This window comes from Ralstonia mojiangensis (genome assembly GCF_023955645.1).
Lineage (GTDB): Bacteria > Pseudomonadota > Gammaproteobacteria > Burkholderiales > Burkholderiaceae > Ralstonia > Ralstonia mojiangensis.
Genome location: NZ_JAMXHU010000002.1, coordinates 900073 through 1014824, shown reverse-complemented (window position 1 = coordinate 1014824; position 114752 = coordinate 900073). Strand labels below are relative to the sequence as shown.

The following is a 114752-nucleotide window of genomic DNA, read 5'->3' as shown; positions in this document are numbered from 1 at the left end:
CGGGCAATCTGCCTGCGATGCTGGAACGGGCTGCGCAGGGCGAGGCGCAGGAGTTGGAGCGTCGCACGTTGTTTCTCACGGGCTTGCTGGAGCCGGCACTGATTTTGACGATGGGTGTGGTGGTGCTGTTGATCGTGCTGGCTGTGCTCATGCCGATCATCGAGATTAACCAACTGGTGCACTGAGGGGTTTTGTTTTTTGGGCTTTGGTGCATCCCTTGTTTCATCCCCTGCCGGGGCTGACTCACTTTCTTTGTCTTGCCAAAGAAAGTAAGCAAAGAAAGGCGCGCCCGAGATGGCGACTTCCCCTTGAATTTCTGTCGCAGGGAGGGAGGGGAGGCAAACTCGCTGCGCTCAGACAGGCCTCCCCTCTTTTTCCTCCCAGCAACAGAAATTCAAGGCGCCGCATAGGGCACCAAAGTCAAAAGACAAAAGCCAAACCTTCGGGGCGCCTGCCCAAACGACAAAGGCCAACCGCGCGGCGGGTTGGCCTTTTTCTTTTGACGTTGAGCTCTTGATGGCGCCTTGAATTTCCGTAAGCGGGCGGAAAAAAGACGGGAAACTGTCTGAGCGAAGCGAGTTTTTCCCGTCTCCGCCCGGTTACGCAAATTCAAGGGATGGGTCGCCATCTCGGGCGCGCCTTTCTTTTGCTTACTTTTCTTTGGCAAGACAAAGAAAAGTAAGTCGGCCCCGGCAGGGAACGAAAGGGAGATGGACCATCAGGGCCAAAACAAAACCAACCAGCACCCCACAGCCGTCACGACATCGCCACATCCCCCACCGGCGCGCGAGCACTGTCCTTCCACTCCTGCACATAATCCGGCGTACCCACCGGCGCAGCCTCCACCACCGGCGGCAACGGCAAAAGCGCCATCGGCAGCACCCCAGCCCACACAGGCAGGTCAAGGTCTTCAGCATCATCCTTCGGCCCGCCCGTGCGCACTTTGCACGCCGCCTCATCCAGCGGAATGCGCAACACGGTCGTGGCAGCCAGTTCCTTGGCATTACCGGGCCGCGCCTGCTGCGAACGACCAGGCGCGAGCACTTCCATGAAGGTATCGAGCACCGCAGGTTTCTGCACATCCGGCACAACTTCGAACGCACCGTAGATAACGGCCGACCGGTAGTTCATCGAATGGTTGAACGCCGAGCGTGCCAGCACCAGGCCATCGATGTGCGTGATGGTCACGCAGACCTGCGCGCCGCTTCCAGCCAGCTTGAGCATGCGGCTACCGTTGGAGCCGTGAATGTAAAGGTGGTCGCCCTCGCGCCAGCACGCGGTCGGAATGCAATGCACGCCATGCTCGTCGGCAAAGGCGATGTGGCAGACGTAAGCCTCGTCGAGGATGGCATGCAGCGTGGTGCGGTCGTAATGGCCACGGTGCGCGACGCGGCGCACGCGGGTGCGCGCGGTGGGCGATGTGGGCGATGTGGGCGATGTGGGTTCTGTGCTCGACATGCAAGGCTCCGAAATCGTAATCGACATGCCGACGATAAAAAAACCGTGGCACCATGCATAGACCCACCAAAATGCAGAGTCTTGGAGCCACGATGGATTACGGCGTCCTGCTGTCGAACTACGAACGCACCGCGATGCACGGCGAGGGCGCAGCCCGCGCCTCGCAGCAGCATCGGCTATATGCCTGCCTGCGTGCAGCCATCCTCAGCGGACAGATCGAGGAAGGGACGCGCCTGGCACCATCGCGCACGCTGGCCGAAGAGCTGGGCATCGCGCGCAACTCGGTGCTCTACGCTTACGAACAACTCGCCACAGAGGGCTTCGTGCTCAGCCGACGGCAAGGCACGGTGGTAGCGCGCGTCGGTCTGCAGCAGACGCCCGCGCAGGCGCCCGAAGCCCCGGCCCAGCTGTCGCGCCGCGTGAAAGACCTCGAACGCCCGCACGGCGGCATGGCCGATCTGCTGCCTTTCCTGCCTGGCACGCCCGCGCTGGATGAGTTCCCGCTCGCGCAATGGCGCCGTTGCATGGAACGCGGATGGCGCCGCATCGGGCCTGGGCAGATGGGCTACGGCCCCGTCGAAGGCAATGTCGCCCTGCGCCAAGCCGTGGCGGAATACCTGCGCGTTTCGCGCGGCGTGCGCTGCGACGCGTCGCAGGTGTTCATCACCGACGGCACGCAGAACAGCCTCGACATGTGCGCCCGTACGCTCGCGGATGCGGGCGATACCGCGTGGATCGAAAACCCCGGCTACTACGGTGCGCGCGCCGCCTTGCAGGCCGCAGACATGCGATTGGTACCGATCAGCGTCGACGCCGATGGCCTCGCCCCGCGCGAGGAAGACTGGCACGATACGCCGCCCAAGCTCATCTACATCACGCCGTCGCACCAATACCCACTGGGCGCGGTGATGAGTCTGGAGCGCCGTCTCGCGCTCATCCAGCACGCACGCGCAGCCGGCGCGTGGATCATCGAAGACGATTACGACAGCGAGTTCCGCCACACGGGTGCGCCGCTATCCGCCGTGCAGGGCCTGACGGAGGATGCACCGGTCATCTATCTCGGCACGTTCAGCAAGATGCTGTTCCCGGCGCTACGCCTCGGCTATATGGTGGTGCCGCCCGCGCTGGTGCCCGTGCTGAAAAAGACGGCAGGTGCGCTGATGTTGCGCGGGCGCGTAGCCGAGCAGCTCGCGCTGGCCGAGTTCATCGAGGCGGGACATTTCACACGGCACCTGCGGCGCATGCGTCGTCTATACGGCGAGCGCCGCGATGCTCTGCAGACTGCGATCGAGCGACACCTGGACGGCATCGTCACCGTATCGGGCGGTGCTGGCGGCATGCATCTTTCCACGCGGCTCGATGCCCCGGTGCTCGACACCGAAGTCAGCCGCGCCGCCCGTGAGCACGGAATGGTGTTGCGGCCGCTGTCGCGCTTCTGTCTGCCTGGCACGCTGACCGCGCAATACAACGGCCTCGTGCTCGGCTACGGCAACGTGCCGGCCGAAGCGATGGATGGATTGGTGATCCGCATGCGCGACGTGATCGAGACCCTCGTCGATTGATCTTCAGGTGATCATCCTGGTGGCGGCAGCCAGTTCGGCCAAGCTCCAGCCCACCCCCAGCAGCACGCGCCGCGTGTGCAGGGCCTCCAGCACGACATCCTCCACCTGGTCGCCCAGGTAGCGCAGGCGCTTGTCGCGCACCTCCACATACCCCGATGGGTAGCGCCTGGCGAGCGACTGCCACACCCCCCGACGGACTGACGCGCGCCGCTCATCAGGCACATCCCACTGTCGAGCGCGCGCCGGAATACGGTCGAGGCCAACCCGCGCCGCTGGTACGCCAACGCATACTTCGAATGCGGCGCACGCAGATAGCGATCCGCGCGCTTGTCCAGCTCGATCAAGCGGTTGAAGACCGTGTAGCCGGCCAGGCGCCGCGCCGCCACGTCTTCGACATAGACATAGGTCTCGCCATCGGCCTCGCGCGTGTGCAGGCGGAAGCCCGGCAAGGTGTCGTCGTCGATGGCCATGCAATGCAACGGCGTGCCGGGTGTCTGCATGCGTTCATACAGCGCGTCGAGTTCGCGCTCGATGTCTTCGTTGTCGAACTCGACGTCGGTGCGCAGGCCGAGCGGCGCAAGCCACTGACGCAGCGATTGCACCATCGATGCCAACGTCGGCAAAGCCGGTAACGGCATGGGCAGTACGGTGCTCATGCGGCCTCCGCCCAATAACCGCTGATGAGCCGCGACGGCTGCTGAGCCGCGCGAATGCAGGCGCTCGCGGGCCAGTCGTCCATGCGCACGTTCAGGCCCGCGTGGATGCCATAGCCCGGCCCGGCAACGATCACGCCACCGGCCTCGACGCCCTCACCCGCGCGGATGGCGCCGCCGGCTTCGATATCGCCCCAGACCTTGATGCCCCAGCCGGCCTCCAGATGCGTGCTCGCCCGCAGATTAGCGCCCGCGAGAATGCCGTTTGCGCTCACGATGCCGGCCTCGCTGATCACCTCGCTGCCAGCGCGCAGGCCCTTGCCGCAACGCACGTTGCCGCGCGCCGCCAGTGCCTCGCCGATCAGCAAATCCGCGGCCGTATCGATGTCGGCATCGCAATGCAGGTCGCGATGCACGCGCACGAGGCCGCCGCAACGTAGCGCGCCCGCGGCGTTCAGGCTCCAGCCCACGCGCACGTCGCCGCCGACATGCACGGCGCCGTCGCAGTAAAGGCCGGCCTTGGCTTCCAGATCACCGCCCGCGGTGATCGACTCGCCTGCGCGCACGCCGCCGCCCGCGCGGATGGCCTGGCCAGCGCGCAACACGCCATCGACGTGAATGCCGCCACGCACGACGATCGTGCCGGCAAAGACGAGCGCATCGGCTTCGATGTCATCGGCTTCGAGCACGGCGTCGGTTGGGCCGAAGTTGTCGAGCAACCAGATCGCGTCGGTAACCCGGCCTTCGCGCACGAGGCTGTCGATCAGGTGTTGGTAATCGGTGCCGCTGTGGCGGTTGCGGATGTACCAGCGGTAGCCATCCGCGCAAGGCCGCTTGGCCTTGACGAAGTTCTGCGTGAGTTCCATGGCGGTTCCTGCGCCCGCCGCGCCGGGTTGTAACAGGCGAAGGCAGACGTACCGATGCCGGCGCGTGTCAGCGCCAAGCCGGAATGAAAGGGAGACGGGGAGCGGAGGGAGCCGTACGGGGCAGGTGCGCCAGCTTGTGGCGACACCCCGCACGGCTTACGAAAGCCGGGCGAGCAGGAAGTGCCGGATGGCCGCGTGCGTGCTGAATCGATCGTGCGAAGTACCGCCGCGCAGGCGTGCACCGGCCGTCGGCAGCGTATGCCGAGGTTGGGCAGAGGCGAAGGCGGTAGCGTTCACGATCGTGGTTTGAGGAATTCGGACGGAACTGCGCAGGATGGCGGCGCGGCTTGCGAAAGTCCAGGGGTTGCGTGACTTGGTCGCGGCTTCTTCACCGAAGTTTGCCGATTTCGCCGCAAACGTTGCATGCACCGCACAACCGGTGCGACCACCGCTTCCATCCCTATGCATGCGTGCATCAGACACCACAACCAAGGGAAAACCCACCCCCATTCTTGCTGCGTTGCACGGTGTTCGGAATGTCACGCGATGCTACGATGCCTCGACCTAAGGCTGTCTGCCAGCTTCCACAAGAAGCGGCGCAGGCGGCACCAAAAGAGACCTGCTGTCGGTGATCCCGACACACCCACACGGAGCACGCATGAATGCCCCTCTGAACGACGCGCTACGCCGCGCGCTCGAAACCGTTTCCCTGGACGACAAGTACACGCTTGAGCGTGGCCGCATCTACATCAGCGGCACGCAGGCACTGGTACGTCTGCCGATGCTGCAGCAGGAGCGCGACCGCGCCGCTGGGCTGAATACGGCGGGCTTCATCTCCGGCTACCGCGGATCGCCGCTGGGTGCACTGGACCAAGCCCTGTGGAAAGCCAAGAAGCATCTGGCGGGGCACAACATCGTCTTCCAGGCGGGGCTCAACGAGGACTTGGCCGCCACGGCGGTCTGGGGCTCGCAGCAGGTCAATCTGTATCCGAACGCCAAGTTCAGCGGCGTGTTCGGCATGTGGTACGGCAAGGGGCCGGGCGTGGACCGCACGATTGACGTGTTCAAGCACGCCAACTCGGCAGGCTCGTCCGCGCATGGCGGCGTGCTGGTTCTGGCGGGCGATGACCACGCCGCCAAGTCGTCCACGCTGGCGCACCAGTCCGAGCACGTCTTCAAGGCGGCCGGCATTCCGGTGCTGTATCCGTCCAACGTGCAGGAATACCTCGACTACGGCCTGCACGGCTGGGCGATGAGCCGCTACTCCGGCCTGTGGGTGTCGATGAAGTGCGTGACGGACGTGGTGGAATCGTCCGCCTCGGTGGATGTGGATCCACACCGCGCGCAGATCATCCTGCCCGAAGATTTCGTCATGCCGCAGGGCGGCCTGAACATCCGCTGGCCCGATCCGCCGCTGGTGCAGGAAGCACGGCTGCTCGACTACAAGTGGTACGCCGGTCTGTCGTACGTGCGTGCCAACAAGCTCGACCGCGTGGTGCTCGATTCGCCGCAGGCCCGCTTCGGCATCATGACCGCCGGCAAGGCGTACCTCGACGTGCGTCAGGCGCTGGTCGACCTCGGTCTCGACGAAGAAACCTGCCGCCGCATCGGCATCCGCCTGTACAAGGTCGGCTGCGTGTGGCCGCTGGAAGCGCACGGCGCGCGTGCCTTTGCCGAAGGGCTACAAGAGATCCTGGTGGTGGAAGAGAAGCGCCAGATCCTGGAATACCAGCTCAAGGAAGAGCTGTACAACTACCGCGACGACGTGCGCCCGCGCGTGTACGGCAAGTTTGACGAGCGCGACAACGCCGGCGGCGAATGGTCCGTGCCGATGGCCAACTGGCTGCTGCCGGCGCATTACGAGCTATCGCCTGCGCTGATCGCCCGCGCCATCGCCACGCGTCTGGAGAAATTCGAACTGCCGTCGGACGTGCGCGCGCGCATTGCCTCGCGCATCGCCATCATCGACGCCAAAGAGAAGGCGCTCGCCAAGCCGCGCGTTACTGCCGAGCGCAAGCCGTGGTTCTGCTCGGGCTGCCCGCACAACACGTCGACCAACGTACCGGAAGGTTCGCGTGCGCTGGCCGGCATCGGCTGCCACTACATGACCGTGTGGATGGACCGCCGCACCGACACCTTCAGCCAGATGGGCGGCGAAGGCGTGGCGTGGATCGGCCAGATGCCTTTCTCGGGCGACCAGCACGTGTTCGCCAACCTGGGCGACGGCACGTATTACCACTCCGGCTTGCTGGCGATCCGCGCATCGATTGCGGCCAAGGTGAACATCACCTACAAGATCCTCTACAACGACGCCGTGGCCATGACCGGCGGCCAGCCGGTCGACGGCCCGCTGTCAGTGCCGCAGATTGCCGCGCAGGTGCATGCGGAAGGCACATCGCGCATCGTCATCGTCACGGACGAACCGGAGAAGTACAACGCCGCCATCAAGCTCCCGGAAGGCGTGACGGTGCACCACCGCGACCGCCTCGACGCGATTCAGCGCGAACTGCGCGAGGTGCAAGGCACCAGCGTGCTGATCTACGACCAGACCTGTGCGACCGAAAAGCGCCGCCGCCGCAAGCGCGGCACGATGGTCGATCCGGCACGCCGCGCGTTCATCAACGACGCGGTGTGCGAAGGCTGCGGCGATTGCTCGGTCAAGTCGAACTGCCTGTCGGTCGAGCCGCTGGAAACGGAACTGGGCACGAAGCGCAAGATCAACCAGTCGTCCTGCAACAAGGATTTTTCGTGCGTGAACGGCTTCTGCCCGAGCTTCGTGACGGCCGAGGGCGCGCAGGTGCGCAAGCCCGAATCGCACGGCGTGTCGATGGAAGGCCTGCCGCTGCTGCCGCATCCTGAGCTGCCTGCCATCCAGCGCGCGTACGGCGTGCTGGTGACCGGCGTGGGCGGCACGGGCGTGGTGACCATCGGCGGCCTGCTCGGCATGGCCGCGCACATCGAAGGCAAGGGCGTGACCGTGCTCGACATGGCGGGCCTGGCGCAGAAAGGCGGCGCCGTGCTCTCGCACGTGCAGATCGGCGAGCGTCCGGATTCGATCCACGCCACGCGCATCGCCATGGGCGAGGCTGACCTAGTGATCGGCTGCGACGCGATTGTCTCTGCGTCGGACGAAGTGCTGTCGAAAGTGCAGCACAGCCAGACGCGCGCCATCGTCAACAGCACGGCTTCCCCGACTGCTGACTTCATCAAGAACCCGAACTGGCGCTTCCCGGGCAGCTCGGCCGAGGCGGATATCCGTGCGGCCATCGGCGATGCCTGCGCGTTTGAAGACGCCAACACGCTGGCCGTGCGCCTGCTGGGCGACGCCATCTACACCAATCCGCTCGTGCTGGGCTTTGCGTGGCAGAAAGGCTGGCTTCCGCTGACGCACGACGCGCTCATCCGCGCGATCGAACTCAACGGCGTGGCCGTCGAAAAGAACAAGACCGCGTTCGAATGGGGCCGCCACCTCGCGCAAGACCGCGATGCGGTGCTCAAGCTCGCCGACGATGCGCCGCGTGCCAAAGCCGACGTCATCGCCCTGCCCTCGCTGGACACGCTGATCGCCCGCCGTGTCGATCTGCTGACCGCGTACCAGAACGCCGCGTATGCCGCTGAATTCCGCGCGGTGGTCGAGCGCGTGCGTGCAGCAGAAGCCGCCGTGGTGGGGGCCGGCCAACCCCTGGCGCTCACGGAAGCGGTGGTGCGCAACCTGTCGAAGCTGATGGCGTACAAGGACGAATACGAAGTCGCTCGCCTGTACACCGACCCGGCGTTCCTCGACAAGCTGCGCGCGCAATTCGAAGGCGAGCCCGGCCGCGACTACCAGCTCAACTTCTGGCTTGCGCCGCCCATGATTGCCAAGCGTGACGAGAAGGGCCACCTGGTCAAGCAACGCTTTGGCCCGAACACGATGCGCATCTTCAAGGTGCTCGCCAAGCTCAAGGGCCTGCGCGGCACGGCGTTCGACCTCTTCGGCAAGACCGAAGAGCGCCGCACAGAGCGCGCGCTGATCGGCGAATACCGCACGCTGGTCGATGAACTCGCGCGCGGGCTGACGGCGCAGAAGCTGGGGCAGGCTGTGGAACTGGCCCGCCTGCCGGAAGACATCCGCGGCTTCGGCCATGTGAAGGAGGCCAACCTGGCGGCGGCGCGCATCCGCTGGAACAAGCTGCTGGCACAGTGGCGCGATCCGGCGGCGGCACAGCAGGCAGCCTGATCAGCGCCAAGCGTTCAGCATCGCCATGGAAAAACGGAGGCTTCGGCCTCCGTTTTTTCTTTGTGCGCTCCAGGTGTGTCAGCCCGGCACGATCTGCTGCGCGTAGTCGTACAGATCCTGCAGGATGGTCTGCGCACGTGCGTCGCCGTTCTCCGCCGCTTCTGCGCCCAACTGTTGAAGCCGCTCGCCGAAAACTTCGAACGTCATATAGCCGTCACGGCCTTCGAACAACCGCTCGGCGCGCAGCTGTTCCCACTGCTCGTATTCCTCTTCGTTCAACGTATCGGGGAAGTTGCGCGCACGGTAGCGGAACAGCAGCTCAGGCAGGCGCGCATCGGAAAAATCGGCATGCAGGCGCGCGAGTTGTTCGCCGCTGAGCGTGCGCAGCTCGTTGAGCAGGCGGCGATCGTCGTTGCCGACGAATCCGCCGTAGAGGTTCTGGTCGACGTCTTCGATCGGCTCCAGTTCGCGGGCGTACACCTGACGCCAGGTTTCGCGCATGTCCGGCGCGCCTTGGGCGATGGCGGCGTGGCGTTCAATGGTGGCGAAGTCGATGCCCCAGCGTTCTGCCTGGGCGGGCTGCAGCGTCTTCATGTTGCTGATGACGATGGGCGACTTGTTGATGTGAATCGACTTGATCGGCAGTCGCGTGGTGCCTTCGGCCAGATCGGCCGTGCGCGTGAACATGCGCTCGCGGATCGTCGCCACGTCCATGTGGAACAGCTCGGACGGGTCGAACGCCAGATCCCAGACGATCAGTTCGTTCTTGTTGGTCGGATGCCCACCCAGCGGCCACACCACCGCCATGCAGCCGCGCTCCACGCCGTACATGCCGGAGATGTGCAGCAACGGCCGCGGCGCATCGCCAATCTCGGCCACCACGCGGTCTTTCTTGCGCAGCGCCAGGCAGAAATCGAACAGGCGCGGCTGCGCATTGCGAATCAGGCGCGCCAGCGCAATCGTCGCGCGCACGTCGGACACCGCATCGTGCGCCGCCTCATGCACCAGGCCGTTGGCTTTGGACAGATGCTCCAGCTTGAAGCTCGGCCGGCCGTCTTCGTGGGTCGGCCATTGGATGCCTTCGGGGCGCAGGGCCCACGTGGTGCGCACCACGTCGAGCAGATCCCACCGCCCGCAGTCGTTCTGCCACTCGCGCGCGTACGGGTCGATCAGGTTGCGCCAGAACAGGTGGCGCGTCACCTCATCGTCGAAACGGATGGTGTTGTAGCCGACGCCGATGGTGCCGGGCGTGCCAAGTTCGCGCTCGATGGCCTGGGCGAAACGGTATTCCGGAATGCCTTGCCGGGCGCATTGCTGCGGCGTGATGCCGGTGATGAGGCACGACACCGGATCGGGCAGCCAGTCGTTGGACGGGTGGCAGAACAGTTCGACCGGCTCGCCGATCTCGTTCAGCTCGGCATCGGTGCGGATGCCGGCAAACTGCGCGGGGCGATCACGGCGCGGCACGGCGCCGAACGTTTCGTAGTCGTGCCAGAGAAAGGTGGGAGTGACGGGCAAGGCAGCGGCTCGCTGGAAAACACTGAAGATGCCGGCATGTTAACAGTGTTGCCCATCCCGCTCGCCCTCCTTGGCGGTTGACTCACATCAACCCGCATCGGGCAGGCGTCGACCAGACTGGTATCTCCCCCAACCCGGAGATGTCTCATGGCCCAGTCGATGAAAGCCGCGGTAGTCCATGCGTTTGGCGAACCCTTGCGCATTGAGGAAGTGCCGGTTCCCACACCTGGGCGCGGGCAGATTCTTGTCAAGATCGCGGCCTCGGGCGTCTGCCATACAGACTTGCACGCCGCCGATGGCGACTGGCCCGTCAAGCCCAGCCTGCCGTTCATCCCCGGGCACGAAGGGGTGGGTTATGTGGCAGCCGTGGGCGAAGGCGTAACCGCCGTCAAGGAAGGCGACCGCGTGGGTGTGCCCTGGCTCTACACCGCCTGCGGCCACTGCGAGCATTGCCTGGGTGGGTGGGAAACCCTCTGCCACGAGCAGCAGAACACTGGCTACTCCGTCAACGGCGGCTATGCCGAATACGTACTGGCCGACCCGAACTACGTCGGCCACCTGCCCGCGCAGGTCAGCTTCGAAGAGATCGCACCGATCCTCTGCGCAGGCGTGACGGTCTACAAGGGCATCCGCATGACGGATACGCGGCCCGGCCAGTGGATCGCCATTTCCGGCATTGGTGGGCTGGGACACGTGGCGGTGCAGTATGCGATCGCCATGGGCCTGCATGTGGTGGCCGTCGACGTGGCGCCCGACAAGCTCGCGCTGGCACGCGAGCTGGGGGCCAAGCTCGTCGTCGATGCCTCGCAGCAGGATCCCGCAGCCGTGATTCAGAAAGAGATCGGCGGTGTGCACGGCGTGCTCGTGACGGCGGTGTCACGCAGCGCCTTTGCGCAAGCGCTGGGCATGGTGCGGCGCGGCGGGACGATCTCGCTCAATGGCCTGCCGCCCGGCGATTTTCCGCTGCCGATCTTCTCCACGGTGCTCAATGGCATCACGGTGCGCGGCTCGATCGTCGGCACGCGGCGAGATCTGCAAGAGTCCCTGGAGTTTGCCGCCGAGGGGCTGGTGCGCGCCCACATTCACCGCGACAAGCTCGACAACATCAACCAGGTGTTTGCCGATCTAAAGGCCGGCAAGGTGGATGGCCGCATCGTCCTGACGCTCTGAGTGCCCCCACCCGGCGGTGCGAGTAAGCTGCAGGCATCACGTCCGCTTGCCACACCGCCATGCGCATCCTCTTTTTCAGCAGCCACCGTTACGACGAAGACAGCTTCCGCGCCTCGCTCGCGCGCGGCGGCCACAGCTTCGACCTCGTTTTCCAGCGCGCGCACCTTGACGCGCAAACGGCGTCTCTCGCAGCGGGCTTTGAAGTGGTGTGCCCGTTCGTCAATGATTCGCTCAGTGCGGAAGTGCTCGAGGCGCTGGCTGCGGGCGGCACGCGCCTGATCGCGCTGCGTTCGGCAGGCTTCAACCACGTCGATCTGCCGGCCGCGCAGCGTCTGGGGCTGACGGTGGTACGCGTGCCGGCCTATTCGCCACACGCGGTGGCCGAACATGCGGTCGGCATGATCCTCACGTTGAACCGGCGACTGCACCGTGCCTGCAATCGGACGCGCGAAGGCGATTTCTCATTGGATGGATTGCTGGGCTTCGACCTGGCAGGCAAGACCGTCGGCGTGGTCGGCACCGGGCAGATCGGGCAGGTGTTCGCTCGGATCATGGCGGGCTTCGGCTGCCAGTTGCTGGCATTCGATCCATTTCCGCAGGCCTCTCTGACGGCGCTGGGCGTGCGTTATGTGCCGCTGCCGGAATTGCTCGCGCAGGCCGATATCGTCAGCCTGCATTGCCCGCTCAACGCTGGCACGCATCACCTGATCGACGCCAGCGCGCTCGCCAGCATGAAGCCGGGCGCCATGCTCATCAACACGAGCCGCGGCGGCCTGGTCGACAGCCCTGCGCTGATCGACGCGCTCAAGAGCGGTCAGCTCGGGCACCTCGGGCTCGACGTCTACGAAGAAGAGGCCGATCTGTTTTTCGAAGACCGCTCCGCCGACGTGTTGCAGGATGACGTGCTGGCACGGCTGCTAAGCTTTCCCAACGTCATCGTCACCGCGCATCAGGCGTTCTTCACGCGCGAGGCACTGGCCGGCATTGCCGACACCACGCTCGCCAACGTGGCGGCCTGGGTGGCCGGCGCACCCGTCAATGTGGTGAAGCCCTAGACCCGCAAATCAAGCTGCCTCGGCTTTCGGCTGGGACAGCTCGCGCTCGCCTTCCTTCACGTAGAGGGAGTTGCGTGGCTTGGCCAGCACGCGTCGCACCATCGGCTCGAAGAACGAGAGCGGCAGGTTGTCGTAATCGGCCATGAAGGCGGCGGCGTCGTATTTGGCGCAGAACTCGGCGGTGCGTTCGAACAGCTCGGGCTGGCTGCGGTACTGCTCGCGCAGGTTGCGGTCGAGCCCCAGATGGTGGAAGAAGTAATAGCCCTGGAAGATGCCGTGCTTCTCGACCATCCACAGGTTTTCCGGGCTCACGAATGGCTTGAGGATGGCTGCGGCGATGTCCGGATGGTTGAAGCTGCCCAGCGTGTCACCAATGTCGTGCAGCAGCGCACAGACTACGTATTCCTCGTCGCGGCCGTCGCGGTGGGCGAGCGTGGCGGTTTGCAGGGAGTGCGCGAGACGATCGATCGGGAAGCCGCCGCAATCGCCGTCGAGCAGCTTCAGGTGCGCGAGCACGCGGTCGGGCAATGCGCGGGCATAGGGCATGAACTCGGCCGAGATGGCGGCCCAGTCCTCGCGGGTGCCTTGCTCCATGTTGGAAAACGTTGCGCGCGGGGCGGTGTGCTTCGGATCAGTCATTGGGGGTGTCTCCTTCGTCGCCGGAATGGTCGCGTCGGTGCCGCGTCGTATTTCTTGAATGGCTGGCTGCGCGGCTAGCGGACCATTCTCTGCCCGGCGCTTGCATGCAGACTGTCAAGCGTTTGACAATGATCGGACCGCCCTCGCCGCATCCTGCCGCCATGCCCGCAGACGCCTCCCATACCGCCGCCGCGCCCACGCCCGCACAGCTCGCGCAGGGCTGGCTGCGCGACGCCCCCGCCGATCTGCTGGCCGAGATCGCGCCCACCGCGCGCCTGATCACCTACCCCGACGGCGAATGCATCCACCCGCACGGCGGTCCCGCACAGGGCATGTTCCTGATCGTGCGCGGCCGCGTGCGCATCAGCCGGACGACCGACGGCGGCAGCGAACTCGTCTACGGCGTGCTGCGCGCGGGCGAATGGTTTGGCGAGATCGCGCTCATCGACGGCGGCGGCCGCACGCACAGCGCCCATGCGCAGGGGCCGACCACGCTCATCCTGCTGGGCAGCGCGGCGTTTGCGCGCGTGGTGTCGGCCTATCCGGCGGGCATGTGGGCGCTGATGCAGCAGCTCTGCCAGCGCATCCGCCTGATCTTTGACGAGTTCGAGCACGCCAGCGAAATGCCCGCCGATGCGCGCCTCGCCCAACGGCTGCTGCAGCTCGCCCGTGCCGGCGATGGCCGCACCGTCGCCGCCAGCAATGAAGAGCTGGGCCGCATGCTCGCACGCTCGCGGCAGACGATTTCCAAGTACCTGCAGGCGTGGCAGCGCGCAGGCTGGATCCGCTGCCATTACCGGACGGTGGAGGTCGTCGACACGGCAGCTTTGCGGATGCTGATCGACGGCCACGCTTCCTGAGCGCGCCCTGCGCAGGGGGCACGCGCGCCGCAACCTGCGCCGATAGAATGGATTCTGGCCGCGCAGATCTGCCCGCCTCCACCGCACCCACCTCCATGAACCCCATGTTCTCGCCCGGCTCGCCCGAGGGCCGGCGCCTTGTGTTGCTGCTCGGCCTCGCGCAGATGGTCTCGTGGGGCACGCTGTACTTCAGCTTCACCGTGTTTCTGGCGCCGATGCACGACACGCTCGGGTGGGCGCGGCCGTTTTTGGCGGGCGGATTCTCTCTCGGGCTGCTGGTCTGGGCGCTGTGCTCGTTTTGGGTCGGGCGCGCGCTGGACCGCTGGCCTGCGCGCCGCGTGATGGCTGCAGGAACGGTACTGGCGGCCGGCGGCCTGCTGGCGTGGTCATTCGTCTCAGATGAGACGGCCTTTCTGCTGCTCTGGCTGCCGATGGGCTTGGCGATGGCCACTACGCTCTACGACCCGGCCTTCGTCGTGCTTCGCCAGGCGTTTGGCGATGCGTATCAGCGCCCGATCATCGGCCTCACGCTAATTGCCGGGTTCTCCAGCACGCTGTGCATTCCGCTCGCGCAATGGGGCGTGGAGCACCTCGGCTGGCGGCACACGCTGCAGCTTTTTGCGCTGGCGCATGTGCTGATCTGCTTGCCGATCCATGCGCGCCTGCGCGTGCGGCCGCCCATGCTCGCCCCTGCAGCAGCGCTTGACCCGGCAGCAGCGGTGCATGCGTCGGCATGGCGCATTGTGTTGCGCTTGCCGGTGTTCTGGGCGGTGGTGCTGGCCTTCGTGGCCACCAGCCTGATCGCCACCGTGCTCGGGGCGCACCTGATTCCGCTGTTGACGGAGAAAGGCGTGCCGACCAGTCGCCAGTTGCTGATCGCCGCGCTTATCGGTCCCGCCCAGGTGCTCGGGCGGCTGGCCATGATGCGGTCGCGCCCGGCGCACCCGGTGCGCATTGCACCGTGGACGTACGGGGCCATGGCTGCAGCCCTCGTCTTGCTGGCGCTGTCCAGCGGGCCGCTACTGATCGTATTTGCGCTCGTCTACGGGGCAGCCAACGGCATCAACACGATGGTCCGCGCGATTGCGATGCCGGAGCTGGTTTCGCGCAACCAGTATGCCACGCTCAACGGCCTGATGATGACGCCCGTGCTGCTGGCGCAGGCCAGCGCCCCTTGGCTGGGCGCACTGCTCTGGCGGGCCAGCGGCGGCTATGCAGCGGTCGAATGGGCGATGGTGACGGCCGCCCTCGTCGCGCTCGTGGCCTTCGCCTACGGCTTGCGAAGCGCGCAAAAACGCACCGTACCCACCGCTGCGACGCGCACCAAGGTGACGCAATCGCCATGACGCATTCACCACTTTCAACGCAGAAGATTGCTTTTAGGAACCTTTGTAAGCGCACATCTGTCTTGAAACATGGGACGTGATGTTTCATTCTCATAGCAGAGGCGGTCCGCTTTTTGCGAGACTGCCGACGGAGGAAGCGCCTTGTCACAGGTTCATCTGGAAACATCAACTGAGAGCGAGTTCATGCCGTGGTCGATCCAGGAGATCGCTTACGACAGCATTGACGTCGCACGCGTACGCGAAAACGGCACGCTGTTCTACCTTGTTGCCAGTGCGTCGTTTGTCGAGAGCGGCTCCGACCTCTATGCCGGCAACCTCGCTCAGTACTACGCGGATCGCCCCGAAACCGCGCACTGGCTGATCCACCATTGGGAACGCGAAGAGCTTCAGCACGGCCGTGCACTGCGCCGCTACGTTGAAACCGTCTGGCCCGAGTTCGACTGGGAGCGCGGCTACGCCCGCTTCTTCGAGGAATACTCTGTCACCTGTTCGGTCGACCAGTTCGAACCCACGCAGGCGTTGGAAATGGTCGCGCGCTGCGTCGTCGAAATGGGCACCGCCACTTTCTATCGGGCCATCGCCCAAGCTGCGGCTGAAGCCGATGAACCCGTGCTGCGCGACCTCGCCAGCCGCATCTCGGCTGATGAAGTGCGACATTACAAACACTTCCTGCGTTTCTTCAACGAGTGCAACGCGAGCGAAGGCGTCGGCCGCGCACGCGTGCTCAAGGCGCTCGCCTCACGCTTGCGTGAAATCAAGAATGAAGATTCGATGATCGCCCTGCGCAACGTGCTGCGCATCGAGCGCGGGCAGGAGGACGTGCCTGAAGCCGATGTCCGCGCACTGAACTCGCGCGTCAGCGCGCTGGTGCGCTCTTATCTGCCGCTGGATATGGCGGCCAAGATGTTGCTCAAGCCGCTGCACCTGCGCCCGGGCTTCGAGCGCTCGATCCGGCCGCCGTTGGTGGCCGTGGTGCGGCGGGTGATCCTGCACTAGATCGCCGCGCACGAACGAGGCGCCAACAAAAAACCCGGGCCGAAGCCCGGGCTTTTTGTCTCTAACCGACAGAATGCTGATTAGAACTTGTGGCGAATACCGACCACGGCACCCAGTTGGCTGCCATCGAACACTTGGTTCTGGTTCGATTGCAGCGTCGACAGGTTCGACGAGCCGCCGTTGATACCGGCAACGCCCAGAACCGAGTTGCCGCTGTTCTTGGCATAGGCCACGTTCAGATACGCATCGGTGCGCTTGGACACGGCATAGTCAGCCCCGACCACGAACAGCCAGGGATTGCCAACGCTGGTATTCGCCGTATTGCTAGCCAGAGCGCCCAGTACTTCGCTGTTCTTGAACGTCTGGTAGTACGCCGTACCTGTCAGCGTCAAAGCCGGCGTCGCTTGATAGCCGGCGCCGAACCAGTACAAGTTCGAACGCAGGTCGCCATTGACACCGGTCGAGCCCAGGTCATGGCTCATCTTGTACCAACGGTAGCCGGCGTAAAGCTTGGCCGGACCGACAGCGTAGGTTCCACCGATGGTGGCGCGCTGCTCTTTCAGGTCAGCCATGAAACCGTTGCTGAAGACGGCATTGCTAACGCCATTCGACTGGTCATACACGGCACCAACCGAGAACGGGCCGCTGGCATAGTTCAAGCCAGCGCTCCACTCACGGCCCAACTTCGTCACGCCAGCTTGCTCGTTGCCGTCGCGGTTGAACGCGTACAGGACGGATGCGGTCAGGCCGCCAAAGGTACCGGCGTACTTGATAGCGTTGTCAGCACGGCCAGCCAGGTAGGCATCTTGCGAAGCGATCGAATAGCGCGAGGAGATCGCCATCGGGTCGTATTGCAGCGCGAAGTCGTACAGCAGATTCTGCTGGCGGCCCAAGGTCAGTTGGCCCCACTGGCCCTGCAGGCCGACGTAGGCAGCGCGACCGAACAGGCGGTTACCTTGCGCCGAATGGCCGTCGTCGATGTTGAAGCCGCTTTCCAGGTTGAAGACGCCCTTCAGGCCACCGCCGAGGTCTTCAACGCCACGCAGGCCCCAACGCGAGCCGGACATGTTGCCCGACTGCATGGCGAAGCGGGAGCTGCCACTCGTTCCGGCGGCATTCGGCGCCTTGTTGACCCACTCCACGCCGGCGTCGACCACGCCGTACATCGTCACGCTCGATTGAGCGAAGGCGCCAGCCGAAACCAGGGCAGCAGCAGCGGCCGCAAACAGCTTGATCTTCATATCGTTTTCCTTAAAAAAACTATCGCGGGTATTTGCGATCGGCGGCCATTATGTATTCCGACTTCTCGTATTCAGAACTTTCAAAAACAGCCTGTGGTAAATATGAAACCTAAGCATTGATGGAAAAATTATTCATATCAATCAATGCCCTGCGATCGCACGCAGATAGCCGTAAGCACGGCTTACGAGAAGGCAATCCAATGCCTTACGCGACGTAATCCATTAGACCCACAAAGTCATCCAGTCGATGATAAAAATTAAAGATTAAGGCGCGCTTCTTTTCGACTATGATTCACCCCGAAGCGTGAATGACAGTTCCACAGCTTCATATCGACTTTAAGAGACCGCCTAAACAGCGGTCTCTTTTTTTGCCCGTGAACTTTGCCGATCAGTCAGCCGGGGAGCCCGACCTTCCTGGAGATACGGTGCTTGAAGGTGGACACCGTCTTGGGCGAGATCCCCAGGCGCTTGGCGATTTCGGTGTTTCGATGACCTTCGGCCAGCAGTTGGTTCACGCGCATTTCGCGCTGGGTGAGCGTGGCGAGGCCAGCGCCTTCCGCTGCCCCCATCGCGGAAGCAGGGAACGAGAGGTAGCCACGCGCCGCCAGCAGCAATGCCGCCGTCAATGCGGATGTCGCTTCAGATTTCGGCACGTAGGCGTTGGCGCCCGCCAGGAAGGCGAGCCGCGCTTCGTTGCCCGTGGTCTGGGCAGACGTGACCACCAGGCCGATGTCGTGGCGCTGCGCACGCACGCGGCGCACAAGTTCGAGACCGTCCAGGCTGGGCAGATTGATGTCGACGATGGCGAGCTTCGGGCGCGCCGTACGAATCAGCTGCAGCCCCCGCGCGCCGTCAGCCGCCGTCGCCACAAGCTGCAACTGCGGCGACCCGGCGAGCAGCGCCTGGATGGATTCGAGAACGATCGGATGGTCGTCAATCGCGACGACGGAATGGAAGGCTTGATCTGCAGGGGACATGGAAGGCGGTGCCTGAGCGGGTTCCATGCTGCGAGTCCCCCGGGCGGGCCAGGTTCCGCGCGGTACAGGTTTGCACGATTGCCCGTCAAACCTTGTACCGATTGCAACGCCACGTCATCAATTCATGACATCTTGCCGGCTCAGGCGAGCCGGAACACGTCGACCGCGCCGCGTAGTTCCTGGGCTTGCTGACGCAGGCTTTCGGCCGCAGCAGCCGCTTCCTCGACCAGCGCGGCGTTCTGCTGCGTCACCTCGTCCATCGACGTGACCGCATGGTTGACCTCTTCGATGCCTTGCGACTGCTCGCGCGAAGCGTGGCTAATCTCACCCATCAGACCGGCGATGCGTTCCACGCGCGTCACGATGTCCTGCATGGCATCGCCGGCGCCGCGGGCGGCCTCGTTGCCGGCCTGCACTTCTTCAACCGAGCGACTGATCAATTCCTTGATCTCCTTGGCGGCGGCGGCGCTGCGCTGGGCGAGGCTGCGCACCTCGCCGGCCACGACGGCAAAGCCGCGGCCCTGTTCGCCTGCGCGGGCGGCTTCCACGGCGGCGTTCAGCGCCAGGATGTTGGTCTGGAACGCGATGCCGTCGATGATGCCGGTGATGTCCGTAATCTTCTGCGCCGTGGCGTGAATGCCCGACATGGTGCCGACCAGCCGCTCGACCGTCTGCCCGCCGGCATTGGCCGCCTCGCTGGCGGATTGCACCATGTCGTGCGCATGGTGGGCGCTCTCAGCGTTCTGGCGCACGGTCGCGGCCAGTTGTTCGATGCTCGACGCGGTGCGCTCCAGGTTGCCGGCCTGCGCTTCGGTGCGGGCGGAAAGATCCGCATTGCCGGCAGCGATCTGGCCGGTGCTCGACGCGATGGTGGAGGCGCTTGCGCGCACCTTGTCGACGATGCCCGAGAGGCCGTCGCCGACGCCGTTGACGGCGCGCATGACCTGCCCAATTTCATCGCGGCGGGTGGTAGGCAAGCGATGCGTGAGATCGCCCGCAGCCACACGCTGGGCCGCGTCTACCACCTCCGCCAGCGGCGTGCTCACGGTACGGCGCAGCATCCAGTACAGCCCGCCGGCCAGCAGCGCACCGAGCGCCAGACCCAGCAGCAGGAACCGGTTGCGGGCGGCCACCAGATCGGCGTTGAGTTCATCCACGTAAGCCGTGCCGGCAATCACCAGCTGCCAATCGGGGTATTGCGTGAAGACGGTCAGGCGCTCGCGCGCGGTGCCGCCGTCCGTGTCGGCCAGCGCATGACGCAGCGTGCCGTCCTTGCGCGCGATCATTTCGCGCACCCAGGCCTGGCCGGCGGCGTCCTTGGCGTCGAGCAGGTTCTTGCCTTCGCGGTCTTGCGTGTGGTCGATCAGCACCTTGCCCTGATCGGTGCCGGGCTTGCCGTCGATGACGAAATAGCCACCCGTCTTGCCGATGCCGTGTGAGCGGATCTTGTCCTTGAGCAGCGCCAGTTCCGAGCGCACGTCCACACCCACGTAGAGCGCGCCGATCACCTTGCCCGACGCATCGCGCACGGGTTCGTACTTGCTCATGTAGGGCACGCCAAACAGCCACGCCAGGCCGCGGAACGGCTCGCCGGCCATCAGCGCCTTGTAGCTCGGATGGGCGCGGTCGAGCAGCGTGCCGATCGCGCGTTCGCCGTTTTCCTTCTTGAGCGAGGTGGTCACGCGCACGAAATCGTCGCCGGTCCGGGCAAACACGGTGGCGATCGTGCCGCCGGTGCGCGCGAAGAACTTGTCCGGCACGGTGAAGTTGAGGTTCAGCACCGTGTCGCCGCTCTTGAAGGTGGGCGTCGGCTTGCCGGCCACTTCCACGGTCTGCGCCGGGTCCACGCTATAGGGGCCTGGCGCGGCGTCGGCGAAAGCGGTCAGGAAGCGATCGGCCTCGGTGCGCATGGTGCCATCGAACAGGCCGATCATGTCGCGCATGGCGGCCTCCTGGTTGTGCATGGCCGATTGCGTATTGGCTTCCAGCATGCGCAGGCTCGATTGCGAGTTCGCCAGGGCAAACATGCCGAACACCGCCACCAGGGCGATCAGGCCGATCAAGGCCAGCCGGGTGCCAAGGCTCGTGGGGGATTGTGAAACTTCAGATAGGGGCGCAGACGCTCTCATACTTTTTTTCCTGGGGGTCGTCAGTCGAGTTAACAACGGATCGACCCGCAAAAGCTTGAGCGCAAACGTTTTACAAACCGCTTTGTCTGGCAAACCAGACATCTGTCTGCAATCCCGGACGTCACCGGTCGCAGGTCAGCTCGACATGCTGCGGCGTGAGCTTGGCCGGGTTGCCGGCGCCAAGTTCGATGCGCCAGTCAGCCCCGCGCGCGGCGCCCACGTCGCGGCCGTCCACGGTGGCGCGGCAGCGGCCCGCGTTGGCAAAGCGGATGAACGGCCGCGTATAGCCGGCGACATCGACCGACAGCGAGCGACCATCTGCGCTGCGCCGCCAGTTCGAGAGCCGGCCGGTGGCATCGCGCACGTAAGGCTGCGTTGGCGCGGCGCTGTTCAGGGCAAAGCGCGCCGAGCCGCTGGTCAAGTGGACGTAGGTGCCGCCCGGACCCGCCGCGTAGCCCGCCACATCGCGGGCGTCTGCAAGACGCGGCACACCGGGGCCGGCCCAGCGCACGGTGCGCAGATCGCCATTGCCGCGCACGACCCAGGCATCGCCGTCACGCGCAATCGCGATGGCGCGGAAGTCGAGCACCTTGCGGATGTAGTCCGACGCGTAGATCGGCATGACCGGCTGGGCGACCGCCCAGTCGTACACCTGCCGCAAGGCGGTGAGCGAGGCCAGCTTGGTGCCTGAATACATGTGGTAGTAAATGCCGATCGGCTTGAAGCGGTAAGGCTTGTCGGTCAGCTCGAACGTTTCGATGGCCCGCGAGAACCCGTAATACGGGCCGTGCCAGAGGTTGGTGTAGATGTTCTCGTTCTGGTCGGGCGCAAAGACCTGGAACAGGCCATCGCCTTTGTCCACACCAAGCGGCGCCACGGCCGTCCAGCTCGGGTTGGAGCGCGTGATGTAGGTGTCGCCGCCGTTCATGTTCAGCACACCGGCTTCGACCGTCTTCTGCACGGCAATCGGCGGCACCTGGCCGTTGCCGCTCCACAGCAGCACCTTCACGCGCTTGCCTGGTGGCGCCAGCTTCGTGTTGATGTACTGGATGGAGCCGGCGATCTCGCGGTCGAAACTGAAGCGGTAGTTGGGAATCCTCAACGAGAAAGAGGTGTCGCTGCCTTCGGGCGTTGCGGCGGAGGCCGGATCGGGCGGATTGGTGGTGCGCAGCCAGTTGAACGGATGCGAGAACGTGTGGCTGGCCAGTTCGACGTAGGGCTGCGCAAAGATGGCGCGCGCGATTGGCTCAAGTTGCGGCGCGAGCTTCGGGTACACGCCGTCGGCAGCCACTTCACCCTCGATGATCGACACGGTGGTCGGCACCTTGTAGCGATCCAGGATCTCGCGCAGCAGCGCCTGACCGGAAAACTCGCTCGGCGGGAATTCGGTGCGGGAGGCAAATCCGTCGCCGTCGATATGCACGGTCATCAATCTGCGGCCGTTCTCCGTCGTGGTGTCGGGCACGGGCATGGCGGGCAGTTGCAACGCACGGCGCAGAAAATCGAGTGGCTGGACCACCCAGCGCGCCTGGTCGACCTCGGGCATGCGGAATACGCCAAACGGCTGCAGCACATAACCGCCCCACGGCATGATGGCCGCCGCATCGTAGGTGTAACTGCCGGCGGAGAGCCGCAGCAGCGATTGCGCCCCCGCCACGCTGGAATCGACCTGCACCCCCACGGCCATGCGCCGGTCAGGATGGGGCTGCAACTCGAAGCCCATGATCGGATCGCGCGAGACCACGGCAAGCGGCCCTGCCGGCGTGCCGGGCACGGCTTGCAGATCGAACATCTGCGCCGTGGGCGCATCCATGTTCAGCCCGAACTGGTTGAACATCGCCACACGCACGCCGGCGCCCATCGTCCGCCGAAGCCACGACGCCCAGGCGCCCGGCCGGGATGCAACGCCGTCGAACCAGGTAACGACGCCCGCATAGCGGTCGGGCGTGACGGCCGGCAACGGCTTGTTGGCGTCGGCAAATTCGACGCGATAGCCGAGATAGTTGATCGGCATGGCCAGATAAAGCACGGAGGGCGCGGTGTTGGTGCTGGTGCCGGGCTCCTGCGGCTCGACCAGCAGGACGCGGCGCGGCATCACCTCCAGGCGGCCGATGCCGATGAAGTCGGCGCCCGGTGTGGTCGCGTAGCTGCTGACGCCCGCTGCGCGTGCCACGTTGGCGGTCTCGTGCAGACAGGCCCGGTTGTAGTTGGGGCAGTAATCGAGCGCCACCGCGGGCAGGTGGTACTGCGCGCCGATGTTCCGCAGCGTGGCAATGCGCGCAGTGCGGTCCACATCGGCCACATCCTGCAGGCCCTCGCCGCCGGCGCGCTCACGCACCAGGCTTGCCGTCACCACGCCGGACAGCTGCGGTGCGAGCGTTTCGAGCCACGCCGTGCCACCGGCCAGCAATTTGGTCTGCGGCACGCGCGCATGCAAGGCCTGAGCCAGTGCCGCGATGCCGTTGCCCGCATCGGGCGCGCTGCGCTGAAGCGCGTCCAGCCCATCCAGCAGGAAGCCCGCATAGCCTTGCGCCAGCAGCGGCGCAAAAACCTGGTCGATCACATTGGCAGGCCAGGCGCTTGAGCGCATCGCATCGGTCTGCTGCGTCAGGTCTACACGGGCGAACCACAGCGTGGGCGATGGTTGCTTCGGATCGAAACTGCCTGCCGTGGCCGGGTCCAGCACCACCCAATCGAAGGCTTGCAGTTCAGCCACGGGGACATCGCGGCCGTAGTAGAAGGCGATCTGCGGATCAGCGGAAGAAGACGTTGCGGGTTGCTGGGCGACCGCGTTCGCCACGCCAAACACCCACGCCAACGCACAGGTGCCCAGCCACGCGAGCCACCGCCACGCCCGTCTCTTGCCCTCTGCCCGCCTGCCCTGCATCCCGGTCCTCGAAAGTCGATCCGACTTTTATTGTGTCGGGCAGTCGTCCGATTGCAATGTTTGTGGCCACAGCGTGCCCGCCAGGGCACCTCGGGGCGCATGGCGGGCGGTACCGGCTCAGTAGCCGACCACCGTGTACTGCGGGAACTCCGCTTCGAACGCCTTCTCCAGGTTGTCGGCCGTGGCGACTGCAGAGGTGTAGACAGCAGTTGTCGTGCCGCTGTCGTAGGCCAGCGTGACGGCCCAGGCGGCATGGGCCGTGTTGACGCGATCGCGTGCGGCCTGAGCCGCCAGTTGACCAGGGCCGTTGTCAGGTTTGGTTCCGTAGACTTTGCAGTTGGACATGGCAATCACTCCGAAGATGTGGAAGGAATGCCGCCAGCGCACGGGCGAGGACACGCTCGGTCTGGCTGGTCTGCGATCTCGACGATACGGGCGAACAGACGCGCTGCCGGCTTGTCCCGCCGGCATGCACCAGCGACACGGCCAGCGTAAAAGCCGGGGCCGTGCGCCGGAATGGTGCGTTCGTCAGGGCTGACGTTCTAGAACGCCGACTTCACCACGCCGCCGTCCACGCGCAGCGCGGCGCCCGTGGTGGCTGACGACAGCGGGCTCGCCACATAGGCAACCAGGTTGGCCACCTCCTGCGTGCTGGCAAAACGCTTGATGAGCGAGGTCGGGCGCGCCGTCTCGAAGAAAGTCTTCTCGAACGCTTCGAAGCTCTGGCCGCCGGAGAGCTTCTCGACAAACTCATCGACGCCTTCGGAACGCGTCGGCCCCGGCAGCACGGCATTCACCGTGATGGCCGTGCCCGCGGTCAGCTCGGCCAACCCACGCGAGAGGCCCAGCAGCGCCGTCTTCGTCACGCCGTAGTGGATCATCTCCACCGGGATCTGCACGCCGCTCTCGCTGCTGATGAACACGATGCGGCCCCAGTTCTGGGCGCGCATACCGGGCAGATATGCGCGGGACAGACGCGCGCCGCTCAGCACGTTCACGTTGAAGAAGTGCTGCCATTCGGCGTCATCGATTTCCTCAAACGGCTTGGGGTCGAAAATGCCGAGGTTGTTGATGAGGATGTCGACCTTGGGAAAGCGGCCGAGCAGCACTTCCGTCTGCTCCGGGTTGGACAGGTCACCGGCAAAGCCCTCGACCTGGGCGTCGGGCACCTCGGTGCGCAGGCGTGCTATCGCGTCGTCAACAGACGTTTGGGTGCGGCCGTTGACGATCACGCGGGCGCCTTCGGCGGCCAGTGCTACAGCAATGGCATGACCGATGCCCTTGGTAGAGCCGGTCACGAGTGCGAGCTTGTTCTGAAGGTGGAGGTTCATGGCGTTCAAAAAAGGAATATGGAGGAGGACGAGCACGCCACGCCACATGGTGCGCGTTAGTTACGGCGTCGACGTTTCAACCATGATACGAAGCACCGTGGCCCTTGGCAGCCGCAATCGTTTTGCAGCGGTATCCAACGAGATTTGACGATCTGCGTCGGTATCGATCCCGGCTTGACGGCCTGGGCAAGCGACGATTAGTGTGCAATGAAGCACGCCAGCGTTACGGGAACGCGGCGCGCCTTACAAGCCGGATCACCGGCAGAACGGGGAGCACCACCATGAGCATCGACGTACAGACACCTGAGGCCGCCGACACCAGCACCACTGAAGGCGCCTACCAGCTTGACACCATGGACCGCGATACCAACATCGGTCGACTCGTGCATCGGGTCCGACACGCGTTGGTGACGCACATCGACAGTGCCCTGGCATCGCTGGACCTGACGGCCGCGCAGTGGACGGTCGTCATCTATCTGGCCGAAGACCTGGCCACCACGCCGGCCGAGCTATCGCGCCTGCTGCACTACGATCCGGGCGCGATGACGCGATTGATCGATCGGCTGGAGAAGAAGAACATCGTCAAGCGTGCGCCCAGTGATGCAGATCGCCGCTCGGTGGTGGTCTCGCTCACCGAGCAGGGCCGCGCGCTGTATCCGGAGATCCGGCCGCTGATCATCGACGTGCTGAACCACCTGCTGCGCGGGTTCTCACAGGCCGAGGTCAAGCAATTGGAGAACCTGCTGCTGCGCGTACTGCACAACGCCTGACCAGCTCAGGCGTTCGCGGTCCGGTATTCTGAGCCGACGGCGTTGTCGGCCTGGAGGGGTTGCTCGGGCGTGGGGTGTGGGGCGCCGCTCAGCGCTTACTGCCCCTCAAGCTCGTGCTTGATCTTGAACAGTTCGGTATCGGTGCGGATACCCAGCTTGCGAAAGGCGGATTGCTTTTGCGAGCTGATGGTCTTGATGCTGCGCGCGAATTTCTCGGCGATGTCCGTGACCGACATGCCGTCGAGGCAGCAGCGCAGCACTTCGCGCTCCCGCGGGCTGAGTTCGGAGCGATCGAGCAGTACAGCGAGCTTGCCGCCATTCGTGGTGGGCGCAGGCGCATCGGCAGACAGGGCATCGCTCTCCATCTCGGCCGCCAGCGCAGCATTCAGGCGCTTGCCGCCCGTAGCCACCGTGCGGATGGCACGCACCAGTTCCGACAGCTCCTCTTCCTTGCCGACAAACCCGCGCGCGCCGGCATGCATGACCATGCCAACCGTCGCCTTGTTGTGATGCGCCGAGGCCACCAGAATCTTCAACTCCGGATAGCGCACGCGAATCAGGCGGATCAGGTTCAAGCCGTCGATCTCAGTGGGCCCCAGCGAGTAGTCCATGAGCAGGACATCCACCTCGACGGTGTTGTCCTTGAGTGCCTGCACGATTTCGCGGCCCGACGCGAACATGCCGGCGACCTCGATATCAGCCTCCTGCTTCAGGCGCGCAGCCAGACCGTGGCGGACGACCGCATGGTCATCGAGCACGACCACGCGGATCGGTCGGGTTGCGGTCCAATTCATGTTCGCAGGTTCCTATTCGACTTGTTTTGCATGACTGCACAGGCCCGCTTGAAGGGGCACAGCACAGCCAAACGGGTCACATATTAGTGTCTTCATGGCCCGACCTGAACCGGGCTACATCGATGCACGAGGTTGCGCGGGCCTTTATTTGGCCTCGACAACCGTGTCGTCGCGGGCATAGATGGAGCAGTTCTGATAACGCTCCTTGCACGACGACACCGCACGGAATTCAGCGTTCTGGCCCCACTCGTAGACGAATTGATCGTCGTCTGCGGCCACGAAGATTTTCGGCCACGGCTTGCGCAAATACGCTCCAAAGGCGGCTTGCGATTTCGGGCCGAGTTCACCGGGCTTGCGCGGCTGTGGCGCGGCGGCGGCCACGGTTGCCGCTGCAGGCGTGGTGTTTGCCGTCACCGCCGACGCTGCGGCAGCACGCTCGGCCAGCGCCTTTTGCGCGCGGGCGGGCACATCGTTGATCCACTCGGCGGGCGCCGCAAAATTCAGGTTCTGCCCGTAGACGGCAGACACCATGCGCGACGTGATACCGACCAGCCGCGCGTTGCTGTCGAACAGGCCCCCACCGCTGGAGCCCTGCGAGATCGCCGCCGAAGTCTGGATCGCCTTGAGCTCGCCGTTTTCGTCATGCCGCAGCGACGAGATCAACCCCTCGCTGATCGTCAGGTCAAACCCCAGCGGGTTGCCGATTGCGTAGACCTTCTGCCCCGTCACCAGCATGCTGCTCGGCACGATGGTGACGGAGGGGTAGTGGAAATCGGCAACGCGCAGTTGGCACAGGTCGCGCTGCACGTCGGGATACAGCAGGCGTGCACCAAAGCTGGCGTTGCCGCGCTTGAGGCTGACCTGCTTGCCGCCGCGCAGCACGTGGCAGTTCGTCACGGCCAACCCATCGCCGATCACCACGGCGCTGCCGATGGCCAACGGCTGCCCGGCGGCGTTGGACACGCGCACTTCCCAGATGCTGGGCGCGACCTTGGCGAATACCTCGGCCGGCTCCAGCGCGGCCGCCGGCAACGCGGCCAGTGCCGATACCGTGGCCAGGAACGTTCGGATCATGAAGGCAGTGCGGCGGGTCATTGCGGCGTCAGCAGATCGGAAAGGTCGCTCAGCGTGGTCGAGCCGTCCTCAGAGCGCGTTTTGTCGCGCATGAAGGCCACGTCGGCATCGGTCAGGTCGGGGCAGCTTCCGGTGCCCCACGACGGGTTGATGCGGTAAGTGCGATAACGCGCGTTGATGGCGTGCCACGACCGGCCATCGTCAGACTCCGCCACGCCGGCACGGCACACATGCGCGTTGGTCGGGTAGCTGGCCGTCATCTTGTACTGCTTGCCGGCCTGCGGCACGAACGTCACCGACACGCCGCAGCGGTAGATGAGCGTGCCCGAGGTGCGGATGAAGCTCGCGCCCAGCGCGGTCGGCACACCGGCCAGCACGCGAATCGGCCGCGTTGCATCGGCCGGCTTGAGCGCGGTGCGCGGGTTGCCGCAGTGCTTCGCGTCGTCAAACGTGAGGATGGTGGCGTTGGTGCTGGCCAGCGGGCGGACGAAATCCACCGTGGCGGTGTTGGCGCCGGCTGGCGGCTCCGTATAAGGCGCTGCGCAGCCCGCCAGCCACAGCGCGCCCCCGATTCCGATGGCCGCAGCAATCGTTCGGCTCGTCATACCCTGTTCCCCCGCGAGTCTTGTGTTTGGTGTGTTTGTGCGACTGCGCACAAGTGTAACCAAAGGTGGCCCGGGGGGAAGGCCGGCGAGCCGCACGCGCGTTGCTTGCGCGCGTCGTGTGCTGGGAATCCGCTCAGGCGAGCGCCGCATTGATGCGCGCTTGGGTGCTGCGGCGCGCGCGTTCAAATACCGCCATGTCGCCCATCAGAAACGCCACGTTGGCGTTGGAGCGAAACGATTCGATTTCGAAGACGAGCTGATCGACGTCGACATCGGCGCGCAATTCACCGGCCGCCTGTGCTGCGGTAATCGTCTCGCGAAAACGCGCGCGCACCGACTCGCGATGCCCGCGCACGCGATCCTGGATGGCGCCCGGGCGGGCGCGGTATTCGTAGCTGGCCGCGCAGACAAAGCAGCCGCCCGGCGATGCCCCGCTGGCCACATAGTCGAACCAGCCATCGGTTAGCGCACGCAGCCGGGCAAGCGGGCTTTCCAGCGCCAGCGCTGGTTCAACGACCATCTCGCGGTAGTGCACGACGCCCGCATCCAGCGTTGCCAGTTGCAGCGTTTCCTTGTCGCCGAAGAGCACCTGAATGTTGCCTTTGCCCACGCCCGCATCCGTGGCCAAGCGGCCGATGGTCAGGCCCTCAAGCCCGTCGGTGGAGGCAATGGCGGTGGCGTGCTCCAGCACCTGGGCGCGCGCACGTTCGCCACGCTGGCGGCGGCCGTCGGTTTCGTTCATGGCAATGCCCTATCGATGAATGGGGTCAACGCAATCGGCGCTTGACGTGGCCCGATTGCTCTCTAGTATACGTACGACCGTATATTAATAAACCGAGATCCCCCATGTCAACGGAATCCCTTTCTGCCGCTGGCGTTGCCTCGCCAGCCAAACGGCACTGGCCGGCGCTGGCGGCACTGCTGACCGGCAACTTCGTCACCATTCTCGACCTGTTCATCGTCAATGTGGCGATCCCGGACATCCGTGCCGGTCTGCACACCAGTTTTGCCGAAATCCAGCTCGTAATGGTCGGCTACAGCGCGGCGTATGCGGTGTTCCTGCTCAACGGCGCCCGCCTGGGCGACCTGTTCGGGCGCAAGCGCATGTTTCTGGCGGGCATGGCGCTGTTCACGCTCGCCTCTGCGCTGTGCGGGCTGGCAACCACGCCATGGATGCTGATTGCCATGCGCGTCGGCCAGGGCCTGGGCGCGGCCATCCTGATGCCGCAGGTGATGGCCTCGCTGCGCGTGCTGTTTGACGGCGATGCGCGGCGGCGCGCGTTCGGCACCATGGGCGCGGTGCAAGGCGTGGCGGCGTCGGTCTCGCAGATCATCGGCGGCTGGCTGATTGCGCATCCGCTGGCGGCCGACGTGTCGGGCTGGCGCGCGGTGTTTTTGGTGAATGTGCCGATCGGCATTGTTGCGCTCTTGGCGGCGCGGGCCTTCGTCGCGGAATCGCGAGCGCCGGTGGCGGCACGGCTGGACGTGCATGGCGCCGTGGCCGGCGCGGTGGCGCTGGCGATGCTGCTGGTGCCCATCATGCAGGGCCGCGAATCCGGCTGGCCGTGGTGGTCGTGGGCGGTGCCGCTGGCCTCGCTGCTGGTGTTCCGCCACTTTGTGCGCGTGGAGCAGACGCTGTCGGCAGCGGGCCGCGTCCCCATCATCGAGATGGCGCTGTTCCGCAACCGCAGCTTTGTGCTGGGCGTGCTGGCGATCTTCCTGTTCTACACCGCCATCAGTTCGTACTTCCTGGCGCTGACGATCCTGCTGCAGTTCGGGCGCGGCTTGTCGGCATTGGCAGCGGGGTTGGTGTTTACGCCGGCGGCCATCGCGTTCTTTACCGGCTCGCTCACAGCGCCCCGCCTGGCTGAACGCATCGGGCAGCGCGCCCTGCTGCTCGGCGTGGCGATCTTTGCTGTGGGCATGGTCATCCTGGCCGGAATAGCACAACTGGGCGCCGGCACCGCCTGGCTGATCCTGCCTCTGATGCTCAACGGCTTCGGGCAAGGCATGGTGATTCCGCTGTCGCTCAACACCATCCTGAGCGGCGTGGAAACGGCGCAGGCCGGCATGGGCGCCGGCACCGTCACGACCATGCAGGCCGTTGGCAACGCGGTGGGCGTAACGGTGGTTGGCGTGCTGCTGTTCTCGCTGCTCGGCCAGGTGGATGGGGCGGATGGCGCGGTGGCGATGGACACCGCCACGCACGCCGCGCACTACGGCCACGCGTTTGCACTGGCAACGCTCTACAACGTGGGCGCGACGATACTGTCTTTCGTGCTGTTCTGGCGCGCGTGGCGCCGTCACGCTTGAGCGGGGCTTACTTGCGCACCCAGCCGCGCCGCACGCACGGTGCCAGCACCACACCATGCAATGCCAGCCCCAAGCGGTGCAGCGGCTCCGACAGCGTATGCGCCACGCGCCCGCTGCACAGCCAGGCGCTCAAGGCCGACACAGCCGCCGCACCCAGCATGTCGAACGGATAGTGCACCCCCAGGTAGATGCGTGCCCACGCCATCGGCACGCCCAATAGCGCCAGCAACACACCCACGCGCCGCAGGCGTGCGTTCCACATCAGGCTGAACGCCACGGTCCACAGCGCGGTGAGGTGGTCGCTGGGGAACGACGAATCCGGCGCGTGCGGCAGCAGATTGGTCCCCAGGTCAATCGCAAACGGCCTCGGGTGATACCAGGCGAGGCCGAAACCAACGTTGATCGACAACGCCAGCGCTGCAGCCACGCCGGTCTGCAGTGCCTGGCGTCGCGTGGTCGGCTCGCCCCAGAGCCAAGCGGCCACGAGCGTCAATGGCACCAGCCAGATCGCGTATTCGGCGAAGGCCATCGCCAGCCAGACGGTCGTGGCTGAAGCGTCGGCCGGCGCGTTGATCCAAAGAAACAGCGTGTGATTGAGTGATTCCATAACAGCGTCGGCCCAACGGCCCGAGTGATTCCGCAACGGCGTGAGACCCGGCCCACACTACGGAAGGTTCCCTTCAATTCCCTTGGAATGGGCCTGTGGACAAGCCTAGGCCGCCCGACTTAGGCCAGCCGTAGCGATCTCCCCCGATCCTTGCCTAGGCTTTTCCCGCCGCCAGACGCTGCCTATGATGTAGGCACACCGGCACGCAAGCAGGTCGGATACACAATCTCGAACCCCGGGGGGTGGATGGAAAGTTTCCTGATCCAGCGAACCACACGCCAGCAAGCGATGATTGCCGGCGCGATTGCGCTGTTGATCCTGTTGACCCTGGCCGTGGCCGCACCACGTGCGGGCCTGCAATGGCCGGCGATCAACCCGTTCATGCCGATGTGCGCCTTGACGGTATTCACTACCGCCAGCATTGCCGCGTTTTTGCTGGGCGCTCAGTTCATCGTGACGCGGCAGCCGATGCTGGGCGCGCTGGGCGGTGCCTATGCCTTTACCGCCCTGGCGGTGGCGCTGCAGTTGCTGATGTTCCCCGGCGTGTTCTCGCCCACGGGGCTGTTTGGCGCCCGCCCCACCAGTGCAGCATGGATGTGGGTGTTCTGGCATGGCGGTTTTCCGCTGTTCGTGATCCTGGCGGTGCTCATGCGCGATCGGCTCTCGCGCGATGCCGTTGCTGACGGGCGCGTCGGCCTGTGGGCCTGGCTGCTGATCGGCGGGCCGGTGCTGGTGGGTGTGCTGCTATGCAGCTTTGCAGTGCTGACCAACTTGCCGCCGCCGCTGCACGCCGGCAATGGCGACAACCCCGTGGCGGTCGTCCTGTGGGCCATCAACGCCATTGCCGTGCTCGCCGTGGTGGCCAGCGGCCGCCTGCGTGCGGTGCTCGACGTATGGCTGGCCGTTGCCGCGCTGGCCTGCCTGACCGACACCACCCTCAACCTGCTGAGCACCGACCGCTTTACCGTGGGCTGGTACGTCGCGCGGCTGTTCAGCATGTTCGCGCCTGGGGTGCTGGTCTGCGTGCTGGTGTGGGAGGTGACCGCGCTGTACCGGCGGCTGTTCGAGGCGCATCTCTCGCTGCGGCAGGCGTCCATGCGTGATGCGCTGACCGGCTTGTACAACCGCACCTACTTCAACGAGCAGATCGACAGCCAGATCAACGCTGCGCAGGGCAACGGGCAGCCGTTTTCGCTGGTGATGGTCGATGTCGACCACTTCAAGCGCTACAACGATGCGTTCGGCCACCTCAAGGGCGACGCATGCCTGGCAGCCGTGGCCCATGCACTGGCCGGCGTAGTGCGCCGACCGGCAGATTTCATCGCTCGCTACGGCGGCGAGGAATTCGTCGTCGTTCTGCCCGAAACCGATGCGAACGAAGCGCAAGCCCTCGCCGAGCGCGCGCGCGAAGCCGTGCTGCGTCTGCGCATCGAAGCCGCTGCGCCGTCGCGCTACGTGACCGTCAGCGCCGGTTGCGCCACGTCAGCGCCGGGTAACAGCGTCCTCTCCATCGACACGCTGGTCGAGACTGCCGACGCCGCGCTCTACCGTGCCAAGGCGGCCGGCCGCAATCTGGTAATGAGCGCACACCCTCTGCCGGCCGCGCTCACGTAACGCACGTCAAACGAACGGGGCTGCCATGACATTCATCCATCGTTGCACCCTTGCCATTGCACTGGCCCTGCCGCTGCTGACCCACGCGCAAGTCGACACCCAAACGCTGCGCGCCGCCGCCTCGCGCGCGCCGGATCTGACCTTTCCCGACAAGGTGAGCGAACTCGGCATGCTCACCTCACCGTCCATGGCGCTCTACAAACCCGCTGGCGATGGCCCCTTCCCGGCGCTCGTGCTGCAGCATCAGTGCAGCGGCCTGGGCCATGGCCAGCGGCAGAACCAAGCCATGCTCGAATGGGCGCGCCGCGCGGTGCGTCACGGCTATGTGGCATTGCTGATCGACAGCCTTGGCCCACGCGGCGTTGAATCGGTGTGCATGGGCCCGCAAGGCGGCGTGACGCCCATGCGCGGCGTGCGCGATGCGCTGCAGGCCGCCGCGTATCTCGGTCAATTCGATTTCGTCGACAAGGCCCGCATTGCGCACGCCGGCTATTCCTGGGGCGCGATGATGGGCCTAGGGCTAAGCAGCAAGCACTGGGCCGAAGCGTTGGGAGACGGCACGCGCTTCGCTGCCGCCGTTGCGTTCTACCCTGTGTGCTCGGGGCTCAAGCTGCGCAACGGCACCCCGCTCGACATCCTCAATCCCGACATCGACCGCCCGCTGCTCGTGCTGATGGGCGAAGCCGACACCGAAGGCCCCGCCGCCGATTGCGTCTCCAGGTTGCAGGCCGCCAAGGATGCCGGTGCGCCGGTGCAGTGGTACGTCTATCCCGACACCACGCACTGCTGGGACTGCCGGCACCTGAACAACTTCAGCAAGACCGACGTGCGTGGCCATCAGGTCGTCTATCACTACAGCCCGCAGGCCACGGAAGACTCAGAGCGCCGCATGTTCGAGTTTCTTGATCAGGCGCTGCAGATCAAGCGCCCTTGAGCGTTTGGCTCACCCGTCTTTGCTGTCTTCTTTATTTCTTTTGTATATAAAAATAGTAGTAGTAGATAACGGTGGATTGTTTCTGTGGATAGCTGCAGAAAACCCTTTCGCGTCAACTGGTTGCGAAATGCACAACCCATCGGACAGCGTGTGCCGTGGCGTGGATGACTCCTGCAGAGTGCGCCCCACCCTCTCAGCAGACACCAAAGTTATTCCCCTGCTGTGGACAACCTGACCCCGGACAGCCAACACAGTTGTCCCTGAAGTTCTTCACGTGTTTATCCACATATCCACATGTCCACAGCGACAATGGCGACCATGCGCCGGATTACCGCTTCGGTGCCCGCTCAAGACGCGCCGGGAACGCCTCCACCAGCCAGTCAATGAACACTCGCAGCCGATGCGTGACATGGCGCGTCTGCGGATAGACGACGTGAAACGGATAAGGCGCCGGCCGCCATGGCTTCAGGATTTCCACCAGCGCGCCGTCGTTGATCGGCGCTTGCGCCGCATAGCCGAAGGTCTGCACGATGCCCAGGCCCGCAAGGCAGGCGGCCAGATGCGCATTGCTCTCATTCACGCCGATGCGATGCTCGACTTTGATCTCAGTCTTTTCGCCGTCGCGCTCGAAGCGGAATGGAACCGACCGCCCCGACTGGCTGAACACGTAGCTCACGAGCCGGTGGCCATTCTTGAGTTCATCGGGGTAAGCCGGCGTGCCGTACTGCTTGAGGTATCCCGGGGTGGCGCAGGTAAGCAGCGGCGCATCGCCCAGTTGGCGTGCGACCAGGGACGAGTTGTCCAGCGGGCCACCGCGAATCACGCAGTCGACGTTGTCCGCAATCAGATCCACCGAGCGGTCTGATACGCCCAGGTCGATCCTGATCTCGGGATAGCGCGCCACGAATTCCGGCAGCAAAGGAATCAGCACGTCGCGCGCCGTCGAGCCGCCGACATCGATGCGCAACGACCCGCGCGGCCGTCCGCGTGCGAGGCTGAATGACGCATCGATGTCTTCCAGGTCGTGCAGGATGCGCGTGCTCTTGGCGTAGTAATCCTCGCCTTCCGGCGTCACCGTCACGCGCCGTGTCGTCCGCTGCAGCAGGCGCACACCCAGATGGGCCTCCAGTTCCTGCACCTGCTTGCTGACCGTGGCAATGGGCATGTCGAGCGAATCGGCCGCGCGCGTGAAGTTGCCGGCCTCCACCACGCGCGCAAAGGAACGCATTGCCAGGAGTTGGTCCATTCGAATGTCCGCGCAAATTATCCACAACTGTGGATAGTAATTCTATTTGCAGCCCTTTTTCGAAAAGTTTCCGAGCTCTACATTGCCTCCATGCCCAACGCGACGGGGCCACGCAGAGCAAGGCTCCCCGCCGCGAGGTCATTCATCCAAACCTGAAATCACGACATGGAGCACATCATGAGCAAGCAACTGGAAGGCAAGATCGCCCTCGTCACGGGTGGTAGCAGCGGCATCGGCCTTGGCGCTGCCAAGGAACTCGCAGCCCAAGGCGCGCGCGTGTTTATCACCGGCCGCCGTCAGGCGGAACTCGATGCCGCCGTCGCAGAGATCGGCGCTGGTGCCACCGCACTGCGGGCCGATGCGTCGGTGCTGTCCGACCTCGACGCCGTCTATGCCCAGATCGCCAAGATGGCCGGCAAGCTCGACATCCTGTTTGCCAATGCTGGCGGCGGCGACATGATGCCGCTGGGTGCCATCACCGAAGAGCATTTCGACCGGATTTTCGGCACCAACGTGCGCGGCGTGCTGTTCACGGTGCAGAAGGCGCTGCCACTGCTGACCGACGGCGCATCGATCATCCTCACATCGTCCACGGTTTCCGTTCAAGGCACGGCCAACTTCAGCGTCTACAGCGCCAGCAAGGCGGCGGTGCGCAACTTCGCCCGCTCGTGGGTGATGGATCTGAAGGATCGCGGTATCCGCGTGAATGTGGTGAGCCCCGGCCCGATTCGCACGCCCGGCCTTGGCGGCCTCGCATCGGATGAAACGCGCCAGGGCCTGTTCGACTTCCTCGCCGCTCAGGTGCCGCTGGGCCGCCTGGGGGAGCCGGCCGAAGTGGGCAAGGCCGTCGCGTTTCTTGCCTCGGATGCGGCAAGCTTTATCAATGGCATCGAGCTGTTTGTTGATGGCGGGATGGCTCAGGTTTGAGCGTCGGTAGCCGGAAACGGCGACCAACCTCCGGCTGCCTGCGTGCAAGTTGCCAAGCGGATGCTGAACAGCATGCAATGCTTGCGGGGCAGCCAATCCTTGGCCAGGCAATTCTGGTGCCTCATCGCAGGGGCCGTGCCTGCTTTGATTGCTGTCGCTGGGCAGCATATTCTTATGCAGATGCACGGGAAGCGACTTCCAACAGGTTTGCCTTGGGCGCTCGAACCCGTTGCGATGAGGGCTTGGTATGGATACCAACGCAGGCAGATTGCGAAGACCGGGAAGCGATGCGGCAATCGCTCACGTGCCCGTGGAGGAGCGTTATCGCACCTTGGTGGACGCGATACAGGACTATGCAATCTTCCTGCTGGATCCAACAGGTCACATTGCCAGTTGGAATGCCGGTGCCGAACGCATCAAGGGCTATCGCGCCGATGAAGTCATCGGCCAGCACTTCTCGGTCTTCTATCCTGCTGAGGCAATTGCGCAGAACTATCCAAGCGAAGAGCTCAAGCGTGCCGCCGCGCTTGGCCGCTGGGAAGACGAGGGATGGCGCATACGCAAAGACGGCTCGCGTTTCTGGGCTAACGTGGTGATTACTGCTCTGCGGGATGAAGACGGCGACCTGATCGGCTTTGCCAAAGTCACTCGAGATCTGACCGAGCGTGAGCGACTCAAGCAGCTTGAGTATGCGAGCGAGCTGGCAGCCCGCGTCGAGGCCACTCGCGAAGAAGAAAAGAAGCGCATTGCACGCGAGCTTCATGATGACCTCGGCCAGCAATTGACTGCGCTGAAGATGACCATCACCGGCCTGATTGCCGATGAAGGCAGCACGCCAGAAGCCCAGGCATATACACGCGAAAGGACACGGTCGATGAGCCATGCCATTGACCATGCGCTGGCGTCGGTCCGTCGTCTTGCCGCCGGCCTGCGGCCGACCATGCTCGACGACCTGGGGCTGCTCCCCGCACTCGACTGGCTCGTCACAGATTTCGGACAACATACCGGGCTGCGGGTCGCGCTGAACTGCAACACGCATACGGTGGCGTTCAACGACACCGCCTCCACTGCGCTGTTCCGGATCGTGCAAGAAGGCCTCACCAATGTTGCCCGGCATGCGGCTTCGGCAACGGAAGTGGTGATCGATCTCCGATGCGATCGCTCGAATTGCGAGCTGACGATTCACAACGATGGAGCCGTCGTCACGCGCTCCGCCGAACCGTCAGGCGGGCGGCCGCCGCCATCAGGGATCGCTGGCATTCGTGACCGCGTGCGCCGCCTGGGAGGGACTTTCGCAGCCGGGCCGCTTCCACAAGGCGGGTACCGCATCCAACTTTCGGTTCCGCGAAAAGCGATTGAACTGGTTGAAATGGATTTGCCACCTGGTCAGTAAGGCGCTTCCACCTGCCAAATAGAAAGCCCGCCGGCTACGGGCGCGGCTTCCCCGGGAGCGCAATTCGGACGCCGTCGCGTGACAAGAGACCCTCCCGCTCGAGTTGCGCCAGGGTGCGAGGAACGCATGTGGGCTCGCATCAAGTGGGGCATCGCCGAAACGTAAATGAGCGACCGTCGTTCGACAAGGCCGAAGAACAGCAACGGATTCGGAGATACGAACCCCATGGGCAGTGCGACGCAGAATGCCCGCGTCGCCCGCATAGCGTGCAATAGCCGTCCATGACAATGACCTTTATCGAGAGCCGGGTGCCAACAAGCCAAGTATTGGCGGGGCGCCCGACACTCGCTATCAGAGGACGCCAATTGTCTTGTCCGGGCGTGCCCTTGTTTCTGTAGGTCAATACGCAGGCGCTGTCAGTGCAGGCTGACAGCATTCGATGCGCCCGATTGTCGTGCCGGTCGAGTTGCGGCCCCCTCGCAGGGGCGGCTCAGGTTGAGGGGGCCAACCAGATCTTTTTGCGGTTCAGCAGCAGCGGAATGATGCCGATGGCGATGCCGCCCATCCCCACGACATTGGTGACCCAGTCGAAGGTCGGGATGCTGTAGAGCGCGATGAAGAAAAGGAAGAGCCCGCTTGCTACCGGCCAGATGACATGCGTGATGGCAACCCACGGCCCTTGCGTCAGCACCTTGCGGTAATACCAGCCGCAGGCAAGCCCAGTGAGTCCCAGGTAAAAGCAAATCTGGAAGCCGATGGCGGTAATTGAATCCTGCAGGATGACGTTGATCGTCGGCAGATAAGACGACACGAACAGCAGTACGAGTCCGGTAATCCAGATGAAGAAGATGGCGATGTGGGGCGTGCGCCAAACCGGGTGCAGCCGCGCATAGCGCGCGTGGAGTGCGCCGTCGCGGCTTTTGGCAAACAGCGTGCGTGTGAACTGCAGCATCTGGGTTTCGACCGTTCCCACCGTGCTCAGCAATACTGCGACGATCGCAACGTAGCCCCAGGTCGGGCCAAACAACTTCTCCGCAATGGCGAAAATGATGTTCGTGTTGTAGTGCTGGATCTCGGCATCGGACAGGCCAAGCTGCGTAATGACGATGAAGATGAGGAAGAACGCCATCAAGAACACCATCGACCAGAACGCGGCCCGACCGGGGGTGTGGTTTGCGTCACGCGTCTCTTCGCTGAGGTTCATCGTCACGTCCCAGCCGTAAAAGAAGAAGATCGCCACCAACGCGCCGTTGGCGAACATCTTGGGCGTGAACGCGAAAGGCCAGAACCACACCCACGAGAACGGATGCGCTGGCGTATGCGGGAACACGATGAAACTCGCGACGATGATCACGAGCAGGATGATGCCCTCGACGATCGTCATCAGCACCTGCACGTAACTGGTGAGCTTGATGCCCTTGACTACCACCGCGCTGACAATTGTGAGCCATGCCGCAGCGATCAGCGTCACGTAGTGCACGTTGTTCATCATGGGCCGATCAAAGATGAGCAGCGTGGCATTTGCCGCCGGAATCATGGCAGACACCATGAACACACAGCACAGCACCAACAGCGCCCAGCCGGCAAGGAAGCCGAGCGCACGCCCGAATACCATGCTCACCCACGAATATGAGGTGCCGGCGCTCGCCAAGGCCCGGTTCATGTTGATGAACGCATACGCGATGCCAAACATGATGAGCCCACACACCAGAATGCTCGCCGGCGACTGCGTGCCAGCCGTCCCGATGATGGTGGAAGTCGTGATCTCGATGCTGTAGGCCGGCGCGGTGCCGGCAATGCCCATGATTACCGATTCGACGACGCCCAGGGAATCTGCATTGAGCTTGGCGGGTTGGTCCATGGGCGCGCGACTCCGGGTCGACATTGAGCAATAGACCGATTTTTACCCTGTGCCAGATGTGCGGGCAATAGGGGCCTCTCTGGACCGGTCTATGTCTTTGGCGGGGGCCGGACGCTCGGTGCTCCAAGCCCTCAACGCCGTTGATCGTCAGTAGCACGGCAGGTTCGCAGGCAGCAAAACAGCTGGCCCGCCGGGGGCCTGCATTCTTCAGGCCGTCGAGGCCCCTGGCAGAGTCGGCCCGCGCTTTACACCACGGAAGAGAATGAGCGCCACGCCGAGCATGATGCCAATGTCAGCGACGTTGAATACACCCGTGCGCAACTGCCCGATGCCGATGTTCAGAAAATCAAAAACCCGGCCATCGTAGACACAACGATCGAACAGGTTGCTGAGCCCTCCACCCAGAATGCAAGCTGCCGCAATGACTTCGGTGCGGCCGAGCCTGGGTGAACGCAGCAGCCACACGAACAGGCCAATCAGAATTGCCAGAACGCCATAGATGAAAACGATATTGCGAGTCGCATCGGACATTCCCGCCCCGAGGCTTAGGAATGCGCCGTGGTTATAGGTGGGTAGAACGAGAAGGCTTCCTGAAAGCAATGACACGACTTCGCCGGGCGTCAATATTTGCTTGAATATGGCCTTCGTCGCCTGGTCGATGATGATCCAGGCGAGCGCGCCAAGCAGCGCAGTGGCAACTCTTTGTTTCGTCGTCATTAGAGAGGTCATCTGTAGGCGGGCCCCCATTCTAGTCAGAGTGGGGTGCCGCGCGCTCCGAACGACTTAGATGGGCTACGCGTATTTGTCGCCCACCGTACTGCGAATCGGATGGGTGTCGTAGACGATGATCTTCTGCTCGATGAGCCCGTTGTCGTCAAATTCAAAAACATCGACGCACTCAAAGCGCACCGCCGTTCCGTCTTTGAGCCCCCAGTCATGGATGAAGTAACCGGTCGCACGTTGGGCGCCCATCGTGCTGACGCAGATGTCGATTGGCGTGATTTTGCTTTCACCAGTTGCCGCATCGGCCTTCGCAAAGAACGGCGCGGGGTGCATCCCCCGAAACGGCGAGAAGATCTGCGCAGAAATGGCCGCATCGCTTAGATCGCCGGCCGATCTTGCTCATGTGGCATTGCTCCATCCCGGACAGAGCCATGTGGAGTGGCAATGCTGGCTGAAAAGCGTTGGGGCGCCGCACATTGACGCAGACCGTGGACTCGCCCAGCCCAAGATTCGCGCCCTCGCTGACGACTTGTCCCGGCTTGCGCAGGAAGACTGATTGTTGTCGAGGAAAGCAGCCCGGTACTGCGACGAGCCGTTGCTGCTGCATCGGCATGCCGTCTGACAAAAAAAAGGCCCCGGCCGGGACGGGTGGCCGAGGCGAGCTAGGACTGCATGGACGACTAGGGAGAGGGAGGAGCCTCCCCTTAAGTTTCCAGGGGCGGAGTCTATGGAAGGGGCCCTGCCGAGGCAATTCAACAATTCTCAGCGGCAACGCGCCCCTTGCCGGCCTGCTCAACGCACTTGCCGGCGTGCCTGCAACGCGTGCAGCGCTGCATCAAGCCAGCGAAGAACTGAAGGCGCGGTTGAAGTCACCAGCTGGGCGGGATGTCACCGCCCATGCCTCATTGCAAACGCCGAGGAACAGCGCATAGGCGCGCTCACAGCTCAAGACAGAAGCCCTGCGTTGCGCAATGCTTCCTCGGCCGCCTCGTGGTCCTGGGCAGAGCTGCCCCCGGAGATGCCAATGCCGCCCACCAGACGCCCTTCGTAAAAGATCGGCACGCCGCCGCCCACCGGCATCAGGCGCGGGTGGTGCGCCAGCGGGGCAACGGCGGGCTCGGCCATGTACTGGTTCCATTGATGCGTGGCCAGGCCGAACGAGGCTGCCGTCCACGCCTTGTTGATGGCGACGTCAGCGGTCAGGAAAGGCGCGGCGTCTGCACGCTCGAACGCGCGCAGGTGCCCTCCTGCATCGGTAATGGCGATGGTCGCGGCAAACCCGCGTGCGGCACTGGCCCGACGCGCCTGCGCCAGCAAGGCTTGCGCGGCTTCCAGGCTGATCGTTGCCGTTGGGACGATGGGGGATGTCATGCTCATGCTCCTTGTCTGAAGTCAGAACGTTCAGCCGTTCGCGACAACGACTTTGCCGATCATGTTTCCGGCTTCGACGAGCGCATGCGCCTTGATCAAGCTCGCAGCGTTGATGCCATCGATGCGATGCGTCAGGGTGTGCTTGATGTCGCCGCGATCGACCAGTTCCGCCACACGGCGCAGCAACGCATGTTGTCGGGCGATGGTGGCGGTGGTGAACATGGCACGGGTGAACATCAGTTCCCAGTGAATCGAAATGGATTTCCCCTTGAACGGGCCGATGTCCAGATCCACCGGATCGTCGATGAGGGCGAATTGCCCCTCGGGGCGCAGCACAGCGGCGATCTGCGGCACGTGAGCGGCGCTCTGGTTCAGCCCGGCCACATGCGTGACGTGATCAAAGCCAAGCGCTGCCAATTGCGGCGCCCACGGTTGACGGTGATCGATGACGTGGTGCGCACCATGCGCCAGCACCCATTCACGGGTTTCCGGCCGCGAAGCCGTGCCGATCACGGTCATCCCCGTCAGCGCGCGCGCCAGTTGGGTCAGGATGGAGCCGACGCCGCCCGCCGCCCCCGTCACCAGCAGCACGTTGTTCTCGGTGGGGTCGGCCGCCTGGACGCGCAGACGATCAAACAGCAATTCCCACGCGGTGATGGCTGTCAGCGGCAGCGATGCGGCTTGCGCAAAATCCAGCGATGCCGGCATGGGGCCGACGATGCGTTCGTCCACCGCATGCAGTTCACTGTTGGTGCCAGGCCGCGTGATGTCGCCGGCATACCAGACACGGTCACCCGGCTTGAAGCGCGTGGCCAGCGGGCCGGCCGCGCGGACGATGCCCGCTGCGTCCCAGCCGGCAATGCGCGCTTGGCCCTCCGGGATGTCTCCGCCCCGCCGGATCTTGGTATCGACCGGGTTGACGGACACCGCTTTGACTTCCACCAGCAGGTCGTGGTCGCGCAGTTCAGGCGTCGGCAGCTCAATGTCTTGCAGCGCCTGCGGATGGCTGATGGGGTGGTTCTGATAGAAACCGATGGCTTTCATGCACGTTCTCCAAAGAGTGAATGAGGGCCATGCTATCTTTCAGCGATATGCGGATAAACGGGCCGCGCGCACAAACACTTTCGGCATTTCAATGAAAATCATCCGCCTGGATGACGTGCAAATCTTCGTGCACACGGCCGACGCCGGCAGCTTCTCAGAGGCGGCGCGCCAACTGAACATCGCGCCTGCGCAAGCAAGCGCTTCTGTACAGCGGCTGGAAAAGGCGCTGGACGCCCGTCTGTTCACGCGTTCCACGCGCAGCATGCAGTTGTCAGAGGCTGGAGAGCGCTACCTGCCGCATGCGCGCGTCATGCTGGGTGCGCGGGAGCAAGGCGAACAGGCGCTGGCCGGTGGCCGGGAAGCACTCTCCGGCCCGCTGCGGCTGTCTGCTCCGTCTGATTTCGGGAGAAACCTGCTCCTGCCGTGGCTCGACGATTTTCAGCACCAGCACCCTGGTTTATCGGTGCACCTGAAATTGAGCGACCGGGCGGCCGATCTCATCCGCCAGCCGCTGGACTTTGCCGTGCGCTATGGGGCGCTGCCGGATTCATCCTTGCTGGCCATCAAACTGCTCGACACCAATCGGCGTGCGTTGTGCGCAGCGCCCTCGTACATCGAACAGCACGGCGCACCGGCCAAGGTGGATGACCTGCGACGACACAACTGCCTTCGGTATATCTGGAGCGAGCAAGTCCATGAACGCTGGCGCTTTACCCTGCCCGGCGGCGAGCGCACCGTGGCAGTCACAGGAAATCGCGTGAGCGACGATGCCGATGCCGTGCGCCGCTGGGCCATCGCAGGCGAAGGCCTGCTCTATAAATCGCGCTTGGACCTCATCAACGATTTAAAGGCCGGGCGATTGGTCGAGATCTTTCCGCAGGAATATGGCGAGCCCGCGCCGCTGCATTTGATTTGCGCCCACCGCGCGCAACTGACCCCCGCCATCAAAGCGCTAAGTGCCTTCCTGCGCGAACGCTGTATGGCCCTGCTCGCCAGCTACTCGCCGCAAGGTTCGCCATCCGAGTAACGCGGCGGCAACCGACTCTGGCGGCATCCTCTTCGACCCGATCGACCTGATCGACTGGCCTGCCGATCGCCCCTCTTTGAGCGCGCAAACGTACAACCGTTGCGCCGCCTCTCTCTGCAGGCACGCCCGTGCCTTGTGGCACTCGAAATAAGTTGATCCGTATCAGGCGAATGCCGCCAGAAGGTTTGACAGCTGCGGCCATCGCGCCTTTCATGGTTATGCGTGCTGGTGAAAAAACCGAAAAGAACATTGGGGGAGGCACACCATGCGACGTCTCATTACTGCGCTCCGTGCGCTCACGGGGCTGCTGATCGGTGCGCTTTTAGCGTGGTCGGGACAAGCCAGTGCGGTACCGGCTTTCGCCCGTCAAACCGGCATGGCATGCATGGCGTGCCATGTCAGTTTTCCTGAACTGACACCCTTCGGCCGCTTCTTCAAGATGACCGGCTATACGCTGGCCAACAACAAGACGATTCCGCTCTCGGGCATGGTGCAGATTTCGCGCACCAACACGCGCACGATCGATCAGGACAACTTCGACTTCGTGCGCAACGGAGACACGGTGCCGCAGCAGGTGAGCCTCTTCTATGCGGGGCGCATTGCGGGGCCCGTGGGTGCCTTCGCGCAGTGGACATACGACGGGGTTGCCCACCACAGCGCGCTGGACAACACCGATATTCGCGCTGCATGGCACCTCACGCGTGAGGACGTCGAGTTCATCTACGGCGTCACGGTCAACAACAACCCGACGGTGTCTGACGTTTGGAACAGCACGCCGGCCTTCGGGTATCCCTATGCGGCTCCCAGTATCGGCGTGCCCCCACTAGCCGGCACCCTGGTCGACGGTGCCTTGGCACAGCAGGTGGTAGGCGCCAGTGCATACGTATTCTGGCAACGCCATATCTACGCAGAACTGGGCGCCTATCGGACTGCCGATCAGGCCTTCTCGGTGTTCCGTGCCGGGCAGGACACCGCAACTCCGGGCGGCGTTGCGCGCTTGAGCGGCGCGAACCCGTACTGGCGCGTTGCATACAACCAGGAGTGGGGCTCGCATTCGGTCATGTTTGGCACGTTCGGGTTGCTGGCCAACCGGTATCCCGACAACACCATGCCGGGCACGCCAACCGATCGCTTCAAAGACTATGCGCTCGACGCGCAGTACCAGTACTTGACCATGACCCATGCGTTCACCGCACAGACGGCATGGATCCACGAGCAACAGAACTGGCGGGCGAGCTTCCCGAGTGGTGGCATCGGCGCGGGCCCCACTCCGGCCAACCCAACCGATCATCTCGATACCTTCAAAGCCAAAGCGTCGTACTACTACCAGCGCAAATACGGTGGCTCGGTCGCGTACTTTTCAACAACCGGCAACGCAGACCCCGGCCTGTACGCCGCAGCGCCTGTGACGGGCAGTGCCAACGGGCGACCAGACACACAAGGCTTGATCCTGGAACTGGACTACTTGCCGCATCCGCAGGTCAGGCTCGCGTTGCAGTACACGTGGTTCCTGAAGTTCAACGGCGCCCGTACCAATTACGACGGCAACGGCAGAAACGCCGCCGACAACAACACGATTTACCTGCTGGGCTGGTTCATGTTCTAACCGCAGGTCACGCGCGAAGATGCGAGGGGGATAAGGCCATGAATGGATTCCATCAGCCCAGACGGATCTGGCTTGCCGCGCTGGCAGCGTTGGCGATGATCGGCTGGTCGAACATGGCGGGTGCGCAAGATGGCGAGAAGCTTGCCGCGCAGCTGTGTTCTTCGTGCCATGGGGTGCACGGCAAGAGCGAAGCACCGATGTTTCCGCGCCTGGACGCACAGGTGCCGCAGTACCTGGAAGCGCAGCTCAAAGGCTTCCGCACCCGTGGTCGGGGTGAGACCGATGCGCAGGCCTTTATGTGGGGTATTGCGTCGCAGCTGGATGACGCAACCATTGCGTCGCTGGCCGAATACTATGCGCGGCAGACAGCACCTGCCGGGCCTGCAGGCGACCCGGCACTGATGGCGCGCGGCAAAGAGATTTTCGAGCACGGCCTTCCTGCGGAAGGCGTACCAGCATGCGCGTCGTGCCACGGGGCGCAAGCGCAGGGCAACGGAACCTTCCCGAGGCTGGCGGGCCAGCATGACGCCTATCTCTTACGGCAGATTGCGGTGTTCAAGAACGGCACGCGCGCCAACGCTCCCGTGATGAGTGCCGTTGCCCACACGCTGTCGGACGACCAGGCGAAAGCGGTTGCTGCGTTTTTGCAAGCTCAGTAGCGGGGTGCAGAACCAGTCGGCCTAGGTACTCAGCGGCTGGTTCCGCGCCTGCAGCGAAATCTCGCTGGCCACGATCCGCTCAAGCTCCGGCCAGGTCACAGGCAACCGTACAAACACACTGTTATTGTTGTCCGACGAGACGCACAGCTTGATGTGGCTGACGTGGTTGTTCACCCCGCACCCAACACGAAGGATGCGTGTGGTCGCCGACGGGTGCCACACCACATTGCCGAGGAAGTATGTGCGAGCGCTGCCCCGCTCCACTGGGTCGGTGACCAAATCGAACGTGCTGCTCAAGAATGTGTGAAGCTCGTCGACAGTCATGTCTGAACGTAGCCCCAGCGGTTCGCCAGCATCCTTCCATCCCCTGCCGTGGTTTGCTTCTTTTTTTAAGCGTACCGAGAACGTGCGTTTTTGGCCGGAAGCCGTCAGATGGGTGCTAAGGAGCTTCGTTCAGCAACGCAGGCAATGGCGAAACTGGCCAACGCCGCAGAATCCTCGCGGGCGTAGGGCTTCCCGCCTGTTCACGGCGCAACATCGCGTCGACGCTGCGCTGGGTGTACCTCAGTTTCTAATCCGCCAACGCTCTAGTGCTGCGCGTCTTTCGCGGCACGATCGATCAGATTGGCCACCACGGCGGGGTGTGAGACCAACGACATATGGCTCGATTTCACTGTCGTCACGCGGGCGCCGATCTGTTGGGCCAACGTGCGCTGCACTGGCGTCTTGAGCGCATGGTCGTCTTCGGTCACGAGGTACCACGTTGGCTTGTCGTGCCAAGCCGCATGAGAGACTTTGCCCGCAAAGGCAGATGCGGAAATAGGAACCTGCGTAGCAGCAAGAATGCGCGCACGGGGCTCGGGCACATCGCCTGCCATGACGTCGCGATAGGCTGCCGGGTGGTCGAGCCAGATGAAGCCGTCATTGTCGGGCTTCAGGCCATCCATGGGCGCCTTCAGGCGCGTCAGCAGATCGGACACGGATTCTCCGCTGTCCGGTACCAGCGCAGAGAGGTAGACGATGCCTTTGACGTTGTCTGCGTTCCCCGCTTCAGTCACCACGGCACCGGCATACGAGTGCCCCACCAGAATGACGTCTCCCGACTGCCGGGCAAGAACGCGGCGGGTGGCAGAAACGTCGTCCGCCAGAGAGGTGAGCGGGTTCTGAACAGCGGTCACGTGATAGCCCTTGCGCTGCAGTGCTGCGATGACCTCAGACCAACTGGATCCGTCAGCAAACGCACCATGTACCAGGACAACGTTCTTGATCGGGTGCTGCACTTCCTTTGCCTCGCTGGTTGCGGTGAATAGACTGGCCGTCAGTCCGAACATGATGACTGCAGCTTTCAGCCATCGCAAAGCGGCCTTGGAGCGTGGGGATGCCTTCATAGACGGGTCTCGCACGGTGGATGCCGAAAAACGTGATGCAGATGCCTGAATCTACTGCCGTGAGAAGAGCGTGTTCAGATACGCACGAACTTCACGGATGGCCGCTTCACGTGCCTGGGCGTTGGCTCCGACATGCGGGCCCAATTGAACGCATGCATCCTTGAAGGTGAACTCGGATTGCGTGGCGAGGTTGATCAATATTCCCTTCTCGTCTTCGGCGATCTCGCACGCCCGCACGGTTTGCGAGCCCTTGGCGACGGTGGGTGCCATGTCGAACGGCAGATCGAATGCATGATGCGCATCGGGGTACACCGTCATGGCGACGTCGTTACCGGCCTTGCGCAGGCGCTCCACATAAGCCGCGCATTTTTGGGGCGGGTCGTAATCGTCCGCAGCGCCATGGAACTCCCGGATGGGGGCATCGACGTCGGTGTCGTCGCGATAGCGCGTCATGCAGTCGGGATAAAACGGAATGTATGCCTGGAAGCGCGCACCGCTGGTATTCCACTGCCGGTGCAGCCGGCGCATCGCCGCATACAGCGTGGCCTGCCCGCCTCGCGAAAAGCCCATCAGCACGATCCTTTTGGAATCGATTCTCGGATGCTGCGCCAGCACGGAAAGCGCACCATATGCGTCGATGATGAGATTCAGCCGACCCAGTTGGCTTTGGTCACGACTTGTCGAAACAATGCCTCGCCCCGTGAAGCCGTCGATGGCGAAGGTGGCGATGCCCATGGCATTGAATATGCGCTCCCACATTTCAATGTTGGGGCCAATGCCGCTGGAACCATGAATGAGCACCACCGCCGGCTGGCGGCCACTCGCCTCGGCCAGGCGTAGCACGCCGCCCACCATCACAGGCTTTCCATCTTTGCTGCCGGTCAACACCTGAGTGTCCGACAGCGTGAACGATGGAACCGCATGGACTTCAACATGCGCTGCAATATCACCACTTTGCGCGCGCGATGTGGTGGCCCAGCAGCACAGGGCAAGGGCGCAAACAGTCAACCACTTCATTGCCTATCCTCCTGCAGCCTTTGGTTTTGAGCGTACCGCGCGAAATCTGATCTCGCGCCAACGACTCGAATCATGCTCTGAAGTCGCCTTCTCAGGGAGTCCAGACGCCGATCCCACCGTGCGCAGTGAACCGTAGCGTCAGAGCTATGCCCGGTCCTGCCTGCATCGGCATTTCTGCCCGTTACGGGACTGCGTGAATCTGTTTTTGTTGGCTGTAGTCAGGACGGGCACGCTCGGCTCGGTTTAGCCGGGGGGCAGCGCAAGTGCCTTACCAGGTGCAGATTGCCTGGTCCGTCGCCATTGGCATATCGGCCTTCGGCTCAGCGCTTGTGAGCGCTTGAACCTCGACGCGGGGGCGGGTCGGCTCAACATCGCCAAAGATCATTGCGATGGGTACTTCAGTGGCGTCACGCCCGGTACCAATCCGCAGGAGCCCCATGGGCATCGATCCGTTTGATGGATCGAGCAGATTCCACTGGTTGCCCAGGTACACCTCTACGAATGCATGGAAGTCATTGGGGCCGAGAGCAGGGTCGGCTCCGTAGTTGACGCTCGTCGCGAAACGGGCCGGGATGCTTAGCGCGCGACACAACGCGATCATCAGATGGGCGTAGTCCCGGCATACGCCATGCCGATCCACCAATGTGCCCACCGCAGAGGTTTGCTCGCTCGTCGATAGCGGGATGAACTGCACATACCGGCAGACCCAATCCCGAATCGCAAGGACAAGCGCATACCCGCGCTGATATCCGCCAAACTCCCGGCGCGCAAATGCCATGAGGCGGTCGGATTCGCAATAGCGGCTGGGCGCCAGGAAGGGAATAACGTCCAGTGGCAAATCCGCAATACGCACCTCAAACAGGGACTGCGGTGGCGTGAGCAAGTGGCGCATATCAACGGTGGCCACATAGTTGATGGCGAGACGGCCTCGCGGTGCTTGTACCCGTAGATGACGATTCAGTAAGGTCGGTTCCGTCTGAAGCGTGGTCGGAATCGCGGGGGTCAGTTGCAGCGATTCAGCAACGATTGTCTGCCGCGCGGTCTGCGCCGCGTGAAAATTGAAGATGAAGTCTGCGGCCTGATCGCGAATCTCATAAGCCAGGCAGATTGAGTACTGCATTCGAACCATTCGAACTCCTGACGCCCGGCATGGCTGGGTCGCTTGCGTAGACGGTGGCCCTTGAGAGCGCCACCGGACAGACCTTCGGATTTGACCTCATCGAACGGTCTACTCGCCGACCATCGATTGGCCCGGCACAAGCCCATCGATGATGTCCTCTGCACCCTGCGTGGCCGCGCGCTTGGCAGCGCCGACGTTGTCCCATGGCTCGCCTCTTAGACGAAAGACGCGGGAGCGCTCATCGTCCATCGTCTCGCCTTCAAGGCAGATGACGACCGAGACGCTGTACGCGCGGTCGGGGCGTTTCTCGTGCCACTCGCGTGGTGGGTTGAACGGGTAAATCAGGGGGTAAATCGCGAACCCTTTGTAGAAGGATGTCGGGTAGGTATCCATGGTGGATCTCCCATTGGAAAAGCGAGCGGGCCGGGCTACGCCCTTGGTGCTCTGATGGCAAGGCGAGAATGCCCGGGGGCGGGTGAAGTGCGAGCCGCGCTGGAAAAACGACTCGGAGGGGCAGCTTGGGAGGCTGGATCGAGGTGGAACGTCCGCGACGCGTCGATCAAAGGCGAGGCAAATTTCTCTTGTGCCGGGGCCGACGACGCGCCCCGCTGATATCCGTACCTCACTCTACTCCGATATCGGGATCGTGGGCCCCGGTATTTCTTGACGCGCTGCGCGTCACATTGCGCGCGGGGATGCTGCGGGTTGCCAAGTCAGCAATGCAAGTCGTTCATCCGCCCGCGCGTTGAACGAGTTGGCCGGGCGCGGTCATCGGCCCCGGACCCCGGCAAAATCAGTAAGGGGCTCTAATCGCTTAGTCGTGTAGCCGCATGCCATGGGAGCTTCGAAGACGATCCTATATGTGGTCGCTGCACATTCAATTGCGCCAGTGATGGCACTGAGGGGAATACAAATATAGCGTTGGTTTCCGGCTCAATGGCCGTCGAGCACTTCAAACCGATAGGCGATCTCGGTCGGCCGCTGCGCGCTGATCGACAGCGCGGTCGGCACGCCACGCGCGTTGATCGGATTCGGCGCGAGCGATGCTACACAGCCAAGCTCGAATGCACTTGCAACCGGTTCGACTCCGACGCACAGGTTACGTCCATTCCACGGCGCATATGTACGGCCACGATTGCTGATCCAGAGCAACAGAGATGGCAGCTTGTCGGCGTCCCAGCTGAGGCGATACGCGGTAGCAGCAACATCGTCCGTGAGTGTGACGGCACCGCCGATCCCGCACAGCTGCACGATTTCTTCGGTCGGGGCGCCAAGCGGCAGGCGGTCGAACGCACCAGTGCCGCCAGTGGACAGCGGCACGCTATCAAGCGCGTCGAAGGTCGCGCCTGCCGCAGCGCGCGACACACCGCGTTCGGGGCCACCCGGATGAACCATACCGAAGCGAAATGCAGCCGGCTCGATCCTGAATGCACCGGTCAACGCGGGCAGCGCGAGGTTCGGATGCAGGCCCATGGGGCGGCGAGCGTCGACGCGCGCGTCGATTCGCAGCACGATATCGAGCGCGGGGCGCTGCGGATCGGCGCGGATGATGCGCGTCAGCCGCGCGATCGGCGAGCGGTCCGGGTAGTCGAGCGCGATCTCGATCTCATGCGCGGTCTGCCGCACGAGAGCCCATTCGCCGACGCAGCCGTAGCCATGCTGAAGGTCATCGCTTGCGTCGAGCGCGGCGTCCTGCGCGGCAACAGGTGTTGCGACCGCCTCGCGCCAGCCGGCCGGCAAGCCGTCGGGCGAGTATGGCACCCCAAACGGCACGCACGGGAACTCGTTGCGCATCACCCCGAGCAGGCCAGGCGGCTGCGGCTCGGGCTCGCCGAGCCAGGGTGCTTCGTAGAACGGCCGGATGACGCGCCCGCCAGCCGTGAATGCAACGCCGCCGAGCATGCCGCCCTTCGCGTGCACATCGAACGCGCCGTGCGTCCATTCAAGATGCCAGACTGTTTCCATGGTCGATTTGCAGAATCGTTCTTGTAATTCAAAAATTAGCGCGTCTGTTTTGCATCTGCTGCCGCCAAACGCACCCATGCAAGCACATCACGCGACAAAGGCACATTGAAGGAATCCGGAGCCAGCCTGGACCCGGCCAACCCCGTCATCCCGACCATCGCGACACAGATCAGAACCAGTGCATGATCCCGGTGTACACGCCTTGCTGGCTGGAGCCCGGAGTCGGCTTGCCACCGCCCGCCTCCACCGAGAACGACGCATTACTGCCGTTGATCACGGTGCCGATGGTGCCGTACAGCAGCGTCCGCTTCGAGAAGTAGTAATTGACGCCCGCTGTCAGCAAGGTGCCATTGCCGGCGCCTTGGTTGCGATTGGCCCGGTACGCGCCGCCAATCAGCGTCACAGCCGGGCTGATCTGGTAGTTGGCACCGAGCCAGTAGGTCTGCTGCCGCGTCGCGCCGTTCGGGTTGTCCGCATCCGCCACGGTTTGGCTACCAGAGCGCATGATGCTGTAGCCGCCAAAGAGCTTGAGATCGCCAATCTGGTACGTGCCGCCCGTCGTGAACAGGCGGGATGCCGTGTACAGACCGGTGAACTCTCCGTTGGCATCACGAATTTCTTCGTAGAACGCCTTGAGCATCAACGGGCCGCTCTGGTAAGCCACCGCACCAGCCAGTTGCCGGCCAGCGTTGAAGTGCCCGGCCGTGCCGTTCAGGCCGGCCTGCCCGCGGAACGAGAAACCACCCCAGGTCGGCGAGTTGTAGGTGATCGCACTGGTGCGCGAGCCCCAGGTGCGGTTGGCCTGCAGGGTCGCTGCGCTCATGTTTTGCAGACCCATCGGATCGATCGACCACGTTTCGCCATCAGGAATGCCCATGGCCCGGCCCAGCAACAACGTGCCATAAGTCGTGCTCGACAGCCCCACGGCAGCGTAGCGATTGAAGAGCGCGTCCGATCTGCCCGTGCCCGAGTTGAAGCCGTTCTCAAGATTCATCACAGCACTCAGCCCGCCGCCCAGATCTTCGGAGCCCTTCAGGCCCCATATGCTGGTCCCCCATTGATTGCCACCGTATTGCAGGTTGCCGGCGGTGCCGTTCGGCGTCGCGATCTTGTTCGTATAGTCGATGCCACCACCTACGCGGCCATAGAGCGTAACGCTGCTCTGCGCAGCTGCCAGGCCACTGGCGCCTGCCAGCAGTGCCGCGATGGCAGCACGCATGACCCGCTTTCTATCGCCAGTTCGCAGGGTTCCATTCGTCGTACGCATTGACTCCATCTCCTCGAATAAGCAGGTAAGCCGCCTGCCTTGCGGTAGCGACGCATCGTCGCTCAATCTTGTTAGTGCGCCGCTCGAACGGCAGCGCAGTCAAAAAACGGGCGCGACTTCGCCCACCGTGCGGTGCATTGCTGCATCGCGCGGACTGCGCAATAGAACGTCCTTTGTTAAGCCCTAGATCGACACGCGCTCGACACGGAACCGGAACGCCCGCTCAGATCGCACCGCGTTCGAGTCGGCCATGCGTGGGGTATCAGACCGCATGTGGTCAGATGCAAAGTCGAGTTAGCTCTCCTCTTCAACCCAGCACACACCAGCGCGGGCAAGCAGTGCGCTGGCCGGCGGTGGCCCCCACGTGCCGGCCGCATAGGGCTTTGGCGCGGTCTTCACGTCGAGGATCGGAGCAACCCAGCGCCACGCAGCCTCCTGCTCGTCGCGCCGTACGAACAACGCCAGCCGGCCGGCAATCACGTCGAGCAGCAGCCGCTGATACGCCTCCATGCGGTCCTGCTGGAAGAAGCGGTCGAACGCAAGATCGAGGTGGACGCCCTGCAGCGTCATCCCGAGCCCCGGTTGTTTCGCGAGCGTGTGGAGTCGGATCGTTTCGTCAGGCTGCAGCCGGATCGTCAGACGATTCGCGCCAAGACGCAGCGCCGCGGGCCCGAGGGCGGAATGCGGGACCGGGCGGAACGTGACCACAATCTCGGCCATGCGCTCGGCGAGCCGCTTGCCGGTACGCAGAAAGAACGGCACACCGGCCCAGCGCCAGTTGTCGACTTCGGCCTTCAATGCGATGAACGTCTCGGTCGTGCTGTCGGGTCGGATGCCCGGTTCATCCTGATAACCGGGCACCGCCGTGCCGCGGATAGCGCCCGCGCGATACTGGCCCCGCACGACGCACTGATGCAGCGCGCCTTCCGACAGTGGCTTCAGTGCGCACAGCACGCGCAGTTTTTCGTCACGTACGGCATCCGCCTCCATCGATTGCGGCGGCTCCATCGCGACGATCGCGAGCAACTGCAATAGATGGTTCTGGATCATGTCGCGCAGTGCGCCGGTCTGATCGTAGAACGCTCCGCGGCCACCGACGCCTAGTTCTTCCGACACCGTGATCTGAATGTTGTCGATCCATTCGCGGCGCCACAGCGGCTCGAACATCACGTTGCCGAAGCGCAGCGCAAACAGGTTCTGCACGGCTTCTTTTCCGAGATAGTGATCGATCCGGTAGATCTGCTCTTCGGTAAAGATCGAGCCGACTGCATCGTTGATCGCGGCCGACGATGCGAAGTCGTAGCCGAGCGGCTTCTCCAGCACCACGCGCGACGACGGCGTCACGAGGCCGATTTGCGCGAGCGCGCGGCAGATCGGCACGAACAGGGACGGCCCGGTTGCGAGATAGAAAATGCGCCCGCCTGGCATGCGCTCCAGCACGTCGCTCAGGCGCGAGAACGCGTCTGGCTGACTCGCGTCGAGTTCAACGTAAGTGAGCCGCTCGATGAACCCCTGCCACGCAGCTTCGTCGCCGGGGACGACTTTCACGTGCGCCCTGACCGATTCGTTGACCCAGCGCAGATAGCCGGCCTGATCATGCGGATTCTGTGCAACTGCAACGATCCGCCCTTGGGGTGCGAGCAGCCCATCGCGGTGCGCGGCGTATAGCGCCGGCAGGATCTTGCGCATCGCGAGATCTCCGGTACCGCCAAAGAGCACGAATGCGAATGAGTCGAGCGAAGTTGAGCGGGCGGGCATCGTGTTCATGTTGATCACGTCGGATGGGTGGATGTGCTCGCCCGGTCGAGCAATGACGCCACCTCGACAGCGGTGGGCGCATACGCACCGGGATGCCCGCAGACGACCGCCGCGCACGCGGCCGCATAGCGCAGATGCTCGGCCGCAGGCGCCTCCGGGTGCGTGAGCAGACTCGCCATCCACCCGCCGACGCTTGCGTCGCCGCAGCCCACCGTATCAGCGACCACGGTCTGGAATGCCGGCTGGAACAGTGCGTTGTCGCCTTCAAGAAGCGTCATGCCCGACGCGCCGCGCGTTACGAGCACGCTTGCGCCCGGCGCCCATTCGCGCAGTTGCGCCAGCGCGGCGGCTTCGTCGAGGTCAGGAAAGAGACCGTGCAGATCCTCGTCCGAAACCTTGATGTAGCGGGCAAGGCCGGCCATGCACCGTAGTGTCGTGCGATACGCCGGCTCGGCCATTGGCGCGCGGAAGTTCGGATCAAACGAGATTCGCTTGCCTGCCGCACGTACGGTCTGTGCGATCTCGATCAGGCGCGAGGCGAGCGGCTCGCGCACCAGGCCGAGCGAGCCGAAGTGCACGATTTCGGCCGCATCGAGCGCGCCCGCCGGCAGTTCGGACGGATCGAACGCGAGATCGGCGCTGCCTTCCCCGATAAAGAAATACCGAGGCGGTTGCTTCGACACGACCATCGCCAGAAGCGGGGGGCAGTTGACCTGCCGGATGAAGCGCAGGTCGAGCCCGGCCTCGGCGCTCTTTTGCACCAGTTCGTCGCCGAACACGTCATCGCTCACGGTCCCCGCAAAGCCGGTGGGCACCCCCAGCCGCGCGCCCACGCGCGCGACGTTCCAGCACGAGCCGCCGGCGAGGCTGCGCCAATGATTGGCGTCGTCGCGGATAAAGTCGGTCAGCGCTTCGCCGAAGACGAGCAGTCGGGGCAGGTTCATTGTTACGTCAGGCAAGTCAGGCGACGGCACGGCGCCGCGCCTTGAAACGGTTGATCAGTTGATTCGTGGAGCCATCGTGTGACTCGACCGGGCCGGGCGCGGCAAGCTCCTGTTCAATCGCCACCGCGAGCTTCTTGCCGAGTTCGACGCCCCATTGGTCAAACGAGTTGATGCCCCAGACCACGCCCTGCACGAATACCTTGTGCTCGTACAGCGCGATCAGCGCGCCGAGCGAGACGGGGTCCAGCACGTCGAGACAGATCGTGTTGGTCGGCCGGTTGCCCTCAAAATTGCGATGCGGCTCGTCGGTCGAACGTGAACCGTTCATCAGCGCCTCGGTCTGCGCAAAGCAGTTGGCGACAAGAATGTCGTGATGCGCATCGAGTGCATGGTGCGGCCGCATGATGAGGATGAAATCGGCCGGAATCAACGCCGTGCCCTGGTGCAGCAATTGGAAGAACGCATGCTGGCCGTTGGTGCCGGGCTCGCCCCAGATCACCGGGCCGGTCGCATAGTCGACACGCTCGCCGTCGAGCGTCACCGACTTACCGTTGCTCTCCATGTCGAGCTGCTGCAGATAGGCTGGCAGCCGGTGCAAAGCGTGGTTGTAGGGTGCGATGAGCTGGCTCGTCGCGCCAAGGAAGTTCTGATGCCAGATGCCGATCATCGCAAGCAGCACCGGCAAGTTGCTGTCGAGCGGCGCCTCGGCAAAGTGACGATCCATCGCGTGCGCGCCATCGAGCAGCGATTCGAAGGCGTCCATGCCGATCTGCACCGCGATCGGCAATCCGATCGCCGACCACAGCGAGTAGCGTCCGCCAACCCAGTCCCAGAACGCAAACATGTTTGCGGTATCGATGCCGAACTGCGCCACCGCGCCTGCGTTCGTCGACACCGCGACAAAGTGCTTTGCAACAGCGGCTTCGGGCTCCCCTGATGCAAGCAGCCAAGCGCGTGCGGCGCGTGCATTCGTGAGCGTCTCGCGCGTCGTGAATGTCTTCGACGACACGATGAACAGCGTCGTCTCCGGGTTCAGGCGTTTGAGCACCTCTGCGATGTCCGCACCGTCGACATTCGACACAAAGTGCATCGATAGCCGCGCATGCGCGTACGGTTTCAGTGCCTCACACACCATCTTCGGGCCGAGATCCGAGCCGCCGATGCCGATGTTGACGACGTCGGTGATCTCTCGGCCGGTGTGCCCGCGCCACGCGCCGCCACGCACGGCATCGCAGAAACTGCGCATCCTGGCACGCACGGCCGCAACCTGCTGCGCAACATCGACGCCGTCGACAATGCGCGGCTGCCCCGACCGATCGCGCAGGGCAACATGCAGCACCGCGCGGTTCTCGGTGCGATTGATCCGCTCGCCCGAGAACATCGCGTCGCGACGCGCACCCACGCCGGCTTCACGGGCGAGCGCGATGAGCGACGCGATCGTGCCCTCGTCGATCAGATTCTTCGAGTAATCCACGAAGAGCCCCGCTGCCTCGTGCGAGAACTTTGCCGCGCGCTCCGGATCGCGCGCGAACAACGCACGGATGGACACGTGGGACAGCGCGTCACGATGGCTGGCGAGCGCTTGCCACGCAGGCACCTGGGTCAGAAAGGGCATGGTCGTTTGAACGTCTCGCCGGAATGCGGCTTGTGAGGGGTTGCAAGCGTCGTCAAAACGTTGCGGAGCAGTTCTGGCTGGCCTGCGGAGCCGCACCCGATGCCCGTCGCGCAGAAAAGTGCGGTGCAGGACCGCCAGAACCATTGGCTAGCGTGTCTTAGCGCCTTAGTGCGCGCTCCAGCCCTTGTAGCTCTTCACGTTGTCGCGCGTGACGAGCTGCGGGTCGAGCAGGACCATCGGGTCGGCAGGCTTCTTGCCGTTCATGACGCCATAGCCGATATCAACTGCCTTCTGCGCCATTGCCCACGGATCCTGGCTCGCCGATGCCTGCACGAGCGTATTGCTTTGCAGCGCGGTCTCGATGTCCGGCGCACCGTCGACCGACGTGATGACGATGTTGCTGCGGTTGAGCTGCTTGGCGGCGAGATCGCTGCCGACGGCTTGCGGATCGTTGATCGTGAAGACGCCGTCCAGCTTGGGGAAGCGCGTCAGGTAACCCAGCATCGCGCTCATGCCGCCATCGCGCGACCCCTTGCCGTCCTGGTCGGAAGACAGGATCTTGATGCCCGGGTTCTTGGCGAGCACCGCCTTGCAGCCGTTCACCCGATCGATGACGGCGGACACTTGCGGACCGTTCTCGATGATCACGTTGCCCTTGCCGCCCAGCTTCTTCGCAAGGTAGTCGCACGCCAGTTCGCCGGCCTTCACGTTGTTCGTCTGTACAGTCGCATCGGCGCCGGCGGCGGCCACGTCAACCGCGACGACCGGGATACCCGCTGCCTGCGCTTTCTTCACGGCCGGCTCGATCGCCTTCGCATCGGCCGCGTTCAACAAGATCATGTCGACGTGCGCGGAAATGAAGTTATCGATCTGCGTGAACTGCTTGTTCAGGTCGTAGTCCGCCGAGACAGCGGTGACTTTCGCGTTCGGGTTGATTGCCTTCGCGCGCGCTTCGGCACCCTTCGCAACGGTCACGAAGTACGGATTGCCAAGCGAACCGACCGTAATACCGATCAACTTCAGCGGCTTGTCGGCCGCTTGGGCGACGCCAGCCACAGCTGCGATCACGCAGCCGATGGCGGTGTGCAGAACCTTGTTCTTGAGCTTGAGCATGTTGTTGTCTCCGGATGGTCCATGGTGAAGGCGCGCACGTGGACCTGCGTAGGCGCCGGTATCGATGCAAGACGGATCAGGTGCGCGCGGACTCGCGACGACGGTAGCGGTCGAGGGTGACCGCGCCAATGATGACCAGGCCCTTGATGATGTATTGCCAGATGTCAGATACGCCCAGCAGCACCAGGCCATTCGACAGCACCGCGATGATCAGCGCGCCGACCAGCGTGCCGACGATCGAGCCGACACCACCGACGAAGCTCGTGCCGCCGAGGATCACCGCAGCGATCGCATCCAGCTCATACGACTGGCCGAGCTGCAAACCGTTGGCCGCATAGAGCCTGGCAGCGGACATGAGCGCGCCCAAGCCTGCGAGCAAGCCCGACACCGCGTAGACGAAGAGCTCGATTGCCCGCACGTTGATGCCCGCCAAGCGTGCAGCCTCGGGGTTGCCGCCGACCGAATAGATGCGCATGCCGAGCACGGTGCGGCGCAGGATGAACCACGAGCCCGCAACCACTGCGACGGCGATCACGACCAGCCACGGCACGCCGAGAATCGTGCCATTGCCGATGAATGCGAACGGCAGCTTCGGGTTGAAGATGGTCGTGTCGTTGCCCATCAGACGTGCGATGCCGCGTACGGCGGTCAATGCGCCAAGGGTGACGATGAACGGCGGCAGGCGAAGAAACGCAACGAGCGCGCCATTGACGAGCCCGAACCCGAGTCCGACGAGCAGTGCAGCCGGCACCCCAAGACCGCCCCAGCCAGGAATGTTCGACGCGATGAGCGCAGCAACCGCAGCGGCCGAGAGGACCGAACCGACGGAGAGGTCGATACCGCCCGTCAGGATCACAAAAGTCATGCCGGCGGCAAGCACGATATTGATCGATGCCTGCTGCGTGACAATCGACAGGTTCTGCAATGTGAAGAAACCGTCGGTCATGACACCAAAGCCGATGCAGAGAAGGATCAGCACGGGCAGCATGCCGGCCGTGCGCATCAATGACTGCATGCGATCGCGATGATTTGCAAGGTGCGCTTGCAACGCGCGGGGGTGGGCCGCGGTGGCGGGCGCGGAAGCGAGGTCGCGCTGCTTGATCTGATTCATGTCGTTCACCTGTAGGTGGGATGGCGCTATGCGGCGCAGCGGCGTAGCTCAGTGCGCCTGCGCCAACGCTGTTTGCGAGCCGGTGGCCAGTGCAATGATTGCCTCTTGCGTGATCGACTGGCCGGTATAGCCGCCGAGCTCGCCGGCAATCGTTCCTTCGCGCATCACGAGCACGCGATCGGCAATGCCGATCAGCTCGGGCAGCTCGCTGGAGATCACGATCACGCCGACGCCGGCGCGCGCGAGTTCGTTGATGATTCGATAGATTTCCGATTTGGCGCCAATGTCCACGCCGCGCGTCGGCTCGTCGAGGATCAGCACGCGCGGCTTGGTTTCCAGCAAGCGCGACAGCAGCACCTTTTGCTGATTGCCGCCCGACAGCGCACCAGCGTTCACATTTGCATGCGGTACACGGATCGACAGCGAAGAGATCGCGTCGCGGGCGCGTTCAGCACCGCGCGCGAGGTTGAGCACGCCACCTCGCGCGTCGCGGTTGGCGACGGAGATATTGATGTTGTCGCGCACGCTCATATCGAGGAACAGGCCCTGGCGCTTGCGATCTTCCGTCAAGTAGACGAGGCCCGCATCGATCGCATCGCGCGGTGAATGTGCGCCGAATGTCCTGTCGCCCAGTGTCACCTCGCCGCGCGTGCACGGTTGCCCGCCGAAGATCAGGTGCGCAAGTTCGGTACGGCCCGCGCCGACCAGGCCCGCGATGCCGAGTACCTCGCCAGCATGCAGGTCGAGGCTGCAACCCCGCACGCGGGCGCCGTCCGCAACGTCGCGCACGGACAGCAACAGGTGACCCCGATCGTACGGTGCATGTTCCTTCTTGTAGAAGCCGGAGATGTCGCGGCCGACCATCATGGCAACGAGCCGCTCAGCCGACAGCGACTCGCGGTCCAGCGAGCCGACGTAGGCGCCGTCGCGCAGTACCGACACGCGGTCGGACAACGCGTAGATCTCGTCCATCCGGTGGCTGATGTAGATGATGGCGAGGCCTTCGGCACGCAATTGGCGGATCAGCGCAAACAGGTGTTCGGTCTCGCGTGACGACAGCGGCGTCGTGGGCTCGTCCATCACCAGCACACGCGCCTTCGTGTGCACCGCGCGTGCGATCTCGACCAGCTGCTGTTCGGCAATCGACAGGGTACCGACCAGCGTTTCGGGCCCAAAGCTCGCGCCCAGGCGTTGGAGTACACCCACGCAGCCGCGCGCCATCGCCGCGCGGTCGATCATGCCCCAACGACTGTTGCCGTGGCGCAGTTCGCGGCCAACATAGATGTTCTCGGCCACCGTAAGGTTCGGCGCCAGGCAAAGCTCTTGGTAGATGACCGCAATCCCGGCGTTGCGGGCGGCGAGCGGGCCGTCAACGACGAGCGGCTTGCCGTCGATCATGATTTCGCCACCCGGGTCGGCCTGGTATGCGCCCGAGAGGATCTTCATCAGCGTCGACTTACCGGCACCGTTCTCGCCCATCAGCGAATGCACTTCACCGGGGTAGACGGTCAGGCTGACGTTGTCCAGTGCGCGCACGCCGGGAAACGTCTTGCTGATCCCTCGCATCTCCAGCAAGGGGCGCGGCGGTTCAGAATGCAGCATAGCTGACCTCCTGCATTTGCACGCTGGCACCTTTGAGGATGCCGGCACGCGGCGAGAAGTTGAAGAACATCGGCAGCGTGGCGGCACCAATCGCACCGGCGTCCGGGCCGAACGAGCCGCGCACGAACTCCGGCATGCCGCGCGCTTCCGGCGTGATCGCAGCAAGCGCCTCGAGCAGGCGCCGCATCAACGTGTCGATCAGGCCCGCATCCGTGTCGGCATCGAATACGACGACCGACGAATCAAGCACCGACAGCACCGAGCGCAGCGCGGGGGCGAGCGCGTCAACGCAGTCGTCGACCCATTCGTCGACAGCCTTCACACCACGCGCGATGCACGCTTCGAGATCCGCGCGGGTCTCGACGGTCTCGCCGCAATAGCGCAGATGGCGAATCAGCGCGCTCAGCGAGGTGCGGGTGAGCAGGATGTCCCAGGCGCCGGTTGGCGCAGGAGCGGACGGCAGGCGGCTTGGCAGCACGGGCATCACCGCGAAGTCGCCGGCGTTGCCGGTACCCCCGCGCAGGCAATCGCCGTCGACCGCAATGCCACCGCCGATCACCGGCCCAAGGAACAGATAGACGAAGTTGTCGTGCTGGCGGCCGCAACCATAAAAAAGTTCTGCGATCGCGGCTGCGTTGCCGTCGTTCTCGCTAAACACGGGCAACGCAATCGAGTTGCCAAGCTCGGCAGCGAAGTCGACCTCGGCCCACGCGTGAAACGCGTCGGCCGGCAGGCCGATCTCGCGCAGCCAGCTGCCCAGGTTGTACGGCTGCCCGACACCGACGCCAGCGAGGCGCTGGCGCTCGCTGGCGGACAGCAGTTGCTGCATTGCATCGATGTCCTCCCGCACGATTTCCAGCACGGCGGCGGGCGGCGGCAGCAGCGTATCGTGCGAGCGGCGCCCGAGCACTTCGCCCACGAAGTTGACAAGCACCGTCTCGATCCGCATCCGGTCCAGACGCACACCGATGCCAAACGCGCCGCGCGGATCGAGGCGGATCAGCGACGCAGGCTGGCCGCGCTGGCCCTCGACGCGGCGGCCGGTGAATTCGATGAGCTTCGCGTCAGCAAGTGACGTGATGATGCTTCCAACCGCAGTCCCGGTGAGATTGGCGAGGCGCGCGAGGTCAGCCTTCGACGCGCTGCCCGCGCGCCGCAGCGCCTTGAGGAGCAGGCGCTCGTTATAGCGGCGCACGTTGACCGAATTACTGCCCTGCCCGATGTGCGGACTTCTCATGTTGTCTCCTGCGGGCCGCGCCGTTTGCCGGCGTCATTAAATAAATCAACATGATTTAGTTAATAGCATGTCGGCACGGATGTCAGCTTAGGGAAATCCCGGTGTCATCTCGGTGTTGGCTTAGTGGAGAGAACTTCGAAGTAGCGAGGAGACGAGAAAATACCGATCCCAGCGATGGCCCGGCTTGGCTCAAAGCCTCATTGCAGGGCAATTTCCCGTGGGCTCTCAGTGCAAGAACGATGCACTGCACAACTCTTCTGCGGCGCACGTGCGGCGACGGCCTTCTACCTCCCCCGCCGTTATCTCGCTATGCACCGAGCAAGGGGAGGCGCCCCAGAGCGACGGGACACAGCGCGACTGCAGAATGACTGCTGCTGGCTGCGGACGGCGGGTACGCGCATGAAACAGCCCCAGCTTTCGGCTGACGATCGATTGGCGTGGTCTGCTACACCGCGAAGCTGCCGAGCGGCCACTTGCACCCACCGAACATAGAAGCCCGAACAAACGCGGCAACCAAGGCATCCACCGTAGTGGGGATCCGTCGCACAAAGCCACTACAATAGCGCCCCTTCGCCGGTGGCCCCCGCTCCTGATATCCCGTGCAGGCGCATGCCTCCAGCTGCACTCCAGAAGCCACAATCCTATGATGTCAAACGCCTGCGGCGTCGATTTCGGCACGTCCAACTCCACCGTTGGCTGGCTGAGATCGGACGCACCCACCCTGCTGCCGCTCGAAGACGGCAAGGTCACGCTGCCTTCCGTCATCTTCTTTCACGCCGAAGACCCGCTGGTCAGCTACGGCCGGGCCGCGCTGACCGACTATCTTGCCGGCTACGAGGGCCGCCTGATGCGCTCGCTCAAGAGCCTGCTCGGCACGTCGATGATGGACGACAGCACCGAGGTCATGGGCCAGGCCATGCCGTTTCGCAAGCTGCTGGCGCATTTCATCGGCGAACTCAAAAGGCGCGCCGAGCATGCCGCCGGCCATGAATTCCGCCGCGCCGTGCTGGGCCGCCCGGTGTTCTTCATCGACGAAGATCCCAAGGCGGACCAGCTTGCCGAAGACACGCTGGCGGACATCGCGCGCGACGCCGGCTTTGACGAGATCGCCTTCCAGTACGAGCCCATCGCCGCCGCGTTCGACTACGAGGCCGGCATCAGCGGTGAAGAACTTGTGCTGGTGGCGGACATTGGCGGCGGTACGTCGGACTTCTCGCTGGTGCGCCTGTCGCCCGACCGCGCGAAACGCCTCGACCGCCGTGACGACATCCTTGCCAACGGCGGCGTTCACATCGGTGGCACCGACTTCGACCGCGCCTTGAGCCTGGCCAGCGTGATGCCGCTGCTGGGCCTGAACAGCACGCTGCGCAACGGCAAGGCCATGCCATCGGGCCAGTATTTCGACCTGGCGAGCTGGCACACCATCAACCACGTGTACACGCGCAAGGCGTGGACGGTGGTGATGGACAACTACCGAGATGCCGCCGACACCGAAAAACTCGACCGCCTCATCCGCCTGATCCGCGAGCGCGCCGGCCACTGGCTGGCCATCCAGGTGGAAGCCGCGAAGATCGCGCTGTCGGACGCCCCGGTGGCGGAGATCGACCTGCACCGCATCGCGCCCGAGTTGAAGCAGCCCGTTACGCGTGAGGACTTCGACCAGTCGATCGGGAAGCTGGTCGGCAAGACGGTCTCGACGGTGCAGGCGATGCTGAAGACGGCGGGCGTTGCAGCGGAAGCGGTCGATACCATTCTCTTTGCCGGCGGCTCCAGCGGGGTGCCGTTGCTGCGCGAGCAACTGGCGCAAGTGCTGCCGTCGGCGCGGCGCGTCGAGGGCGACCTGTTCGGCGGGATCGGTTCTGGCCTGGCGCGCGACGCAGCGCGCAAGTTCGGCTGAGGGGCGGCGGGACGTTTCGAGCGTATCGAACCAGACAACCCCGGGCGCGGCAGGATGTCTCCAAAGGAAAACCAGATGAAGCTCCTAACCATCTCCGGCAGTGCCCGCCGCGATTCCGTCAACACGGCGCTACTGCTCGGCTTGAAAGACGTTGCCCCTGAGGGGGTTGAGCTATTGGTATTCCATCGCCTCGACACCTTGCCGGTCTTTTCCCCTGACCTGGAAGGGCCCCAGACACCCGCCGCAGTGCTGGAATTCCTGGCACTCGTGTCCGGATGCGACGGCATCATTATTGCCAGCCCCGAATACGTTCGCGCGATTCCGGGAGGGCTCAAGAACGTCATCGATTGGATGGTCTCGCGATTCGAAGTCATCGGGAAACCCATTGCGCTCGCACATGCATCTCATCGTGGCGACGACATGCTCACATCGCTCCGGCTGGTGCTGTCCACCGTCAGCGATCAATTTCTCGAAGACGTATTTCTGCGCATCCCGCTGATCGGAAAAACGCCAGACGAAATCAAAACCCTACTGAAGGTGCCTGAGCGGCAGTCCGAAATGCGCGGATTTCTGTCCGCTTTCGTGGCGGCGATTCATGCTCGGCAGACAGCTTCAACAGCCAACGCCTAGCTGCCACTCCGACCTAGCCCAGGCATTCCCGCCCGTCACGGGAATGCATCCATCTGTTCTATTGGCTGGAGCCTCGCCGCTCTACGGCAGCTAACACATCCCACGTTTGCGGATCGACATCGCGGCCCCCGAGCGACATCGAAACGTACCCAACGCCACCCGATCGCCGCAGCGCGCCACGCCCTAAGCGTGGGTGCGCTGCGCGTGTCGCGAGGTCTCAGAGGCCGAGATCGCTCAGGCCAGGATGATCGTCCGGACGACGCCCCAGCGGCCAGTGATACTTGCGCTCGGATTCCTTGATCGGCATGTCGTTAATGCACGCATAGCGGCGTTGCATCAGGCCGTCTTCGCCGAACTCCCAGTTCTCGTTGCCATAGGAACGGAACCAGTTGCCCGAGTCGTCGTGCCATTCGTAGGCGTAGCGGACGGCAATGCGATTTCCGCCGAATGCCCACAGTTCCTTGATCAGACGGTACTCGTGCTCCTTCTTCCATTTGCGATCGAGAAACGCCTGCGCTTCCGCCCGGTTGTTCGCAAACTCTGCGCGATTGCGCCATTTCGTATCGAGCGAATAGGCGAGCGCGACCTTGGCGGCATCGCGCGAATTCCAGCCGTCTTCTGCAAGACGGACCTTTTCCTTGGCCGATTCCAGCGTGAACGGCGGAAGCGGCGGACGAACTGCTGGCTGTTGAGTCGACATGACGGCTCTCCTTTTTTCAGATTAGCGATTGGGTTGCATTGCACTTCGTGCGTTGCGGATCGCCCGACCCGCAACGCGATGAACTCAGAATGGCTTGGTCGGCAGGTACTTGCCGTTGAGCGTGATGACGGCACGCTCGCCGCCTTCGGGGTCCGGCACCTTCTGGATATCGAGCTTGAAGTTGATTGCGCTGATGATGCCGTCGCCAAATTTTTCGTGCACGAGCGCCTTCAATGTCGAGCCGTACACCTGCACCATTTCGTAGAAGCGGTAGATGGTGGGATCGGTGGGCACGCCGCCCGGAATGCTGCCGCGCACGGGAATGGTTTGCAGCAAGCGCACGGCGTCGGCGTCGAGTCCAAGGCGCTCGCCGACCAGCTTCGCCGCGTTCTCCGGCAGCGCGTGCTGACCGAGCAGCGCGGCTGTCGTGTACGCGACGCTCAAACCCGTGCCTTCGTTGATGGCTTCAAACGTGAGGTTCTTGCGCACCTTCGCGTCGATGATGGTTTCCGTCAACGCTTCGCGCGCGTTTGGCGTGACTTGCGATTGGGTCATGATGTTGCTCCTTGAATAAGTCAACGTGGTGAGATCTGCAGTCGGAATAACGCGCGGGAAATCAGTGCGCAGCCACGCACTCGGCGGGTGTTGCGGTGACATCGGGATGCGCCGCGAGCGGCACGAACCGGCGAGTCGCGGCGTCGAGCGCGTCGATCGAACCGGATTCGATGTCGTAGACCCAACCGTGCAGATTGAGGCGGCCCTGCGCGAGCGCCAGTGCAACGCAGGGATGTGTCTTGAGGTTGTTGAGTTGCACGATGATGTTCTCGCGCACCATCGAGTCGACGCGCGCGCGCTCGCTCGCATGTTCACGCGACTCGTTGACCAGCTTTGCCGAGTCCGCGTAGCGCAGCCAGTTCGCGACGGCGGGCATATGGTCGAGGCACTTGCACGTCGCGATGGCCGTCATCGCGCCGCAGTCTGAGTGGCCGCATATCACCACATCCGTCACGCCGAGCGCGGCCACCGCATATTCGACGGTAGCCGACACGCCGCCAGGCTCGGGGCCGAATGAAGGCACGATGTTGCCGGCATTGCGAATCACGAACAGATCGCCCGGTTCGCGCTGCGTGACCAGTTCAGGAACCATGCGGCTATCGGAGCAAGAAATGAACAGTGTGCGCGGCGTCTGGCTGGTGGCCAGCTTGCGGAACAACGCCTTGCGTGCGGGCACGACGTCCCGTTGAAACTTCAGAAAACCTTCGATGATCTCTTGCATGGTCTGCTCCGTTCAATCTGGCGTTCGCAACGTCGGTCAGTGCGATGCGTTGAACAGAGAATGGACCCGCCCCGTCATAGTGTCCAAGACGAGTTTATGATGCTCACCATAGGCAATGCCAATAGTTAGAGGACGAGGGAGTTCGCCATGCTGTTGCGTCATATCCGTTACTTCCTGGCCGTCGCGGAACACCGCAATTTCACGCGCGCCGCCGAGGCGCTGCATGTTTCGCAGCCCACGTTGTCGCAGCAGATACGGCAACTGGAAGACGCGCTGCGCACTCAGTTGCTAGACCGTTCAGGGCGGAACGTGCAACTCACGGATGCCGGTGCGGCGTGGATGCGCTATGCGAAGCTCGCGCTGCAGGATCTGGATGCGGGCGTGCGAGCAATACATGACGTCGGTGAACTGAGCCGCGGCAATCTGCGCCTTGCCGTGACGCCGACCTTCACGGCGTATCTCGTCGGCCCCGCGATCGATCGTTTCTATAGCCAGCATCCCGGCATCGCGATCGACATTCAGGAAATCACGCAGGATCAGATCGAAGCGCAGCTCGCCGATGACAGGCTCGACGCCGGCATCGCGTTCGAGTCCTCTCACAGCGCGGAAATCGACAGCGAGCCGTTGTTTCGCGAGACGCTGAGCCTCGTCGTCGGCGGCGGCCACGCGCGCGCAAAGCGCCGCAAGCCGCTGTCAGCGCAGGACTTCGCCAACGAACGGCTGGTGCTGCTGAACAAGGCGTTCGCGACGCGGCGTTACATCGACGAATACTGCTCGCGGAACCAGATTCGCCCTCAGGTCGCCATCGAGGTCAGTTCGATCAGTGCGATCGTTGAGATCGTTCGGCGTGGGCAGCTCGCAACCGTACTGCCCGACGGCGTCGCGCGCGAGCATACCGAGCTGCACCCCGTGCTGCTCGACCCGCCGCTGCCGGCCCGCACGGCCGTGCTGCTGCAACGCAAGGATGCGTATCGGACGGCGGCGACCAAGGCCTTCGTCCAGGTGTTGAGGGAATTGACGGAGAACTTCCAACGCTGATGGGGTGCGCGTTACGTGCCGGTCTCTTCGCTTGGCGCGTCGCGCGCTGTGATCTTCAGTTGACGCAGCACGCTCCCTCTCCCCTGCCCTAACCACTGTGGCATTCCCGCCCGTCACGGGAATGCGTCAATCTGTTGTTATTGGCTGTAGCCCCGCCGCTCTACGGCAGCTAATACATCCCACGTCTGCGGATCAACATCGCGGCCCCCGAGCGACATCGATACGTAGGCATCAATCGCATCCACAAAGCCTTTGATGAAGGCCGGCGGGAAGGCGTGTGCAGAGAGGTGTTGAAGCTCTGCGCGCAGCATGCCCGGCCGGCATTGGCCGTGGCTGCACATGGCGGTGCGTGTGCGCTTGAGATACGCCTGTGCTGCGATGGCGCCGTTCAGGTAGGTTCGGTTTTTGGTGAGCGTGCCTGCGTCGGACGACGTGGGCGCGTGCGTGGGTGGTGCAGGTGGAGATGGGTACGACGCGGGGCGGTTCCCGCTTGGACTATTTGGCATAGAGCCTCCAGAGGTGGTTGGAGGCCCGGCAACTCATCGCCAGACGAGGTGGCGGGCCTGACGGCGGGGCTGGCGAACCGGCTCTCTGGAGCACCGGCAGACCTTGCGGTCTCCCCACCCGGCCCGCCGTAGTGCGTGCGTGGGTGTGCGGAGGCGATGCGCGAAGCATCGTCTCTCCAGAGCCACCAGTGCAGGTCGCCAAACCCGGCTGCCGTTGGTGCGGCAGCGGGATGGATTATAGCGATGGGGCCAGCGCCAAAAGTTGGATTCTTGATTCGTCGGGAGCGACGGTCGGAAGGTCGCGCTCCAGCCTCAAACAGTGGTGCTTCACCCTCAGAGAGTGGAACGCGAGGGTCAAACACTGGCGTTTCACTGTTTGAGGGTCGAGCGTCAGTGTCAAAGCGTCGAATTCGACCCTCTGAGGGTCGCGTTTGAGCCTCAAACACTCGAACTTCACTGTCTGAGGGTCACGTTCCACTGTCTGAGGGTCGAGTGTCAGCGTCAGAGAGTCGAATTCGACGGTCCGAGGCTCGTGCTTCACGTTCCAACACTCGAACGGCGTGGGCGGGTGTGCCCGCCCCATGTGCGAGCGGTTTCCGTCAAAAGTTGTGTACAGCATTGCGATACGCCGCAGCGGTAGCCAACCTCACCGGGTTGTGCCAATCGGCATGACGTTGATATCCGCTTTAGAAGGAACGCAATGTCTCAGAACTTGATCTCGTTTCAACCCAGCGCCACCGACCTGACCGCCATTGACGGTGCGCTGAAGACACTGGAAGAAAAGCTCGTCGGCCTGATTGGCCTGTCAGTCGAGCAGCGCAGCACGCTCATGAAGATGGGCGACAAATCCGAAGCGTTCTGCCGCCAGGCCGTGGAACTGCTGAGCAACAACCCCAGCGTGCTTCCTGCCAATTTCAACCTGCAGGAAATGCGACGTGACCTGGTGGGCTTCGACACCCTGCGCCCTCGCCTCGCCCGCGTGGAGAAGTTGCTGGAACGGATGCAGGATTCGCAACTGGCGATGGGCAGTGATCTGATGACGGCCGCGCTGGAGGGTTACACGTACCTGAAGGTTGCGGGTAAGGGCGAAGGGTTGGATTCGGCGCGGCGGACGTTGTCAGCGCGTTTTAGTCGGGGGCCGCGGAAGAAGGTGGAGGAGGTGGCTGGGGAGTGAGTGAGGGGCTGCTGATGGTGGCCTAGATGTGGGAAAGCCCGCGACGCTGAGAGGCTCGCGGGCTTTTTGTTGGGCACTGCTTGGCAAACTGACCGGATAACTTGGTTCCCGAAGAGCGAAACTCTCTGGGCGTACCAGGAGGTCAGCTAGAGCTTGGCTTATCAGCGTCCAGCGCACGTTGTCGCTCACGCAGCTCGTGATACGTCTCCTTCAGTAACTGGGAGCCGCGTTTCGAATAGATGTTGCATATCTGCTCAGCGTCGTCGTGCCATCCCGCATCGGCCAATTTGGTAACGCATCGAATTACATCCTGTGGGGGAAAATCTGGTACGAAGCTAGAGAGAGCTGCTCGGAAAACGGCCGCAACTTCTTGCGGATTTCTGTCCGCCAATCTTGCCAAGTTCTCAACTAGGACGGGACCGTTATATTTGACATGAGCATGCGCTGCGGCGGCGGCCCAAACTTCGGCCAGGGGCTGCGTGAGGTCATCGATGAACGGAGCCAACTGGTTGAGCGCTGACTGAAGGTCGGGTGCTGTCGTTCCACTCTGTGTGATTTGTTCAGCGATCCTTTTCCAGAACGCCAATACCTTCGACGAATACTGGGAAGCGCCGTCCTTCGATCTCATTGTCCAGAAGAACCAGCACAGCTTCGATAGCTCCTTGACCTTCAAGTTGGTGATGAGTTCTGTAAGCAAGCCGCCATCATTGAATTCATCTTTGCTTTCCAGATAGGCGAGCCCCAAAAACTGGAGCGCCCGGTCAGCGACTTGATCAGGTAGTCCCTCCGTGTAGACCATCCTTCTTAAATGGCCCCCATCAACGAGTTTCGCGAACAGCCAGTCGTATAGATAATGCTGATACGCGAATCCTTGTGCTGTACAACGCCATGCCGTATCGCTTGAAATCGAAAACAGGCGATCAAAGTTCTTTGTCGTCCAGACCGGGTTCAGGTAGTGCAAGTTCGCGCAATATATCCCGCACAGCGTGGCAAATTCGGCATTCCGACCGGCATTGCTGCTCACGAGTTCAGCATCAAACAACGGTTCGATCTTTGCCCAGATCGCTCCTGACGCTTGCCCATGTGCGGCTTCGTCGCGCCGCATCGCAAGTGCAGTAAGAATGAGCGCTTCCAAGGCGCGGCCTCGCGGTGAATTTATCGCTTGCGAAACCGCATCGCTTGAATCGCCTGCCTCTTTTGGGCTGGTGGAGGCCAAAACCGTTTTGAGAATTTCAACGCACTGATTGCGTAGCCCCGGAGCGACTCGACGCTCTTTGTTGGATGCGGCCTTAATGAGGTCTGCAATATCCCCTAGAACCCATTTCACCGAAGGCTCCCACGCTTCCGGTTGCTCGGCATCCATATCGATCTTGAACGACGGAGAGGAGGTGATGGACTGCACAAGAGACAACGTAGCAGCCCAATCTATCTGCCGTTTGTCATTAGTCAGTCGTTCTATCAATCCCCTCAATAGACCGTGTTGGTAGGGCCGCCCTACATCCGTAAACAGCGGGATTCGGCTTGCAAATCCATCCTCGCTAGCCCGTACAGCCTCTGACAGCGCCGACGCGAGACCGCGATATGTTGGGCCTTCTAACATGCGGCCTTCCGGCACAAACTCTCGGAGCAGCTTCAGCAGCTCGTCATTCGACATTCCAACCAGCGCGTCGGACTCGACAGGGCTGTGGTCGCCCACCCAGCCACTTGTTGTGTATGAATGAAAGTCCGGATGTTCTCGAACAGGGCCCCAACGTTCTACCAATGCCGAGTATTTTTTATCGACCTCCGGGTCTCCCAAGCCATACGCCGGATGCAGTAGGTCACGGCGATGAGATTCATCCCACTCCTGCTGTCGTGATGGGTCGCTCCAGTCGCCTTGGACGTTGTCCACTATGGCCAGATATTGAGACCTTTCGGAGGTCGAAAACCTGGTGAAGGCTTTCTTAATGAGCCAGAAGAGTTCATGCCAATAGGCGAGATTGAGAAACCAGTCGGGCTTGGCAGACTCCCAGAAAAGTACTCCGGTGTGGCCATAGTCCTCGCCGCACGCGTAGATGCCGATACGTACTAGCGTCGGGTACGGCGACTCAAGGAGACCCCTAACCGCCTTGAGGGATTCGGCCCGGTTGGTGCTCAGTGCTCCGAGCGTTGCGTCCCGGATTGCGTCGACCAGCACCGTCCGGAAGCTATCTTTATGAGCATCCTGCGTGTGCTCTTCAATTGCAGACCGCCATAGATAAGAATACCGGTCTTCGTCAGGGTGGCCGATACAGTCAGCAAAGCGCCGCGAGAGCATTTCAACGGCTGCCGGTCCGCACCGCTCACCAAGCTTGCGCGCTGCCCCTTTAAGCACCTCACCCAGGTGGAAACTGTCGAGGACTCCAGTCTTGTCCGTCATGCCTTTTCCTCCGGGAGTTTCAGCGTCAGCAGCGCATCAGCCAACAATAGTGCGAGCCCCCAATGGTCGGGCTGAGAACTATCCAGAAGGCGCGGCAGGAGCTTTTGGCCCAGGTCCATCCCCACCATGTTGGTGTCAAATTTTCCGGTCAACCAAGACCGCGTCATAGTGATGTCGGATTCGGTAATTTCCTCAAGCGGCAACTGAGACAAGATAGTTGCTAAGGACCACCAGGTTCTCCAGTTATCCAATCCTCGGATTTGTGCATCGGCAGAAACGCTGCGGACAATGTCAACCACGCGCGCGGCGTACTCACCAGAGACCAGTCCTGCAATGACCTCTAGGTAGCGCAATGCCGGCCATCCATCGGCTTGGTACATCGTGCCGTGATCAGTCTCAACGACCCTCACGCCAGGGCTATGTTCAGCGTTGAAGTATCCGGCGGCGTCCAGGTCGTTGAACCACGCGACCTCCTTCAACGAATTAATGAGATAGGCCGCAAGTTCGGGATGCTTTTGTACAAGACGCATCGCAGCCCCCCGGTTATCTGGAGTTGGCTTCGTAACGCATCTGTCTAGACGAGCCTGAAGATCCAGAATGGTGGGGTCGCGGACATCTAGCTCTGTGCTCCAAGCCTTAAAGACTTCGACCAGTTCCTGATAGCCTTTCGAATCGATGCAGTACGGAATGACTTGCACGCCGCACTGGTCCCGGAAAAAGTGCGTCATGAATTCGGTCTGCACTGACTCGGTCGTGCGATGAGCGTACAGAAGGAAGTGGCGCTCTTTCGCCGCTCCCTTTGTCAGCGATTCGTTCGAGCGAACAATGTGGTCCAGCACTTCGAGCTCGGCGAGGCCATACCCAACAAACAATACTGTGTAGTTCCGGAACATGTCCGAGAGAAACGATTGCACTCTCTCGTCTGCGTAGTGGGAGATGTAATCCTTCAGGGACACCACCATCGAGCTTGGTTCCAAGTAGGAGCCGTGAAGATGGATTACGGCGCCTCGCTCCGTCAGCCGGTCAGGGGTCAGGTGTTCGCGAAGATAATACTTGGGCCGTCTTTTTGGCCCTTCCACCGGTGTTGATTCACTTTCCGTCGCTGGCTCTGTAGCAAGTTCGTCAAGTCCTGCATCATCGAGCCATTTGTCGTAGTTGGTGGTTACGAAAACTGGTCGGAAGCTAGAAAGGAGTTCGTATAGTTCAGCGCCAGCCGCGTCAGGTTTTGGCGGGTGAAGGATTTTGTCGTAATCAATGAATACTCCATGCTCTTTCGCGAGAGTCAATGCAATTGACAAGGTGCGTCGCGCATCTCCCAGCCCTCGCAGTTGCTCTGCTTCAAGAAAGGTGAGCTTGCTAGCCTTCGCCAGCGCATTTACCACTTGGTTCGCAAAGCCGCGCCAGTCAGGACTGCCACACAGCATGGATGCGCCTGCACCGACGAAGATGACAAGCTCGCCGTGCTTTGCGGCGTCTTGAATAATTTGGTTCAGCTTATACGCGCCGTTCGCCGTCATTCGTACGTCTCAGCTCTAACAGTGATGGGGCCCCATGACGCTCATCATTCAGTGCGACAGGATTAACAGTGCTCTCAATGGGAGTGCCTGAGACCACCGGCCCAGAGGAGAACAAACGCGCCGGACAACCTCGGACAAAAAAAAGCCGGAAACCATTGTTTTATATGGGTTTCCGGCTTCCTCTGGAATTTATTGAAGTTGTATTTGGTGGACCGAAGGAGGATCGAACTCCCGACCTCCGCATTGCGAACGCGGCGCTCTCCCAGCTGAGCTATCGGCCCGTGGCGACAAAGTTTAGCCGAATTTCCGGAGCCCTTTCAATCGGGGGTTTAACCCGCGTTTTCCATGCCCGGATTGCCTTCCATGCCGACAATGCGCGGCGTGTTCAGCGGCCTGGCGGTCACTTCGCGCTGGTCACGCAGCCAGTCGGCCAGCACGTCCCACACGGGGCGGCCGCCGGCCTTGCGGGCTTCGGGCGATACGGCGGCCCAGCCGGCCACCTTGTAGCGGCGGTCGGCGTCGATGGGCTTGCCGCTTCCCGGCCCCAGGCGCATGTCGGTAATGCGCTGGCCCATGGGCTTCATCGGGTCGATGGTGTAGCGCAGGCCGCCGGTGCGCACCATGTCGCCGCCCTGCTGGTAATACGGGTCTGGGTTGAACAGGTTGTCAGCCACGTCTTCCAGCACGGTCTTGATGGTGGCGCCCGTCATTTCGGTGAGCGTGGTGGCCGGGTAAGTGATGGCGGTCTGGGCCATCAGCGCTTCCATGGTCAGGGCCTCGCCGGGCAGCAGCGTGGTGCCCCAGCGGAAGCCGGGCGAGAAGGCAATCTCGGCGCCCTGCGCGTGCATCAGACCATCAACGATGAGCTGGTCGAACGTGCCGTTAAAGTTGCCGCGCCGGTACAGCAGGCCGCGGTTCGTGGCGAGCGTTTCGCCCAGCTTGTCTTTGTACGGCGCGCGCACGCGGTCAATCAGCGCCGTCATGGCCGGGTCGGGCGGCAGCAGGTCGGCAAACACGGGCAGCAACGTATAGCGGATGTCGCGCACGGTGCCGCCGCGCACATCCAGATCGAGCACGCCGACAAACTTGCCGTTGGCGCCCGCGTTGGTGACGAGCGTCACGCCGCCCGGGTTGCTGACCTTGACAGGCGCGGGCACCGCATCGTGCGTGTGGCCGCCCAGGATGGCGTCCAACCCGCGCACGCGCGAGGCCAGCTTCAGGTCGACATCCATGCCGTTGTGCGACAGCAGCACGACCACCTTGGCGCCCTTGCCGCGCGCCTCGTCAATCATCTTCTGCAGCCGTTCTTCCTGAATGCCGAACGTCCAGTCGGGCGTGAAATCAGCCGGGTGCGCGATGGGCGTGTACGGAAACGCCTGCCCGATGATGGCGACCGGCACGCCGTTCAGCTCGCGCAGCACGTACGGGTCGAACACGGGGTCACCAAAGTCGGCGGTCTGGATGTTCTGCGCAACAAAGGCGACCTTGTTCTTGAAATCGTGATCGACCACGTGGCGCACGCGGTCGGCGCCGTAGGTCATCTCCCAATGCGGGGTCATGACGTCCACGCCCAGCGCAAGGGCCGCGTCGACCATGTCCTGGCCGTTGGTCCACAGCGCGGTGGCAGAGCCCTGCCAGGTGTCGCCGCCATCCAGCAGCAGCGCATTCGGGCGCGTGGCGCGCAGCCGCTTGATAAGCGTGGCCAAGTGCGCGAAGCCGCCCATGCGGCCGTAGCGGCGGGCGGCCTCGGTAAAGTCGAGCGACGTAAGCGCGTGCGCGGCGCGCGAGCCCGGCGCGATGCCGTACCGCTTGAGCAGCGCGTGCCCGACCAGATGCGGCGGCTGCCCGGCCCATTGCGCCACGCCCAGGTTGACGCTGGGCTCGCGGTATTCAACGGGCAGCAACTGCGCGTGGCAGTCGGTGAAGTGCAGCAGGTGGACGTTGCCAAAGCGCGGCACGTCGTAGCTGAACGTATCGGCGTGGGCGTCGGTCAGGCGCAGGCCGGCGGCTGCGGCAATCGCCAGGGCTTGAACGAATTCGCGGCGGTTCATTGTTTGGGGCTGTTTGCGTAGCGGGCCAGGTCGGCTACGTCGTCTTCCAGCATCTCGCCGACTTCCTTGCGCACCACGCGGCCCTTGGCGTCGAGCACGAGCAGTTCGGGCAGGCCCTTGCGCGGGCCGGTGGCGGCGCACAGCGCGTCGGTTTCCATCGCTACCGGGAAGGTGAAGCCGCGCTTGGCGACGTAGTCCTTCGCGAGCTGCGGGTTGGCGTCGATGCTGATGGTGAGAATGCGCAGGTCAGTACCGCGCGTGGCGTCGTACAGCTTTTGCAGGCGCGGGTTCTGCAGTGCGCAGAACGGGCACCACGATGCCCACGTGGCGATGATGACGGGGTGCCCGCGCCACGCATCGCCCGGCACGTGTGTGCCGTCTAGCAACTGCACGTCGGGCAGCGCAACCACATCGCCCACTTCGACGGCCTGTGCATGGTTGGCAAACTGCGTGGCGGCAAACACCATCGCCGCTGCTGCCAACATCAGGAACCGTCGAATGGCTTGCATGGCGTTATTAGGTCACTGGTTCACGGGCGATGCCGGGTCGAACAACAGCGCCATCACGTCGCGGATCTGCTGCTCGGTCAGGATGCCCTTGTGCCCGAAGCGCGGCATGTTGGAGCACGCCGCATACGCGTTGGAGTTGAAGATCTTGCCCCACGTGTAGCGCAGGATTGCTTCCGAATCCCCGCGCAGCTTGCCGTACTGGTACAGCGACGGGCCAATGGTGCCGTACGACACCTCGTCTTTCGACAAGCGGTGGCACGCGTAGCAATTGGCGCCGTTCGCGCCGCCGGCCGGGTCGGAGAACTGCATGCCGCGGCCGCTCTGCGCGGTCTTCTCGCCTTCCTTCCAGTCGCCCAGCCACTTGTTGTCAGCCGGGTAATGGATGGTCTTGAGCTGCGCGTCTTCCAACTTCTTGGCCACGGCGGCGGGCACGGCGTTGCGGTCGGCAAACTGGCTGCAGATCTTCTGCACGTCGTCGCGCTCGGTCACGCCTTCCACGGTGGCCGGGCCCTTGGAGACAAAGCTCTCTTGGATGACCTTGGCGAGCGCCGCGTCGGCCTTTGCATCGGGCTTGGGTGCGGTGACGGCCTTGGAGGCGGCGTCCGCTGCGTGCGCGGTGCCGGCAGCCAGCGCCAATGTGAGCGCCGTCAGAACGATGGGGGTCAGTCGAGTCATACGTGGCCTCATCGTTTGATGGACGGCGCGTCCATCTTGCCGCCGTTGGCGTTGCGGGCGAGGAACATCTCCAGCGCGGTAATCACCTCGCTGCCGTAGAGCGGTTCCGGAAAGCGCTGTTGGCGCAGGCAGTCGTACAGGCGATGCTGCATCGTGCGTACCTCGCCCTGCGAGACGCGATAACCCGGCCATGTGGAATACGCATAGCGCGCGCCGTCGGCGGTCAGCAGGTCGGGCAGGTCTTGCAGGCGGATGCGCAAACCCGGCTGGGCATGGCACGTGGCGCAGGCAAAGTCATACGCGCCGCCACGGTAGAAGAACATGCGGCGGCCGAGTTCATACACGCGCTTTTCTTCGGGATGGGCGAGCGGAATGTCGATGGCCGCGCCGCGCGATTCCGAAGCCACGTACGCGATCAGCCGTTCAATGTCCGACGCCTTGCCCGGCGACGAGAACGGGCGGGCTGATGCCTCTTCCTTGGTCAGCCCCTGCAGCGTCATACGGCAATACATGAGGCGCTGTTCGGCGTCCATCACGCGGCCGGTGTCTTTGAAGAAGCGCGGCAGCTTGGCGTATGCGCCCTTCATCACGCCGGGGCCGAGGCCCAGGTCGCACGCTTCAAGCGAGGCCTGCTTGGGGCCGGCGGGCTTCTTCCAGAGTTCTTCGCCGGCGGCTTCCCAGAGTTCGGCCGGGTTGCCGTCGGCCAGCATCTCGCGGTACTGCGCGATGCCGGCGGCGGTGCTGTCCTTGGTGTCCTGGGCGTTGGCGGCCAGCGTCAATCCGCCGGCCAGGGCCACGCCCAGCAACTTCGTCCATGTCTTGTGTTTCACGGTCCCCTCCGTGGGTCGCCTACGGTTTGATATAGGCGAAACCTTCTTCCTGCTGCAAGCGGGTAATTTCCACCACACCGGCAGGCACCACCTTGGCTTCGAGCAGCAGCTTGTCTTCCGGCACCTTGAACGCCATCAGCGAGTTGTGGCACACGCGAAACTCCACGCCCATGCTGGCAAGCGCCGCCACCGGCGCATCAAACGGGCGGCCTTGCGCATCCTTGGCGCCTTCAACCAGAAACTCGATGCCGTGGCCGAGTGCCACCACCACGATCTTTGTGCCGGGCGCGCCGTTCAGATGGTTGCGCAGGTTGCCGATGGCGCGCATGGCCTGGTCGATGCCTTCGCTCAACTGGTAGACCACCTTGTAGCGGGCACCGGCGCCACCAGCGCGCGGGGCGTTCTGGGCAGCGGCCTTGCCAGCCACACCCAAGGCCGCCAGCGCGGCGGTCACACGAAAGAAGCTGCGTCGCATGTGGGCCTCCTGGCGCTTACTGGATCGACGTCTCGTCGGTGCGCTTGTCGCCGTGGTTGTCCACCCACGTGACCGTCACCTTGTCGCCCTTGGCGCCGCCCTTGAACTTGAAATTGAGGAACGGATCCTTCGACACGGCCGGGCCGAACTGTGCATCGAGCACCGTCTTGCCGCTGTGCAGCACCGTCACGTTGGTGATGTGCCAGGCCGGCACGACCTTGCCGGACGCATCCTTGCGCTGGCCGGTTTCCATGTCGTGCTTCATCAGGATCTTCACGTCGGTCGTGCCGCCGTTTTCCATCGCGCGAATGCGCATCGGGTCTGCCATGGTGTGTTTCTCCTGATGTTTAACCGCCGCAGCCACCAAGGGTGACCTTCACTTCCTTGCTCGCCAGCACCCATTTGCCGTTGGCGCGCACGGCGGCGTAGACCTGCGAGGTCTCGCCCATCTTCACGCGCGTGCTCACAAACGGGTCGGTGCCGGCCGGAATGGCGAACGTTGCAGCCAGCGTGTTCGGGTTCTTTTCAACCAGGATGGCGATGAGGTCGGTGCCGGGCAGCGTGCTCGTTACAACCAGCGGCACCACGGCGCCGTTTTCTGCGATGTCCGGTGCGGTGAGCTGGATGCCGGCGCCGCCCTTGTCGACCGCGCCGCCGCCCAGTTGCTTGAGCACGTCGTTCACGCCCTTGACGGCAAAGGCGGCCTTGTTCCATTCGGCCGCCTGGGCCGGCGTGGCAATGCCGGCGGACACCAGCAGCGCCATCATGGCGCCAGCGCGCAGCACGTCGCGGCGGCTCAGGTTGATTGCATCATTCATCGTCCGCTCCTCACTTGGCCGGGGCGCCCGCGAGCACCCAGTCGATCACGGTTTTCAGATCGGCATCGGCAATCTTCGGATTGGCCGGCATCGGAATCTGGCCCCAGTTGCCCATGCCGCCTTCGCGCACCTTCTTGATGAGCATGGCTTGCGCGCCGGCATCGCCCTTGTACTTGGCGGCAACGTCCTGGTAGGCCGGGCCGACGAGCTTGCGGTCGACGGCGTGGCAGCCCATGCAGGCGTTCTGGTTGGCGATGGACTGCGCGCGGGCAGCATCAACGGCAGCCAGCGCGGGCGTGGCGGACAGCGCCAGGCCGGCCAGCACCGCCGCAGCGGCGAGCGTGGGGGCGAACTTCATGTGGTCTCCAGAAGACGAGGCTGCCCGCATGCGTGTGCGGGCGAAATGGCGGGAATCGGACCCGGTATTGTGCCCGAAACGGGCCAAATCCTATGTCGCCCGCAAAGCAAAACGCCCGGTACCTTTCGGCCCGGGCGCTTGCTGCTGATGGGGGTGTGGCGTCAAGCCATCGCGCGCCGAGCCGCCAGCCGGCCGCCAAACACGTTGAGCAGCAGCCCGGCCATGACCACCGCGCCGCCCAGCCATTGCGCGGGCACCAGGCGCTCGCCCAGCAGTACGGCGGCAGACACCAGCCCCACCACCGGCACCAGCAGCGTGAGCGGCGCAACCTGGCTGGCCGCGTAGCGCGCCAGCAGGCGGCTCCACAGGCTGTAGCCGAAGATGGTGGCACCAAAAGACAGGTAGACGATTGCGCCGATGCTCGACCCACTGATGTTCGCCAGACTATGCGCAATCTGCTCCGGCCCCTCCAGCCAGTACGACAGCAGGAAAAACGGAATCGGCGGGATGACGGCGCCCCACACGACCAGGCTCACCACGTTTACCGGCCCGATCCGCTTGGTGACGATGTTGCCGCTGGCCCACGAAAACGCCGCGCACAGTGTCAGCAGGAAACCGGCGGTGGTCATGCCCGTGACCGAGCCGCCACCCGCCATGCCGATGATCGCCAGCCCGCCCGCAGCCACCGCCATGCCGGCCAAGTGGAACCAGCGGATCGGCTCGCGCAGCACGATGGCGGCAATCGTCAGCGTAAAGAACGCCTGCGATTGCAGCACCAGCGAGGCCAGCCCCGCCGGCATGCCCACATACATGGCCGAGAACAGGAACGCGAACTGCCCGAAGCTGATGGTGGCGCCATAAGCCACCAGCCACTTGAGCGCGATCTTGGGGCGCGGCACGAACAGCACCGCCGGGAACGCGACCAGCGCAAAGCGCAGCGCACCCAGCAGCATGGGCGGCACGCCATGCAGGCCCACCTTGATGACGACAAAGTTGACGCCCCACACCAGCACAACGGTCAGGGCCAGCAGCAGATCCTTGGGAGACATGATGATCGGAAGGTTCGGACGGCCGCCCGTGCGGCCACATGACGCACTGTAGGCGCGCGCCGCTTACGCGACTTGCACAATCTTGCGCATTGTTTGTGCCGGGCGCCTCGGATTTGCCTTCCTTAGCCCAGCATGTCCGACCAGATGGCGCGGCTCCAGCCCTGGGCCAGCTTGCCCTCGGTTGCGGAAGGTGAGTCGGAGAGCCCACCGGCGCCGGGGACCGTCACCATGGTGTGCTCGGCCGCGTCATAGCGGTGGACGGTCGCCACGTGCATCGCCTCGTCGGGCGTGGCAAAGCTGTAGCAGGTGTTGGTATACAGCGGTGACGCATCGGGCGCGTGGCCGGCCAGCATCGCCACCACGGCGGCGGCGGCCACCTTGCCATGCTGATTGGCCATGTGGCCCGACTTGGGCATCAGCGGCGCGGTCTGGATGGCATCGCCAATCACATGCACGCCCGGCGCCACCTTCGATTCAAACGACAGGAAATCCACTTCGCACCAACGCCCGTTGGCCGTCGCCAAGCCGGCTTGTACGGCAATCGCTCCGGCACGCTGCGGCGGGATCAGGTTGACGACATCGGCCTGCACGTCGTCCTGCACATCGAACTTGAGCACGCGGCCCGTGGCATCGATGTCGACGGCGTTGTATTGCGGGCGATATTCAATGTGCTGTGGATAACGTTCAGCCCAGACGCGCTTGAACAGCGCGCCCTTGGAGGTGACGTCGTCGTTGGCATCGAGGATCAGCACGCGCGAATCCGGCTTGGCGCGCTGCAGCCAGTGGGCGATCAGGCACGCGCGCTCGTACGGCGCGGGCGGGCAGCGGTACGGCGCCAGCGGAATGCTGATCGCCACCGTGCCGCCATTGGGCATGGCTTCGAGCCGATGGCGCAACGCCAGTGTTTGCATGCCGGCCTTCCATGCGTGCGGCGCTTGCGCGGCGGTGGCCGCATTGGCGAGACCGGGAATCGCCCCCGGCACGAAGTCGATACCGGGCGAGAGGATCAGCCGGTCGAAATCGAGCGTGCCGCCGCCGGTCAGCCGCACCTGCTTCGCGCCTAGGTCGATGGCCGACGCGCGGTCGCGCACCCAGCGCACGCCGTGGCGCTCGACCAGCGCGTCATACGGCACGGTGATGGACGCCATATCGCGGTTGCCCGACAGCACGAGATTCGACAGCGGGCACGAGACGAACGCGGCGTTCGGCTCAACCAACGTCACGTCAACACGGCCACCGGAAAACACGCGCACGTATTTGGCTGCCGTTGCGCCGCCGTAGCCGCCGCCAACCACCACCACGCGCGCATTGCGCACGCCCGACAGCGATGCGCACGCGGCCAGCGGCCCGGCCAGCGCGGTTGCCCCGAGGGCGCGCAAGAGTGCGCGTCGATCCTTGCGCAGCAATTCGCTCATGGCGCCTCCGGGGATTGGCGTGACAGCCAGCCGGCAATGGCGGCGATCTGCGCATCGTCATAACCGCGGGCGATCTGGCCCATCACCGTGGACGGACGCGTGCCATTGCGGAATGCCTGCATCGCGTCGATCAGCTCGGCTTGCGAGCGGCCCGCCAGGGGCTGCAACGTCTGCGCGGGAAGCTTGGCGCCGGGGGCGGTATCGGCGTGATGGCAGCTGGCGCACGTGGCGGCCCAGGTGCGGGCCTGCAGATTGGAGGGCGGGCGATCGGCCGCTTGGGCCGCTTCTTGGGCCGCATAGGCCGTAAGCAGCGCCGCAAGGAATGCTGCGGCGGCAAGGCGGTGGACGACGGGCATCGGGGGGCTGCGAAGTCGCGGAAGCGTCATACGCTAACACGCACGGCCAGCCGTGTGCCCTGTGATGCGTGCAGCCAACAAAAAACGCAGCGCGGTGGCTGCGTTCCTTGCGAATCGATGTTGCGGACGTGGCTTACGGCAATTGCTTGCCCGGCGGCAGCGCCGGCGAGTTGGTCGGCGACACCGTCACGCCCGGCGAGGCCGATGTGACGGGTGCCGGGGCCTGCGTGGCCGTCGGCGTACCCTGCACCGGCGCCGGCGTGCCTTGCGACGCATCAGGTGCCGTCGACGCGTTGGTCGACGTGGCGTTGGCGTCCAGGCGCTTGCGCTCGTCTTCGCTCACGTAGTCGAACACCTTCACGACCTTGTTCACGCCGCCCACCGTGCGCACGGCTTCGGTGGCCTTGTTGCCTTCGGCCTCGGTCACCACGCCCATCAGGAAGACGGTCTGCGCTTCGGTCGTCACCTTGATGGAGTTCCAGGGCACGCCTTCCGTGCCGGCCAGTACGCTCTTCACCTTGGTGGTGATGTACGTATCGTTGGTGCGCGAGCCGAACGTGCTCGACACCGGCGTCACCACGATCTCGTTGACGACCTCGCGTGCATTCTGCAGCTTCTGCGCGTATTGGCCGATCTCCTGCTTGGTCTGCTCGGTGCCGGCTTCGCCAGTCAGCAGGACCTTGCGGTTGTAGACCGTCACGTTCACGTGGGCGCGGCCGTCGTAGCGCGAGATCAGCGTGTTTTCGGCTTCCATCTGCAGGCCGCGGTCGATGGTCTGGGTGGCGGTCGGGCGGCGGTCGGTGGCGAGCGCCACGCCGCCGGCCACGGCGCCGGCAAACAGCGGGAAGCAGGCGGTCAACTGCGTTGCAGTAATGCCGGCCAAAGCGGCCAGCACGGCGGTGCGCTTGACCGTGTGACGGAAGCGGGCAAACGTAGGCGACGAGAGTTTCATGCTGTCCTTGAATGAAGTCCGGAAGAAAGAAGAGCGAGGTTCATGCGAGGTTTAGGCGTCGGCACCGAAGGCATCGCGCATCCATTCGATGCGCGCGCCGTCGATGGCGATCACGTCAAAACGGCAGGCGGGCACCTCTTCAGCCTGCCGCGCGAGAAAATCTTCGGCCGCGGCAATCAGGCGACGCTGCTTGGCGGGCGTGACACTCGCGGCCGCCCCGCCAAAGCGCTGCGTGGAACGCGCCACGCGGGCACGTACCTCGACGAACACCAGGGCGCCGGCCGCATCGCGCATCACCAGATCGATCTCGCCGCCCTTGCAGCGATAATTGCGGCTGACCACCGCCAGCCCGCGCGCCTGCAAGTAGCGCAGCGCACGGTCTTCACCGGCTTCACCGGTGGCGGCTGTGATGGGCTGCGAAGGGAGGGGCTGCGGCGCGTGCATTGGCGGTTTGAACCAAGTGACGGAGAGAAGTTCTCGTGAGTGATCCTGACTGGACCCTGCTGGCCCATGACCAGCACTATCCCGCCGGCGCATTATATGTGGTGGCCACCCCCATCGGGAACGCTGCCGACGTGTCGCTGCGGGCGCGTTACGTGCTGGGCCTCGTCGACGCAGTGGCCTGCGAAGACACGCGCAACACCGGGCAACTGCTCAATCGGCTGGGCCTGTCTCGACCGATGCTCGCGGCGCACCAGCACAACGAGCGAGAAGCCGCTGCACGCATCGTCGCGCGCTTGGCGCAGGGCGAGCGCATCGCCTATGTGTCCGATGCCGGCACACCCGGTGTGTCGGACCCGGGCTCGCGCATTGTCGAGGCGGTGCGCGCGGCGGGCCAGCGCGTGATTCCGCTTCCTGGCGCCAGCGCCGTGGTGACGGCGCTTTCCGCTGCGGGCGAATTGCTCGACACGTCGGAAGGGCAGTTCACCTTTGTCGGCTTCCTGCCGCCAAAGGCCGGGCAACGCGAGGCGGCGATCCGCCAATGGGCGGCGCACGGGCCGGCATGGGTTCTGTACGAGGCGCCGCATCGCATTGAGGCCACACTCGCCGCGTTGGCCGAGCACCTGCCCGCGCGACGCATTCTGATCGGCCGCGAGTTGACCAAGCTGTTCGAGCAGATCGTCGTGTTGCCCGCCGCGCAGGCACCCGCGTGGCTCGCCGCCGATGCCACGCACGGCAAGGGCGAATTCGTGTTGGTGGTGGAAGGCGCAGGCGCACAAGACGCGGCACCGACCGCGATGGCGGCGGATCAGGTCTTGCGTCTGCTGTTGGCCGAACTGCCCGCCAAGCGCGCAGCCAAGCTGGCCGGCGCGATTGCAGGCGCGTCGGTCGACACGCTGTATCAGAGCGCGCTGGCGCTGAAAAACGAAGGGAAAGACTGAGGCAGGAAGGCGGCCGGATCAGCGGATCAGCGGCGCTTGGCGCGACGCTTGATCGCCTTCTTCTTGACCGGTGCGGGTTCATCACCGCCCACATCGGCATCGCCCTCGTTGCTGGCGACATCGGTTTGCGTCAGCTCAGGGCGCAGCGCTTCGACTTCAGCGCGCGACAGGCGGCGGATTTCCACCTGCGTCGAACCGCGCTTGACGAAGTCGAGTCGCTTGGCAGCGGCATACGACATGTCGAGGATGCGCTTGCCGTAGTACGGGCCGCGATCCGTCACCTTGGCCACGACCACGCGGTCGTTGGCGAGGTTGCGCACCAGCACCCAGCTCTGCAGCGGCAGCGACGGATGCGCCACCGTGAAGGCATTCATATTGAAGCGCTCGCCGCTGGCGGTGCGGCGGCCGTGGAAGCCGCGGCCGTACCACGAGGCCAGGCCGCGCTGTTCAAACGTGCCGAGGTCGGCGCGCAGGCCGGGGGTCGTATCGGTGTTCTCGTCGAGCTTGAGGCTGCTCGAATCCGGCGCGCCCCGGAACGACAGCGTGCCCCATGCATCGGGGTTGTCGCGCGGGTCGGCCACCTTCAGCGCGGGCGCGGTCGGCTTGCTGGCCTGCAGGCCGGATTGCCCACCCGCGGGCGGCTCGCCAGGAACAGCGGCACAGCCCGCCAGCACCAGCAGCGCGGTGCCATGCGTCAACCAGACACGCAGCGTGCGGCCGGCCGAACGGCTGGAATTGAGGTGGGTCAACTTAAGCATGGGCGCGAGTCTAACATGCATGCTTCGATCGATTATTTACATTTCCTATTAAAACGATCACATCATGCTGTCATCTCGCACCAATTTTGTAATATTTTCTTTCCGATGTAACAGCGCTCCCCGCGAGCCCAGTGCTGGCGCGGGCTCGGCCCGATACAATCGGGTTATCCCTGCCAAGTGCAAATGCGCACCCAAGATCACATGAAAGTCGTTGTCGTCCCCGTTACGCCGTTTGAACAGAACTGCACGCTGCTGATTGGCGACGACGGCGCTGCCGCCGTCACCGACCCGGGCGGCGATATCGAGCGCATCCTGGCCGCCGCCGAGCAGCACGGCGCGCGCATCGAAAAAATCCTGCTCACGCATGGCCACGTCGACCATTGCGCCGCCGCCGATGCCCTGCGCACGCAGCTTGGCGTGCCCATCGAGGGGCCGCAGAAAGATGAGGCGTTCTGGATCGATCAACTGCCCATGCAGAGCCAGCGCTTTGGTTTCCCGCCCGCCAAGGCGTTCGTGCCCGACCGTTGGCTGGAAGACGGCGACACCGTGGAAGCCGCCGGCCGCACGCTGCAGGTGTTCCACTGCCCCGGCCACACACCTGGCCACGTGGTGTTCTTCAGCCCGGAAGACCGCGTGGCCATCGTCGGCGATGTGCTGTTCGCGGGGTCGATCGGCCGCACGGACTTCCCGCGCGGCAACCATGCGGACCTGATCAACGCGATCCGCACCAAGCTTTGGCCGCTCGGCGACGACGTTACGTTTGTGCCGGGCCATGGGCCTGTTTCGACCTTTGGCGATGAGCGTGCCAGCAATCCGTACGTCGCTGATCGCCTGTTTGCCAACGAAGGCTCAACATGAGCGGCACCACCAACACCAGCCCCAAGGACGGCGCCAACGAAAGCGACGACCCCTTCGCCGACACCGCACCTGCTGCGCCGGCCGACAAGCCTCGCCGCAAGCGCGGCAACCAGCCGCCCGACACGCGGCCCGAAATCTACGTCAGCACTGACATCGAGGCCGACGGCCCCGTCCCTGGCCCGCACTCGATGCTGAGCTTCGCCAGCGCGGCGTACCTGGCCGACAAGACGCTCGTCGGCACGTTTGAAGCGAACCTGGAAACGCTGCCCGGCGCAGAAGGCCATCCGATCCAGATGCAATGGTGGAAGACGCAGCCCGAGGCGTGGGCCGCATGCCGCGCCAACCTCGAAGCGCCCGAGGTAGCCCTGCCGCGTTACGTGGAGTGGGTCGAGAGCCTGCCCGGCAAGCCGGTGTTCGTGGCGTTTCCGGCGGGCTTCGATTTCACGTTCATGTTCTGGTACATGATGCGTTTTGCCCGGCGCTCGCCGTTTGGCTGGGCGGCGCTCGACATCAAGACGCTGGCCTTTGCGCTGACTGGCATGCCGTATCGGCGCAACGTCAAAGCGGCTTTTCCCGAGCACTGGCACGACCCCTTGCCGCACACGCATATCGCGCTGGATGACGCGAAAGAGCAAGGCGCCCTCTTCTGCAACATGCTCGCCGAGTTGCGCAAACGCGAAGCCGAGCGCGCTGCGGCACAAGTGTCCCAGCAATCTGCTCAGGATTGAGCGCCGGGCACGTCACGCATTTCGCCAAGACGCGCACGCGGTTTGCCTCTTGCCCGCGTGATGCGCGCACCATGCCGCAACGCAACTTGCGGCGCCCCAAACCCCCGTCTACGCTGGGCTTGTGCGATGCGACCAGACGACTGCGCCACCCGGCGCCGACAAGCAAAGCCACTCGCATACGCCATTTGCTTGCCGTATCGTTTTCGGGCCGCACGTGCCCCCGACGCCGGTGCGTGCCGGCGTCGGCTATCAGCCAACAACGGGGAGGTACCGCGATGCGATTTTCCCGTGACGCGTTTGACACGCAACATTTGCGAGCGATGACGGAGCGCTTGCATTGGCATCGCAAATCCTCTGCGAAGGCGGTTCCGTTGAGCATGCGTGCGCAGCATCCGCAGCACTTGCATCACACGCACAGCAGCGCGCACCACGACGCAGAAGTCATGAAAGTCGCCATGGTCTCGACCGCGGCGGCGCTGGCAGTGGTGCTTGCCGCCCTGCTGGCCGTTGGTTTCGGGTCAGAAATGGCCCGATGGATGGGCCTGGAATGAACCGGTGCCCTTGCGCGTCTTGACGGACGCAGCCCCGGCCCTCGCGCAGAGCGAGATACGGCCACCCCTGAACGGCCTGTCCGATGGAAATCGGCAGGCCGTTCAACTTTGTGGGGCGTGGTGAATTACTTCAGGAATGCATCGAGCGCTTCGGGCGTGCGGCCGATGATGGCGCGGCCGTCGCGCACCAGCACTGGGCGCTGCAGCAGCTTCGGGTGGGCTGCGATGGCTTTGAGCAGCGCGTCGTCAGATGCATCGGCCAGATTGAGTTGCGCGTATTCGTCTTCGTTTTCACGGACGAGGCTGCGCAGTGGTGTGTCGAGTTGCGCTGCGAGCTGTTTGAGGTCAGCCAGCGTGGGGGGCGTGGTCAGGTATTCGATGACCTCGAGTTGTTCGCCGTTTTTTGCCGTGAAGGATTGGGCTTGTTCGAGCGCGGTGCGGGATTTGGAGCAGCGGGGGTTGTGGTAGATCTGCATGGTTTTTTGGGCTTTTGTGTTGGCTTGATGGGGTGGGTTGCAATCTTAAGGGGTGGGGGTTGGGGGTGGTTTTCGTTGTTGGTGTTGGGGGGATTCGTTTTTGAGTTGGTGGTCCACCCCCCTTTCGTTCCCTGCCGGGACCGACTCACTTTTCTTTGTCTTGCCAAAGAAAAGTAAGCAAAAGAAAGGCGCGCCCGAGATGGCGACTTCCCCTTGAATTTGTGTGACCGTGCGGAGAGGGAGGCAAACTCGCTGCGCTCAGACAGGCCTCCCTCTTTTTTCCGCCCGCTCACAAAAATTCAAGGCGCCATCAAGGGCTCAACGTCAAAGGAAAAAGGCCAACCCATCGTGAGGTTGGCCTTTGTCGTTTGGGCCTGCGCTGCGATGGTTTGGCCTTTGACTTTCCTGCCCTAGATGGCGCCTTGAATTTCTGTTGCAGGGAGGAAAAAGAAGGGAGGCCTGTCTGAGCGAAGCGAGTTTGCCTCCCTTCCCTCACTGCGACATAAATTCAAGGAGGGGGTCGCCATCTCGGGCGCGCATTTCTTTGCTTACTTTCTTTGGGCAAGACCAAAGAAAGTGAGTCAGCCCCGGCAGGGGATGAAACAAGGGGTGCACCACAAACCTCAAAATTCCTCTAAAAAAATCCATCCTGCAATATCAATCAACTGCCCAACAACTCCCCCACAGCACACCCCACCACCACAGTCGCCCCCCGCAAATCATTCAACCGCAGGTTCTCATCCGTGTTGTGCCCACGCGCTTCCATCAACGTACGCGGGCCCGCGCCATACAGAACCGTCGGCACGCCATGCGCCGTGTAATGCCGTGCATCGGTATACAGCGGCACGCCGTGCACCGGCACATCCCCGCCAAACACGGCCAAGGCATTCCGCCGTAGCGCGCCAATCAGCGCGTCCACGCCCGGCAGTTCGGCAAGCGGCTGCGCCAACAGAATGCGTTCGACTGAAACCTCGATCCCCGGCCGTTCTGCAGCCGCGCGCTCGATCACCGCGCGCAGTTCGCCTTCTGCATCGCGGCCGGTTTCTTCAGGAATCATCCGGCGGTCAACGCGGAACGTCACCAGGTCGGGCACCACGTTGGTGTTGATCCCACCCTGGATCAACCCGACGTTGAGCGTCGCGTGATCAATGCCCGGCACGGCGGATTTGCGCGTGGCGAGTTCTGCGCGATAGGCATACACGGCTTGCAGGATGTGCGTGGCCGCTTCGATGGCGTCGATGCCCGTGTGCGGCATGGCGGCGTGTGCCTGCTTGCCGCGCACCGTCACCTGCACGTGCAGGCAGCCGTTGTGCGCCGAGGTGATGCCATACGCAAAACCCGCCGAGATCGCGTAATCGGGCTTGCTCAGGCCTTGATCGAGCAGCCACTTCGGGCCGATGTCACCGCCGGTTTCTTCGTCGTATGTGAAGTGCAGTTCGACCGTGCCGTTGAGCTTTGCGCCACGCTTTTCTGCTTCGATCAGCGCGAGCAGCGCCCACGTGTAGGTTGCAAAGTCTGACTTGGACACCGCCACGCCGCGGCCAAACATGGTCGGGCCGTGTTCGGTCTCGACGATCTCGCCACCGTACGGGTCGTGCGTCCAGCCCAGGCCCGGCGGAACAACGTCGCCGTGTGCATTCATGGCGACCGTGGGGCCGCCACTGCCGAACGTGTGACGCACGATCAGGTTGGTGGCGCTGACCATGCCGGCGGCGCGTACCTGCGCCTGCGGCACGGCATGCGCCTCGACCGTCAGGCCGAGCGCTTCCAGCAGCGCCTTGGCGCGCGCGGCATGCGGGGCGCAGTCGCCGGACGGGTTGTCCGACGGCACCTTCACCAGCTCGCGCAGGAAATCAATCTGCTGCGCGTGCGCGGCTTCGACAAATGCGCGGATGACCGCATCGATACCGGGGGTGGCGAGTTCAGCCTGGGTCATGTCGATGTCTCCCTGCTTGTAGTGGGATGGAGATAGAAAGTGACTGAGCCCCCGTTGTGCGGGGGCTCAGTATTGATGCCGATGAAGCGAGGCTTACAGCGCGGCCTGCATGGCCTCGGCGGTCAACCACACCGATTCGGCCAGATCTTGCTCGTCGCAGTTGTGGCCTTCGCCACCGCGGTCGACGACAAGGAAATCGCTCACCTCGCCCAGGGCCAGCAGCGGGTGATGCCACACGCCGCGCGCGTAGTTCACGCCTTGCCAGCCGCGCGAGACGAACGCGCGCAACTTGGACGGGTCCAGCTCGCCGGCCGGCGCCACGACCACCAGATACGGCTTGTCGTTCTGCGGGATGAAGGCCTGACTGCCACGCGGATGGCGCTCCAGCATCTTGACCTCGAACGGCAGCGTGCGCGGCTGACCACGGAACAGGCTGATCAGCGCGCGGCCGCCCTCGCCCACATCCACGTTGGCGAGGTCATGAAAGCGGATGGTCGTGCCCTGGTTGATGGGGAATTGCTTGGCCCCTTCCAGCTCGATCACATCGCCGAACGGCGCGAAGGCTTCGCGCGTGAGCGGCTCGATGGTCAGCGCAACGCGTGCAGCGGTCTCTTGGCTCATTCGAGCACCCCCCACAAGCGCAGACGCGACACACCGCCATCCGGGAACATGTTGAAGCGCACGTGCGTCACGATGCCGAGGTCGGCGATTTCCGCTTCGTAGTAGTGCTGCAGATCCATCTGCAGCTTCTGCTCGGGCAGCAGCGTCTGCCAGAACATCGCCTGCGTCTTCAGCGAGCTGTCAGTGCCACCCACCACGCGTGCGGCCTGGATGGAAACGCGGTCAGCGAAGTTGCCTTTGAAGTGCGCGGTGTCGACTTCGATCTTGCGGATGCGGCCCGGGTTGGCCAGGGCGATCACGCACCAGTCGTTGCCCGGTTCGCGGCGGCGGCGCGTTTCCCAGCCGTCGCCCATGTTCACGCCACGGCCCGGCATCAGCATGCGCGAGGCCGGCCCGAAGTGTTCGTTGTTGGCTTCGACCACATAGGCGCCGTTTTCCATGGCGGCCAGGTCGAACAGCTTGGTGCGGTCTGCGCCCTTCCAGTCGACTTGCGGCTGGCCGTACACGCGCAGCCGCGCGATGCCACCATCCGGGAAGATGTTCACGCGCAGGTGGGTGAATGCTTGCGTGCTCGTCACGGCCACATAGGCGTGGCTGTTGCCTTGCAGCGTGGTCGACGGAACGATTTCAGTCCACTGCGTGGCTTCGGTCGGTTCGCCATCCGGCAGATAAGCGGCTTCAATGGAAGCGGCCGGCGGGAAGTTACCGGTGAAGTGGCTGGTGTCGATATCCACACCTTTCACGACCCCCGGGCGGGCTAGGCGGACGATGCAATGGTCATAGCCACCGTTGCGGCGACGGCGCGTTTCCCAGCCATCCATCCACTTGCCGTGGTCGTCGTACTTGCCCGGAATGAAGACCGCCGGCTCGGGATTGAGCATGCGATCTTTCGGTGCGAAGAATTCGTCGGTCGCGAACGTGGCCTCTGCGCCAAGGCGGGGGTCCGCCAGGTTCGGATATCGGCGCGTGAAATCCGGCGCGTTCGGATCGAGCGTGGGCATCGCCATGTGGAACTCCTTGGTATTTGTCTCTGGATGTTATACGGCCGCCCCATCGAACAAAAACGGCGAGTAAGAACACTCGAAACTGTGGCGATGGGAACGCCGGAAGTGCAGCGTAGATGGCGGAAACACAAGGCTTCGCGGGACTGCATGAACCGATCCTAGCATGTGAATTCAAAAATTGCATACAAAAATTGGATGGCCTATGATGCCGTCAACGCTCAACAATTCATCGCGACAATTTGTTGCGACGCAGCGAGCGAAACAAGGCCGTGACGACAATCGCAACCAACTGAATTAGACGATTGGGCGCGGCTTGAGACATCAGTAATCCAAAGGAGGATTCACCATGCAACGCTTTACGCGCCCGTTGTTCGGGCAGGTTTTGATTGCCCTGGCGGTGGGCATCGCGCTGGGCATCTGGGCGCCGGAGTTTGCGCAGAAACTGCAGCCGCTCGGCGATGGCTTTCTGAAGCTGATCAAGATGCTGATCGCGCCGATCGTGTTCTCCGTGGTGGTGGTGGGGATCTGCGGTGCCGGCGAGCTGAAGAAGGTTGGGCGCGTAGGCGGCAAGGCCGTCATCTACTTTGAGATCGTCACGACGATTGCGCTGGCACTGGGCATTGCGCTGGCCTATCTGTTCGGCCCGGGCCACGGTATGAATGTGGACCCGAAGACGCTCGATCCGGCAGCCATGGCGTCGTACATGACGACCGCCAAACAGGTGGAATCGACCGGCGTTGCAGCCTTCTTCCTCAAGCTGATTCCCGATACGTTCGTCAGCGGCTTCGTGAAGGGTGACATCCTGCAGGTGCTGCTGGTGTCGATCCTGTTCGGCTGCTCGCTGTCGCTGCTCGGTGAGCGGACCAAGCCGCTGGTCAACCTGATCGATCAGCTCTCGCATGTGCTGTTCCGCATGATGGCCGTGATCATCCGTCTGGCACCGCTGGGCGTGCTGGGCGCGGTAGCCTTTACCGTTGGCAAGTACGGCGCGGGCTCGCTCAAGCAGCTCGGCTTTCTGGTGCTGCTGTTCTATGCGGCAGTGGCGCTGTTTGTGTTCGTCGTGCTCGGCACCATCTTGCGCATGGCGGGCTTCAACATCTTCAAGCTGATCCGCTTCCTGCGCGCTGAACTGCTGGTGGTGCTGGGCACGGCGTCGTCCGACGCGGTGCTGCCGTCCATCATGAACAAGCTGGAGAAGATGGGCATCAAGCGCTCGGTGGTCGGCCTGGTCATCCCGACCGGCTACTCGTTCAACCTCGATGCGTTTTCGATCTACCTGACGCTGGCCGCCGTGTTCATTGCACAGGCGACCAACACGCCGCTGGCCTTCCAGGACTTGCTGCTGATCCTGGGCGTGGCGCTCGTCACCTCCAAGGGTGCACACGGCATTCCTGGTTCGGCCATCGTGATTCTGGCGGCCACGCTGTCGGTCATTCCGGCCATTCCGGCGATCGGCCTGGTGCTGGTGCTCTCCGTCGACTGGTTCATCGGGATTGCCCGTGCACTGGGCAACCTGATCGGCAACTGCGTCGCCACCGTCGTCATCGCGGCGTGGGAAAAGGACATCGACCGCGTGCGCGCCAATGCGGTGCTCGACGGCAAGATCGACATCACAGAAGAAGGCGAAGCGATTCCGCACGGCCTTGGTGTGGCGGCACCGGCAGCACATACGCTGCCGCATGCCTGAAGCCGCGCTGTTGTCGGACGGCGGTAAAATCGGCGCCATGACCGAAACCACCGCCGCCGCCGACATCTCCTCCGAAGGCATTGCCGACGACATCGCGCAGGCGATCGTCGCGCATCGGCTGCCGCCGGGCACCAAGCTGCGCGAAGAGGCGCTGGCGCGGGTCTACCACGTCAGCCGCACAAAGATTCGCGCAGCGCTGCTGATGCTGGCCAAGGACAAGCTGATCCGCATGGAGCCGGATCGCGGTGCGTTCGTGGCAAAGCCGGACGAGACCGAAGCGCGCGAGGTGTTTGCTGTGCGCCGCGTGCTGGAAGTCGCCTTGGTGCGCGAGTTCATCGCCAAAGCGACGCCGGCCGATTACAAGCGGCTGGAGAAGCACCTGGCCGAGGAACACAAGGTGGCGGCAAGCGGCGATTTGTCTGACGTCCCGCGCCGCAACCGCCTGATGGCCGACTTTCACCTCCTGATGGCCGACGTGGTCGGGAACAGCGTGCTCAAGGAAATGCTCTACGAGCTTTCCGCACGCAGCTCGGTGATCACGATGATGTACCAGTCCACATACGACGCCGTGCGTTCGTCCGACGAGCACACCGCTTTTCTGGAGGCGGCCAAGCGCGGTGACGTGGAAGGCGCCATCGCGCTGATGGAAGAGCATATGGCGCACACCGAGGCGTCGCTCAAGTTCGAATCGCCGGGCGGCCGGGCGACAGATCTCGTAGCCGCCCTCCTCGCCTGACCGCGCGTGCCGACGTACACGCTGCGCGCGCCGGTTTCTGCCGAGCTGGAAATCAAGAAAAGCCGCTTTATCGGGTTGGCAATGCCGGTGGAAGACCGGGCCGCCGCCATGGGCGTCATTGCACGCCTGCGCGCCGAACACCCGTCTGCCACGCACGTCTGCTGGGCGCTCCTGGCGGGCGGCCAGTCCGGCATGTCCGACGATGGCGAGCCTTCCGGCACGGCAGGCCGCCCCATCCTCGAAGTGCTGCGCCATCACGATCTGGACGGCACGCTGGGCGCCGTGGTGCGTTACTTCGGCGGTGTGAAGCTCGGCGCAGGCGGTCTTGTGCGTGCCTACACGGATGCCATTGCTACCGCGCTTATGCAGGCCGAACGCGTGGAGCGCATCGCCAGCACCACGCTCACGCTCGCTACCGATTACGCCGACGAGGCACGCATCCGCCGCTGGATCGATGATGGCGGGTATGCGCTGCTGGATGCCGTCTACGATGCGGGCGTCACACTCACTGTGCGATTGCCGGTGACGGACGAAGCGGCCGCGCGGGTCACGTTGCGGGATTTGACGCAGGGGCGTGTGGCGATTACCTAGCGCTTATCGCTGGGGAGCGAGCGGAGCGGCGGGCGCGGCGCCCGGGCAACACGGGTTCTGGCAGTCCGGTTGGAACACTACGTAGGCGGCTGTCGGCATTTTGGGGGCGACACCCTCGCGTTCCACGGCACGTAGATGCGTATCGGCTTCGGACGACTCGACTTTGTCGCCCTCGATTCCGACAGCGTCCAGCACGGCCTGGATGCTTCTGAGGCGCAGCACAGCCAGCTCTGGGTCAGGAGCAGGCTCGGACGCCTCCCGCAGGCGCACCCGGTACTTGCCGCCGCTGCGAAAATCTTCTTTGAGCTGCGAATCCCATTCCGCCAGTTTCAGGATTTCGGTGGTCGGCAGCGCAGACTCGCCGGGCGAGAACACCAGCGGGTGCTCAAGCCCGGTCAGATCGCACGCCAGAGCGGACGTGCTGAGCATGAGAGCGCCGACAACTGCAGTTCTGTGTAGCATCTTCAGTCTCCGGCATTGAGCGCGCCACCCGCGATGCGCCTGATGACAAGTTTAGGAACCGTCATCCATTTCCGCACGCTCAACTCGTTCGCGACCAATACCCCGCCTGCCCATACACCGTCTTCAGGTGTTCGATAAAGAACCGGATCTTCGCCGGCACCGGCCGCTGCTGCGGGTACACGGCGAGGATGTCGTAGTCGGGCAGCGCGTAGTCGTCCAGCACCGTCATCAGCGCACCGGATTCCAGCTCGGGCTGGATCTCCCACGTTGAGCGCCAGCCCAGGCCGAGGCCTTCGCCCATCCAGCGGTGCAGCAGTTCACCATCGTTGCAATCGAGGTTGCCGTTCACCTTCACGGTGACGGCCTTGCCGTTCTGCTGGAAATACCAGCCGCGCTGCTGCCCGCCCTGCAGGTTGAAGGCGAGGCAGTTGTGGCGCGCGAGATCATCCAGCGTGCGGGGCACACCATGCTTGGCGAAGTACGCGGGCGTGCCGCACACCACGCGCTTGTTCGACGCCAGGCGGATCGCGACGAAGTTCGGATCAATCGCACCGCCAATGCGGATGCCCACGTCGTAGCCTTCGCGCACGAGGTCGACCACGCGGTCGGTCAGGTTGAACGAGATGCGCACGTCGGGGTTGGCACGCAGAAAGTCCGGCGCATGCGGCGCGACGTGCTTGCGGCCGAACGCTGCCGGCGCCGAGACGATCAGGTGCCCAGTCGCCTTGTGGCGGCCTTCGGCAACGAGCAGCTCCGCGCGGTCCAGCTCGCCCAGCGCCTTCTTGCACTGCTCCATGAACACCGCGCCCTGCTCCGTCACTGCAATGCGGCGGGTTGACCGGTGCAGCAGCTTGACGCCCAGGCGGGCTTCCAGCGCGTTGATGCGGCGGCCGATCATGACGGGCGTCACGTCTTGCGTGAGCGCGGCGGCCGCCATGCTGCCGTGTTCCACCACGGCGATGAACGCTTCGATCTGCTTGAGCTTGTCCATTCCATCATTCCAGTTCGCAATGTCTGACAATTTTAGTGAGCATTCCGTACCTGGATTGCAGCTTTCTGACGCATATCACCTGTGACGAATGGCAAAAATGGTGAACAACGATGTGATCGATGCGAGCGCGTTTCTCCGTTTTTTTGCGCCGCACAAAACCCGTTGAAAATGGCTTCAATGCAAGGTTCTTCGGCATATTGATTGCCCTGGGATTGGTGCAGCACGCAAGACCATTCGGTATTTAGAGTTAGCAATCAACTGACGAAAGCTGCGTTTATCCATATCGGCATGCGGGAATAGGATCAGCTCCAACTGATTCCCACCTTCCCCCTCCTGGAGACACCCCATGCCGAAGATGAGAGCGATTGATGCCGCAGTTGCGGTGATGGAAAAAGAAGGCATCACCACCGCCTTCGGCGTGCCTGGTGCCGCCATCAACCCGTTGTATTCGGCGCTGCGTAAGGCCGGCAACATTGACCACGTGCTGGCCCGCCACGTTGAAGGCGCCTCGCACATGGCCGAAGGCTATACCCGTGCCGAACCCGGCAACATCGGCGTGTGCATCGGCACGTCGGGCCCTGCAGGCACCGACATGATTACCGGCCTGTACTCGGCCTGGGCAGACTCGATTCCCATCCTCTGCATCACCGGCCAGGCACCCCGCGCCCGCCTGTACAAGGAAGATTTCCAGGCCGTCGACATCGAGTCGATCGCCAAGCCGGTCACGAAGTGGGCCGTCACCGTGCGCGAGCCGGCCTTGGTGCCGCGCGTGTTCCAGCAAGCCTTCCACCTGATGCGCTCGGGCCGCCCGGGCCCGGTGCTGATCGACCTGCCGTTCGACGTGCAAGTCGCCGAGATTGAATTCGATCCCGATACGTACAGCCCGCTGCCGGTCTACAAGCCCGCGGCCACGCGTGCCCAAGCCGAGCGCGCCATCGAAATGCTGTGCCAGGCCGAGCGCCCGCTGCTGGTGTGCGGCGGCGGCGTGATCAACGCCGATGCGGCCAAGCTGATGGTCGAGTTTGCCGAGCTGGTGAACGTGCCCGTGGTTCCGACCCTGATGGGCTGGGGCGTGCTCGCCGATGACCACCCGCTCAACGCTGGCATGGTCGGCCTGCAAACGTCGCACCGCTACGGCAACGCCACGCTGCTGGCTTCGGACTTCGTGTTCGGCATCGGCAACCGCTGGGCCAACCGCCACACGGGCAGCGTCGACGTCTACACCAAGGGCCGCAAGTTCATTCACGTCGATATCGAACCGACGCAGATCGGCCGCGTGTTCGGCCCGGACCTTGGCATCGTGTCGGACGCCAAGGCTGCGCTGGAGAAGTTTATTGAAGTGGCCCGCGAGCTGAAGGCCGCCGGCAAGCTGCCGTGCCGCAAGAGCTGGAACGCCGACGTGCAGAAGCGCAAGCGCACGATGCTGCGTCGCTCCGACTTCGACAACGTGCCCATCAAGCCGCAGCGCGTGTACCGCGAGATGAACCAGTACTTCCCGCGCGACGTTCGCTATGTGTCGACCATTGGCCTGTCGCAGATCGCTGCTGCGCAGTTCCTGTCGGTCAATCAGCCGCGCCACTGGATCAACTGCGGCCAGGCAGGCCCGCTGGGCTGGACGATTCCCGCCGCCATCGGCGTGAAGGTGGCCTCGCCCAACAGCGACGTGGTGGCCATCTCGGGTGACTACGACTTCCAGTTCATGATCGAAGAGATGGCGGTGGCCGCGCAGTTCAAGGTGCCGTACATCCACGTGGTGGTGAACAACTCGTACCTGGGCCTGATCCGCCAGGCGCAGCGCAACTTCGACATGGACTACTGCGTCCAGCTCGCCTTCGACAACGTCAACGCCCCTGAGCTGAACGGCTACGGCGTCGACCACGTGAAGGTGGTGGAAGGTTTGGGTTGCAAGGCGATCCGCGTGTTCAAGCCCGAAGACATCGAACCCGCCTTCGCGCAGGCCCGCCTGCTGATGGCCGAGTTCTCGGTGCCGGTGATGGTGGAAGTGATTCTCGAGCGCGTGACGAACATCGCCATGGGCACGGAGATCGACAACGTGGTCGAGTTTGAAGACGTGCTCGACCTGGAAGACACCCTCACGGAAGCCGAAGGCGTCACCGCATAAAGACGGCGCGCTGTTCCCTCACCGTCCGATAAAAGGAGAAACCATGACAAAGCTGGCAGCCAACCTGACCATGCTCTTCAACGAGCAGGCCTTCCTTGACCGCTTCGAAGCCGCTGCACGTGCGGGCTTCCGCGGCGTGGAATTTTTGTTCCCCTACGCGTTCCACGCAGACCAGATTGCCGATCGCCTGAACCGCTTCCAGCTCGACCTCGTCCTGCACAACCTGCCGGCCGGCAACTGGGACGGCGGCGAGCGCGGTATCGCCATCCTCCCGGACCGCGTGAGCGAGTTTCAGGACGGCGTGGGCGAAGCCATCAAGTACGCCAAGGTGCTCGGCGTGAAACAGCTCAATTGCCTGGTGGGCATTCGCCCCGAGAGCGTAAGCGAAGACGTCGCACGCAAGACGCTGGTGGAGAACCTGAAGTTTGCGGCGAAGGCGCTGAAGGCCGAGAAGATCGATCTGCTGATCGAGCCGATCAACACGTTCGATATTCCCGGTTTTTACCTGAACCGCACGCAGCAGGCGCTGGATCTGATCAACGACGTGGATGCGTCCAACCTGTATGTGCAGTACGACATCTATCACATGCAACGGATGGAAGGCGAAGTGGCTAGCACGCTGAAGCGCCATCTGGACAAGATCAAGCATGTGCAGTTGGCGGACAACCCCGGGCGCAATGAACCGGGGACTGGCGAGATCAACTATCAGTTCTTGTTCAAGTGGCTCGATGAGATTGGTTACACCGGGTGGATTGGGTGTGAGTACAAGCCTAAGGCTGGGACTGTGGAAGGCTTGGGCTGGCGCGCTGCGCACAACGTTGCTTGAGATTTTTGTTTCGGTTTGGTTTTGCTCCGGTGGTGCATCCCTTGTTTCATCCCCTGCCGGGGCTGACTCACTTTCTTTGTCTTGCCAAAGAAAGTAAGCAAAGAAAGGCGCGCCCGAGATGGCGAAAGACTCCTTGAATTTATGTCGCAGGGAGGGGAAGGGAAAAACTCGCTTCGCTCAGACAGTTTCCCTTCCTTTTTCCTCCCTGCAACAGAAATTCAAGGCGCCATCTAGGGCTCCAAGGGCCAAACAATCGGAGCACGACTGCAGCAGGAACCAGCAGCACAACGCGAAGCAAAGCGAGCAGCAACAGCAACAGCAACAGCAACAAACAAGAGCCTCTAGGACAGCACACAGATTGTGTGGCCGTACCCCTGCCCTAGATGGCGCCTTGAATTTGTGTAAGCGGGCGGAACAAAGACGGGGAACTGTCTGAGCGCAGCGAGTTTTCCCCGTCTCCGCCCGGTTACACAAATTCAAGGAAGGGGTCGCCATCTTGGGCGCGCCTTTCTTTGCTTACTTTCTTTGGCTAGACAAAGAAAGTGAGTCGCCCCCGGCAGGGGGTGAAAGCGAGATGAACCACCAAGGTTCAAACAAGCAAACCACCAACATTCAAACCAAGGAGATCCCTCACCATGGCAACCACCAATCTCAACCTCGGTTTCATCGGCCTCGGCATCATGGGCGCCCCCATGGCAGGCCACCTGCGCGCCGCCGGCCATACGCTGTTCGTGCACGACGTCAACCCGGCCCCGGCCGCACTGGTGGAAGCCGGCGTGACGGTCTGCACGAGCGCAGAGGAAGTCGCCAAGCGCGCCGACATCATCTTCATCATGGTGCCGGACACCCCGCACGTTGAAGCCGTGCTGTTCAGCGAGAAGGGCGTGGCCAAGGCGCTGAAGGACGCAGGCAAGGATGCTGCTGCCGGCAAGATCGTGGTCGACATGAGCTCGATCTCGCCGATTGCGACGAAGGACTTCGCATCGCGCATCAACAAGACCGGCGCGCAATACCTGGACGCTCCGGTGTCGGGTGGCGAAGTGGGCGCGAAGGCTGCATCGCTGACGATCATGGTGGGCGGTGAGCAGGCTGCGTTCGACCGCGTTGCTCCGCTGTTCAATTTGATGGGCAAGAACATCACGCTGGTCGGCGGCAACGGTGACGGCCAGACCACCAAGGTGGCCAACCAGATCATCGTGGCGCTGAACATCCAGGCCGTGTCGGAAGCGCTGCTGTTCGCATCGAAGGCAGGTGCAGACCCCGCGAAGGTGCGTCAGGCGCTGATGGGCGGCTTCGCGGCCTCGCGCATTCTCGAAGTGCACGGCGAGCGCATGGTCAAGCGTACGTTCGACCCGGGCTTCCGCATTGAGCTGCACCAGAAGGACTTGAACCTGGCTCTGCAGGGCGCCAAGACGCTGGGCGTGGCTCTGCCGAACACGGCCACCGCGCAGGAACTGTTCAACACCTGCGCTGCCAACGGCATGGGCAAGCAAGATCATTCGGCGCTGTGCCGCGCGATCGAGATCATGTCGAATCACGATATTGCCTAAGTTGTGTGCACTGTCGCAGCCTTCGGGCGGCGGCAGTTCTTTTTGCTGTCTCCCCGCTTCCTGCCATGCACCACGACCAGTCTGCCCAGGCCGCCCTGCGCGCTGCCTTGCCCAATCCGTCGCCGCGCGCGTTGCTGCACGGCCTGTTTGATACTGCGGTGGCTGCGGTCAGCGCTGCGCAATGCTTGCCGGCATTTCTGCCCGAACCGCCGCGTGGCCGCACCATCGTCATCGGCGCAGGCAAAGGTGCAGCCGCGATGGCCGAGGCAGTGGAGCAGCACTGGAAGGGCGAGCTGTCCGGCCTGGTCGTCACGCGTTACGAACATGGCCGCGCGCCCGGCACGCAAGGTCGCATTGAAGTGGTTGAAGCCTCGCATCCCGTGCCAGATGCGGCGGGCCAACGCGCCGCGCAACGCATGGTCGGCTTGCTCGAAGGTTTGACGAAAGACGACCTCGTCCTGTGCCTGATCTCGGGCGGTGGCTCGGCCCTCCTGGCCGCACCGGCCGAAGGCCTGACGCTGGCCGACAAGCAGTCCGTCAACCGCGCGCTGCTCAAAAGCGGAGCGAGCATCGGCGAGATGAACTGCGTGCGCAAGCACCTGTCGTCGATCAAGGGCGGGCGCCTGGCACTGGCGTGCGCACCGGCGCGCGTCGAGACGCTGCTGATCTCCGATATTCCCGGCGACGACCCGACGCTCATCGCCAGCGGCCCGACGCTGCCCGACGCCACCACCTGCGCGGATGCGCTGGCCGTGATCGACAAATACGGCATCGACGTGCCCGAAGCCGTGCGCCGTCATCTGGAAACCGGCGCAGGCGAAACACCCAAACCCGGCGATGCACGTTTCGAAGGCCATCGCAGCCACGTCATCGCGACGGCCCAGCACGCGCTGGAAGCTGCTGCCGCGCAGGCGCGCGCGCTCGGTTACGAGGCACACATCCTGTCGGACAGCATTGAAGGCGAAGCGCGCGATGTGGCCGAAGTGCACGCCGGCATCGTGCGGCAGATCGTGGCGCGCAACCAGCCGTTCACCAAGCCGTGCGTGATTCTGTCGGGTGGTGAAACTACGGTGACCGTGCGCGGTAATGGGCGCGGCGGGCGCAATGCCGAGTTCCTGCTGGCGCTGGGCGTGGCGTTGGATGGCCTGCCGGGTGTGCATGCGATTGCTTGCGATACCGATGGCATTGATGGGTCTGAAGACAACGCTGGTGCGATCTTGACGCCGGATAGTCTGGCGCGTGCTGAAGCGCTTGGGTTGCGGGCTAAGCAATTGCTCGACAACAACGATGGGTATGGGTTTTTTGATGCGCTTGGCGATTTGATTGTGACTGGGCCTACGCGGACTAATGTGAATGATTTTCGGGCGGTTTTGATTACTGGCTGATGTTGGATTGGGGGAATGGATTGATTGATGTTTGTGGTTCATCCCTTGTTTCATCCCCTGCCGGGGCTGACTCACTTTTCTTTGTCTTGCCAAAGAAAAGTAAGCAAAAGAAAGGCGCGCCCGAGATGGCGACTTCCCCTTGAATTTATGTCGCAGAGAGGGGAAGGGAAAAACTCGCTTCGCTCAGACAGTTTCCCTTCCTTTTTCCTCTCTGCAACAGAAATTCAAGGCGCCATCTAGGGCAGGAACGTCAACGGCCAAACCATCGATCACAAGTGCAGCAGGAACCAGCAGCACAACGCAAAGCAAAGCGAGCAACACAGCAACAAACAAGAGCCACTAGGGCCCGCACACCAACGGTTCGGCCGTTGACGTTCCTGCCCTAGATGGCGCCTTGAATTTGTGTAAGCGGGCGGAACAAAGACGGGGAACTGTTTGAGCGCAGCGAGTTTTCCCCGTCTCCGCCCGGTTACACAAATTCAAGGAAGGGGTCGCCATCTTGGGCGCGCCTTTCTTTGCTTACTTTCTTTGGCAAGACAAAGAAAGTGAGTCGCCCCCGGCAGGGGGTGAAAGGGAGTGGACCACCAAGGCCCAAATAAACAACCCCACCGGAAACACCAACATGCGCCGCTTCCGCAACACCAAAATCCTCGCCACCCTCGGCCCCGCCAGCAGCGACAAAGACACCATCCGCGCCCTCTTCGACGCCGGCGCGGACGTCTTTCGCCTGAACTTCAGCCACGGCTCGCACGAAGACCACCGCAAGCGCTACGACACCGTGCGCGCGGTGGAGGCCGAGACCGGCCGCCCCATCGGCATCCTCGCTGACATGCAGGGCCCGAAGCTGCGCATCGGCACGTTCGCCGACGGCCGCGTCGTGCTCAAGAACGGCGATCGCTTTGTGCTCGACCGCGATCCGACGCCGGGTGATGCCACCCGCGTGCACCTGCCGCACCCGGAGCTGTACGCGGCTGCCGCGCCAGGGCAATCGCTGTTGCTCGATGACGGCAAGATCCGTCTGGCGGTGGAAGCGGCCGATCCGACAGCCATCGTCACGCGCGTGGTCGATGGCGGCCCGCTGTCTGACCGCAAGGGCGTGAACGTGCCGGATGCGGTGATTCCCATTCCGGCGCTCACCGAGAAAGACCTGCGCGACCTGGACTTCGCCCTGTCGCTGGGCGTCGATTGGATCGCGCTGTCATTCGTGCAGCGTGCCGAAGACGTGATCGCCGCGCGCGAGATCATCGGCGACCGCGCCGGCCTGCTCTCCAAGATCGAGAAGCCCGCAGCGCTGCTGCATCTGGAAGACATCGTGCAGGCGTCCGATGCGCTGATGGTGGCGCGTGGCGATTTGGGCGTGGAGCTGCCGCCCGAGCGCGTGCCCGGCGTACAGAAGCGCATCCTGCGCATGGCGCGCCACCACGGCAAGCCGGTGGTCGTGGCCACGCAGATGCTGGAATCGATGATCGAAGCGCCGGTGCCAACGCGCGCAGAAGCCTCCGATGTGGCCAGCGCCGTGTACGACGGCACCGATGCCGTGATGCTGTCGGCCGAGTCGGCCAGCGGCAAGCATCCGGTGGCGGCGGTCAGCATCATGAACCGCATCATTGCCGAGACCGAGCGCGACCCGCTGTACCGCAACCTGATCGACGCGCAGCATCAACCGCCGCTGCCCACCCGCCAGGACGCCATCTGCGCGGCCCTGCGCGACGTGACGCACATCCTGGGCGCGGTGGCCACCGTCACCTACACGTCCAGCGGCAAGACCAGCCTGCGCGCCGCACGCGAGCGGCCGCTGGCGCCCATCGTGAGCATCACGCCGCGCCTGGATACGGCGCGCCGTCTGGCGATCACGTGGGGCGTGCACAGCACGGTCAGCCCCGATGTGAGCAACGTCGACGAGATGGTGGATGCGGCGTGCCGTGCCGCCGCGCGTGAAGGCTTTGCCGTGTCGGGCGACCAGATCGCCATCACGGCGGGCATGCCGTTCGGCCAGGCCGGTTCGACCAACCTGCTGCGCCTGGCGGAAATCTGGCCGCAGACGCTGGTCAGTGCGCAGACGCAAACCGCTGCGCAGCAGCCCGAACCGGCAACGGTCTGACGTGACTTCGGGTCAGTAAGCGGATCAAACCACTTTGGAGTAGCGCGGGACGAAGGTGACGGGCTTGCCCTCGGCTTCCACCGCGCGCTCCGTGCCTGCCTCGCGCAGGTGCGAATCGAACACCATGGCGATGCGGCGCACGAGCAGCCGTCCTTGCGGCGTGATCACGATACGCTCGTCCCCCACCCTGACCAGCCCGGCTTCCTCCAGCGGCGCCAGCGCCCGCAGCTCGTCCGCAAAGCTGCGCTTGAAGTCCAGCCCGTGGCGCGCACCGAATGCGCGCATGTTCAATTCGAATCCGCACATCAACTCGCCAATCAGCGCGCGGCGCACGTGGTCATCTGGCGTGAGTGACATGCCGCGCAGCACGGCAAGTTCGCCGGCGTCGACGCGTGCGTAGTACGCGTCGAGATCCTTCTCGTTCTGCGCATACACATCGCCCACGCGGCTGATGGCGGACACGCCAAAGGCCAGCATGTCGCAATCGGCGTGCGTGGAATAGCCCTGGAAATTGCGCTGCAGCCGCCCTTCACGCTGCGCGATGGCGAGTGCATCGTCGGGCCGCGCGAAGTGGTCCATGCCAATGTAGACATAGCCCTCGGCAACGAGACGCTCCACCGTCATCGCCAGCAAGTCGAGCTTTTGGTCTGCGGTCGGCAGCGTGAGCATGTCGATGCGGCGCTGCGCCTTGAACAGGTGCGGCAGGTGTGCATAGCTATAGACGGACAGCCGATCAGGCGCCATCTCCAGCACGCGATCCAGCGTAGCGTTGAAGGTTTCCGTACGCTGATACGGCAAGCCGTAGATCAGGTCGAAGCTGATCGACTCGAAGCCCAGCCGGCGCGCAGTGTCGACCACGCGGCGCGTCTCTTCCACGCTCTGGATGCGGTGGACCGCGCGCTGGACGTCGGGGTCAAAGTCTTGAATGCCGAGGCTTGCGCGATTGAAGCCGATCTCGGCCAGTACTTCGAGCGTGGCGTCGTCGGCGTGGCGTGGGTCAAGTTCGACAGAGATCTCGCCATCGTTGGCCAGATCGAAATGCTCACGCGTGGCGGCCATCACGGCGCGCATTTCGTCGTGCGCAAGGAACGTGGGCGTTCCGCCACCCCAATGCAACTGCGTCACGCGGCGCAGCGGGCCAATCTGATTGGCCACCATCGCCATCTCGCGGGCGAGGGTTTCAACGTAGCGTGCGCTGCGCGAGCGATCCTTTGTGATGACCTTGTTGCAGCCGCAGTAGTAGCAAAGGTTCGCGCAGAACGGCAGGTGCATGTACAGCGACAGCGGCGCATGCAGCGCGGGTGCAATCGCAGCCCGGCGGTGCAAGGCGTCGAGGTAATCGGCGTTACTGAATTTGTTGTGAAAGCGGTCTGCCGTCGGGTACGACGTGTAGCGCGGGCCGTGCGTATCAAAACGCTGCGCGAGCGCGCGCACCTGCGGCGCCGACCAGCGGAAGGCGGTGTCGTTGGCGGCGGACGGAGGGTCGGCCGGCTTGGCGAACGGAAACATGGGGTGGTTCTAGTGGGGGCGATGGTTCATCCTAAAACCGGGATGTGGGCGCCGCGTTGATGTGTGTCAACGTCGGTCGAAGCTTGGTCCAAAGCGTTGCCGGCTGCACGCGGGCTGGCGCAACGGCACAACAGTGCAGTTCCGCGAAGGGCTTTTTTTTCGGGGTTTGGGTTGTTGGTGCATCCCTTGTTTCATCCCCTGCCGGGGCCGACTCACTTTCTTTGGTCTTGCCCAAAGAAAGTAAGCAAAGAAATGCGCGCCCGAGATGGCGAAAGATTCCTTGAATTTATGTCGCAGAGAGGGGAAGAGAAAAACTCGCTGCGCTCAGACAGTTTCCCTTCCTTTTTCCTCCCTGCAACAGAAATTCAAGGCGCCATCTAGGGCAGGAAAGTCAAAGGCCAAACCATCTCAGCGCCAGCCCAAACGACAAAGGCCAACCGCGCGATGGGTTGGCCTTTCTCTTTTGACGTTTGAGCCCTTGATGGCGCCTTGAATTTTCGTAAGCGGGCGGAAAAAAGGTGGGGAACTGTCTGAGCGAAGCGAGTTTTCCCCACCTCCGCCCGGTTACGCAAATTCAAGGAATCTTTCGCCATCTCGGGCGCGCCTTTCTTTTGCTTACTTTTCTTTGGCAAGACAAAGAAAAGTAAGTCGGTCCCGGCAGGGAACGAAACAAGGATGGACCACAAACAAAAAGATTCAGGAAACCACCGGCTTCTTAGCCGCCAACAACCCCTTCAAAGCGCCCAACCGATCCTTCGGCGACATGGCCGGCATGGTGTCCTCCGGCGTCGGCCCCGCATCTTCGCCAAGCTTCATCTCGGCGATATAGCGCGACGGCTCACACACCACCGTCTCGCGCGCACGCTTGCGCTTCTTGCACCAGCTGATATGCAGGCTGCGCTGTGCCCGCGTAATGCCCACATACATCAGCCGCCGCTCTTCTTCGATCTTCTCGTCGGTCAGGTCGTCGTCTTCGCGGCAATGCGGGAGGATGCCTTCCTCCACGCCCACCAGGAACACGTGCGGATACTCCAACCCCTTGCTCGCATGCAGCGTGGACAGGCGCACCGCATCCGGGTCTTCTTCCTTGCCTTCGAGCATGCTGATCAGCGCGATGGTCTGCGTGAGTTCCAGCAGGTTCTTGCCAGTGTCCATCAGGCCATCGGCGTTATCGAAACCGGTGGCCTCTTCGTCATCGTCCTTCTCGGGCTTGGTGCCCTTGCGCTTGAGCCAGTCGAGGAACTCCAGCACGTTGGTCCACTTGTTCTGCGCCTGGCGCTCGTCGTAGGTGTCGTACAGGTAGGCCTCGTAATGGATGCCTTCCATCATCTCGTCGAGCAGCGTGGCGGCGGGCTCCTTGGCGGCCCGGTCCGACAGCCGCACGATGAACTCGCAAAACACCCGCAGCGGCTCGAGCTGGCGCGGCGCGAGCTGCGCCTCGATGCCGCCCATCATCGCCGCCTCGAACAGCGACACCTTGGCCTGTCCCGCGAACGAACCCAGCACTTCGAGCGTCGCGTTGCCGACCCCGCGCTTGGGCGTGGTGATGGCGCGGATGAACGCAGGATCATCATCCGCATTGGCAATCAGCCGCAGATAGGCGCACAAGTCCTTGATCTCGGCCTTGTCGAAGAAGCTCTGCCCACCCGAGAGCACATACGGAATGCGCTCTCGGCGCAGGATCTGCTCAAAGAGGCGCGCCTGGAAGTTGCCGCGATACAGGATCGCGTAATCCCGAAACTGCGCGCGACGCTCGAACTTGTGGGCCGAGAGTTTGAAGACCACGCTCTCGGCTTCGTGCTCTTCGTCATTGGCGCTGGTCACGTTGATCGCGTCGCCCATGCCGTGCTCGCTCCACAGCGTCTTCTCGAACAGCTTCGGGTTCTGCGCGATGACCGCGTTGGCGGCATTCAGAATGCGCACCGTGGAGCGGTAGTTCTGCTCCAGCTTGATGACCTTCAGGTTCGGGAAATCCGTCTGCAGCAGCTTGAGGTTGTCGAGCGTGGCGCCGCGCCAGCCGTAGATGGCCTGGTCGTCGTCGCCCACCGCCGTAAAGGCCGGCGCACGCAAGTGCGAACCGCCCGCGAGCAGCTTCAGCAGCTGGTACTGGCAGGCGTTGGTGTCCTGGTATTCATCGACGAGGAAGTAGCGCAGGCGGTTCTGCCACTTCAGGCGCACCTCTTCATTGCGGGCGAATAGCTCGGCGGGAATGCGGATCAGGTCGTCAAAGTCCACCGCCTGATACGCGTGCAGCGTCGCAACGTAATTGCGGTAGACGAGCGACGCCTGGTGGTCATCGACGTTGTTGTTGGCGAGCGCCTCGGCAATCGCGGTATCCGGGTCGACGAGACCGTTCTTCCACAGCGAGATCGTGCTCTGCACGCGGCGGATCAACTGCTTGTCGGTGGTGGCCAATTGCTCCTGGATCATGCCGAAGCAATCATCCGAATCCATGATCGAGAAACGCGGCTTGAGGCCCACGTGCTCGGCTTCGGCCCGCAGAATCTGCACACCGAGCGAGTGGAACGTACACACCGTCAACTGCTTGATGGGAATGCGCTTGCCGTCTTCGCGCGTCTTGCCGTCCATCAACTTGGCCACGCGTTCCTGCATTTCCTTGGCCGCCTTGTTGGTAAACGTGACGGCAGCGATGTGCTTCGGTTCGAAGCCCTTGTCGAGGATCAGGTGCGCGATCTTCTGCGTGATCACGCGCGTCTTGCCTGAGCCCGCCCCGGCCAGCACCAGGCACGGGCCATCGAGGTAATGCACACCTTCGGATTGGGCAGCATTGAGCCCGTGGGCGAGACCGGAAGACATGGGAACAGGCGGAAGAAAAAGCAGGCGGGAACGACAGCGGAGGGCGATGGTAGCACGGCGCCTTTGCATCGATTGGGGCTGCGAGAAGCCACCTGCGTCGAGCCTGACGGAGGTGCGCCAAGCTGCACCGCATGCGTTTGCGCCCCCCGCTTTTTCGCATGGGCGTTACACCGCTTACGCGCCGTTACACGAACCGCGTAAGCGGCCATGCACGGCACCTCGTTATGGACAGGACAGCGGCTGAATCGGTCGGCCGCCCACCGGAGAACCCACCATGAACCGCATCGTCAAAGCCCTGGCCGTTACCGCCGTCGCCCTGTCTGCCACCACCGGCGCCTTCGCCCAGACGCAGTGGCAAAAAGACCACCCGCGCCGCGCCGAGGTCAACCACCGCCTCGCCAACCAGAACAAGCGCATCCACAACGAAGTGAAGGAAGGCGAGATCACCAAGGGCCAAGCTCGCCAGATGCACCGGGAAGACCACCAGATTCGCCAGGAAGAGCGCGACATGGCTGCGCAGAACGGCGGGCACATCACCAAGCAGGAACAGCGCACCCTGAACCAGCAGGAAAACCAGGTCAGCCGCCAGATCGGCAAGTAAGTCAAAGCAAGACCAGCCAACACCCGCGCTCCGGCCACACCCCTGGAGATTGGCGACCTCGCCAGCTCCCAAGGGTGTGGCCGTTGTCTTTTAGTCTTTGGCCTTTAGCCTTTGACGTACCGGCCCTAGATGGCGCCTTGAATTTCTGTAAGCGGGCGGAAAAAAGGCGGGGAACTGTCTGAGCGAAGCGAGTTTTCCCCGCCTCCGCCCGGTTACAGAAATTCAAGGGGAAGTCGCCATCTCGGGCGCGCATTTCTTTTGCTTACTTTTCTTTGGCAAGACAAAGAAAAGTGAGTCAGCCCCGGCAGGGGATGAAACAAGGGATGGACCAAAAGCATAAAACCAGCCCTCCTCCCAAAAGCCCCCGCCCCCCAATTGACAATCCCATCCCCCTTCCGTAAATTCCGCCCATCCATCCGGGAGAGCGTGCCCGCCGTATACGGCAAGGCGCCGCCGAAGGGGTAGCACCCGAAAACTCTCAGGCATCCAGGACCGGGCGGATCGGCGGACATGTGTCCGACCGCACTCTGGAGAGCTGGCGCCGCACGACCACTGCGGGCGCCCACCGAAGGGGCTCACGAACGGCGCGCACCGCTATGCGCCCCGCTTCGCAATCTCTCAGGTACCAAGGACAGAGGGGCCATCTGCGCAGCTTGTTGATCTTCATGGCGTCACCATGAGGGATCAGGCTGCGCGGGTGGCCTTTTTGCTTTTCTGGTTCCCGATCCATGCGCCGCGCCCAAGCCACGGCGGCGCGCTCAGCCGAGAGATTCCATGACGCTCCAACACACGCCGCTCAATGCCATCCACCGCTCGCTGGGCGCCCGCATGGTCGACTTTGGCGGCTGGGACATGCCCGTCAACTACGGCTCCCAGATCGAAGAGCACCACGCCGTGCGCCAAGATGCCGGCATCTTCGACGTCTCGCACATGTGCGTGGTTGACCTCACCGGCGCGCGCGTGCGCGACTTCCTGCGTGGGCTGCTCGCCAACAACGTCGACAAGCTGCAGACGCCCGGCAAGGCACTCTACAGCTGCATGCTCAACCCCAAGGGCGGCGTGATCGACGATCTGATCGTCTACTTCTTCCGCGAAGACTGGTTCCGCCTGGTGGTCAACGCCGGTACCGCGCCGACGGACCTGGAGTGGATCGTCGCGCAGAACGCCGCCGCCGGCACCAACGTGACGATCACGCCGCGCCGCTCCGACAACAACGCTGGCGCCGAGCCGCTGGGCATCCTCGCCGTGCAAGGCCCGAATGCGCGTGCCAAGACTTACGCGGCGCTGCCCGGCACGCAGGCCGTGGGCGAGGCGCTCAAGCCGTTCAACGCCGGCTTCGTCACCGTGGAAAACGTGGGCGAAATCATGGTGGCCCGCACCGGCTACACCGGTGAAGACGGTTTCGAGCTGGTCGTGCCGGCCGCGCAGATTGCGGGCGTGTGGGAGCGCCTCCTGCAAGCCGGCGTACGCCCGGCAGGCCTGGGCGCGCGCGACACGCTGCGTCTGGAAGCCGGCATGAACCTCTACGGCCAGGACATGGACGAGCACGTCTCGCCGCTCGACGCCGGCCTCGCCTGGACGGTCGATCTGCAAAGCGAGCGCGACTTCACCGGCAAGGCTGCGCTGCAAGCCGGCGGCCAGCGCGAACAGTTCGTCGGCCTGATCCTGCGCGACAAGGGCGGCGTGCTGCGCGCCCACCAGAAGGTCATCACGGCCGCTGGTGACGGCGAGATCACCAGCGGCACGTTCAGCCCGAGCCTGTCGCTCTCGATTGCACTGGCGCGCCTGCCCAAGGACGTGGCCGTCGGCACCGACGTACAGGTCGAAATTCGCGACCGCAAGTTGACCGCGACTGTGGTTAAACTGCCGTTCGTGCGCAATGGCAAGGCGCTGGTCAGCTGAACACCGAATCCGCATCCCCCAATACCAATCTTCCGGAGAAACCTTTCATGAGCAACGTTCCCGCCGATCTGAAGTACACCGAACACGACGAGTGGATCCGCGTTGAAGCCGACGGCACGCTGACCATCGGCATTACCGATTTCGCGCAGGACGCGCTGGGCGACATCGTCTTCCTGGAACTGCCGGACGCTGGTCGCGCCGTCGCCAAAGACGAGGCAATTGCCGTGGTGGAATCGGTCAAGGCCGCCTCCGACATCTACGCCCCCGTCTCGGGCGAGATCATCGCCAACAACGCAGATGCCGCCGGCGCGCCGGAATCCGTGAACGCTGGCGCCTACGAGGCCTGGCTGTTCAAGATCAAGCCGACCAACGCCGACGACGTGAACGCCCTGATGTCGGCCGCTGACTACGAAGCCAAGATCGGCTAAGCCGATCCTCCGGCCGATGCGCGCGCCCTGACCTGCGCTGCGCATCGGCCATTGCCTGCATCGCCTGAATTTCGAGCCCTTGCCATGAACGCTCCGCACCCCGCTTCCTCGGCGCTTGCTGCCGAACGCTCCACTTTGGCTGACCTGGAGGCGCACGACGCCTTCGCGCACCGCCACATCGGCCCGTCTGCCGACGAGCAGACCGCCATGCTCGGCACGCTCGGCTACGCCAGCCGTGCCGCGCTGATCGACGCCGTGATCCCGCCGGCCATCCGCCGTCAGGACGGCATGCCGCTGGGTGAATTCACGCAACCGCTGACTGAAGAAGCGGCGCTCGCCAAGCTGCGCGACATCGCGGGGCAGAACCGCGTGGTCAAGAGCCTGATCGGCCAGGGCTATTACGGCACGCACACGCCGGGCGTCATCCTGCGCAACATCCTCGAGAACCCCGCCTGGTACACGGCGTACACGCCGTATCAGCCGGAAATCTCGCAGGGCCGACTGGAAGCGATGTTGAACTTCCAGCAGATGGTGATCGACCTGACCGCCATGGACATCGCCAATGCGTCGATGCTGGACGAAGCGACCGCCGCTGCCGAGGCGATGACGCTGCTGCAGCGCATTGGCAAATCGAAGTCGACCGTGTTCTTTGTGGCGGACGACGTTCTTCCGCAAACGCTGGAAGTCGTTCGCACCCGCGCCGAACCGATCGGCGTGCAGGTGGTGACCGGCCCGGCAGCCGACGCCGCCAAGCACGACGCGTTCGGCGTGCTGCTGCAATACCCCGGCGCCAACGGTGCGCTGCTGGGCGATCTGGCGACGTACCAGGCGCTGACCGATGCCGTGCACGCTGCCGGCGGTTTGGTCGTTGCGGCTGCCGACCTGCTGGCGCTTACGCTGCTGGCTGCGCCGGGCGAATGGGGCGCCGACGTCGTGATCGGCAACACGCAGCGCTTTGGCGTGCCGTTCGGCTTCGGCGGCCCGCACGCTGGCTACATGGCCGTGCGCGATGCATTCAAGCGCTCGATGCCCGGTCGCCTGGTCGGCGTGACGATCGATGCGCAGGGCAACCCGGCTTACCGCCTCGCCCTGCAGACGCGCGAACAGCACATCCGCCGCGAGAAGGCCACCTCGAACATCTGTACCGCGCAGGTGCTGCTGGGCGTGATGGCGTCGATGTACGCCGTCTACCACGGCCCGCAAGGCCTGAAGCGCATCGCGCAACGCGTGCACCGCCTGACCGCCACGCTGGCCGCCGGCCTGCGCGCGATTGGCTACACGCCGGAATCCGACGCCTTCTTCGACACGTTGACCGTCGCCACCGGCCCGCGCACCGCCAACCTTCACATCGCCGCGCAAGCGCACGGCATCAACCTGCGCCAGATCGACGACGCTCGTCTGGGCATCTCGCTGGACGAGACCGTTACGCGCGCTGATGTCGTTGCGCTGTGGGAAGTCTTCGCGCACGCCGCCCACGCCGCCGCGCCGGACTTCGACCAGACCGAAGCGGGCGTGGCCGATGCCTACCCGACGTCGCTCGTGCGCCAGAGCGCGTACCTGACGCACCCGGTGTTCAACGCACACCACTCGGAGCACGAAATGCTGCGCTACCTGCGCAGCCTCGCCGACAAGGACCTCGCGCTCGACCGCACGATGATCCCGCTCGGCTCGTGCACGATGAAGCTCAATGCCACCGCAGAAATGCTGCCGGTGACGTGGCCCGAGTTTTCGAACATCCACCCGTTCGCACCGGCCGACCAGACCGTCGGCTACCGCGAGATGATCGATCAGCTTGAGCAGATGCTGTGCGCCGCCACCGGCTACGCCGCCGTGAGCCTGCAGCCGAATGCCGGCTCGCAAGGTGAATACGCTGGCCTGCTGATCATCCATGCCTACCACGCGAGCCGTGGCGAAGCGCACCGCAACGTGTGCCTGATCCCGTCGTCGGCGCACGGCACGAACCCGGCATCGGCGCAGATGGCCGGCATGCAGGTCGTCGTCGTGGCGTGCGATGAGCGCGGCAACGTCGATCTGGCTGATCTGGAGAAGAAGGCGGCCGAGCACAGCAAGAACCTCGCGGCGATCATGATCACGTACCCGTCCACGCACGGCGTGTTCGAGGAAGGCGTGAAGCGCGTCTGCGAAATCGTGCACAGCCACGGCGGCCAGGTCTACGTGGACGGCGCCAACATGAACGCCATGGTCGGCACCGCCGCACCGGGCCACTTTGGCGGCGACGTCTCGCACCTGAACCTGCACAAGACGTTCTGCATTCCGCACGGCGGCGGCGGCCCGGGCGTCGGTCCGGTGGCCGTGGGCGCGCACCTTGCACCGTTCCTCCCGGGGCGCGCGGCCTCGGGTGAAGACGCGAGCCAGAACATCGGCAACGTGTCGGCGGCGGCGTTCGGCTCGGCGTCGATCCTGCCGATTTCGTGGATGTACATCGCCATGATGGGCGCAGCGGGCCTGACCGCCGCCACCGAGACGGCCATCCTGTCGGCCAACTACGTGGCCAAGCGCCTCGCGCCGTACTACCCCGTGCTGTACACGGGCGCGCACGACCTGGTGGCGCACGAGTGCATTCTCGACATCCGCCCGCTGCAGAAGGAATCGGGCATCAGCAACGAAGACATCGCCAAGCGCCTGATGGACTTCGGCTTCCACGCACCGACGATGAGCTTCCCGGTGCCCGGCACGCTGATGATCGAGCCGACCGAAAGCGAGCCGAAGGTGGAACTCGACCGCTTCATCGACGCGATGATCGCCATCCGTGGCGAAGTCGACAAGGTGATCTCGGGCGAATTCGACCGCGAAGACAACCCGCTGAAGCACGCACCGCACACCGCAGCTGTGGTGATGGCCGATAACTGGCAACACAAGTACACGCGTGAGCAGGCCGCCTACCCGGTGGCGTCGCTGCGCAAGCAAAAGTACTGGCCGCCGGTCGGCCGCGCCGACAACGTCTACGGCGACCGCAACCTGTTCTGCGCCTGCGTGCCGATGAGCGAGTACGCGCAGGACTGATGCCCCTCGAAGTGAGATGAACGCGGCGGCGGGGCGGCATGCTCCGCCGCCGTGTCACATGTAACGTGGCGCAACCCCTGTAACCTGCTCTCACAACCGCTGTTTTCAGCGTTCCTCGCCGTTTATGGTGACGCCAGTTCACCCGATCGACGAGACTCTGCCATGCCGATGCTTCAACCTGCCTCGCTCTTCCGTCTGCTTGCGTGTGCTGCCGCTGTCGCGGTATGCGGCGCGTGCTCGCCGATACAAGCGAGCGCCGCGGCATCGGTGTACGCCGGCACGCACAATACGACGGGGCCGGCGCGCGATTGGTGCAGCGTTTCGCCCGCGCTGTCCGGCGAACCTGCTGCTGTCAAGCTGATCGCCCGCGCCACCCAGCACCTCGGGCAGACGCCGCACCCGTTGCCTCGCCTGCATACCGAAGGCACGTTGCCACACCAGGGCATCTACGACGAATCCGTTGTGGCCGCGCGGGACTTTCCGGTCATGCGCGACGCAGCAATGGCCTGGCGCCTCACGGGCGACATGCGGTTCGCCGAGCAGGTCGACACCTTTCTGCACGCGTGGGGCGGAACGTATGTACCGAGCTTCAACCCGATCGACGAGACGAAGTTCGATGCGCTGATCCAGGCCTATATGCTCGCGCGCGACGGCCTGACGCCGGGCACGCGCGCAGAGACGCAACGCTTCCTGCGCACGCTGGCCGAGGGCTATATTGCCCGCACCGAGGCTGCGCGCCAGCCGCTGTCCCACACGTGGGTGAACAACTGGCAAAGCCATCGCATCAAGCTGATGGCAATGTCGGCTGCCGCGCTGGGTGACCACGCGTTGCTCGCGCAGGTACATCGCCTGTTCCTGCAACAGGTCGCCAATAATGTGCGCCCGGACGGGTCAGTGGAAGATTTTGAAGACCGCGATGCACTTCACTACGTCGTCTACGACCTCGAGCCGCTGACGATGGCCGCGATTGCCGTGCAGCCTTTTGGCCAGCACTGGCTACATGAGCGCGCAGCCAACGGCGCCACGCTCGCCGCCGCCGTTGATTGGCTCGTGCCGTATGCCGATGGCAGCCGCATGCACGAGGAATACGTCCACTCGCACGTTGCCTTCGACAAGAAACGAGCCGACGCGGGCTTACCCGGCTTCTCCGGCATGTGGGAGCCGAAAAGCGCCGGCACGCTGTATTGGCAGGCTGCGCGACTGGATTCGAAATACCGCACGCTGGCCGAGCGGCTCGCCGCGACTGCGCCTGACTGGCTGGCGCTGTGCGCAGCCCTCTGAACGGCGAAGCGCTGTACTGACAGCGCGCGCCCAACAACCTGGCGCAAGCGGCCACAAGCCGCTTGCACCCTTTAACGCCCCCCGGAGCCTCACCCATGGCTGTTTCCGTTTTCGACCTCTTCAAGATCGGCATTGGCCCGTCCAGCTCGCACACCGTCGGGCCGATGCGCGCCGCGCTCATGTTTGCCT

The 114752-nt window shown here is 63.7% G+C and carries 101 protein-coding genes, 1 tRNA gene, 3 pseudogenes and 2 riboswitches (2 of these 107 only partly in view); of the genes and pseudogenes, 40 read left to right on the top strand and 65 right to left on the bottom strand.

The genetic code is table 11. The annotated features are described in order from the left end of the window. Positions 1–185: the end of a type II secretion system inner membrane protein GspF gene (gspF, locus tag NG898_RS11490; RefSeq protein WP_252692402.1), read on the top strand. It extends 1027 nt beyond the left edge of the window; 185 of the gene's 1212 nt are visible here — the last part of the coding sequence; its start codon lies off the left edge, out of view; the stop codon is at positions 183–185. A 571-nt stretch (positions 186–756) separates the two neighbouring features. Here gspF and NG898_RS11485 read toward each other — a convergent pair. Continuing rightward, complete coding sequence (locus NG898_RS11485; protein ID WP_252692401.1) at positions 757–1458, bottom strand: pyridoxamine 5'-phosphate oxidase family protein; 702 nt, start codon at positions 1456–1458, stop codon at positions 757–759. Positions 1459–1550: 92 nt separating this feature from the next. Between NG898_RS11485 and pdxR the strand changes: the two genes are divergently transcribed. Further along, on the top strand, positions 1551–3020 hold the full coding sequence (gene pdxR / locus NG898_RS11480) for a MocR-like pyridoxine biosynthesis transcription factor PdxR (RefSeq protein WP_252692400.1): 1470 nt from the start codon (positions 1551–1553) through the stop codon (positions 3018–3020). A gap of 11 nt (positions 3021–3031) precedes the next feature. Here the strand turns inward: pdxR and NG898_RS11475 are convergent, their stop codons facing one another. Together NG898_RS11475 and NG898_RS11470 are read right to left on the bottom strand one after the other, a co-directional pair. Beyond that, positions 3032–3676 (bottom strand): hypothetical protein, encoded by a 645-nt coding sequence (locus NG898_RS11475; RefSeq protein WP_315862496.1) that lies wholly within the window; start codon positions 3674–3676, stop codon positions 3032–3034. Next, positions 3673–4539 carry a bactofilin family protein gene (locus NG898_RS11470; RefSeq protein WP_252692399.1) on the bottom strand — a complete coding sequence of 289 codons (867 nt, stop codon included), beginning with the start codon at positions 4537–4539 and terminating at the stop codon, positions 3673–3675. Before NG898_RS11470 ends, NG898_RS11475 begins: the two co-directional genes overlap by 4 nt. A 658-nt stretch (positions 4540–5197) precedes the next feature. On the opposite strand from NG898_RS11470, the gene NG898_RS11465 reads away from it, so the two are divergent. Beyond that, complete coding sequence (locus NG898_RS11465; protein WP_252692398.1) at positions 5198–8758, top strand: indolepyruvate ferredoxin oxidoreductase family protein; 3561 nt, start codon at positions 5198–5200, stop codon at positions 8756–8758. A gap of 78 nt (positions 8759–8836) precedes the next feature. Here NG898_RS11465 and sbcB read toward each other — a convergent pair whose 3' ends face one another. After that, the gene (gene sbcB, locus NG898_RS11460) at positions 8837–10276 is read right to left on the bottom strand and encodes an exodeoxyribonuclease I (protein ID WP_252692397.1); all 1440 of its coding nucleotides are present in this window, start codon (positions 10274–10276) and stop codon (positions 8837–8839) included. Positions 10277–10423: 147 nt separating this feature from the next. Here sbcB and adhP point away from each other — a divergent pair, with 147 nt between their 5' ends. Together adhP and NG898_RS11450 are read left to right on the top strand one after the other, a co-directional pair. Next, positions 10424–11446 carry an alcohol dehydrogenase AdhP gene (adhP, locus tag NG898_RS11455; protein ID WP_252692396.1) on the top strand — a complete coding sequence of 341 codons (1023 nt, stop codon included), beginning with the start codon at positions 10424–10426 and terminating at the stop codon, positions 11444–11446. Positions 11447–11505: 59 nt separating this feature from the next. Continuing rightward, positions 11506–12501 carry a 2-hydroxyacid dehydrogenase gene (locus tag NG898_RS11450; protein WP_252692395.1) on the top strand — a complete coding sequence of 332 codons (996 nt, stop codon included), beginning with the start codon at positions 11506–11508 and terminating at the stop codon, positions 12499–12501. A 9-nt stretch (positions 12502–12510) separates the two neighbouring features. Here NG898_RS11450 and NG898_RS11445 read toward each other — a convergent pair whose 3' ends face one another. Continuing rightward, the gene (locus NG898_RS11445; RefSeq protein ID WP_252692394.1) at positions 12511–13140 is read right to left on the bottom strand and encodes an HD domain-containing protein; all 630 of its coding nucleotides are present in this window, start codon (positions 13138–13140) and stop codon (positions 12511–12513) included. A 128-nt stretch (positions 13141–13268) separates the two neighbouring features. Between NG898_RS11445 and NG898_RS11440 the strand changes: the two genes are divergently transcribed. The 3 genes from NG898_RS11440 to NG898_RS11430 all read left to right on the top strand — a co-directional run bounded on the left by NG898_RS11440 (position 13269) and on the right by NG898_RS11430 (position 16342). After that, positions 13269–14000, top strand: a complete 732-nt coding sequence (locus tag NG898_RS11440; RefSeq protein ID WP_252692393.1) for a Crp/Fnr family transcriptional regulator — start codon at positions 13269–13271, stop codon at positions 13998–14000. 95 nt (positions 14001–14095) lie between these two features. Beyond that, entirely contained in the window at positions 14096–15346 is a 1251-nt protein-coding gene (locus NG898_RS11435) for an MFS transporter (protein ID WP_252692514.1), read from the top strand. A 183-nt stretch (positions 15347–15529) separates the two neighbouring features. Then, positions 15530–16342 (top strand): ferritin-like domain-containing protein, encoded by an 813-nt coding sequence (locus NG898_RS11430; protein WP_252692392.1) that lies wholly within the window; start codon positions 15530–15532, stop codon positions 16340–16342. A gap of 80 nt (positions 16343–16422) precedes the next feature. Here NG898_RS11430 and NG898_RS11425 read toward each other — a convergent pair whose 3' ends face one another. From NG898_RS11425 to NG898_RS11400, 6 genes are all read right to left on the bottom strand, one after another. After that, a complete protein-coding gene (locus tag NG898_RS11425; protein ID WP_252692391.1) occupies positions 16423–17583 on the bottom strand; it encodes a porin in 1161 nt (386 codons plus the stop codon). A 392-nt stretch (positions 17584–17975) separates the two neighbouring features. After that, entirely contained in the window at positions 17976–18560 is a 585-nt protein-coding gene (locus NG898_RS11420; RefSeq protein WP_252692390.1) for a response regulator transcription factor, read from the bottom strand. A 140-nt stretch (positions 18561–18700) separates the two neighbouring features. Beyond that, positions 18701–20689, bottom strand: coding sequence for a methyl-accepting chemotaxis protein (locus NG898_RS11415; RefSeq protein WP_252692389.1), 1989 nt, complete (start codon positions 20687–20689; stop codon positions 18701–18703). A gap of 121 nt (positions 20690–20810) precedes the next feature. After that, entirely contained in the window at positions 20811–23576 is a 2766-nt protein-coding gene (locus NG898_RS11410; protein ID WP_252692388.1) for a bifunctional glycoside hydrolase/polysaccharide deacetylase family protein, read from the bottom strand. Positions 23577–23693: 117 nt separating this feature from the next. Beyond that, a complete protein-coding gene (locus NG898_RS11405; protein WP_252692387.1) occupies positions 23694–23921 on the bottom strand; it encodes a hypothetical protein in 228 nt (75 codons plus the stop codon). A gap of 197 nt (positions 23922–24118) precedes the next feature. Next, complete coding sequence (locus tag NG898_RS11400) at positions 24119–24907, bottom strand: SDR family NAD(P)-dependent oxidoreductase (RefSeq protein WP_252692386.1); 789 nt, start codon at positions 24905–24907, stop codon at positions 24119–24121. Positions 24908–25188: 281 nt separating this feature from the next. Here NG898_RS11400 and NG898_RS11395 point away from each other — a divergent pair, with 281 nt between their 5' ends. Then, a complete protein-coding gene (locus NG898_RS11395) occupies positions 25189–25677 on the top strand; it encodes a MarR family winged helix-turn-helix transcriptional regulator (RefSeq protein WP_252692385.1) in 489 nt (162 codons plus the stop codon). A 95-nt stretch (positions 25678–25772) separates the two neighbouring features. Here the strand turns inward: NG898_RS11395 and NG898_RS11390 are convergent, their stop codons facing one another. The 4 genes from NG898_RS11390 to NG898_RS11375 all read right to left on the bottom strand — a co-directional run bounded on the left by NG898_RS11390 (position 25773) and on the right by NG898_RS11375 (position 28892). Then, complete coding sequence (locus NG898_RS11390) at positions 25773–26471, bottom strand: response regulator (protein WP_252692384.1); 699 nt, start codon at positions 26469–26471, stop codon at positions 25773–25775. A 144-nt stretch (positions 26472–26615) separates the two neighbouring features. Continuing rightward, on the bottom strand, positions 26616–27566 hold the full coding sequence (locus NG898_RS11385; protein WP_392397850.1) for a S1C family serine protease: 951 nt from the start codon (positions 27564–27566) through the stop codon (positions 26616–26618). After that, positions 27563–28150: a hypothetical protein gene (locus NG898_RS11380; protein WP_252692383.1), complete on the bottom strand. Its 588-nt coding sequence runs from the start codon at positions 28148–28150 to the stop codon at positions 27563–27565. Before NG898_RS11380 ends, NG898_RS11385 begins: the two co-directional genes overlap by 4 nt. A gap of 133 nt (positions 28151–28283) precedes the next feature. Then, entirely contained in the window at positions 28284–28892 is a 609-nt protein-coding gene (locus NG898_RS11375; protein ID WP_092976554.1) for a TetR/AcrR family transcriptional regulator, read from the bottom strand. 104 nt (positions 28893–28996) lie between these two features. Between NG898_RS11375 and NG898_RS11370 the strand changes: the two genes are divergently transcribed. Continuing rightward, positions 28997–30463, top strand: a complete 1467-nt coding sequence (locus tag NG898_RS11370; RefSeq protein ID WP_252692382.1) for an MFS transporter — start codon at positions 28997–28999, stop codon at positions 30461–30463. Positions 30464–30470: 7 nt separating this feature from the next. Here the strand turns inward: NG898_RS11370 and NG898_RS11365 are convergent, their stop codons facing one another. Further along, complete coding sequence (locus NG898_RS11365; protein WP_252692381.1) at positions 30471–31070, bottom strand: undecaprenyl-diphosphatase; 600 nt, start codon at positions 31068–31070, stop codon at positions 30471–30473. Between the two features lie 246 nt (positions 31071–31316). Between NG898_RS11365 and NG898_RS11360 the strand changes: the two genes are divergently transcribed. Continuing rightward, the gene (locus tag NG898_RS11360; protein WP_252692380.1) at positions 31317–32684 is read left to right on the top strand and encodes a sensor domain-containing diguanylate cyclase; all 1368 of its coding nucleotides are present in this window, start codon (positions 31317–31319) and stop codon (positions 32682–32684) included. A 25-nt stretch (positions 32685–32709) separates the two neighbouring features. After that, the gene (locus NG898_RS11355) at positions 32710–33618 is read left to right on the top strand and encodes a dienelactone hydrolase family protein (RefSeq protein WP_252692379.1); all 909 of its coding nucleotides are present in this window, start codon (positions 32710–32712) and stop codon (positions 33616–33618) included. Between the two features lie 328 nt (positions 33619–33946). Here NG898_RS11355 and NG898_RS11350 read toward each other — a convergent pair whose 3' ends face one another. Next, complete coding sequence (locus NG898_RS11350) at positions 33947–34864, bottom strand: LysR family transcriptional regulator (protein ID WP_252692378.1); 918 nt, start codon at positions 34862–34864, stop codon at positions 33947–33949. Positions 34865–35041: 177 nt separating this feature from the next. Between NG898_RS11350 and NG898_RS11345 the strand changes: the two genes are divergently transcribed. Further along, positions 35042–35791, top strand: a complete 750-nt coding sequence (locus NG898_RS11345) for an SDR family oxidoreductase (RefSeq protein ID WP_102065086.1) — start codon at positions 35042–35044, stop codon at positions 35789–35791. 247 nt (positions 35792–36038) lie between these two features. Then, positions 36039–37184: a PAS domain-containing sensor histidine kinase gene (locus NG898_RS11340; RefSeq protein ID WP_252692377.1), complete on the top strand. Its 1146-nt coding sequence runs from the start codon at positions 36039–36041 to the stop codon at positions 37182–37184. Positions 37185–37674: 490 nt separating this feature from the next. Here NG898_RS11340 and NG898_RS11335 read toward each other — a convergent pair whose 3' ends face one another. From NG898_RS11335 to NG898_RS11325, 3 genes and pseudogenes are all read right to left on the bottom strand, one after another. Next, positions 37675–39045, bottom strand: coding sequence for an APC family permease (locus NG898_RS11335; RefSeq protein WP_252692376.1), 1371 nt, complete (start codon positions 39043–39045; stop codon positions 37675–37677). A 207-nt stretch (positions 39046–39252) separates the two neighbouring features. Continuing rightward, positions 39253–39762, bottom strand: coding sequence for a signal peptidase II (gene lspA / locus NG898_RS11330; protein WP_252692375.1), 510 nt, complete (start codon positions 39760–39762; stop codon positions 39253–39255). Positions 39763–39837: 75 nt separating this feature from the next. Further along, positions 39838–40128, bottom strand: a pseudogene (locus NG898_RS11325) (nuclear transport factor 2-like protein); the annotation flags it as partial. Positions 40129–40132: 4 nt separating this feature from the next. Here NG898_RS11325 and NG898_RS11320 point away from each other — a divergent pair. Next, positions 40133–40261 (top strand): annotated as a pseudogene (locus tag NG898_RS11320) (LysR substrate-binding domain-containing protein); the annotation flags it as partial. Positions 40262–40713: 452 nt separating this feature from the next. Here the strand turns inward: NG898_RS11320 and NG898_RS11315 are convergent. Both NG898_RS11315 and NG898_RS11310 read right to left on the bottom strand, forming a co-directional pair. Next, positions 40714–41139 carry a GlcG/HbpS family heme-binding protein gene (locus NG898_RS11315; protein WP_252692374.1) on the bottom strand — a complete coding sequence of 142 codons (426 nt, stop codon included), beginning with the start codon at positions 41137–41139 and terminating at the stop codon, positions 40714–40716. Positions 41140–41169: 30 nt separating this feature from the next. Next, positions 41170–42183, bottom strand: a complete 1014-nt coding sequence (locus NG898_RS11310; RefSeq protein WP_252692373.1) for a zinc-binding alcohol dehydrogenase family protein — start codon at positions 42181–42183, stop codon at positions 41170–41172. A gap of 97 nt (positions 42184–42280) precedes the next feature. Between NG898_RS11310 and NG898_RS11305 the strand changes: the two genes are divergently transcribed. The 3 genes from NG898_RS11305 to NG898_RS11295 all read left to right on the top strand — a co-directional run bounded on the left by NG898_RS11305 (position 42281) and on the right by NG898_RS11295 (position 45475). After that, positions 42281–43210, top strand: a complete 930-nt coding sequence (locus NG898_RS11305) for a LysR family transcriptional regulator (RefSeq protein WP_252692512.1) — start codon at positions 42281–42283, stop codon at positions 43208–43210. Positions 43211–43475: 265 nt separating this feature from the next. Further along, the gene (locus NG898_RS11300; protein ID WP_252692372.1) at positions 43476–44816 is read left to right on the top strand and encodes a cytochrome C; all 1341 of its coding nucleotides are present in this window, start codon (positions 43476–43478) and stop codon (positions 44814–44816) included. Between the two features lie 38 nt (positions 44817–44854). Next, positions 44855–45475 (top strand): c-type cytochrome, encoded by a 621-nt coding sequence (locus tag NG898_RS11295; RefSeq protein ID WP_252692371.1) that lies wholly within the window; start codon positions 44855–44857, stop codon positions 45473–45475. A 21-nt stretch (positions 45476–45496) separates the two neighbouring features. Here the strand turns inward: NG898_RS11295 and NG898_RS11290 are convergent, their stop codons facing one another. From NG898_RS11290 to NG898_RS11225, 14 genes are all read right to left on the bottom strand, one after another. Beyond that, entirely contained in the window at positions 45497–45799 is a 303-nt protein-coding gene (locus NG898_RS11290) for a hypothetical protein (protein WP_252692370.1), read from the bottom strand. Positions 45800–46062: 263 nt separating this feature from the next. Then, positions 46063–46806: an alpha/beta fold hydrolase gene (locus NG898_RS11285; RefSeq protein ID WP_252692369.1), complete on the bottom strand. Its 744-nt coding sequence runs from the start codon at positions 46804–46806 to the stop codon at positions 46063–46065. A 108-nt stretch (positions 46807–46914) separates the two neighbouring features. Next, on the bottom strand, positions 46915–47880 hold the full coding sequence (locus NG898_RS11280) for a dienelactone hydrolase family protein (RefSeq protein WP_252692368.1): 966 nt from the start codon (positions 47878–47880) through the stop codon (positions 46915–46917). Between the two features lie 268 nt (positions 47881–48148). Then, positions 48149–49009 (bottom strand): transglutaminase-like domain-containing protein, encoded by an 861-nt coding sequence (locus NG898_RS11275; protein ID WP_252692367.1) that lies wholly within the window; start codon positions 49007–49009, stop codon positions 48149–48151. Positions 49010–49108: 99 nt separating this feature from the next. Further along, positions 49109–49393, bottom strand: a complete 285-nt coding sequence (locus NG898_RS11270; protein ID WP_092976610.1) for a hypothetical protein — start codon at positions 49391–49393, stop codon at positions 49109–49111. A gap of 540 nt (positions 49394–49933) precedes the next feature. Beyond that, a complete protein-coding gene (locus NG898_RS11265) occupies positions 49934–50965 on the bottom strand; it encodes an aldose epimerase family protein (RefSeq protein ID WP_252692366.1) in 1032 nt (343 codons plus the stop codon). A gap of 169 nt (positions 50966–51134) precedes the next feature. Further along, positions 51135–52184 carry a porin gene (locus tag NG898_RS11260; protein ID WP_252692365.1) on the bottom strand — a complete coding sequence of 350 codons (1050 nt, stop codon included), beginning with the start codon at positions 52182–52184 and terminating at the stop codon, positions 51135–51137. A gap of 342 nt (positions 52185–52526) precedes the next feature. Then, a complete protein-coding gene (gene zwf, locus NG898_RS11255; RefSeq protein WP_252692511.1) occupies positions 52527–53990 on the bottom strand; it encodes a glucose-6-phosphate dehydrogenase in 1464 nt (487 codons plus the stop codon). 14 nt (positions 53991–54004) lie between these two features. Then, complete coding sequence (locus NG898_RS11250; protein WP_252692364.1) at positions 54005–54934, bottom strand: carbohydrate kinase family protein; 930 nt, start codon at positions 54932–54934, stop codon at positions 54005–54007. A gap of 16 nt (positions 54935–54950) precedes the next feature. Beyond that, positions 54951–56549, bottom strand: coding sequence for a glucose-6-phosphate isomerase (gene pgi, locus NG898_RS11245; RefSeq protein ID WP_252692363.1), 1599 nt, complete (start codon positions 56547–56549; stop codon positions 54951–54953). A 165-nt stretch (positions 56550–56714) separates the two neighbouring features. Further along, positions 56715–57662, bottom strand: a complete 948-nt coding sequence (locus NG898_RS11240) for an ABC transporter substrate-binding protein (RefSeq protein ID WP_252692362.1) — start codon at positions 57660–57662, stop codon at positions 56715–56717. 76 nt (positions 57663–57738) lie between these two features. Further along, positions 57739–58773 (bottom strand): ABC transporter permease subunit, encoded by a 1035-nt coding sequence (locus tag NG898_RS11235; RefSeq protein ID WP_252692361.1) that lies wholly within the window; start codon positions 58771–58773, stop codon positions 57739–57741. Between the two features lie 48 nt (positions 58774–58821). Beyond that, on the bottom strand, positions 58822–60375 hold the full coding sequence (locus NG898_RS11230) for a sugar ABC transporter ATP-binding protein (protein WP_252692360.1): 1554 nt from the start codon (positions 60373–60375) through the stop codon (positions 58822–58824). After that, complete coding sequence (locus tag NG898_RS11225) at positions 60362–61612, bottom strand: ROK family protein (RefSeq protein ID WP_252692359.1); 1251 nt, start codon at positions 61610–61612, stop codon at positions 60362–60364. The genes NG898_RS11230 and NG898_RS11225 overlap by 14 nt, the downstream gene beginning before the upstream one ends. Positions 61613–62255: 643 nt before the next feature. Between NG898_RS11225 and NG898_RS11220 the strand changes: the two genes are divergently transcribed. After that, entirely contained in the window at positions 62256–63509 is a 1254-nt protein-coding gene (locus NG898_RS11220) for an Hsp70 family protein (RefSeq protein ID WP_252692358.1), read from the top strand. 75 nt (positions 63510–63584) lie between these two features. After that, on the top strand, positions 63585–64139 hold the full coding sequence (locus NG898_RS11215) for an NADPH-dependent FMN reductase (protein ID WP_252692357.1): 555 nt from the start codon (positions 63585–63587) through the stop codon (positions 64137–64139). A gap of 217 nt (positions 64140–64356) precedes the next feature. Here the strand turns inward: NG898_RS11215 and NG898_RS11210 are convergent, their stop codons facing one another. The 3 genes from NG898_RS11210 to NG898_RS11200 form a co-directional block, all read right to left on the bottom strand. Continuing rightward, positions 64357–64839: a nuclear transport factor 2 family protein gene (locus tag NG898_RS11210; RefSeq protein WP_232041328.1), complete on the bottom strand. Its 483-nt coding sequence runs from the start codon at positions 64837–64839 to the stop codon at positions 64357–64359. An 84-nt stretch (positions 64840–64923) separates the two neighbouring features. Beyond that, positions 64924–65394 (bottom strand): cyanase, encoded by a 471-nt coding sequence (gene cynS, locus NG898_RS11205; RefSeq protein ID WP_252692356.1) that lies wholly within the window; start codon positions 65392–65394, stop codon positions 64924–64926. 61 nt (positions 65395–65455) lie between these two features. Next, positions 65456–66115: a carbonic anhydrase gene (locus NG898_RS11200; protein ID WP_232041330.1), complete on the bottom strand. Its 660-nt coding sequence runs from the start codon at positions 66113–66115 to the stop codon at positions 65456–65458. A gap of 147 nt (positions 66116–66262) precedes the next feature. Between NG898_RS11200 and cynR the strand changes: the two genes are divergently transcribed. Then, positions 66263–67153 carry a transcriptional regulator CynR gene (gene cynR, locus NG898_RS11195; RefSeq protein WP_252692355.1) on the top strand — a complete coding sequence of 297 codons (891 nt, stop codon included), beginning with the start codon at positions 66263–66265 and terminating at the stop codon, positions 67151–67153. Positions 67154–67290: 137 nt separating this feature from the next. On the opposite strand, the gene NG898_RS11190 is transcribed toward cynR, so the two are convergent. Next, on the bottom strand, positions 67291–67659 hold the full coding sequence (locus NG898_RS11190) for a hypothetical protein (RefSeq protein ID WP_252692354.1): 369 nt from the start codon (positions 67657–67659) through the stop codon (positions 67291–67293). A gap of 700 nt (positions 67660–68359) precedes the next feature. Here NG898_RS11190 and NG898_RS11185 point away from each other — a divergent pair. Continuing rightward, positions 68360–68833 carry a hypothetical protein gene (locus NG898_RS11185; RefSeq protein ID WP_252692353.1) on the top strand — a complete coding sequence of 158 codons (474 nt, stop codon included), beginning with the start codon at positions 68360–68362 and terminating at the stop codon, positions 68831–68833. Positions 68834–68975: 142 nt separating this feature from the next. Here the strand turns inward: NG898_RS11185 and NG898_RS11180 are convergent, their stop codons facing one another. From NG898_RS11180 to NG898_RS11105, 16 genes are all read right to left on the bottom strand, one after another. Then, positions 68976–71231: a hypothetical protein gene (locus NG898_RS11180; RefSeq protein WP_252692352.1), complete on the bottom strand. Its 2256-nt coding sequence runs from the start codon at positions 71229–71231 to the stop codon at positions 68976–68978. Further along, on the bottom strand, positions 71228–72748 hold the full coding sequence (locus NG898_RS11175) for an SIR2 family protein (protein ID WP_252692351.1): 1521 nt from the start codon (positions 72746–72748) through the stop codon (positions 71228–71230). Before NG898_RS11175 ends, NG898_RS11180 begins: the two co-directional genes overlap by 4 nt. 205 nt (positions 72749–72953) lie before the next feature. Further along, a tRNA-Ala gene (locus NG898_RS11170) sits at positions 72954–73029 on the bottom strand. Positions 73030–73077: 48 nt separating this feature from the next. After that, complete coding sequence (gene soxB, locus NG898_RS11165) at positions 73078–74799, bottom strand: thiosulfohydrolase SoxB (RefSeq protein ID WP_252692350.1); 1722 nt, start codon at positions 74797–74799, stop codon at positions 73078–73080. Then, positions 74796–75308 carry a TlpA family protein disulfide reductase gene (locus tag NG898_RS11160; protein WP_252692349.1) on the bottom strand — a complete coding sequence of 171 codons (513 nt, stop codon included), beginning with the start codon at positions 75306–75308 and terminating at the stop codon, positions 74796–74798. The genes soxB and NG898_RS11160 overlap by 4 nt, the downstream gene beginning before the upstream one ends. Before the next feature lie 12 nt (positions 75309–75320). After that, complete coding sequence (gene soxX, locus NG898_RS11155; RefSeq protein ID WP_420803691.1) at positions 75321–75995, bottom strand: sulfur oxidation c-type cytochrome SoxX; 675 nt, start codon at positions 75993–75995, stop codon at positions 75321–75323. Beyond that, positions 75992–76813 carry a sulfur oxidation c-type cytochrome SoxA gene (soxA, locus tag NG898_RS11150; RefSeq protein ID WP_252692347.1) on the bottom strand — a complete coding sequence of 274 codons (822 nt, stop codon included), beginning with the start codon at positions 76811–76813 and terminating at the stop codon, positions 75992–75994. The genes soxX and soxA overlap by 4 nt, the downstream gene beginning before the upstream one ends. Before the next feature lie 19 nt (positions 76814–76832). Beyond that, entirely contained in the window at positions 76833–77288 is a 456-nt protein-coding gene (locus tag NG898_RS11145; protein ID WP_092976763.1) for a DsrE family protein, read from the bottom strand. A 16-nt stretch (positions 77289–77304) separates the two neighbouring features. Next, positions 77305–77616: a thiosulfate oxidation carrier complex protein SoxZ gene (soxZ, locus tag NG898_RS11140; protein ID WP_024977295.1), complete on the bottom strand. Its 312-nt coding sequence runs from the start codon at positions 77614–77616 to the stop codon at positions 77305–77307. A gap of 19 nt (positions 77617–77635) precedes the next feature. Beyond that, positions 77636–78106 carry a thiosulfate oxidation carrier protein SoxY gene (soxY, locus tag NG898_RS11135; RefSeq protein ID WP_252692346.1) on the bottom strand — a complete coding sequence of 157 codons (471 nt, stop codon included), beginning with the start codon at positions 78104–78106 and terminating at the stop codon, positions 77636–77638. Positions 78107–78116: 10 nt separating this feature from the next. Further along, positions 78117–78464 (bottom strand): c-type cytochrome, encoded by a 348-nt coding sequence (locus NG898_RS11130; protein ID WP_252692345.1) that lies wholly within the window; start codon positions 78462–78464, stop codon positions 78117–78119. Between the two features lie 161 nt (positions 78465–78625). Continuing rightward, positions 78626–79513, bottom strand: coding sequence for an EamA family transporter (locus NG898_RS11125; RefSeq protein WP_252692344.1), 888 nt, complete (start codon positions 79511–79513; stop codon positions 78626–78628). Positions 79514–79635: 122 nt separating this feature from the next. Further along, on the bottom strand, positions 79636–80928 hold the full coding sequence (locus NG898_RS11120) for an NAD(P)/FAD-dependent oxidoreductase (RefSeq protein WP_252692343.1): 1293 nt from the start codon (positions 80926–80928) through the stop codon (positions 79636–79638). Beyond that, positions 80925–81284, bottom strand: coding sequence for a c-type cytochrome (locus NG898_RS11115; protein ID WP_252692342.1), 360 nt, complete (start codon positions 81282–81284; stop codon positions 80925–80927). The genes NG898_RS11120 and NG898_RS11115 overlap by 4 nt, the downstream gene beginning before the upstream one ends. A 133-nt stretch (positions 81285–81417) precedes the next feature. Continuing rightward, entirely contained in the window at positions 81418–82236 is an 819-nt protein-coding gene (locus tag NG898_RS11110; protein ID WP_252692341.1) for a BON domain-containing protein, read from the bottom strand. Between the two features lie 51 nt (positions 82237–82287). After that, positions 82288–82680, bottom strand: coding sequence for a YraN family protein (locus NG898_RS11105; protein WP_252692340.1), 393 nt, complete (start codon positions 82678–82680; stop codon positions 82288–82290). Between the two features lie 35 nt (positions 82681–82715). On the opposite strand from NG898_RS11105, the gene rsmI reads away from it, so the two are divergent. Next, on the top strand, positions 82716–83618 hold the full coding sequence (gene rsmI / locus NG898_RS11100; RefSeq protein ID WP_252692339.1) for a 16S rRNA (cytidine(1402)-2'-O)-methyltransferase: 903 nt from the start codon (positions 82716–82718) through the stop codon (positions 83616–83618). A 26-nt stretch (positions 83619–83644) separates the two neighbouring features. Here the strand turns inward: rsmI and NG898_RS11095 are convergent, their stop codons facing one another. After that, complete coding sequence (locus NG898_RS11095; protein ID WP_252692338.1) at positions 83645–84376, bottom strand: septal ring lytic transglycosylase RlpA family protein; 732 nt, start codon at positions 84374–84376, stop codon at positions 83645–83647. A gap of 201 nt (positions 84377–84577) precedes the next feature. Here NG898_RS11095 and NG898_RS11090 point away from each other — a divergent pair, with 201 nt between their 5' ends. From NG898_RS11090 to NG898_RS26180, 3 genes are all read left to right on the top strand, one after another. After that, positions 84578–85234: an MBL fold metallo-hydrolase gene (locus tag NG898_RS11090; protein WP_252692337.1), complete on the top strand. Its 657-nt coding sequence runs from the start codon at positions 84578–84580 to the stop codon at positions 85232–85234. Continuing rightward, complete coding sequence (locus NG898_RS11085) at positions 85231–85962, top strand: 3'-5' exonuclease family protein (protein WP_252692336.1); 732 nt, start codon at positions 85231–85233, stop codon at positions 85960–85962. Before NG898_RS11090 ends, NG898_RS11085 begins: the two co-directional genes overlap by 4 nt. Positions 85963–86237: 275 nt before the next feature. Next, positions 86238–86513 carry a hypothetical protein gene (locus tag NG898_RS26180; RefSeq protein ID WP_315862495.1) on the top strand — a complete coding sequence of 92 codons (276 nt, stop codon included), beginning with the start codon at positions 86238–86240 and terminating at the stop codon, positions 86511–86513. Positions 86514–86638: 125 nt separating this feature from the next. Here the strand turns inward: NG898_RS26180 and arsC are convergent, their stop codons facing one another. From arsC to alc, 4 genes are all read right to left on the bottom strand, one after another. Then, complete coding sequence (arsC, locus tag NG898_RS11080) at positions 86639–86989, bottom strand: arsenate reductase (glutaredoxin) (protein ID WP_252692335.1); 351 nt, start codon at positions 86987–86989, stop codon at positions 86639–86641. A 661-nt stretch (positions 86990–87650) separates the two neighbouring features. After that, complete coding sequence (locus NG898_RS11075) at positions 87651–88925, bottom strand: M20/M25/M40 family metallo-hydrolase (RefSeq protein WP_252692334.1); 1275 nt, start codon at positions 88923–88925, stop codon at positions 87651–87653. 93 nt (positions 88926–89018) lie between these two features. Next, positions 89019–89546 (bottom strand): ureidoglycolate lyase, encoded by a 528-nt coding sequence (locus tag NG898_RS11070; protein ID WP_009239600.1) that lies wholly within the window; start codon positions 89544–89546, stop codon positions 89019–89021. Next, complete coding sequence (alc, locus tag NG898_RS11065) at positions 89543–90553, bottom strand: allantoicase (RefSeq protein ID WP_024977279.1); 1011 nt, start codon at positions 90551–90553, stop codon at positions 89543–89545. Before alc ends, NG898_RS11070 begins: the two co-directional genes overlap by 4 nt. A gap of 343 nt (positions 90554–90896) precedes the next feature. Between alc and NG898_RS11060 the strand changes: the two genes are divergently transcribed. Genes NG898_RS11060 through NG898_RS11050 form a run of 3 tightly spaced genes read left to right on the top strand, consistent with a single transcriptional unit; the run spans position 90897 to position 93564 of the window. After that, positions 90897–92237, top strand: coding sequence for a C4-dicarboxylate transporter DctA (locus NG898_RS11060; protein ID WP_092976719.1), 1341 nt, complete (start codon positions 90897–90899; stop codon positions 92235–92237). Between the two features lie 37 nt (positions 92238–92274). Then, a complete protein-coding gene (locus NG898_RS11055; protein ID WP_092976784.1) occupies positions 92275–92973 on the top strand; it encodes a GntR family transcriptional regulator in 699 nt (232 codons plus the stop codon). Positions 92974–92979: 6 nt separating this feature from the next. Continuing rightward, positions 92980–93564 (top strand): IMPACT family protein, encoded by a 585-nt coding sequence (locus tag NG898_RS11050; protein ID WP_252692333.1) that lies wholly within the window; start codon positions 92980–92982, stop codon positions 93562–93564. 3 nt (positions 93565–93567) lie between these two features. Here NG898_RS11050 and NG898_RS11045 read toward each other — a convergent pair whose 3' ends face one another. Both NG898_RS11045 and NG898_RS11040 read right to left on the bottom strand, forming a co-directional pair. Continuing rightward, positions 93568–93993 (bottom strand): hypothetical protein, encoded by a 426-nt coding sequence (locus NG898_RS11045; RefSeq protein ID WP_252692332.1) that lies wholly within the window; start codon positions 93991–93993, stop codon positions 93568–93570. A 112-nt stretch (positions 93994–94105) separates the two neighbouring features. After that, the gene (locus NG898_RS11040) at positions 94106–95017 is read right to left on the bottom strand and encodes a LysR family transcriptional regulator (protein WP_252692331.1); all 912 of its coding nucleotides are present in this window, start codon (positions 95015–95017) and stop codon (positions 94106–94108) included. A gap of 346 nt (positions 95018–95363) precedes the next feature. Between NG898_RS11040 and gcl the strand changes: the two genes are divergently transcribed. From gcl to pyk, 5 genes and pseudogenes are all read left to right on the top strand, one after another. Next, a complete protein-coding gene (gene gcl, locus NG898_RS11035; RefSeq protein WP_252692330.1) occupies positions 95364–97139 on the top strand; it encodes a glyoxylate carboligase in 1776 nt (591 codons plus the stop codon). Between the two features lie 43 nt (positions 97140–97182). Then, positions 97183–97965 (top strand): hydroxypyruvate isomerase, encoded by a 783-nt coding sequence (hyi, locus tag NG898_RS11030; protein ID WP_252692329.1) that lies wholly within the window; start codon positions 97183–97185, stop codon positions 97963–97965. A 632-nt stretch (positions 97966–98597) separates the two neighbouring features. Next, positions 98598–99515 (top strand): annotated as a pseudogene (gene glxR, locus NG898_RS11025) (2-hydroxy-3-oxopropionate reductase); the annotation flags it as partial. Positions 99516–99580: 65 nt separating this feature from the next. Beyond that, entirely contained in the window at positions 99581–100900 is a 1320-nt protein-coding gene (locus NG898_RS11020) for a glycerate kinase type-2 family protein (protein ID WP_252692327.1), read from the top strand. A 622-nt stretch (positions 100901–101522) separates the two neighbouring features. Next, positions 101523–103001, top strand: coding sequence for a pyruvate kinase (pyk, locus tag NG898_RS11015; RefSeq protein ID WP_252692326.1), 1479 nt, complete (start codon positions 101523–101525; stop codon positions 102999–103001). Between the two features lie 24 nt (positions 103002–103025). Here pyk and hemN read toward each other — a convergent pair whose 3' ends face one another. Together hemN and NG898_RS11005 are read right to left on the bottom strand one after the other, a co-directional pair. Continuing rightward, the gene (gene hemN, locus NG898_RS11010; protein ID WP_252692325.1) at positions 103026–104510 is read right to left on the bottom strand and encodes an oxygen-independent coproporphyrinogen III oxidase; all 1485 of its coding nucleotides are present in this window, start codon (positions 104508–104510) and stop codon (positions 103026–103028) included. Between the two features lie 696 nt (positions 104511–105206). Continuing rightward, positions 105207–107327: a UvrD-helicase domain-containing protein gene (locus tag NG898_RS11005; RefSeq protein WP_252692324.1), complete on the bottom strand. Its 2121-nt coding sequence runs from the start codon at positions 107325–107327 to the stop codon at positions 105207–105209. 274 nt (positions 107328–107601) lie between these two features. Here NG898_RS11005 and NG898_RS11000 point away from each other — a divergent pair, with 274 nt between their 5' ends. The 6 genes from NG898_RS11000 to NG898_RS10975 all read left to right on the top strand — a co-directional run. Then, positions 107602–107928, top strand: coding sequence for a hypothetical protein (locus tag NG898_RS11000; protein WP_252692323.1), 327 nt, complete (start codon positions 107602–107604; stop codon positions 107926–107928). 407 nt (positions 107929–108335) lie between these two features. Then, positions 108336–108433, top strand: a riboswitch (glycine riboswitch). 12 nt (positions 108434–108445) lie between these two features. Then, a riboswitch (glycine riboswitch) is annotated at positions 108446–108573 on the top strand. Between the two features lie 129 nt (positions 108574–108702). Further along, entirely contained in the window at positions 108703–109830 is a 1128-nt protein-coding gene (gene gcvT / locus NG898_RS10995; protein WP_252692322.1) for a glycine cleavage system aminomethyltransferase GcvT, read from the top strand. A gap of 47 nt (positions 109831–109877) precedes the next feature. Then, positions 109878–110258, top strand: coding sequence for a glycine cleavage system protein GcvH (gene gcvH / locus NG898_RS10990; protein WP_252692321.1), 381 nt, complete (start codon positions 109878–109880; stop codon positions 110256–110258). Positions 110259–110342: 84 nt separating this feature from the next. Continuing rightward, the gene (gcvP, locus tag NG898_RS10985; RefSeq protein ID WP_252692320.1) at positions 110343–113282 is read left to right on the top strand and encodes an aminomethyl-transferring glycine dehydrogenase; all 2940 of its coding nucleotides are present in this window, start codon (positions 110343–110345) and stop codon (positions 113280–113282) included. 162 nt (positions 113283–113444) lie between these two features. Beyond that, the gene (locus tag NG898_RS10980; protein WP_252692319.1) at positions 113445–114563 is read left to right on the top strand and encodes an alginate lyase family protein; all 1119 of its coding nucleotides are present in this window, start codon (positions 113445–113447) and stop codon (positions 114561–114563) included. 95 nt (positions 114564–114658) lie between these two features. Further along, positions 114659–114752: the start of an L-serine ammonia-lyase gene (locus NG898_RS10975; protein ID WP_252692318.1), read on the top strand. 1283 nt of this gene lie beyond the right edge of the window; the window shows 94 of its 1377 coding nt (coding positions 1–94); the start codon lies at positions 114659–114661; its stop codon lies off the right edge, out of view.

Bases quoted from the DNA above. Each gene is read 5' to 3' on its own strand.
- NG898_RS11485 (WP_252692401.1), bottom strand. From the start codon at position 1,458: ATGTCGAGCACAGAACCCACATCGCCCACATCGCCCACATCGCCCACC.
- pdxR (WP_252692400.1), top strand. From the start codon at position 1,551: ATGGATTACGGCGTCCTGCTGTCGAACTACGAACGCACCGCGATGCAC.
- NG898_RS11475 (WP_315862496.1), bottom strand. From the start codon at position 3,676: ATGAGCACCGTACTGCCCATGCCGTTACCGGCTTTGCCGACGTTGGCA.
- NG898_RS11470 (WP_252692399.1), bottom strand. From the start codon at position 4,539: ATGGAACTCACGCAGAACTTCGTCAAGGCCAAGCGGCCTTGCGCGGAT.
- NG898_RS11465 (WP_252692398.1), top strand. From the start codon at position 5,198: ATGAATGCCCCTCTGAACGACGCGCTACGCCGCGCGCTCGAAACCGTT.
- adhP (WP_252692396.1), top strand. From the start codon at position 10,424: ATGGCCCAGTCGATGAAAGCCGCGGTAGTCCATGCGTTTGGCGAACCC.
- NG898_RS11450 (WP_252692395.1), top strand. From the start codon at position 11,506: ATGCGCATCCTCTTTTTCAGCAGCCACCGTTACGACGAAGACAGCTTC.
- NG898_RS11445 (WP_252692394.1), bottom strand. From the start codon at position 13,140: ATGACTGATCCGAAGCACACCGCCCCGCGCGCAACGTTTTCCAACATG.
- NG898_RS11440 (WP_252692393.1), top strand. From the start codon at position 13,269: ATGATCGGACCGCCCTCGCCGCATCCTGCCGCCATGCCCGCAGACGCC.
- NG898_RS11435 (WP_252692514.1), top strand. From the start codon at position 14,096: ATGAACCCCATGTTCTCGCCCGGCTCGCCCGAGGGCCGGCGCCTTGTG.
- NG898_RS11430 (WP_252692392.1), top strand. From the start codon at position 15,530: ATGCCGTGGTCGATCCAGGAGATCGCTTACGACAGCATTGACGTCGCA.
- NG898_RS11425 (WP_252692391.1), bottom strand. From the start codon at position 17,583: ATGAAGATCAAGCTGTTTGCGGCCGCTGCTGCTGCCCTGGTTTCGGCT.
- NG898_RS11420 (WP_252692390.1), bottom strand. From the start codon at position 18,560: ATGTCCCCTGCAGATCAAGCCTTCCATTCCGTCGTCGCGATTGACGAC.
- NG898_RS11415 (WP_252692389.1), bottom strand. From the start codon at position 20,689: ATGAGAGCGTCTGCGCCCCTATCTGAAGTTTCACAATCCCCCACGAGC.
- NG898_RS11410 (WP_252692388.1), bottom strand. From the start codon at position 23,576: ATGCAGGGCAGGCGGGCAGAGGGCAAGAGACGGGCGTGGCGGTGGCTC.
- NG898_RS11405 (WP_252692387.1), bottom strand. From the start codon at position 23,921: ATGTCCAACTGCAAAGTCTACGGAACCAAACCTGACAACGGCCCTGGT.
- NG898_RS11400 (WP_252692386.1), bottom strand. From the start codon at position 24,907: ATGAACCTCCACCTTCAGAACAAGCTCGCACTCGTGACCGGCTCTACC.
- NG898_RS11395 (WP_252692385.1), top strand. From the start codon at position 25,189: ATGAGCATCGACGTACAGACACCTGAGGCCGCCGACACCAGCACCACT.
- NG898_RS11390 (WP_252692384.1), bottom strand. From the start codon at position 26,471: ATGAATTGGACCGCAACCCGACCGATCCGCGTGGTCGTGCTCGATGAC.
- NG898_RS11385 (WP_392397850.1), bottom strand. From the start codon at position 27,566: ATGACCCGCCGCACTGCCTTCATGATCCGAACGTTCCTGGCCACGGTA.
- NG898_RS11380 (WP_252692383.1), bottom strand. From the start codon at position 28,150: ATGACGAGCCGAACGATTGCTGCGGCCATCGGAATCGGGGGCGCGCTG.
- NG898_RS11375 (WP_092976554.1), bottom strand. From the start codon at position 28,892: ATGAACGAAACCGACGGCCGCCGCCAGCGTGGCGAACGTGCGCGCGCC.
- NG898_RS11370 (WP_252692382.1), top strand. From the start codon at position 28,997: ATGTCAACGGAATCCCTTTCTGCCGCTGGCGTTGCCTCGCCAGCCAAA.
- NG898_RS11365 (WP_252692381.1), bottom strand. From the start codon at position 31,070: ATGGAATCACTCAATCACACGCTGTTTCTTTGGATCAACGCGCCGGCC.
- NG898_RS11360 (WP_252692380.1), top strand. From the start codon at position 31,317: ATGGAAAGTTTCCTGATCCAGCGAACCACACGCCAGCAAGCGATGATT.
- NG898_RS11355 (WP_252692379.1), top strand. From the start codon at position 32,710: ATGACATTCATCCATCGTTGCACCCTTGCCATTGCACTGGCCCTGCCG.
- NG898_RS11350 (WP_252692378.1), bottom strand. From the start codon at position 34,864: ATGGACCAACTCCTGGCAATGCGTTCCTTTGCGCGCGTGGTGGAGGCC.
- NG898_RS11345 (WP_102065086.1), top strand. From the start codon at position 35,042: ATGAGCAAGCAACTGGAAGGCAAGATCGCCCTCGTCACGGGTGGTAGC.
- NG898_RS11340 (WP_252692377.1), top strand. From the start codon at position 36,039: ATGGATACCAACGCAGGCAGATTGCGAAGACCGGGAAGCGATGCGGCA.
- NG898_RS11335 (WP_252692376.1), bottom strand. From the start codon at position 39,045: ATGGACCAACCCGCCAAGCTCAATGCAGATTCCCTGGGCGTCGTCGAA.
- lspA (WP_252692375.1), bottom strand. From the start codon at position 39,762: ATGACGACGAAACAAAGAGTTGCCACTGCGCTGCTTGGCGCGCTCGCC.
- NG898_RS11315 (WP_252692374.1), bottom strand. From the start codon at position 41,139: ATGACATCCCCCATCGTCCCAACGGCAACGATCAGCCTGGAAGCCGCG.
- NG898_RS11310 (WP_252692373.1), bottom strand. From the start codon at position 42,183: ATGAAAGCCATCGGTTTCTATCAGAACCACCCCATCAGCCATCCGCAG.
- NG898_RS11300 (WP_252692372.1), top strand. From the start codon at position 43,476: ATGCGACGTCTCATTACTGCGCTCCGTGCGCTCACGGGGCTGCTGATC.
- NG898_RS11295 (WP_252692371.1), top strand. From the start codon at position 44,855: ATGAATGGATTCCATCAGCCCAGACGGATCTGGCTTGCCGCGCTGGCA.
- NG898_RS11290 (WP_252692370.1), bottom strand. From the start codon at position 45,799: ATGACTGTCGACGAGCTTCACACATTCTTGAGCAGCACGTTCGATTTG.
- NG898_RS11285 (WP_252692369.1), bottom strand. From the start codon at position 46,806: ATGTTCGGACTGACGGCCAGTCTATTCACCGCAACCAGCGAGGCAAAG.
- NG898_RS11280 (WP_252692368.1), bottom strand. From the start codon at position 47,880: ATGAAGTGGTTGACTGTTTGCGCCCTTGCCCTGTGCTGCTGGGCCACC.
- NG898_RS11275 (WP_252692367.1), bottom strand. From the start codon at position 49,009: ATGGTTCGAATGCAGTACTCAATCTGCCTGGCTTATGAGATTCGCGAT.
- NG898_RS11270 (WP_092976610.1), bottom strand. From the start codon at position 49,393: ATGGATACCTACCCGACATCCTTCTACAAAGGGTTCGCGATTTACCCC.
- NG898_RS11265 (WP_252692366.1), bottom strand. From the start codon at position 50,965: ATGGAAACAGTCTGGCATCTTGAATGGACGCACGGCGCGTTCGATGTG.
- NG898_RS11260 (WP_252692365.1), bottom strand. From the start codon at position 52,184: ATGCGTGCTGCCATCGCGGCACTGCTGGCAGGCGCCAGTGGCCTGGCA.
- zwf (WP_252692511.1), bottom strand. From the start codon at position 53,990: ATGCCCGCCCGCTCAACTTCGCTCGACTCATTCGCATTCGTGCTCTTT.
- NG898_RS11250 (WP_252692364.1), bottom strand. From the start codon at position 54,934: ATGAACCTGCCCCGACTGCTCGTCTTCGGCGAAGCGCTGACCGACTTT.
- pgi (WP_252692363.1), bottom strand. From the start codon at position 56,549: ATGCCCTTTCTGACCCAGGTGCCTGCGTGGCAAGCGCTCGCCAGCCAT.
- NG898_RS11240 (WP_252692362.1), bottom strand. From the start codon at position 57,662: ATGCTCAAGCTCAAGAACAAGGTTCTGCACACCGCCATCGGCTGCGTG.
- NG898_RS11235 (WP_252692361.1), bottom strand. From the start codon at position 58,773: ATGAATCAGATCAAGCAGCGCGACCTCGCTTCCGCGCCCGCCACCGCG.
- NG898_RS11230 (WP_252692360.1), bottom strand. From the start codon at position 60,375: ATGCTGCATTCTGAACCGCCGCGCCCCTTGCTGGAGATGCGAGGGATC.
- NG898_RS11225 (WP_252692359.1), bottom strand. From the start codon at position 61,612: ATGAGAAGTCCGCACATCGGGCAGGGCAGTAATTCGGTCAACGTGCGC.
- NG898_RS11220 (WP_252692358.1), top strand. From the start codon at position 62,256: ATGATGTCAAACGCCTGCGGCGTCGATTTCGGCACGTCCAACTCCACC.
- NG898_RS11215 (WP_252692357.1), top strand. From the start codon at position 63,585: ATGAAGCTCCTAACCATCTCCGGCAGTGCCCGCCGCGATTCCGTCAAC.
- NG898_RS11210 (WP_232041328.1), bottom strand. From the start codon at position 64,839: ATGTCGACTCAACAGCCAGCAGTTCGTCCGCCGCTTCCGCCGTTCACG.
- cynS (WP_252692356.1), bottom strand. From the start codon at position 65,394: ATGACCCAATCGCAAGTCACGCCAAACGCGCGCGAAGCGTTGACGGAA.
- NG898_RS11200 (WP_232041330.1), bottom strand. From the start codon at position 66,115: ATGCAAGAGATCATCGAAGGTTTTCTGAAGTTTCAACGGGACGTCGTG.
- cynR (WP_252692355.1), top strand. From the start codon at position 66,263: ATGCTGTTGCGTCATATCCGTTACTTCCTGGCCGTCGCGGAACACCGC.
- NG898_RS11190 (WP_252692354.1), bottom strand. From the start codon at position 67,659: ATGCCAAATAGTCCAAGCGGGAACCGCCCCGCGTCGTACCCATCTCCA.
- NG898_RS11185 (WP_252692353.1), top strand. From the start codon at position 68,360: ATGTCTCAGAACTTGATCTCGTTTCAACCCAGCGCCACCGACCTGACC.
- NG898_RS11180 (WP_252692352.1), bottom strand. From the start codon at position 71,231: ATGACGGACAAGACTGGAGTCCTCGACAGTTTCCACCTGGGTGAGGTG.
- NG898_RS11175 (WP_252692351.1), bottom strand. From the start codon at position 72,748: ATGACGGCGAACGGCGCGTATAAGCTGAACCAAATTATTCAAGACGCC.
- soxB (WP_252692350.1), bottom strand. From the start codon at position 74,799: ATGAACCGCCGCGAATTCGTTCAAGCCCTGGCGATTGCCGCAGCCGCC.
- NG898_RS11160 (WP_252692349.1), bottom strand. From the start codon at position 75,308: ATGCAAGCCATTCGACGGTTCCTGATGTTGGCAGCAGCGGCGATGGTG.
- soxX (WP_420803691.1), bottom strand. From the start codon at position 75,995: ATGAGGCCACGTATGACTCGACTGACCCCCATCGTTCTGACGGCGCTC.
- NG898_RS11145 (WP_092976763.1), bottom strand. From the start codon at position 77,288: ATGCGACGCAGCTTCTTTCGTGTGACCGCCGCGCTGGCGGCCTTGGGT.
- soxZ (WP_024977295.1), bottom strand. From the start codon at position 77,616: ATGGCAGACCCGATGCGCATTCGCGCGATGGAAAACGGCGGCACGACC.
- soxY (WP_252692346.1), bottom strand. From the start codon at position 78,106: ATGAATGATGCAATCAACCTGAGCCGCCGCGACGTGCTGCGCGCTGGC.
- NG898_RS11130 (WP_252692345.1), bottom strand. From the start codon at position 78,464: ATGAAGTTCGCCCCCACGCTCGCCGCTGCGGCGGTGCTGGCCGGCCTG.
- NG898_RS11125 (WP_252692344.1), bottom strand. From the start codon at position 79,513: ATGTCTCCCAAGGATCTGCTGCTGGCCCTGACCGTTGTGCTGGTGTGG.
- NG898_RS11120 (WP_252692343.1), bottom strand. From the start codon at position 80,928: ATGAGCGAATTGCTGCGCAAGGATCGACGCGCACTCTTGCGCGCCCTC.
- NG898_RS11115 (WP_252692342.1), bottom strand. From the start codon at position 81,284: ATGCCCGTCGTCCACCGCCTTGCCGCCGCAGCATTCCTTGCGGCGCTG.
- NG898_RS11110 (WP_252692341.1), bottom strand. From the start codon at position 82,236: ATGAAACTCTCGTCGCCTACGTTTGCCCGCTTCCGTCACACGGTCAAG.
- NG898_RS11105 (WP_252692340.1), bottom strand. From the start codon at position 82,680: ATGCACGCGCCGCAGCCCCTCCCTTCGCAGCCCATCACAGCCGCCACC.
- NG898_RS11095 (WP_252692338.1), bottom strand. From the start codon at position 84,376: ATGCTTAAGTTGACCCACCTCAATTCCAGCCGTTCGGCCGGCCGCACG.
- NG898_RS11090 (WP_252692337.1), top strand. From the start codon at position 84,578: ATGAAAGTCGTTGTCGTCCCCGTTACGCCGTTTGAACAGAACTGCACG.
- NG898_RS11085 (WP_252692336.1), top strand. From the start codon at position 85,231: ATGAGCGGCACCACCAACACCAGCCCCAAGGACGGCGCCAACGAAAGC.
- NG898_RS26180 (WP_315862495.1), top strand. From the start codon at position 86,238: ATGCGATTTTCCCGTGACGCGTTTGACACGCAACATTTGCGAGCGATG.
- arsC (WP_252692335.1), bottom strand. From the start codon at position 86,989: ATGCAGATCTACCACAACCCCCGCTGCTCCAAATCCCGCACCGCGCTC.
- NG898_RS11075 (WP_252692334.1), bottom strand. From the start codon at position 88,925: ATGACCCAGGCTGAACTCGCCACCCCCGGTATCGATGCGGTCATCCGC.
- NG898_RS11070 (WP_009239600.1), bottom strand. From the start codon at position 89,546: ATGAGCCAAGAGACCGCTGCACGCGTTGCGCTGACCATCGAGCCGCTC.
- alc (WP_024977279.1), bottom strand. From the start codon at position 90,553: ATGGCGATGCCCACGCTCGATCCGAACGCGCCGGATTTCACGCGCCGA.
- NG898_RS11060 (WP_092976719.1), top strand. From the start codon at position 90,897: ATGCAACGCTTTACGCGCCCGTTGTTCGGGCAGGTTTTGATTGCCCTG.
- NG898_RS11055 (WP_092976784.1), top strand. From the start codon at position 92,275: ATGACCGAAACCACCGCCGCCGCCGACATCTCCTCCGAAGGCATTGCC.
- NG898_RS11045 (WP_252692332.1), bottom strand. From the start codon at position 93,993: ATGCTCAGCACGTCCGCTCTGGCGTGCGATCTGACCGGGCTTGAGCAC.
- NG898_RS11040 (WP_252692331.1), bottom strand. From the start codon at position 95,017: ATGGACAAGCTCAAGCAGATCGAAGCGTTCATCGCCGTGGTGGAACAC.
- gcl (WP_252692330.1), top strand. From the start codon at position 95,364: ATGCCGAAGATGAGAGCGATTGATGCCGCAGTTGCGGTGATGGAAAAA.
- hyi (WP_252692329.1), top strand. From the start codon at position 97,183: ATGACAAAGCTGGCAGCCAACCTGACCATGCTCTTCAACGAGCAGGCC.
- NG898_RS11020 (WP_252692327.1), top strand. From the start codon at position 99,581: ATGCACCACGACCAGTCTGCCCAGGCCGCCCTGCGCGCTGCCTTGCCC.
- pyk (WP_252692326.1), top strand. From the start codon at position 101,523: ATGCGCCGCTTCCGCAACACCAAAATCCTCGCCACCCTCGGCCCCGCC.
- hemN (WP_252692325.1), bottom strand. From the start codon at position 104,510: ATGTTTCCGTTCGCCAAGCCGGCCGACCCTCCGTCCGCCGCCAACGAC.
- NG898_RS11005 (WP_252692324.1), bottom strand. From the start codon at position 107,327: ATGTCTTCCGGTCTCGCCCACGGGCTCAATGCTGCCCAATCCGAAGGT.
- NG898_RS11000 (WP_252692323.1), top strand. From the start codon at position 107,602: ATGAACCGCATCGTCAAAGCCCTGGCCGTTACCGCCGTCGCCCTGTCT.
- gcvT (WP_252692322.1), top strand. From the start codon at position 108,703: ATGACGCTCCAACACACGCCGCTCAATGCCATCCACCGCTCGCTGGGC.
- gcvH (WP_252692321.1), top strand. From the start codon at position 109,878: ATGAGCAACGTTCCCGCCGATCTGAAGTACACCGAACACGACGAGTGG.
- gcvP (WP_252692320.1), top strand. From the start codon at position 110,343: ATGAACGCTCCGCACCCCGCTTCCTCGGCGCTTGCTGCCGAACGCTCC.
- NG898_RS10980 (WP_252692319.1), top strand. From the start codon at position 113,445: ATGCCGATGCTTCAACCTGCCTCGCTCTTCCGTCTGCTTGCGTGTGCT.